This is a genomic window from Deinococcus cellulosilyticus NBRC 106333 = KACC 11606 (assembly GCF_007990775.1).
GTDB lineage: Bacteria > Deinococcota > Deinococci > Deinococcales > Deinococcaceae > Deinococcus_C > Deinococcus_C cellulosilyticus.
In genome coordinates, this window is the sequence record NZ_BJXB01000001.1 from 403,034 (window position 1) to 511,064 (window position 108,031).

At 56.2% G+C, this 108,031-nt stretch carries 127 protein-coding genes and 2 riboswitches (1 of these 129 only partly in view); of the genes, 76 read left to right on the forward strand and 51 right to left on the reverse strand.

Features of this window, described 5'->3' with window-relative positions; translation table 11 throughout:
* From DC3_RS01695 to DC3_RS01725, 7 genes are all read right to left on the reverse strand, one after another.
* Positions 1-463: the 5' end (the start) of a diiron oxygenase gene (locus DC3_RS01695; protein WP_146881847.1), read on the reverse strand. The gene continues 581 nt to the left of window position 1, outside the view; only the first 463 of its 1,044 coding nucleotides appear in the window; its start codon is at positions 461-463; the stop codon falls past the left edge of the window.
* Between the two features lie 122 nt (positions 464-585).
* Positions 586-1,302, reverse strand: coding sequence for a type 1 glutamine amidotransferase (locus DC3_RS01700; RefSeq protein WP_146881848.1), 717 nt, complete (start codon positions 1,300-1,302; stop codon positions 586-588).
* Between the two features lie 212 nt (positions 1,303-1,514).
* Positions 1,515-3,131 carry a galactose oxidase-like domain-containing protein gene (locus DC3_RS01705; protein WP_186815764.1) on the reverse strand — a complete coding sequence of 539 codons (1,617 nt, stop codon included), beginning with the start codon at positions 3,129-3,131 and terminating at the stop codon, positions 1,515-1,517.
* Between the two features lie 319 nt (positions 3,132-3,450).
* Positions 3,451-3,702 carry a hexameric tyrosine-coordinated heme protein gene (locus tag DC3_RS01710; protein ID WP_222594672.1) on the reverse strand — a complete coding sequence of 84 codons (252 nt, stop codon included), beginning with the start codon at positions 3,700-3,702 and terminating at the stop codon, positions 3,451-3,453.
* A 6-nt stretch (positions 3,703-3,708) separates the two neighbouring features.
* Positions 3,709-4,428: a hypothetical protein gene (locus tag DC3_RS01715; RefSeq protein WP_146881850.1), complete on the reverse strand. Its 720-nt coding sequence runs from the start codon at positions 4,426-4,428 to the stop codon at positions 3,709-3,711.
* Positions 4,429-4,594: 166 nt separating this feature from the next.
* Complete coding sequence (locus DC3_RS01720) at positions 4,595-5,212, reverse strand: MarR family winged helix-turn-helix transcriptional regulator (protein ID WP_146881851.1); 618 nt, start codon at positions 5,210-5,212, stop codon at positions 4,595-4,597.
* A 110-nt stretch (positions 5,213-5,322) separates the two neighbouring features.
* Complete coding sequence (locus DC3_RS01725) at positions 5,323-5,862, reverse strand: MarR family winged helix-turn-helix transcriptional regulator (protein WP_146881852.1); 540 nt, start codon at positions 5,860-5,862, stop codon at positions 5,323-5,325.
* A gap of 101 nt (positions 5,863-5,963) precedes the next feature.
* Between DC3_RS01725 and DC3_RS01730 the strand changes: the two genes are divergently transcribed.
* The 4 genes from DC3_RS01730 (at position 5,964) to DC3_RS01745 (ending at position 9,798) form a co-directional block, all read left to right on the forward strand.
* On the forward strand, positions 5,964-6,197 hold the full coding sequence (locus DC3_RS01730) for a thioredoxin family protein (RefSeq protein WP_146881853.1): 234 nt from the start codon (positions 5,964-5,966) through the stop codon (positions 6,195-6,197).
* Between the two features lie 248 nt (positions 6,198-6,445).
* Entirely contained in the window at positions 6,446-7,096 is a 651-nt protein-coding gene (trhA, locus tag DC3_RS01735; protein WP_146881854.1) for a PAQR family membrane homeostasis protein TrhA, read from the forward strand.
* 158 nt (positions 7,097-7,254) lie between these two features.
* Entirely contained in the window at positions 7,255-7,737 is a 483-nt protein-coding gene (locus DC3_RS01740; RefSeq protein WP_146881855.1) for a hypothetical protein, read from the forward strand.
* Between the two features lie 330 nt (positions 7,738-8,067).
* Positions 8,068-9,798, forward strand: coding sequence for a cyanophycinase (locus DC3_RS01745; RefSeq protein ID WP_146881856.1), 1,731 nt, complete (start codon positions 8,068-8,070; stop codon positions 9,796-9,798).
* 52 nt (positions 9,799-9,850) lie between these two features.
* Here DC3_RS01745 and DC3_RS01750 read toward each other — a convergent pair whose 3' ends face one another.
* The 3 genes from DC3_RS01750 to malZ all read right to left on the reverse strand — a co-directional run bounded on the left by DC3_RS01750 (position 9,851) and on the right by malZ (position 13,945).
* Entirely contained in the window at positions 9,851-10,471 is a 621-nt protein-coding gene (locus DC3_RS01750; RefSeq protein ID WP_146881857.1) for a RhiA family protein, read from the reverse strand.
* Positions 10,472-10,660: 189 nt separating this feature from the next.
* Positions 10,661-12,121: an FAD-dependent oxidoreductase gene (locus tag DC3_RS01755; protein ID WP_146881858.1), complete on the reverse strand. Its 1,461-nt coding sequence runs from the start codon at positions 12,119-12,121 to the stop codon at positions 10,661-10,663.
* 63 nt (positions 12,122-12,184) lie between these two features.
* Entirely contained in the window at positions 12,185-13,945 is a 1,761-nt protein-coding gene (gene malZ, locus DC3_RS01760) for a maltodextrin glucosidase (RefSeq protein ID WP_146881859.1), read from the reverse strand.
* 175 nt (positions 13,946-14,120) lie between these two features.
* Between malZ and DC3_RS01765 the strand changes: the two genes are divergently transcribed.
* Positions 14,121-14,657 (forward strand): TetR/AcrR family transcriptional regulator, encoded by a 537-nt coding sequence (locus DC3_RS01765; protein ID WP_146881860.1) that lies wholly within the window; start codon positions 14,121-14,123, stop codon positions 14,655-14,657.
* Positions 14,654-15,073 (forward strand): DUF5360 family protein, encoded by a 420-nt coding sequence (locus DC3_RS01770; RefSeq protein ID WP_222594673.1) that lies wholly within the window; start codon positions 14,654-14,656, stop codon positions 15,071-15,073. The genes DC3_RS01765 and DC3_RS01770 overlap by 4 nt, the downstream gene beginning before the upstream one ends.
* Positions 15,074-15,144: 71 nt before the next feature.
* Here DC3_RS01770 and DC3_RS01775 read toward each other — a convergent pair whose 3' ends face one another.
* Together DC3_RS01775 and DC3_RS01780 are read right to left on the reverse strand one after the other, a co-directional pair.
* The gene (locus DC3_RS01775) at positions 15,145-15,339 is read right to left on the reverse strand and encodes a hypothetical protein (RefSeq protein ID WP_146881861.1); all 195 of its coding nucleotides are present in this window, start codon (positions 15,337-15,339) and stop codon (positions 15,145-15,147) included.
* 34 nt (positions 15,340-15,373) lie between these two features.
* Positions 15,374-15,868, reverse strand: coding sequence for a YciE/YciF ferroxidase family protein (locus DC3_RS01780; RefSeq protein ID WP_146881862.1), 495 nt, complete (start codon positions 15,866-15,868; stop codon positions 15,374-15,376).
* Positions 15,869-16,324: 456 nt separating this feature from the next.
* On the opposite strand from DC3_RS01780, the gene DC3_RS01785 reads away from it, so the two are divergent.
* Entirely contained in the window at positions 16,325-17,188 is an 864-nt protein-coding gene (locus DC3_RS01785; protein WP_146881863.1) for an SDR family oxidoreductase, read from the forward strand.
* A 307-nt stretch (positions 17,189-17,495) separates the two neighbouring features.
* On the forward strand, positions 17,496-17,825 hold the full coding sequence (locus DC3_RS01790; RefSeq protein WP_146881864.1) for a hypothetical protein: 330 nt from the start codon (positions 17,496-17,498) through the stop codon (positions 17,823-17,825).
* Positions 17,826-17,887: 62 nt separating this feature from the next.
* On the opposite strand, the gene DC3_RS01795 is transcribed toward DC3_RS01790, so the two are convergent.
* From DC3_RS01795 to DC3_RS01825, 7 genes are all read right to left on the reverse strand, one after another.
* Positions 17,888-19,039: a phosphopentomutase gene (locus tag DC3_RS01795; protein WP_146881865.1), complete on the reverse strand. Its 1,152-nt coding sequence runs from the start codon at positions 19,037-19,039 to the stop codon at positions 17,888-17,890.
* Positions 19,040-19,042: 3 nt separating this feature from the next.
* Positions 19,043-19,756, reverse strand: a complete 714-nt coding sequence (deoD, locus tag DC3_RS01800; protein ID WP_146881866.1) for a purine-nucleoside phosphorylase — start codon at positions 19,754-19,756, stop codon at positions 19,043-19,045.
* Positions 19,757-19,963: 207 nt separating this feature from the next.
* Positions 19,964-21,256: a thymidine phosphorylase gene (locus tag DC3_RS01805; RefSeq protein WP_146881867.1), complete on the reverse strand. Its 1,293-nt coding sequence runs from the start codon at positions 21,254-21,256 to the stop codon at positions 19,964-19,966.
* Position 21,257: 1 nt separating this feature from the next.
* On the reverse strand, positions 21,258-21,923 hold the full coding sequence (deoC, locus tag DC3_RS01810; protein WP_146881868.1) for a deoxyribose-phosphate aldolase: 666 nt from the start codon (positions 21,921-21,923) through the stop codon (positions 21,258-21,260).
* On the reverse strand, positions 21,916-22,821 hold the full coding sequence (locus tag DC3_RS01815; RefSeq protein WP_146881869.1) for an ABC transporter permease: 906 nt from the start codon (positions 22,819-22,821) through the stop codon (positions 21,916-21,918). Before DC3_RS01815 ends, deoC begins: the two co-directional genes overlap by 8 nt.
* A complete protein-coding gene (locus DC3_RS01820; RefSeq protein ID WP_146881870.1) occupies positions 22,818-24,683 on the reverse strand; it encodes an ABC transporter permease in 1,866 nt (621 codons plus the stop codon). Before DC3_RS01820 ends, DC3_RS01815 begins: the two co-directional genes overlap by 4 nt.
* Positions 24,684-24,724: 41 nt before the next feature.
* Positions 24,725-26,281 carry an ABC transporter ATP-binding protein gene (locus DC3_RS01825; RefSeq protein ID WP_146881871.1) on the reverse strand — a complete coding sequence of 519 codons (1,557 nt, stop codon included), beginning with the start codon at positions 26,279-26,281 and terminating at the stop codon, positions 24,725-24,727.
* A gap of 315 nt (positions 26,282-26,596) precedes the next feature.
* Here DC3_RS01825 and DC3_RS01830 point away from each other — a divergent pair, with 315 nt between their 5' ends.
* Complete coding sequence (locus DC3_RS01830; protein ID WP_146881872.1) at positions 26,597-26,827, forward strand: hypothetical protein; 231 nt, start codon at positions 26,597-26,599, stop codon at positions 26,825-26,827.
* A gap of 120 nt (positions 26,828-26,947) precedes the next feature.
* A complete protein-coding gene (locus DC3_RS28895) occupies positions 26,948-27,112 on the forward strand; it encodes a hypothetical protein (protein WP_186815765.1) in 165 nt (54 codons plus the stop codon).
* Positions 27,113-27,170: 58 nt separating this feature from the next.
* Here DC3_RS28895 and DC3_RS01835 read toward each other — a convergent pair whose 3' ends face one another.
* From DC3_RS01835 to pfkA, 4 genes are all read right to left on the reverse strand, one after another.
* Positions 27,171-28,067: an RluA family pseudouridine synthase gene (locus DC3_RS01835; protein ID WP_146881873.1), complete on the reverse strand. Its 897-nt coding sequence runs from the start codon at positions 28,065-28,067 to the stop codon at positions 27,171-27,173.
* Positions 28,068-28,070: 3 nt separating this feature from the next.
* Positions 28,071-29,096 carry a LacI family DNA-binding transcriptional regulator gene (locus DC3_RS01840; RefSeq protein WP_146881874.1) on the reverse strand — a complete coding sequence of 342 codons (1,026 nt, stop codon included), beginning with the start codon at positions 29,094-29,096 and terminating at the stop codon, positions 28,071-28,073.
* A 223-nt stretch (positions 29,097-29,319) separates the two neighbouring features.
* The gene (locus DC3_RS01845; RefSeq protein ID WP_146881875.1) at positions 29,320-29,580 is read right to left on the reverse strand and encodes a hypothetical protein; all 261 of its coding nucleotides are present in this window, start codon (positions 29,578-29,580) and stop codon (positions 29,320-29,322) included.
* A 220-nt stretch (positions 29,581-29,800) separates the two neighbouring features.
* Positions 29,801-30,772, reverse strand: a complete 972-nt coding sequence (pfkA, locus tag DC3_RS01850; protein WP_146881876.1) for a 6-phosphofructokinase — start codon at positions 30,770-30,772, stop codon at positions 29,801-29,803.
* 287 nt (positions 30,773-31,059) lie between these two features.
* Here pfkA and DC3_RS01855 point away from each other — a divergent pair, with 287 nt between their 5' ends.
* Positions 31,060-31,614, forward strand: a complete 555-nt coding sequence (locus DC3_RS01855; protein WP_146881877.1) for a DUF1349 domain-containing protein — start codon at positions 31,060-31,062, stop codon at positions 31,612-31,614.
* A 10-nt stretch (positions 31,615-31,624) separates the two neighbouring features.
* Complete coding sequence (locus DC3_RS01860; RefSeq protein WP_146881878.1) at positions 31,625-32,998, forward strand: lasso peptide biosynthesis B2 protein; 1,374 nt, start codon at positions 31,625-31,627, stop codon at positions 32,996-32,998.
* Here the strand turns inward: DC3_RS01860 and DC3_RS01865 are convergent.
* Positions 32,916-33,797: a hypothetical protein gene (locus DC3_RS01865; protein ID WP_146881879.1), complete on the reverse strand. Its 882-nt coding sequence runs from the start codon at positions 33,795-33,797 to the stop codon at positions 32,916-32,918. The genes DC3_RS01860 and DC3_RS01865 overlap by 83 nt on opposite strands.
* Positions 33,787-34,038, reverse strand: coding sequence for a PqqD family protein (locus DC3_RS01870; RefSeq protein WP_146881880.1), 252 nt, complete (start codon positions 34,036-34,038; stop codon positions 33,787-33,789). Before DC3_RS01870 ends, DC3_RS01865 begins: the two co-directional genes overlap by 11 nt.
* Before the next feature lie 236 nt (positions 34,039-34,274).
* Here DC3_RS01870 and DC3_RS01875 point away from each other — a divergent pair, with 236 nt between their 5' ends.
* The 8 genes from DC3_RS01875 to DC3_RS01910 all read left to right on the forward strand — a co-directional run bounded on the left by DC3_RS01875 (position 34,275) and on the right by DC3_RS01910 (position 43,816).
* A complete protein-coding gene (locus DC3_RS01875; RefSeq protein ID WP_146881881.1) occupies positions 34,275-35,228 on the forward strand; it encodes an AAA family ATPase in 954 nt (317 codons plus the stop codon).
* A complete protein-coding gene (locus tag DC3_RS01880; RefSeq protein ID WP_146881882.1) occupies positions 35,225-36,115 on the forward strand; it encodes a DUF58 domain-containing protein in 891 nt (296 codons plus the stop codon). Before DC3_RS01875 ends, DC3_RS01880 begins: the two co-directional genes overlap by 4 nt.
* Before the next feature lie 44 nt (positions 36,116-36,159).
* Positions 36,160-38,064 (forward strand): transglutaminase TgpA family protein, encoded by a 1,905-nt coding sequence (locus tag DC3_RS01885; protein WP_186815766.1) that lies wholly within the window; start codon positions 36,160-36,162, stop codon positions 38,062-38,064.
* A gap of 55 nt (positions 38,065-38,119) precedes the next feature.
* A riboswitch (cyclic di-GMP riboswitch) is annotated at positions 38,120-38,202 on the forward strand.
* 62 nt (positions 38,203-38,264) lie between these two features.
* Entirely contained in the window at positions 38,265-40,919 is a 2,655-nt protein-coding gene (locus tag DC3_RS01890; protein WP_146881884.1) for a hypothetical protein, read from the forward strand.
* A complete protein-coding gene (locus tag DC3_RS01895; RefSeq protein ID WP_146881885.1) occupies positions 40,916-41,698 on the forward strand; it encodes a hypothetical protein in 783 nt (260 codons plus the stop codon). Before DC3_RS01890 ends, DC3_RS01895 begins: the two co-directional genes overlap by 4 nt.
* Positions 41,699-41,773: 75 nt before the next feature.
* On the forward strand, positions 41,774-42,226 hold the full coding sequence (locus DC3_RS01900) for a hypothetical protein (protein WP_146881886.1): 453 nt from the start codon (positions 41,774-41,776) through the stop codon (positions 42,224-42,226).
* A 472-nt stretch (positions 42,227-42,698) separates the two neighbouring features.
* Positions 42,699-43,232 (forward strand): hypothetical protein, encoded by a 534-nt coding sequence (locus DC3_RS01905; RefSeq protein ID WP_146881887.1) that lies wholly within the window; start codon positions 42,699-42,701, stop codon positions 43,230-43,232.
* A gap of 116 nt (positions 43,233-43,348) precedes the next feature.
* The gene (locus tag DC3_RS01910) at positions 43,349-43,816 is read left to right on the forward strand and encodes a hypothetical protein (protein ID WP_146881888.1); all 468 of its coding nucleotides are present in this window, start codon (positions 43,349-43,351) and stop codon (positions 43,814-43,816) included.
* A 149-nt stretch (positions 43,817-43,965) separates the two neighbouring features.
* Here DC3_RS01910 and ddrC read toward each other — a convergent pair whose 3' ends face one another.
* Both ddrC and DC3_RS01920 read right to left on the reverse strand, forming a co-directional pair.
* Complete coding sequence (gene ddrC, locus DC3_RS01915) at positions 43,966-44,700, reverse strand: DNA damage response protein DdrC (protein ID WP_146881889.1); 735 nt, start codon at positions 44,698-44,700, stop codon at positions 43,966-43,968.
* Between the two features lie 183 nt (positions 44,701-44,883).
* Positions 44,884-45,162, reverse strand: a complete 279-nt coding sequence (locus DC3_RS01920) for a hypothetical protein (protein WP_146881890.1) — start codon at positions 45,160-45,162, stop codon at positions 44,884-44,886.
* Between the two features lie 140 nt (positions 45,163-45,302).
* Between DC3_RS01920 and DC3_RS01925 the strand changes: the two genes are divergently transcribed.
* Complete coding sequence (locus tag DC3_RS01925) at positions 45,303-45,689, forward strand: hypothetical protein (RefSeq protein WP_146881891.1); 387 nt, start codon at positions 45,303-45,305, stop codon at positions 45,687-45,689.
* Between the two features lie 30 nt (positions 45,690-45,719).
* Here the strand turns inward: DC3_RS01925 and DC3_RS01930 are convergent, their stop codons facing one another.
* The 5 genes from DC3_RS01930 to DC3_RS29915 form a co-directional block, all read right to left on the reverse strand.
* Positions 45,720-46,235, reverse strand: a complete 516-nt coding sequence (locus tag DC3_RS01930; RefSeq protein ID WP_146881892.1) for a chromate transporter — start codon at positions 46,233-46,235, stop codon at positions 45,720-45,722.
* Positions 46,228-46,809: a chromate transporter gene (locus DC3_RS01935; protein WP_146881893.1), complete on the reverse strand. Its 582-nt coding sequence runs from the start codon at positions 46,807-46,809 to the stop codon at positions 46,228-46,230. The genes DC3_RS01930 and DC3_RS01935 overlap by 8 nt, the downstream gene beginning before the upstream one ends.
* Positions 46,810-46,938: 129 nt before the next feature.
* Positions 46,939-47,337, reverse strand: a complete 399-nt coding sequence (locus DC3_RS01940) for a KOW motif-containing protein (RefSeq protein ID WP_186815767.1) — start codon at positions 47,335-47,337, stop codon at positions 46,939-46,941.
* Positions 47,338-47,683: 346 nt separating this feature from the next.
* On the reverse strand, positions 47,684-49,039 hold the full coding sequence (locus tag DC3_RS01945; RefSeq protein ID WP_146881895.1) for a sensor histidine kinase: 1,356 nt from the start codon (positions 49,037-49,039) through the stop codon (positions 47,684-47,686).
* Between the two features lie 120 nt (positions 49,040-49,159).
* Positions 49,160-49,405 carry a helix-turn-helix transcriptional regulator gene (locus tag DC3_RS29915; RefSeq protein ID WP_146881896.1) on the reverse strand — a complete coding sequence of 82 codons (246 nt, stop codon included), beginning with the start codon at positions 49,403-49,405 and terminating at the stop codon, positions 49,160-49,162.
* A 549-nt stretch (positions 49,406-49,954) separates the two neighbouring features.
* On the opposite strand from DC3_RS29915, the gene DC3_RS01955 reads away from it, so the two are divergent.
* Complete coding sequence (locus DC3_RS01955) at positions 49,955-51,040, forward strand: ROK family transcriptional regulator (protein WP_186815768.1); 1,086 nt, start codon at positions 49,955-49,957, stop codon at positions 51,038-51,040.
* A gap of 160 nt (positions 51,041-51,200) precedes the next feature.
* A complete protein-coding gene (locus DC3_RS01960; protein ID WP_146881898.1) occupies positions 51,201-51,416 on the forward strand; it encodes a hypothetical protein in 216 nt (71 codons plus the stop codon).
* A gap of 52 nt (positions 51,417-51,468) precedes the next feature.
* Here DC3_RS01960 and DC3_RS01965 read toward each other — a convergent pair whose 3' ends face one another.
* The 9 genes from DC3_RS01965 to DC3_RS02005 all read right to left on the reverse strand — a co-directional run bounded on the left by DC3_RS01965 (position 51,469) and on the right by DC3_RS02005 (position 62,321).
* The gene (locus DC3_RS01965; RefSeq protein WP_146881899.1) at positions 51,469-51,705 is read right to left on the reverse strand and encodes a DUF2171 domain-containing protein; all 237 of its coding nucleotides are present in this window, start codon (positions 51,703-51,705) and stop codon (positions 51,469-51,471) included.
* Positions 51,706-52,015: 310 nt separating this feature from the next.
* Positions 52,016-52,516, reverse strand: a complete 501-nt coding sequence (locus tag DC3_RS01970; RefSeq protein WP_186815769.1) for a DUF3592 domain-containing protein — start codon at positions 52,514-52,516, stop codon at positions 52,016-52,018.
* A gap of 118 nt (positions 52,517-52,634) precedes the next feature.
* Positions 52,635-54,401 (reverse strand): allophanate hydrolase, encoded by a 1,767-nt coding sequence (gene atzF / locus DC3_RS01975; protein ID WP_146881901.1) that lies wholly within the window; start codon positions 54,399-54,401, stop codon positions 52,635-52,637.
* Complete coding sequence (gene uca / locus DC3_RS01980; protein WP_146881902.1) at positions 54,394-57,996, reverse strand: urea carboxylase; 3,603 nt, start codon at positions 57,994-57,996, stop codon at positions 54,394-54,396. The genes atzF and uca overlap by 8 nt, the downstream gene beginning before the upstream one ends.
* Before the next feature lie 111 nt (positions 57,997-58,107).
* Positions 58,108-58,755, reverse strand: a complete 648-nt coding sequence (locus DC3_RS01985) for an urea amidolyase associated protein UAAP2 (protein ID WP_146881903.1) — start codon at positions 58,753-58,755, stop codon at positions 58,108-58,110.
* On the reverse strand, positions 58,756-59,481 hold the full coding sequence (locus DC3_RS01990; protein ID WP_146881904.1) for an urea amidolyase associated protein UAAP1: 726 nt from the start codon (positions 59,479-59,481) through the stop codon (positions 58,756-58,758).
* 148 nt (positions 59,482-59,629) lie between these two features.
* The gene (locus DC3_RS01995) at positions 59,630-60,475 is read right to left on the reverse strand and encodes an ABC transporter ATP-binding protein (protein ID WP_146881905.1); all 846 of its coding nucleotides are present in this window, start codon (positions 60,473-60,475) and stop codon (positions 59,630-59,632) included.
* A 1-nt stretch (position 60,476) separates the two neighbouring features.
* Positions 60,477-61,325, reverse strand: a complete 849-nt coding sequence (locus DC3_RS02000) for an ABC transporter permease (protein WP_146881906.1) — start codon at positions 61,323-61,325, stop codon at positions 60,477-60,479.
* A 3-nt stretch (positions 61,326-61,328) separates the two neighbouring features.
* Positions 61,329-62,321: an ABC transporter substrate-binding protein gene (locus tag DC3_RS02005; protein WP_146881907.1), complete on the reverse strand. Its 993-nt coding sequence runs from the start codon at positions 62,319-62,321 to the stop codon at positions 61,329-61,331.
* A gap of 88 nt (positions 62,322-62,409) precedes the next feature.
* Positions 62,410-62,502: riboswitch (guanidine-I (ykkC/yxkD leader) on the reverse strand.
* A gap of 259 nt (positions 62,503-62,761) precedes the next feature.
* Here DC3_RS02005 and DC3_RS02010 point away from each other — a divergent pair.
* The 4 genes from DC3_RS02010 to DC3_RS02025 all read left to right on the forward strand — a co-directional run bounded on the left by DC3_RS02010 (position 62,762) and on the right by DC3_RS02025 (position 66,175).
* Entirely contained in the window at positions 62,762-63,334 is a 573-nt protein-coding gene (locus DC3_RS02010) for a hypothetical protein (protein WP_146881908.1), read from the forward strand.
* A gap of 99 nt (positions 63,335-63,433) precedes the next feature.
* Positions 63,434-64,420 (forward strand): S41 family peptidase, encoded by a 987-nt coding sequence (locus DC3_RS02015; RefSeq protein ID WP_146881909.1) that lies wholly within the window; start codon positions 63,434-63,436, stop codon positions 64,418-64,420.
* A gap of 33 nt (positions 64,421-64,453) precedes the next feature.
* Positions 64,454-65,488 (forward strand): serine hydrolase domain-containing protein, encoded by a 1,035-nt coding sequence (locus tag DC3_RS02020; RefSeq protein WP_146881910.1) that lies wholly within the window; start codon positions 64,454-64,456, stop codon positions 65,486-65,488.
* Between the two features lie 135 nt (positions 65,489-65,623).
* Entirely contained in the window at positions 65,624-66,175 is a 552-nt protein-coding gene (locus DC3_RS02025) for a DinB family protein (protein ID WP_186815770.1), read from the forward strand.
* Positions 66,176-66,179: 4 nt separating this feature from the next.
* On the opposite strand, the gene DC3_RS02030 is transcribed toward DC3_RS02025, so the two are convergent.
* The 6 genes from DC3_RS02030 to DC3_RS02055 form a co-directional block, all read right to left on the reverse strand.
* Complete coding sequence (locus DC3_RS02030) at positions 66,180-67,214, reverse strand: phosphotransferase (RefSeq protein WP_186815771.1); 1,035 nt, start codon at positions 67,212-67,214, stop codon at positions 66,180-66,182.
* Between the two features lie 75 nt (positions 67,215-67,289).
* Positions 67,290-67,898: an RBBP9/YdeN family alpha/beta hydrolase gene (locus DC3_RS02035; RefSeq protein ID WP_146881913.1), complete on the reverse strand. Its 609-nt coding sequence runs from the start codon at positions 67,896-67,898 to the stop codon at positions 67,290-67,292.
* Positions 67,899-67,954: 56 nt separating this feature from the next.
* Positions 67,955-68,938 (reverse strand): sulfate/molybdate ABC transporter ATP-binding protein, encoded by a 984-nt coding sequence (locus DC3_RS02040; protein ID WP_146881914.1) that lies wholly within the window; start codon positions 68,936-68,938, stop codon positions 67,955-67,957.
* Entirely contained in the window at positions 68,935-69,780 is an 846-nt protein-coding gene (gene cysW, locus DC3_RS02045) for a sulfate ABC transporter permease subunit CysW (protein WP_307724730.1), read from the reverse strand. The genes DC3_RS02040 and cysW overlap by 4 nt, the downstream gene beginning before the upstream one ends.
* Entirely contained in the window at positions 69,777-70,637 is an 861-nt protein-coding gene (gene cysT / locus DC3_RS02050) for a sulfate ABC transporter permease subunit CysT (protein ID WP_246130507.1), read from the reverse strand. Before cysT ends, cysW begins: the two co-directional genes overlap by 4 nt.
* A gap of 6 nt (positions 70,638-70,643) precedes the next feature.
* Positions 70,644-71,630 carry a sulfate ABC transporter substrate-binding protein gene (locus tag DC3_RS02055; RefSeq protein WP_146881916.1) on the reverse strand — a complete coding sequence of 329 codons (987 nt, stop codon included), beginning with the start codon at positions 71,628-71,630 and terminating at the stop codon, positions 70,644-70,646.
* A gap of 407 nt (positions 71,631-72,037) precedes the next feature.
* On the opposite strand from DC3_RS02055, the gene DC3_RS02060 reads away from it, so the two are divergent.
* On the forward strand, positions 72,038-72,241 hold the full coding sequence (locus DC3_RS02060) for a hypothetical protein (RefSeq protein WP_146881917.1): 204 nt from the start codon (positions 72,038-72,040) through the stop codon (positions 72,239-72,241).
* Positions 72,242-72,301: 60 nt separating this feature from the next.
* Here DC3_RS02060 and DC3_RS02065 read toward each other — a convergent pair whose 3' ends face one another.
* Both DC3_RS02065 and DC3_RS02070 read right to left on the reverse strand, forming a co-directional pair.
* Positions 72,302-73,222 (reverse strand): MBL fold metallo-hydrolase, encoded by a 921-nt coding sequence (locus tag DC3_RS02065; RefSeq protein ID WP_146881918.1) that lies wholly within the window; start codon positions 73,220-73,222, stop codon positions 72,302-72,304.
* 241 nt (positions 73,223-73,463) lie between these two features.
* Positions 73,464-74,156, reverse strand: coding sequence for a S24 family peptidase (locus tag DC3_RS02070; RefSeq protein ID WP_146881919.1), 693 nt, complete (start codon positions 74,154-74,156; stop codon positions 73,464-73,466).
* A gap of 97 nt (positions 74,157-74,253) precedes the next feature.
* Between DC3_RS02070 and DC3_RS30115 the strand changes: the two genes are divergently transcribed.
* From DC3_RS30115 to DC3_RS02215, 30 genes are all read left to right on the forward strand, one after another.
* Positions 74,254-74,487 carry a helix-turn-helix transcriptional regulator gene (locus DC3_RS30115; protein WP_146881920.1) on the forward strand — a complete coding sequence of 78 codons (234 nt, stop codon included), beginning with the start codon at positions 74,254-74,256 and terminating at the stop codon, positions 74,485-74,487.
* A gap of 52 nt (positions 74,488-74,539) precedes the next feature.
* Entirely contained in the window at positions 74,540-76,660 is a 2,121-nt protein-coding gene (locus tag DC3_RS02080; RefSeq protein ID WP_186815772.1) for a TnsB C-terminal domain-containing protein, read from the forward strand.
* Complete coding sequence (locus DC3_RS02085) at positions 76,660-77,412, forward strand: AAA family ATPase (protein ID WP_146881922.1); 753 nt, start codon at positions 76,660-76,662, stop codon at positions 77,410-77,412. Before DC3_RS02080 ends, DC3_RS02085 begins: the two co-directional genes overlap by 1 nt.
* Complete coding sequence (locus tag DC3_RS02090; protein WP_146881923.1) at positions 77,409-77,798, forward strand: hypothetical protein; 390 nt, start codon at positions 77,409-77,411, stop codon at positions 77,796-77,798. Before DC3_RS02085 ends, DC3_RS02090 begins: the two co-directional genes overlap by 4 nt.
* On the forward strand, positions 77,795-78,124 hold the full coding sequence (locus DC3_RS02095; RefSeq protein WP_146881924.1) for a hypothetical protein: 330 nt from the start codon (positions 77,795-77,797) through the stop codon (positions 78,122-78,124). The genes DC3_RS02090 and DC3_RS02095 overlap by 4 nt, the downstream gene beginning before the upstream one ends.
* Positions 78,117-78,536 (forward strand): hypothetical protein, encoded by a 420-nt coding sequence (locus tag DC3_RS02100; RefSeq protein WP_146881925.1) that lies wholly within the window; start codon positions 78,117-78,119, stop codon positions 78,534-78,536. Before DC3_RS02095 ends, DC3_RS02100 begins: the two co-directional genes overlap by 8 nt.
* Positions 78,533-78,766, forward strand: a complete 234-nt coding sequence (locus DC3_RS02105; protein ID WP_146881926.1) for a hypothetical protein — start codon at positions 78,533-78,535, stop codon at positions 78,764-78,766. The genes DC3_RS02100 and DC3_RS02105 overlap by 4 nt, the downstream gene beginning before the upstream one ends.
* Positions 78,767-78,840: 74 nt before the next feature.
* Positions 78,841-79,122: a hypothetical protein gene (locus DC3_RS02110; RefSeq protein ID WP_146881927.1), complete on the forward strand. Its 282-nt coding sequence runs from the start codon at positions 78,841-78,843 to the stop codon at positions 79,120-79,122.
* Positions 79,119-79,676, forward strand: coding sequence for a hypothetical protein (locus DC3_RS02115; protein WP_146881928.1), 558 nt, complete (start codon positions 79,119-79,121; stop codon positions 79,674-79,676). Before DC3_RS02110 ends, DC3_RS02115 begins: the two co-directional genes overlap by 4 nt.
* Before the next feature lie 65 nt (positions 79,677-79,741).
* Positions 79,742-80,293: a hypothetical protein gene (locus DC3_RS02120; RefSeq protein WP_146881929.1), complete on the forward strand. Its 552-nt coding sequence runs from the start codon at positions 79,742-79,744 to the stop codon at positions 80,291-80,293.
* Positions 80,262-80,639 carry a hypothetical protein gene (locus tag DC3_RS02125; protein WP_146881930.1) on the forward strand — a complete coding sequence of 126 codons (378 nt, stop codon included), beginning with the start codon at positions 80,262-80,264 and terminating at the stop codon, positions 80,637-80,639. Before DC3_RS02120 ends, DC3_RS02125 begins: the two co-directional genes overlap by 32 nt.
* Complete coding sequence (locus DC3_RS02130) at positions 80,626-81,018, forward strand: hypothetical protein (protein WP_146881931.1); 393 nt, start codon at positions 80,626-80,628, stop codon at positions 81,016-81,018. Before DC3_RS02125 ends, DC3_RS02130 begins: the two co-directional genes overlap by 14 nt.
* The gene (locus tag DC3_RS02135) at positions 81,015-81,551 is read left to right on the forward strand and encodes a hypothetical protein (protein WP_146881932.1); all 537 of its coding nucleotides are present in this window, start codon (positions 81,015-81,017) and stop codon (positions 81,549-81,551) included. The genes DC3_RS02130 and DC3_RS02135 overlap by 4 nt, the downstream gene beginning before the upstream one ends.
* Positions 81,548-82,111, forward strand: coding sequence for a hypothetical protein (locus DC3_RS02140; RefSeq protein ID WP_146881933.1), 564 nt, complete (start codon positions 81,548-81,550; stop codon positions 82,109-82,111). Before DC3_RS02135 ends, DC3_RS02140 begins: the two co-directional genes overlap by 4 nt.
* Positions 82,108-82,401 carry a hypothetical protein gene (locus tag DC3_RS02145; protein WP_146881934.1) on the forward strand — a complete coding sequence of 98 codons (294 nt, stop codon included), beginning with the start codon at positions 82,108-82,110 and terminating at the stop codon, positions 82,399-82,401. Before DC3_RS02140 ends, DC3_RS02145 begins: the two co-directional genes overlap by 4 nt.
* The gene (locus DC3_RS02150; protein WP_146881935.1) at positions 82,398-82,661 is read left to right on the forward strand and encodes a hypothetical protein; all 264 of its coding nucleotides are present in this window, start codon (positions 82,398-82,400) and stop codon (positions 82,659-82,661) included. Before DC3_RS02145 ends, DC3_RS02150 begins: the two co-directional genes overlap by 4 nt.
* Positions 82,658-82,879: a hypothetical protein gene (locus DC3_RS02155; protein ID WP_146881936.1), complete on the forward strand. Its 222-nt coding sequence runs from the start codon at positions 82,658-82,660 to the stop codon at positions 82,877-82,879. The genes DC3_RS02150 and DC3_RS02155 overlap by 4 nt, the downstream gene beginning before the upstream one ends.
* The gene (locus DC3_RS02160) at positions 82,876-83,085 is read left to right on the forward strand and encodes a hypothetical protein (RefSeq protein WP_146881937.1); all 210 of its coding nucleotides are present in this window, start codon (positions 82,876-82,878) and stop codon (positions 83,083-83,085) included. Before DC3_RS02155 ends, DC3_RS02160 begins: the two co-directional genes overlap by 4 nt.
* 2 nt (positions 83,086-83,087) lie before the next feature.
* Positions 83,088-83,666, forward strand: a complete 579-nt coding sequence (locus DC3_RS02165) for a hypothetical protein (protein WP_146881938.1) — start codon at positions 83,088-83,090, stop codon at positions 83,664-83,666.
* Between the two features lie 255 nt (positions 83,667-83,921).
* Positions 83,922-84,482 (forward strand): hypothetical protein, encoded by a 561-nt coding sequence (locus tag DC3_RS02170; protein ID WP_146881939.1) that lies wholly within the window; start codon positions 83,922-83,924, stop codon positions 84,480-84,482.
* Between the two features lie 174 nt (positions 84,483-84,656).
* A complete protein-coding gene (locus DC3_RS02175) occupies positions 84,657-84,863 on the forward strand; it encodes a hypothetical protein (protein ID WP_146881940.1) in 207 nt (68 codons plus the stop codon).
* Between the two features lies 1 nt (position 84,864).
* Positions 84,865-85,029, forward strand: coding sequence for a hypothetical protein (locus DC3_RS28900; protein WP_186815773.1), 165 nt, complete (start codon positions 84,865-84,867; stop codon positions 85,027-85,029).
* Positions 85,026-85,730 carry a glycoside hydrolase family 73 protein gene (locus DC3_RS02180; RefSeq protein WP_146881941.1) on the forward strand — a complete coding sequence of 235 codons (705 nt, stop codon included), beginning with the start codon at positions 85,026-85,028 and terminating at the stop codon, positions 85,728-85,730. The genes DC3_RS28900 and DC3_RS02180 overlap by 4 nt, the downstream gene beginning before the upstream one ends.
* Entirely contained in the window at positions 85,730-86,068 is a 339-nt protein-coding gene (locus DC3_RS02185) for a hypothetical protein (RefSeq protein WP_146881942.1), read from the forward strand. Before DC3_RS02180 ends, DC3_RS02185 begins: the two co-directional genes overlap by 1 nt.
* Positions 86,065-86,301 carry a hypothetical protein gene (locus tag DC3_RS02190; protein WP_146881943.1) on the forward strand — a complete coding sequence of 79 codons (237 nt, stop codon included), beginning with the start codon at positions 86,065-86,067 and terminating at the stop codon, positions 86,299-86,301. Before DC3_RS02185 ends, DC3_RS02190 begins: the two co-directional genes overlap by 4 nt.
* A 64-nt stretch (positions 86,302-86,365) precedes the next feature.
* Positions 86,366-87,811 carry a hypothetical protein gene (locus DC3_RS02195; protein WP_146881944.1) on the forward strand — a complete coding sequence of 482 codons (1,446 nt, stop codon included), beginning with the start codon at positions 86,366-86,368 and terminating at the stop codon, positions 87,809-87,811.
* Positions 87,812-88,597: 786 nt separating this feature from the next.
* The gene (locus tag DC3_RS02200; protein ID WP_186815774.1) at positions 88,598-89,098 is read left to right on the forward strand and encodes a phage protein Gp27 family protein; all 501 of its coding nucleotides are present in this window, start codon (positions 88,598-88,600) and stop codon (positions 89,096-89,098) included.
* Positions 89,095-90,483: a terminase large subunit domain-containing protein gene (locus DC3_RS02205; protein WP_146881946.1), complete on the forward strand. Its 1,389-nt coding sequence runs from the start codon at positions 89,095-89,097 to the stop codon at positions 90,481-90,483. The genes DC3_RS02200 and DC3_RS02205 overlap by 4 nt, the downstream gene beginning before the upstream one ends.
* 3 nt (positions 90,484-90,486) lie before the next feature.
* Positions 90,487-91,992: a phage portal protein family protein gene (locus DC3_RS02210; RefSeq protein ID WP_146881947.1), complete on the forward strand. Its 1,506-nt coding sequence runs from the start codon at positions 90,487-90,489 to the stop codon at positions 91,990-91,992.
* Positions 91,992-93,095: a phage minor head protein gene (locus DC3_RS02215; RefSeq protein WP_146881948.1), complete on the forward strand. Its 1,104-nt coding sequence runs from the start codon at positions 91,992-91,994 to the stop codon at positions 93,093-93,095. Before DC3_RS02210 ends, DC3_RS02215 begins: the two co-directional genes overlap by 1 nt.
* On the opposite strand, the gene DC3_RS02220 is transcribed toward DC3_RS02215, so the two are convergent.
* Entirely contained in the window at positions 93,087-94,016 is a 930-nt protein-coding gene (locus DC3_RS02220; protein ID WP_146881949.1) for a hypothetical protein, read from the reverse strand. The two genes, DC3_RS02215 and DC3_RS02220, sit on opposite strands and share 9 nt — an antisense overlap.
* Positions 94,017-94,152: 136 nt before the next feature.
* On the opposite strand from DC3_RS02220, the gene DC3_RS02225 reads away from it, so the two are divergent.
* Genes DC3_RS02225 through DC3_RS02275 form a run of 12 tightly spaced genes read left to right on the forward strand, consistent with a single transcriptional unit; the run spans position 94,153 to position 103,495 of the window.
* Positions 94,153-95,361: a phage protease gene (locus DC3_RS02225; protein ID WP_186815775.1), complete on the forward strand. Its 1,209-nt coding sequence runs from the start codon at positions 94,153-94,155 to the stop codon at positions 95,359-95,361.
* A gap of 3 nt (positions 95,362-95,364) precedes the next feature.
* Positions 95,365-96,219 (forward strand): phage major capsid protein, encoded by an 855-nt coding sequence (locus tag DC3_RS02230; protein WP_146881951.1) that lies wholly within the window; start codon positions 95,365-95,367, stop codon positions 96,217-96,219.
* On the forward strand, positions 96,219-96,632 hold the full coding sequence (locus tag DC3_RS02235) for a hypothetical protein (protein WP_146881952.1): 414 nt from the start codon (positions 96,219-96,221) through the stop codon (positions 96,630-96,632). The genes DC3_RS02230 and DC3_RS02235 overlap by 1 nt, the downstream gene beginning before the upstream one ends.
* 23 nt (positions 96,633-96,655) lie before the next feature.
* Positions 96,656-97,108 (forward strand): gp436 family protein, encoded by a 453-nt coding sequence (locus tag DC3_RS02240; RefSeq protein WP_222594675.1) that lies wholly within the window; start codon positions 96,656-96,658, stop codon positions 97,106-97,108.
* Positions 97,102-97,590 (forward strand): phage virion morphogenesis protein, encoded by a 489-nt coding sequence (locus tag DC3_RS02245; RefSeq protein WP_146881954.1) that lies wholly within the window; start codon positions 97,102-97,104, stop codon positions 97,588-97,590. The genes DC3_RS02240 and DC3_RS02245 overlap by 7 nt, the downstream gene beginning before the upstream one ends.
* Positions 97,587-98,099 (forward strand): hypothetical protein, encoded by a 513-nt coding sequence (locus DC3_RS02250; RefSeq protein WP_146881955.1) that lies wholly within the window; start codon positions 97,587-97,589, stop codon positions 98,097-98,099. Before DC3_RS02245 ends, DC3_RS02250 begins: the two co-directional genes overlap by 4 nt.
* Complete coding sequence (locus tag DC3_RS02255) at positions 98,092-98,289, forward strand: hypothetical protein (protein WP_146881956.1); 198 nt, start codon at positions 98,092-98,094, stop codon at positions 98,287-98,289. The genes DC3_RS02250 and DC3_RS02255 overlap by 8 nt, the downstream gene beginning before the upstream one ends.
* Positions 98,289-99,701 (forward strand): DUF2586 family protein, encoded by a 1,413-nt coding sequence (locus DC3_RS02260; RefSeq protein WP_146881957.1) that lies wholly within the window; start codon positions 98,289-98,291, stop codon positions 99,699-99,701. Before DC3_RS02255 ends, DC3_RS02260 begins: the two co-directional genes overlap by 1 nt.
* An 8-nt stretch (positions 99,702-99,709) precedes the next feature.
* Entirely contained in the window at positions 99,710-100,147 is a 438-nt protein-coding gene (locus DC3_RS02265; protein WP_146881958.1) for a hypothetical protein, read from the forward strand.
* A 31-nt stretch (positions 100,148-100,178) separates the two neighbouring features.
* The gene (locus tag DC3_RS02270; protein WP_146881959.1) at positions 100,179-100,472 is read left to right on the forward strand and encodes a DUF6848 family protein; all 294 of its coding nucleotides are present in this window, start codon (positions 100,179-100,181) and stop codon (positions 100,470-100,472) included.
* Positions 100,473-100,492: 20 nt separating this feature from the next.
* Positions 100,493-100,642, forward strand: coding sequence for a hypothetical protein (locus tag DC3_RS28905; RefSeq protein WP_186815778.1), 150 nt, complete (start codon positions 100,493-100,495; stop codon positions 100,640-100,642).
* Between the two features lie 39 nt (positions 100,643-100,681).
* The gene (locus tag DC3_RS02275) at positions 100,682-103,495 is read left to right on the forward strand and encodes a phage tail tape measure protein (RefSeq protein ID WP_146881960.1); all 2,814 of its coding nucleotides are present in this window, start codon (positions 100,682-100,684) and stop codon (positions 103,493-103,495) included.
* Here the strand turns inward: DC3_RS02275 and DC3_RS02280 are convergent.
* The gene (locus DC3_RS02280; RefSeq protein WP_146881961.1) at positions 103,481-104,023 is read right to left on the reverse strand and encodes a hypothetical protein; all 543 of its coding nucleotides are present in this window, start codon (positions 104,021-104,023) and stop codon (positions 103,481-103,483) included. The two genes, DC3_RS02275 and DC3_RS02280, sit on opposite strands and share 15 nt — an antisense overlap.
* Positions 104,024-104,138: 115 nt before the next feature.
* Between DC3_RS02280 and DC3_RS02285 the strand changes: the two genes are divergently transcribed.
* From DC3_RS02285 to DC3_RS02310, 6 genes are all read left to right on the forward strand, one after another.
* A complete protein-coding gene (locus DC3_RS02285; protein WP_146881962.1) occupies positions 104,139-104,762 on the forward strand; it encodes a hypothetical protein in 624 nt (207 codons plus the stop codon).
* Complete coding sequence (locus tag DC3_RS02290; protein ID WP_146881963.1) at positions 104,759-105,490, forward strand: hypothetical protein; 732 nt, start codon at positions 104,759-104,761, stop codon at positions 105,488-105,490. Before DC3_RS02285 ends, DC3_RS02290 begins: the two co-directional genes overlap by 4 nt.
* Positions 105,487-106,122: a phage baseplate assembly protein V gene (locus DC3_RS02295; protein WP_146881964.1), complete on the forward strand. Its 636-nt coding sequence runs from the start codon at positions 105,487-105,489 to the stop codon at positions 106,120-106,122. The genes DC3_RS02290 and DC3_RS02295 overlap by 4 nt, the downstream gene beginning before the upstream one ends.
* A complete protein-coding gene (locus DC3_RS02300; RefSeq protein WP_146881965.1) occupies positions 106,119-106,490 on the forward strand; it encodes a DUF2590 family protein in 372 nt (123 codons plus the stop codon). The genes DC3_RS02295 and DC3_RS02300 overlap by 4 nt, the downstream gene beginning before the upstream one ends.
* Entirely contained in the window at positions 106,487-107,578 is a 1,092-nt protein-coding gene (locus DC3_RS02305; protein ID WP_146881966.1) for a baseplate J/gp47 family protein, read from the forward strand. Before DC3_RS02300 ends, DC3_RS02305 begins: the two co-directional genes overlap by 4 nt.
* A partial coding sequence (locus tag DC3_RS02310; RefSeq protein WP_222594676.1) for a hypothetical protein occupies positions 107,575-108,031 on the forward strand: 457 nt, incomplete at its 3' end. The genes DC3_RS02305 and DC3_RS02310, both read left to right, overlap by 4 nt.

A 108,031-nucleotide genomic window follows, 5' to 3' on the forward strand; every position in this document is an offset into this window, starting at 1 on the left:
CCACCTGCATCAGGAGGTCAGCGGAGAACAGGGCGTGGTAGGCCTCGTCGCAGTAGATCTTGTAGGCGTCAAAGACCATTTCGCGGGGCAGGTTGAAGTCCAGGTACCCGTTGGCGATGGACATGGCCACCCGGTTGACCACCACGTGCTCCAGTTTGGCGGTGAAGTCCAGATAGCGGTACAGTTGCTGCACCATGATGTTGCGCTTCACGGTGTCGCTCTGCTCCTGAATCAGGGGGTGTTTCATGATCGGGATGAAATCAGGGGAGAAGAACAGACCCTGCTCGTCTTTCAGCACCATGCGGCGGGGTGCAGCCCGCACGGTGGAGCGCTCGTACCAGTCACCGAATTTGGATTTGTAGGGCTCCTGCTCGGGTGCAGCAGAGAGGTCCTGGGCGAGCAGGCGCTTGGGGCAGACGGCTTCAAGGGCACAGCCAATAAATAATCCGGCAATTCCACACATGATGACCTCCAGTGCTGCGGTTGTGCAGCATCAGGGATGTTTTGGACAAAAGGGTCCAGAGGTGCCTGTTTCAGGCAACTGTCGAAGTAAAAACGCAATGTGGGGATGAAATCAAGGAAAGCTCAGTGCACGGTCAGGATGCGGGATTCGACAAGCTCGATCCATGCACCGAAGACCTGACGGGCGTGCTGTTTCAGCTCAGGCAGCAGGCTCTGGGTTTCCCTGAGGATGTCGGCTCCAGAGAGGCCCTCCTGGGCAAGTTCATCCTGGAAGACCTGCACCATGTCCTGCACGATCTGTGGGGTCACTTCCATGTGGAAGAGCAGACCGTAGGTGGATGCACCCACCCGGTAGGCCTGATGGGTGGTCAGGGCGCTGGAAGCCAGCAGTTCTGCCCCTTCTGGCAGGTCGAAGATGTCCCCGTGCCAGTGGAAACCCATGAAGTTTTCAGGGAGGTTCTTGAAGAGGGGGTCGGTGCTGCTCTGGCGTTTGACGTTGTACCAGCCGATTTCCTTGTATCCGCTGGACCGCACTTCTGCTCCGAGGCTTGCTGCAATGAGCTGGCTTCCGAGGCAGATCCCGACCACAGGAACCTGTGCCTGGTGGGCATTCTGAATGAGCTGCATTTCCTGGGTCAGGTTGGGGTGGGTGTCTTTGTCGTAGACGCCCATGGGTCCACCCATCACGACCAGACCGGCAATGTTTTCAGGCTGGGTGGGCACGGTGTCGCCCAGGTAGGGGTGGAAGGTGCGCAGGTTGAACCCTCTTTCGAGGAGCAGTTCGGCCAGGGTTCCGGGGGTTTCCTGGCGGATGTGTTGAATGATCCAGATGTCTTTCATGGCTTCTCCTGGGTGAAGGCTGATGCCTTCACCACAATCAATGGGTTTTTCTCAATGCGAGACGGTCAAGCAGCAAATGTTGAATGGAGTGCAGGTGCAATGGGGTAAAGCTTCAGGTGCAGCGTCGTTGCAGGAGGTCGGGGTCCTGCAAGAACGGGGGAGGGCCTGGTCGGGTCCGGGTGCCTGGTCGGGTCAGACAGATTCAGGACCGTTTACTGGATGTTGATGATCTTCGCTGCGGAAGGCACACCCTTGCTGTTCAGGGCAAAGAGCATGTAATGACCGGGAGGGGCCACCTTGTTGTTGAGGGGAGACAGCACACTCAGCTGACCGTAGGAGCCCTGGGCAAATTTGAGGTCCTGGAAACGCTGGTCAAGGTTGAAAGAGTGGGTCACGAAACCGAAGCGGATCAGGGTCACCCTGGAGACCGCAGCTGAGCTGTTCATGGTCATAGGGAAAACCTGGTTGTACCCGAGTTTGCTGGGGGCATAGCTGATGCCGGGTCGTGCAGCGAGCGTGCCATCCAGGTTGAACAGGTAAGGGGGGTAATAGATTTCGGCGTCGCGGTGGTTGTGGTCCTCGCCTGCCCCGATGCCTCCTCCGGCCACCAGCACGCGTCCGTCTGGGAGCAGCAGGGAGGTGGAGTGGTAGTTGCGGCTCACAGCAGCTCTGGCGGCCCGTTTCCAGGTGTTGGTGCTGGGGCGGTAGATTTCACTGTCCAGAACCGGGGTGGAGTCGTCCCACTGTTTGCCGCTGCTGTTTCCGCCGTTCACGAAGATGTCGCCGTTGGGGAGCAGGGTGGCCTGGTGGTGGCTGCGCTTGAACAACATGGGGGCAGCGGCAGTTTTGGCTCCGGTGACGGCATTCACCAGCAGGGATTCGTTGGTGCTGCCATCGTAGTTCCCTGAGGTGTCGGGGGTCTTGTTGGTGACGCCACCTGTGACCAGCAGCCTGTCCGGCTGGTACATCACACTGCTGCCGTGGTAACGGTCGTGGTTGTCCCGCTGACCGATCACGGTCCAGCTTCCGGTGCCTGAGGTGTTCAGTTTGCCCATCAGCACGCCAGGACCGGAGTTGAAGACCAGACCTTCGCTGTTGACGTGCATCCAGGGGTAGAGGTGCTCGAACTTGCCGCCAAACACGCTGGTGGATGCGGTGGTGAGGGTGCGCCAGCTTCCGGTGGTGGTGTTCCAGATTTCGGGGAGGTCTGCGGCTGCACCGTTGTTCACGCCCCCGGTGGACAGGATTTCCTTGTTGGGAAGCACCGTCAGGGTGGGGTACCAGCGGGTGTACTGCATGTCTGGCAGGCGGGTCCAGGTGTTGGTGGCGGGGTCAAACTGGTTGGTGTCAGGGCGGCCATAGAAGTCCACAGGGCCCAGACCGTCGTGTCCACCTGCGGCAAGCACCTTGCCATCGGGGATCAGGGTGTGTCCTGCGCAGAACAGTTCGGTGCCGGTCTGGTTGTCGTAGCGGGTGTGCACATTGGTTCTGGGGTTCCAGACATCCACGAAAGTCAGGTCATGTTCGCCGCTGCTGGGGGGGTCGAAAATGTTGTCGCCGGTGTCGTCGCTGGTGCTCCAGCTGATCACGTTTCCATTGGGCAGGAGGCCCATGTGAACGGCGACCAGGGGCCATGCACGTGCGGGGGTGAAGTAGCCCAGTTGTGCGCGGGAACTGACGGGTCTGGCAAGGTCGGATTCGTCTCCGGTGAGGTCCTGCTGCACGACAGTGCCTTCCGGAGCGGTGGTGACGCTGCTGCAGGCCATGAGTGCGGTGAGCAGTGCAGCTGTGCCGACACCTTTGATCCAATGTGCTGTGGTTTTCATCATCTTCTTCTCCTCGCGAGTGACCAATTTTTGCATGAGGCTTTCTGCTTTCTGCAGTGCAGAAAGGGATGGATGCCTGTTTCAGACAATGGTCGGGGGATTGCCCGAAGCAAATTAATTAGTACTCCTAATGGATGGTATAAGGGATGGTTAAAGTTGTCAAATATATTACGCTGACAGAACAAACGCCCTGATCTTCCGGGAAAGTATAATCTGCGACGGTGTTTTTCTGCTGTGATGGGTGGAAGACTTGGGGATCACCCTGCATGAAACAGGGGAAATCCCCGAGCAGCCTGCTCTGGAAATTCCCCCTGCAAAAAGATCAGCTTTCTGGCTGACTTTCAGTAAAAACCTGCTTCCAGTGGTTGTTTGCCTGTGCGATGGTCTGGAATTCCAGCGCAACCACCTGCGCAGCAATCATCAGTTGCATGGTGTCTTTTGCATAATCTGGCCTGAGGGCTTTGCGCACCTCAGGATCTGGCTGCATGGCGACGATGCTCTTGCGGGCCAGCATGATTGCAAGCTGTCGGCCCTCTTCCGGTGTCGCAGTGATCAGGGACAGGGGTTCGGCCACCCTGGATCACTTGCCAATCTTTCCAGGCAGGCTCAGGTTGCCCGAAGCCACATCGAACACATCAACCACACAGAGGAGTGGATTGTGAACGCTTTCATTCACACGCAGACCCGCAGTCACCCCATCAAACTGGAAGTCGGTCTTGAACCCCAGTTCCTTGAGGGGAACTTTCACGGTGACGGTCTTGCTGGAAATCACGGGCTCATAACCAGGGCTGTCGATCAGGATGGGGAGACCGGGCCAGGTGGCAGGCAATCTGGGTTTGGCCCCCTCGGGGATGTCTTTGACTTTCAGGTTGCCCTTGCCGCAGGCATCATCTGGCACCAGCACCACCCAGTGGCTGTGCCACAGGCCGCCATCGTTGTCCACCTTGCTGTCTCCGTCTTCATCAAAGAGAGGGGTGTCGTCAAAGTCAGGGTGGCTGGTGACCGCCAGGGCAAGTACCCCCTGATCGGCTTCAAAACCCACAGTCGAGGAGTTCAGGGTGGTGGGCCAGACGTAGCTGTAAACGCTGCTGCCAGCCAGTTTTCCAGCTCTGGTGGGCTTCAGGCGGCCTGCTCTGTCGCTGACATCGATCTGGAAGACCAGCTGGGTGCCGCTGTTGGTCACACGGGTGTTCACCAGATCAAAATTGACGTCTTTTGCGTTGCTGGCAGCAGAGGTGATGGGGTGGGCCTGGGCGAGAGACAGGGCAAGCAGGGCGGCAACAGAAAGCATTTTTTTCATGGTGGTTCTCCTTTGAGGTGCGAAAATCCATCCCCCGGCAGCGTGACCGTTGGCAGAATGGCAGGGTTGTGGGCACACGGGAGGGCTGTCCCGCATGGCCTGAAGTCATGGAGATGTCAAAAGCAAAGCCCCGAAGAGCCGATCAGGATTTCAGTTGTCTGGGACCTCAGCGGAGCACGGGAAGCTCAATGGCCCGGTGGTCCGCGCAATCGATCTGCAACTGGGCAAGCTGGAGTGGGCCACCCAGAAAATGACAGTGGTGGGCACTCTGGGGATCGTCATACACATTGGGCTGGAAGAAAGCGCAGGTGAAACACATTTGCACCGGGGCAATCTGTCCCTGCTGCTGCAGCACCTGAATGAGTTTCAGAAGCGTTTGCAGCAAGATGGCCTGCTCGGCAGGTTCCAGGGTTCCCACCGCTTCCATCAGGAAACCTGTCCACTCTGAGGTTTTTTCGGCTTCCTGCTCCCCCAGTGGGGTGAGGGTCAGCTGCAGCTGGCGGCCATCCAGGGGATGACGGATCTTTTTCACCAGCTGTTTTTTGACCAGCATGGTGACCGCATCGCTGGTGGTGGCCAGGGTGATGCCCTGCTGAAGGGCCAGCTGGGACAGGGTCAGTCCCTGGGGTTCAGCTTTCAGTTGCCTCAGGATGTTCCCCTGGGTGGGGGTGAGTTTCTGGGGCGTGGCTCCCTTCCAGGCCTGGGATTTCAGGACCTGGCTGAGTTTGACCAGACCGGTGATGACTTTGGATTGCAGCGTGGGGTCGATCGGTTCTTCTGGCATCTTGCTTCTTCATTTTGACGGGATTGGGCGTGGTTGCAAATACAGCACTTGATGCTTCAGGTCCTCTCCTCTTAGGACTCCTAAGTATTAGTTCAAGGAGGGGGGATCTGTCAAGGGGCCACGTGCTCACGGCAGATTTTGTCCGGGGCAGGATGCTCCAGTGGAAGCTGAAGCAAAGAGCACCAGCTGCTCTCATCGCTGCGGTGGTACTTGCAGGTGCGGCACACCCCGAATGGCTTGCCTCCCTGCTGCTCAATCATCTTGCCCAGCAGCAATTCCAGGGCTTTTTCCACCGAAGCCTGCTCTGGGGGGGCAAGGTGCTCCAGAAGCTGACGGGTTTCCTGCAGATGCTCTGCCAGAATTGCCTCTCCTGCCCCGGTCAAGTCAAAATGCACGATCCTCCGGTCTTTCAGGTCCATGGAACGGCTCAGGTATCCTTTTTGCTCCAGCAGTTTCAGGCTCTGGGAAAGGGTGCCCTTGGTGATGCCCAGATACTCGATGATGGCCTGCGGCGTGTTGCTGAAGCGGTTACAGGCACTCAGGTAGTGCAACACCTCAAAGTGCACCGGATGCAGTCCCGAGGGGTGGGCCCTGCTGTGGTGTCGCATCAGCACACCCAGGCGTTCCATGTAGATCGGGATCGATGACATGCCTTACAGTATCGGGTCCAAACCATCTTGACAATTCCCCAGCTTGCATTTACCTTGAAATGGTATCGACTCGATACAAATTAAACCTGAAGGAGAAGACCATGACCAAAACTGTTTTTTACCATGCCGGATGCCCCGTCTGCGTTGAAGCCGAGCAACAATTCGTCACCGCCCTTGACCCCCAGAAATACCAGGTCGAAGTGGTTCACCTTGGCGAGCAGAAAAACCGTCTGGTGGAAGCCGAGCAGGCCGGAGTGAAATCTGTTCCTGCCCTGGTGCTCGATGGTCTGCCATTTCACATCAACTTTGGCGCAAGTTTGAATGACCTTCGCTGATTGAAATGCACTTTGATCTGCACTGCAGGTCCTGAGTTCAGGTGAAGACATGGACCCGGTCCGGAAGTCTCCAGCTTCCGGACCCTGCGGTCCTGATTTTTGCTATATATCTCTATATCAAGTGCAGATCAAGATCTCATTGCTGAAGCATTCAAAAGCATCTGTGCTGTGCTGACGGCCCGGCCACTTGCTGACTGCCCCTGATCAACCTCACACGTTTTACACCGAGTCCAGACTTATACTGAAACATGATTCGAATTTTCCGTGAACCCATCAATGCCCTGACCCACTGGTTTGGGGCCGGCATGGCAGTGGTCCTCACCATTCTGCTGTGCATATTTGCTTTCAGAGGTGGCGTTCACTGGTGGCCGTTTCTGGTGTATGGGATCAGCATGATCCTGCTCTACCTCGCCAGTGCCACCCTGCATTCCGTCAAAGCCAGAGACCTGGTGCTGCAATGGCTCACCAAACTGGACCACAGCGCCATCTTCATTCTGATTGCAGGTTCTTACACCCCGGTGGCTTACTTTGCCCTGCCTCCAGAGTGGGCAAAGTGGACCCTGATTGCCGTCTGGAGTGTTGCTGTCGCCGGAGTCATCCTCAAACTCATCACCCTGAACCTGAACCGCTGGCTTTCCACCGGACTGTATCTGGTCATGGGATGGGGAAGTGTCCTGCTGGTTCCCCACCTGTTTCAGGCCTATTCCTGGCCTCCGGTGATCTGGATTGCTCTGGGAGGACTGTTTTACTCTCTGGGCGCAGTGGTGTACGGCACGAAGCGCTTCAACCCGATTCCAGGGGTGTTTGGTTACCACGAGATCTGGCACCTGTTCGTGCTGGCAGGAACGGCAAGCCATGCCACAGCCATGTTCTACCTCACAGGGTCACAGACCGCCTGAGCCCCAATGTTTACCCTGATCTCTTCCCTGGAAGAGATTTTTTTTGGCCCTGCACAGGCCTGAAAACGCAACATGGGCTCCTGAACCTGCATCCACTGTAGCTTTCTTTGCTGATGAAGCCTCCTTTTTCCGCAAGGATGAAGGGCAAGGAGGCTTTTATGGCTGATGATCGACAGAATGATCAGGGCAATGATCAAAACAATGATTCCAACTGGGAAGACCGCATGGACCCCAAAGTGGCTGAACATTTCATCGTCACTGGCGATGAAGTGGACCCGACCTTGCAGGCCCAGCAAGAGCAGGAAGATGGTTCCATTGACCATGGAGGCATGGAGAAACACGATGAGGCCAACGATGTTTCAGACATCACCGAATCTGAAGAGAGCATCACGGCCAACGCCATCAACTCCATTGTGGACAGTGAATCCGAGCCTGGAGACCAGGTGGACACCCTTTACGACCTCGATGACGGCAAAGACGACTACCACTGGGAAAAATCGGATGATCCTGCTGTGGCAGGGGATGAGTTTGAGCGCCGTCCCAGCCCCTATTTCCGCAACGATGACACTGCTCCGGACACCTTCACCGATGACCGGCACCGGGATGACACCTCGCCCGAGAACCAGGTGGAAAAAGAGTAAAAGCATCAGCCATCCGCAAGGGTGGCTTTTTCGTGGATCACCAGATCTGACTTCCGTGAAACCCACTTTGACTGAGGTTGCAGGGACAGGGAAGTTGATCTTCTGTCTGCTGGCCATGACAGCCTGAAACTGTAAACCCTCAGAAGGGTCTCTCCTTCTGTTCTGATCCTTCTGTGACAAGACATCGATTTTCCTTTCTGACAAGTGGGTTTTTTCGAAAGCCTGGTCTGAAATCCCTTCAAGTTCTGTCTATACAATTGCATAGTCATATGAATACATCCAGACTAATTTGGATGAAACACAGTCACAACCCATCACCTGGAGGAAACGATGATCAGACACCGTTATGCCATCACCCTTTTGCTGCTTGCCCTGCAACCCGCTTACGCCACCGGAAACCTGTTGATTGTGGGTGGAGGCCTCAGGAACGACAACGCCCCCATCTACAACACCTTCATCGAAAAAGCAGGCGGCAAAGACCAGGCAAAAATCGTCATTTTCCCCACCGCCTCCAGCAGCCTGAGTTCCAGCAAACGCTTCAAGGCAGACCTTGAAGCCCGGGGTCTGAAGCCAGAGAACGTGGTTGTTCTGGACCTCACCACCAGGAATTTTGAGACCCAGAACAAAAACCCGGACCTTGTGGGCCAGATTGACGCTGCAACTGGCGTGTGGTTTGTCGGGGGAGACCAGGCCCGCATTGCAAAAGCCCTGATCAACAAAGACGGGACCGACAGTCCAGCCCTGAGCGCTGTGAAAAAGCTCTACCTGAATCGGGATGGGGTCATTGGAGGGACCAGTGCAGGAGCCAGCATCCAGAGTGCCCTGATGCCTTCTTCTTTTGGGATTCCCATGGACACACTGGATTATGGAATCGCTCCCAGACTGGACATGCGCGGGGTCAACATCTCCAGAGGACTGGGCTTTTTCACGGCTGGCATTGTGGACCAGCATTTCAACACCTATGACGGCAGACATGCCCGCATGGCCCGCTACCTGATCGAAACAAAAACACCTTACGGTTACGGCATCGAGGAGAACACCGCCATGCTGGTGGGTCCAGACGGCAAAATCAACGTGCTTGGTTTCAGTGGCGTCACCCTCATGGACGCCAGCAAAGCCACCCTGAAAGACGCTGCTCTGGGCGTCACCATCAACAACATCGACCTGACCTACCTGCAGACTGGGGACAGTTATGATCCAGCCACCAAAACGGTCACCATCAATGCAGCAAAATCCCTGATTGCTCCGGGCGACGAATACGGCAACGGCAACCGTCTGGTGACGGACCTGAGCCAGCCCAACGCCATCACGCAACTGATCACCTACGGACTGGTGGACAACACCGCAACACAGGCAAAGGGCCTCTTTCTGCGCTACAACGGCAATTACAGTTACGGATATGAAGTGACGTTCAGCAAAACACCCGAAACCCAGGGTTTCTATGGCAGTGTGGCCGGAGTGGATGGCTACGCCTTCAAGCATGTTCGCATGGACCTTGAACCCATCACGGGCAACCGAATGGCACCCGAAGGTCCAGCAGACCTGAACCGCACGCAGTACCCGACCGAAGTCAGTGCAGTTGCCTTCCGGGGCATCCTCCCACCAGACCAGAATGGCAAATTCAATCCCAGACTGAAACTGACCCGTGGTGAACTGGCAGGTGCCCTCACCTACCTGACCCTTGCCACACCGGACAAACCTGTGGACCTGACCGATGTGGCAAAGGACAATGCTTCCTGGGCTGATATTCAGTCGGCCATCAGCTTCAAATTCATGGCCCCTCAGGGCACGGAATTCATGCCTGATGTCCCCGTCAGCCGCGCAGATTTCGCGCAGGCCCTGTTCGAGGCCTACGACCTGTACCAGCAGATGGGCTTGAAAGAAGCAGACCTGTCCGTCAGTGATGCCAGCAAAATCGCTGAAGGGCAACAGAAAGCAGTGGCTGCCGTGCTTGCTGCAGGCCTGATGATGGATAAAAATGGTCGCTTCGATCCCAAGGGTACCGTGAGCAGGGAAGAGGCTGCCTACAGCCTTTACCGTCTGGTGGGCTTTCAGTTCTGACCGAACATCAAAAAGGGCCAGAGGTTTAACCTCTGGCCCTTCTTCTGAAAATTCAGGCTTCTTCAACAGCTTCCAGCATGAAGTTCGGGGTGACCGTCCAGGACTGGTCCGGGTTCAGGGTCACGGTCATGGAATTCACGTTGGGAGGGAAGTTGATCTGCAGTGGGCTCAGGCTTTCGGTGACAATGACCTCTCCCTGCTGCATGGTGTTGCTGAACACCAGCCAGTAATCCGGATGGGGGGTGAAGGTGTAGTGCATGTTGGGTCCGGCCTGCACCAGGAAAGTGGCTGCACCAGACATGCCAATTCCCACGGATGCCGCGCCTGCAGGAACACTGCTGTCTGCCAGAACATTGAAGGCTCCAGGCTCACCTGCCTGGGTCTGGTTCTGGAAGAAAAAAGCATGGTTCTGCAGGTCATAAGACAGGGTGATCTGGTTCTGTTCAGGGGTCGCAGCGGTGATCTGACCAACCTCCACCGCCACACCAGGGGTTAGCACTCCTGTCTCTGACCACACAAAATCGTAATCCAGGGTCCAGTTGAACGTGACATTGGTCTGAGGATAGGCGTACTTTGTCAGCCAGGCCAGGGATTGCGTGTTGGGTTGCTGCTGGAAAATCACAAAGCTTCCGGCCTGCTGGCTGTTGTTGACAATGCGCAACTGGTAATTCATGTTTCTTCCCCTCCACATCAACGGTTTCAGACGGAAATGACCCGTCAGGTGATGTCATAGAGACGCTTGATGTTCTTCCATGTTAGGCGTTTGCCCAGATGTCCAGTACAGGTAAAGTCCTTATAGACAGGAAGTTCAGCACCAATAAAAGACCCCGGATCAATGGTCCGGGGAGGGGTTCAGCGGTCTTTATTCCAGCTGCGGTTCTTTGATTTTCGCCAGAGGTGCTCTGGCAGGTCCGGTCAGCACCTCACCATCGCGGGTGAAGCGGGAGCCGTGACACGGGCAATCCCAGGTTTCCTCGGCAGAGTTCCAGGAGACCTCACAGCCCATGTGGGTGCACATGGCACTGCAAGCGTGCAGTTCGCCGTGCTCATCCCGGTAAACGGCATATTTGCTCATGCCCTTGCGCACAATGTTGCCCTGGCCGGGTTGCAGGTTCTGCACCATCTCTGCGCTTCTGAACCAGTCAAAGAGGTGCATGATGCTGCGCCCTGCCTCACTGACCCACTCCGTGTAATTGCCTCTGGGCATGCGGTTGGGGCTGTACACCTCTGCCCAGGGGTTTTCCACACCGAGCACCTGATCCCGGATGATCATGGACCCGATGGTGGCGTTGGTCAGGCCGTTTCCGGTGTCTCCGGTGATCACATACACATCCCCTGCCTTGCCCAGAAAGCCAATCCCATCTGCGGAATTGAACACCTGACCAGACCATGTGTCAACGCGTTCACTGACCGGGAAGTGGGCTCTGGTCCAGTCCTCAATGTCCTGCCAGCGTTGCTCGGGGTATTCCGGCTCACCCACCCGGTGGTCTGCACCGCCAATCAGGAGCACATCCCCATCTGGCCGCACATAGAAATACGGGTCGGAGGTGTCGTAGAACAGGGCAGGTTCAATCTGCCCGGTGAGCTTCATGGTCATGATGTAGGTGCGGTAGGGAGAATACCTGAAAGAGTATTTGCCCCGTTCACCCACAGGGGCGTTGCTGGCGACAACCACATGTCTGGCATGAACGGTGTGCCCCTGCTCAGTGACCACATGGTCTCCGGTGTAGGACATCACCGGACTGGAACAGAAAATGGCCCCTCCACGGTTCTCAATGGCCCTTGCCAGACCGATGATGTACTTCAGGGGGTGGATCTGGCCCTGGTTGTTGTACCGGATGCTCTGTCCAAAGCCCGTGGCATAGGCAGGGGTGTCAGACAGTGTCGTGTCAAATCCCAGTCCTCTGTGCACAGAGGCTTCCTCCTGAATGTTGTCCTCGTCTCCAGGAGCAGGGACCAGATATCCAGGCAGGCGGATGAAACCACAATCGATGTTCTCGGCCCGTGTGATGCGTTCAATTTCATCGATGGCTGCACTGTGGCTCTGGTAGATCAGTTTCGTGGTGTCGCGCCCGTGAATGGACACCAGTTCCTTGTAAAAGAAGTCCAGCGAGGAGGTCACCTGCGCACTGCTGCGAGGGGTCTCTCCAGATCCGATCTTGTCCCGTTCCAGCACCACCACTTTCAGGCCACTCAGGGCCAGTTGATACGCTGTGCTGAGGCCCGCAATGCCCCCTCCGATGACCACAGCATCGGCAATCAGGTCTCTGTCCAGAGCCGGATATTCCGGCAGGTCCATCATCCAGTGTGAGTAAGTTGGCATGCTTACACCTTCGCAGTTGTGCGTTCAGCTTGCGGTCAGAACCTTTACAGTTCGATTGCAAGCTCAGACTGTTTGCTTGAGAATTCGGACTCCAGTGGAGGAAATGCGCACCGGGCCTTCAAGGCTTTCCTTGCTGATCAGGTCCGTCCAGCTTCCTGAAAGGTCATGCTGCAGGGGCGTCCCACGGGTCATCAGGATCAGGACCCGTTCATTTCCATAGCGTCGCTCAAAAACCAGGTGGTCCCCTTCGGCGTGCAAGATGCGGAAACTGCCTTCTCTGAGCGCAACTTCCTGGTGCCGCAACTGAATCCAGGTTCTGTACCACTGGTAAATCTCTGAATCCCACCGTGCCCTGTCATCCCAGGGCATGGTGCGGCGGTTGTCGGGGTCATCGGCCCCTTCCAGACCAATTTCATCTCCGTAATAGATGCACGGCACCCCGATGAACCCGAATAGCAAAGCCACCCCGAGTTTGCGTTTCGCCAGATCCGGGCAGACGGTGGCAAAGCGTTTCACATCGTGGGAGTCCAACAGGTTGAATGCGGCCAGTTGATGGTTGAAAGGCAGGTGGCTGAGAGGTCGGGTCAGGGCCTCTGCATATTCCCTGGCATCCAGCTTTGTGGGGTGGCCCTTGTGGTCCTGATCCGCCAGGAAAGACCAGGTGGGGCTCATGAACGCGAAGTAATTCATGGTGGCGTCTTCCACCCCGCCTTGCACCCACAATGTGGCATCTCCAAACTGTTCTCCGAGGATGTAGGTGTCTGGTTTTGTCTCTCTGGCCGCTTCCCACAGCTCAGCAAGGATCTGCTTGTTGTCTTTGTCGGTGCCTTCTGAGCCAATCATGGACGCCACATCCAGACGCCATGCATCAATGTTGTACGGTGCTTTCAGCCAGAAACGGATCACCGAATCGGGATTGGCATAGATCTGTCCGCGCACCTCATGATGGGCGTAATTCAGTTTGGGCAAGGTGGAAAAGCCCAGCCAGGAGAGGTAATCGTCTGGATTCTCTCCAGAATAGTTGTAATACTGCCGGAAGTTCTCACTCTGGTAGGCTCCGGGTTCTTCATAGCGGCCTGCTTTGTTCATCCAGCGGTGCCAGTCTCCGGTGTGGTTGAAGACCCCATCGAGCATCACCCGGATGTCCTGTTCATGCAGCTCATCCACCAGCTTTGCAAACCCCTCATTGCTGCCAAAGTGCGGGTCGATGCGGTGGTAATCCTGGGTGTCGTACTTGTGGGCAGAAGGGCTTTCAAAGATGGGGTTCAGGTACAGGGCATTGATGCCGAGCTCCTGAAAATAGGAAATGCTCTGCCGGATGCCTTCAAGGTTCCCACCGTAAAACTCCATGTAACCCGTCTCGGGTCTGGGTAGCTCATCCCATTCGCGGGTCTCCACCTCTTTGTCGGTGTAGCGGTACTGGCCTTTCTGGACCCGGATGCCGGGCTCACCGATCTTGAAGCGGTCTGGAAAAATCTGGTAGAAGATGCGGTTTCGCACCCAGACTGGCGGTTCCTTGCTGGAAAAACTGAAATCCTGCAGCACACTGGGCGCACTGGGACTCACTCCAGCCTGATTGAGCCACCAGACCCGCCCATTCACAATCACCTTGAAGCGGTAATGAAACTTCTGGTGGTGGGTGACGGGCATCTCTGCAACCCAGCGTCCGTCTCCGTAGGGTTTCAGTTCGGTGTAACTTGAGGCTCCATGCAGGTAGCCCACAGCCCAGCCTTGCTCAATTGCAGGCTCGGCTTCCAGAAAAACCCGGGCAATGTCCCCTTCCCGTTGCAGAAAAAATGGTGTTCCATCATGGTAAAGCTGCATCGTGCCTCCTTTTGAAAACAGAGTGAAAGCAGAATCTGGTTTCACTGTACCCAATGCCTGCACAAATCGGGCGCGGGATTCCACACAAAGCCTGAGCAGAAATCCGTGCGAACCAGGACATGAATGTGCATTGATAACAAACAAACCGTCTGGACGGTTTTAAGATGGCCGCATCATGCCCAGCAACGTTCAGCGCACCCAGACCACCAGAGCTGCCATCTTGCAGGCCGCTGCCGAACTGGTCCAGCGTCATGGAAGCCGGCACCTCACCCTGCTCAAAGTGGCCCGGCAGGCAGGGGTCAGCAAAGGGGCCCTCACCCACCACTACCCGAGCAAAGACCTCCTGCTCAATGATTTGATTCAGCACCACCTTACGGCTTTCAGCAGCACACTCGAAAAGTCGGATTTGCCTTATGGGGTGGCCTACGTGAGACATGGCAACCATGACGGAACCCGGGGCCTGGCCCACGGCCTGATTGCTGCACTGGGAGCCCATCCAGCAGTGATGGAGACCATCAGGGAACATGCCAGCAACTGGCAACAGCACTTTCACTCGGTGGATGCCAACATCGCCCGACTGGCCACCGACGGCCTCTGGCTGGCCGAGGTGCTGGGATTGCCCGTACCAGAGGGGCAAGACCGAGAGCAGTTGCTGGCACGCATGGAAGAACTGGCTTCTGGTCCCCAGGAGAAACCAGGAGAAACACCATGAAAAAAACGGAGTTGCTGACACAGATCAAACCCCATCTGCTGATCACCGACCTGGGTTTTCTGGTCTACTGGATGCTGACTGCTGTCGGAGTGCTGTCCCCTGTCCCAGCAGATGCTTTGCACTCCAGTGACTTCCTCACCGCCTGGAACTGGTCGTTTCTGCCGCTGGATGTGCTGGCCTCCCTTCTGGGACTGCTCGCTGTCTTTCTGACTTCTCGTTTTGATGTGACCCCACTGGTGGTGGTCAGCCTGACCCTCACCCATGTGGCCGGACTGAATGCCATCGCATTCTGGGCCATCCGGGGGGATTTCTCGCTGGAGTGGTGGCTGCCCAACCTTTACCTGATGCTTTTCCCTCTGTGGTTCCTGCCGCGCCTGATCTGTTTGCAGACAAGACCCATCACGCCTGTCCTTTGATGTGCTGCAAGCAAAAGGCAGAAGCTCAGGCTTGATTTGCCTTCTTGCTTCTGCCTTCTTCTTTCTGCCTTTTAATCAGGTGTCACATTGCTGGTGTGCCCGTTTTCGCCTTTGTCTCCAGGATTGTTGCCAGGGGCTCCCTGTTCTCCGGCACGGTCACCTTCAGCGGATTTGCCGCTGTCGTCCTGATGGAAGGTGTGAATGATTTCCCGCTGTTCCTGCTCCTGTTTTTTCATGGCTTCGCTCTTGGGTTCCTGATCAGGCATAAATGCTCCTTTCAATGAAATTCAATGTGATGTCTTACTCGTCTGCAGCTCTGGGGTTGATGACGCGCTCTGCAACCAGGGTCAGGCCCTTGTCGGCTTCATATTCCTCGTTGAGGTTGTCTTCAAGTTTGATGGCAGCATTGGTGTAACCCAGTTGCTGGGCCCAGGTGCGCAGGGTGCCATAAGTGGCGATTTCATAATGCTCGGTTTTCTGGGCGGCACCGATCAGGGCAGCGTCCAGCACAGAATCCTCAGCATCATCTTTTTGCTTGAGGATTTCCTCGGCTTCCTTGATCAGGCCTTTCATGGCCTGACAGGTTTTGGCCTTGGGTTTTTCATCGAGTTCTTTAAAAACGGCTTCCAGGCGCTGTTTCTGTTTCTCGGTTTTCTTGATGTGGTCTTGAAACAGGGTCTTCAGCTTCTGGGATTTGGCGGCCTCAGCCATTTTGGGCAGGGCTTCAAGAAGTTGGGTTTCGGCGTCGTAGATGTCCTGCAATTGTTCAACAAACAGATGCTCAAGATTGTGCATGATGATCCTCCTTCAGGAATCGTGGGATGAATGACACACGCATTTCTGCATGCCAGATTGATCTGCCTGGATTGACGGGCAATGGTGATCAACACCATCATCCTAGTGGAAAGCAGTGATGGTTCTGTGAAAGATATCCTGCTGAATGGGCATTTCAGCTTCACCTGAAATTCATTTTTCGAAAATTCGATCAATTTCAGAATAAAACTTAAGTGAAACTGAGGCCAATAAGCACAGCTCTTCTATACTGAATTCAAACTGAATTGCACATGCTAAAACCATGTAGCAAATCATACTGAAAAAGTGTACCATATTATGCTTTTGAATCTTCACTCTCTATCATAAATCAGGCGTATCCTGAGAAAGACGTAGCGCTGATCCGCACCAGCTGTTGGCATTCAGAAAACACACATGGTCTGTTTTTGCTCTCGGCTCTCGGCCCTCGGCTCTCGGCAAATGAAAAATAACCTGGAGGTAAAACACATGGAAGACACGCCGATGGAAAAACCCGGATATCAAAAAGAAATGACCCCCAGACCGGAAGTCATCAGCAAAGATTACAAGCCCGCAGGAAAACTTGAAGGACAGGTCGCCATCATCTCAGGGGGTGACTCTGGAATTGGCCGTTCTGTTGCGGTGGCATTCGCAGCAGAAGGGGCAGATGTCGCCATCATCTACCTTGAAGAAAACGAAGACGCCCGCGACACCCGCAAGATGGTCGAGAAATGGGGCAAGAAGTGCCTCCTGATTGCCGGAGACGTGGGCAAACCCGAGTTCTGTGAACAGGCCGTGCAGCGCACCCTGGAGGAATTCGGCAAGCTGGACATCGTGGTGAACAATGCCGCCGAGCAGACCCCCCAGGAAGACTTCATGAAAATCACCCCGGAGCAGCTTGAAAAAACCTTCCGCACCAACATCTTCGGATATTTCTTCCTGACCCGCGCAGCCATGCCCCACCTGAAAGAGGGAGCACGCATCATCAACACCACCTCGGTCACCGCCTACCGTGGAAGCCCTGGACTGGTGGATTACTCTGCCACCAAAGGGGCGATTGTGGCCTTCACCCGATCTCTGTCAGGCATGCTCGCTGAACAAAAAATTCGCGTCAATGGCGTGGCTCCCGGTCCCATCTGGACCCCACTGATCCCCAGCACCTTCCCGGAAGACAAGGTGGAAAAATTCGGGGAAGACACCCCACTGGGGCGCCCTGGTCAGCCCAGCGAAGTGGCCACCTGCTTCGTGTTCCTGGCCTCTCAGGACAGCAGTTACATCACCGGTCAGGTGCTGCACCCCAACGGCGGGGAAATCATCAACGGATAAAAAGCATTCAGCTTTCAGCGGTCAGGAACAAAGCAAAGAGCCAGGAACATTTGGCTGTCAGCAGAGTGGAAAAGGTCTGGTTGCAGACCAAATTGAGCATTTTGGCTCACCTGGCCCTCTGAGCTTTGATCAAGATTCTGATCCAGCACACATCCTCGGTCTCCTGGCCATCAGCGAAAGAATCCAGTCCTCTTTTGCTGATGGCTGAAAGCTGAAGGCTGACCGCTCCACACTACCTGCATGGCAGGGCTCTGGATTTCCTCTGAACTGTCAGTTTTCTGTCACACACAATCGTTACGCTGTAGTTGTGGAGTTGTTCGATCCAGTTCAGAGGGACCTGAAACAGGTCATTTCCCTGCTGCACCGTCCCGATGTGGACCAGCAGGTCAGCAAGATTTACCAGATCCTTTACCGGGTGGCATTGCGGATCGGCAAAAGAACCAGAGCCAGCAGGGGAGAGCCTTTCACCCTGCGGCGCAAAGAGGATGACTTTCTGCCTGTGCGCTTTCAGCTGTACAAGGCCCATTGCCTGAAAGCCGTCACAGAAGCACTTGACCAGTGGAAACAGCGTCCCAGAACCCGGGATCAGCTGAACGAAATTTTTCTCTGCATGCAAGTGGCCCTGGCCTGCTTCTGAGACCAAAACAAACCCGGAGAGATGTCTCTCCGGGTTTCACTTTGTGGACTTGAAGGGAAAACTTACTTCAGGGCACTCCAGAAGCTCTCTCCAGGGCCTTCCCACTGCACCCCAAGGGCCTCTGCCACGGTGGCCCCCACATCACTGAAAGTGGCCCGTTCTCCCAGATCCACTGCACCTTTGCCAGGGCGGTAGGTCAGGAGCATGCCGTATTCGCGGGTGTGATCGGTCCCGGGAGCAGTGGGGTCGTTTCCGTGATCGCTGATCAGGACCAGCAGGCCATCCTCGGGCACCTGGGCCAGAATTTCAGGCAGGTGGTCATCGAATTCCTTCAGGGCATTGCCATACCCCTGGGGGTCCCGACGGTGGCCGAACTTGGCATCGAAATCCACCAGGTTGGTGAAGACCAGACCGTTGAAATCTTCCTGCATGCGCTTCAGGGTTTTCTGAATGCCATCCAGGTTGTTGTCGGTGTGGATCTCCTCGGTGAAGCCCTGGTGGTCGTAGATGTCGGGGATCTTGCCGATGCCCACCACGTCTTTGCCTGCCTCATGCAGTGCATTGAGCACCGTCCGAGGCGGGGTCAGTGAGAAATCCTTTCGAAGTTCCCCTGCACGTTCGAAAGGAAACGCCCCTTTGAACGGACGGGCGATCACGCGGGCCACAGCGTACTCCCCCTGCAGGATGTCACGGGCCTTCTGGCAGTAGTCGTACAGGGTCTCAATGGGAGTCACATCCAGATGGGTGGCAATTTGAAATACGCTGTCGGCACTGGTGTACACGATGGGGTAACCGGTTTTGATGTGCTCCTCGCCGTAGTCCTTGATGACCTCGGTTCCGCTGTAAGGCAAGTTGCACAGCCATTTGGTGCCAATGGCCTCCTCAAAACGGTCCATCACCTCCTGTGGAAAACCATCACTGAAGGTCCTGAAAGGATGCTCCAGCTGAACCCCCATGAATTCCCAGTGTCCGGTGGAGGTGTCTTTGCCCGCACTGACCTCTTTTAGGCGACCATAGCCACCCTCGGCCTGATCAGGGCTTTCAAGATTCACCGTTGGAATCTTGCCCAGACCCAGCTTTGCCAGGTTGGGAAGCTCGACTTTGCTCTGCTCCAGCGTGTGGTTGATGGTGTGAGAACCCACGTCCCCGAACTTTGCAGCATCAGGAAGTTCGCCCATGCCCACAGAGTCCAGCACAATCACTGTGATTTTCATGGTTCACTCCTTCTCGGCAATGGCGGCTTCCAGGGCAATCTGCACCATGTCATTGAAACTGGTCTGGCGCTCCATGGAACTGGTGGCCTCCCCGGTCACAAGGTGGTCACTCACAGTCAGGATGGTCAGGGCCTGCACCCCATACTTTGCCGCAATGGTGTAAAGTCCCGCAGCCTCCATTTCCACGCCCAGCACGCCAAACTGAGCCCAGATCTTGTAGTGGTCCGGGTGGTCGTTGTAGAAGGTGTCGCTGGAGAAGATGTTCCCCACGCGCACAGCCTTGCCTGCACGTTTTGCAGCCAGGTAGGCCTGATGCAGCAGTTCAAAGTCAGCGATGGGTGCAAAGTTCCTGCCCCCAAAGCGAATGTTGTTGATCTGGCTGTCGGTGGAGGCCGCCTGGGCGAGAATCACATCGCGCACCTTCACATCCTCGTGGTAGGCCCCGCAGGTGCCCACCCGGATCAGCTTCTTGCAGCCATAATCGCGGATCAGTTCGTTCACGTAGATGGAGATGCTGGGAATGCCCATCCCGCTTCCCTGCACGCTGATGCGGTGCCCTTTGTAGGTTCCGGTGTACCCCAGCATGCCACGCACATCGTTGTGCTGCTCGGCATTCTCCAGAAAGTTCTCGGCAATGTGTTTTGCCCTCAGGGGGTCACCGGGGAGAAGGACGGTTTCTGCGATCTGGCCGGGTTTTGCATTCAGGTGTACGCTCATGGGGTTTCCTTTGTGTGGTTGGGTGAGAGGGCGGATGGGGGAGGGGTGGTTGGAAAGAGTGGACAGTTTACAGTGAACAGTTCACAGCAAGATGGGCTCTGGCTCCTGGGTGGACGAGGAGGGAAACTGCCCCTGTATTTCGTTGACACGCTGTTTTCAAGCGGCTACATAGCCTTCTGCCTTCTGCCTTCTGCGGCGAGCATCGCCTTACGAAATGTGCCCCAGAATCAGTGGCATTTCTGCGGGTTTTGCTGCATCAATGCGAAGGGCTTCCTGAACCAGTGTGAAGGCAGCATCTTTGCCTTTCTGGTTGTGGTAGATGCGGGCGATGGGCTGTCCTGCTTCGACAGCATCCCCGATTTTGTGCAGCAGTTCGATGCCCACCGAGTGGTCGATGGCTTCCCCTTTGGTTTCCCGGCCTCCGCCGAGGACCAGCAGGGCCTGACCGATCTTGAGGGCTTCGATGTGTGCAATGAAACCAGACTGTCCTGCTTTGACTTCCACGGTTTCTGGAGCCACATGGAACAGAGAGGGATCATCGATGTACCTGGGGTCGCCACCCTGTGAGGCCACAAAGGCCCGGAGTTTGGCGAGGGCAGAGCCATCTTTGAGGACTTCTCTGGGTCTGCGGTCTGCTTCTTCTTCACTGAAGCCTTCTGCAAGCAATGTTTCCTTCGCCAGGGCGAGGCACAGTTCACGCAGGTCTTCGGGGCCTTCGCCTTTAAGGGTGGAGATGGCTTCGAGCACTTCCAGGGTGTTGCCGGTCATGAATCCGAGAGGGGTTTCCATGTCGGTGAGCACTGCCCTCACGTTGCGTCCGCTCAGTTTGCCGATGTTGACCATGGCCTCTGCCAGCTTGCGACCATCTTCCAGGGTCTTCATGAAGGCACCGCTGCCCACCTTCACGTCCAGAACGATGGTTTTTGCACCTGCTGCAAGTTTCTTGCTCATGATGGAACTGGCGATCAGGGGCAGGCAGTCCACGGTGGCGGTCACGTCCCGCAGGGCGTAGAGCAGGCCATCTGCAGGGGCAAGGTTTTTGCTCTGTCCCACCAGCGCCAGACCGATTTCTCTGGCCTGTTTGAGGAAAGGCTCGTCTGCGAGCACGGGGCTCCAGCCTGGAATGCTTTCCAGTTTGTCGATGGTGCCTCCGGTGTGGGCCAGACCGCGCCCGCTCATCTTGGCCACCGTGAGGCCCAGGGCGGCCAGCATGGGGGTCAGGACCAGACTGGTCTTGTCGCCCACCCCTCCGGTGGAGTGCTTGTCCACGGTGTGGGACAGGCTGGAGAGGTCCAGCATGTCGCCACTTTCGGCCATGGCGAGGGTCAGGTAAGTGGTTTCCTCGGCGGTCATGCCCTTGAAGAACACGGCCATCAGCCATGCGGCCACCTGATAGTCGGGCACCTGTCCGTTCACATAATCGAGGATCAGGGTGCGCAGTTCGGCTTCGGTGTGCTGACCACCATCCCGTTTCTTCTGGATCAGGTCGGGGATGCGCATGTCAGTACCCTTCGCCTGCGGTCTGGCCCTGCACCAGGGCGACGCCACTGGAGGTTCCCAGTCGGGTGGCTCCTGCCTCAATGAATCTTTGTGCGTCCTGGAAGGTTTTCACTCCTCCTGCGGCCTTGATGCCGATTTTGCCCTGGGTGACCCTTGCCATGAGCTGGATGTCTTCCAGGGTGGCTCCACCTGTGCCAAATCCGGTGCTGGTTTTCACGAAATCAGCTCCGGCCTGCAAGACCAGTTCAGTGGCTTTTTCTTTTTCTGCATCGGTCAGATAGCAGGTCTCGATGATCACTTTGAGGATCACGTCCTGGGTGGCTTCGCGCACGGCCTGAATGTCTTCCAAAACCAGATCCCAGTTTCCAGCTTTGGCTGCACCGATGTTGATGACCATGTCCACTTCATCGGCCCCGAGTTCCACACTCTGGGCGGCTTCCTTGGCTTTCTGCTCAGGGGTCAGGGCTCCGAGGGGGAAACCTGCCACGGTGGCGACCTTCACTTCGCTTTCCGACAGGCATTCCAGGGCCAGGGCAACGTAACTGGGATTCACACAGACGGCTTTGAAGCTGTGCTCCATGGCCTCACTGCACAGTTTGCGGATGTCGTCCGGGGTCGCTGTGGCCTTCAGGAGGGTGTGGTCAATGTATTCAGCAAGATTATTCATATGCTTTACCTACGGCTTTCGGTGCGGTCCCTTTGCCGGTGAGGGCCAGGGCAATGATGGTGAAGAGGAACGGAAGTATCTGCACAATACTGCTTGGGAACAGGTCAGTTCCACCCAGCGTGATCGACAGTGCACTGAAAAACCCGAACAGCAAGGTGGCCCCGAGGGTTCCGAGCGGTGTCCACTTCCCGAAAATCAGCGCAGCGAGGGCAATGAAGCCTGTGCCTGCCGAGAGGTTGCGGGTGAAGCTGTTCAGGAAGCCAATCGAGAGGAAGACTCCGGCGGTTCCGGCCAGCATGCCCGAGATGATCACGGCACTGTAGCGGATGCGGTACACGTTCACACCCATGCTTGCAGCGGCTTTTGGGTGTTCACCGGTGGCCCGGATTCTCAGGCCATATGGGGTTTTATACATGATGTACCATGCCAGCAGAACCATCAGGAAGGCAAAATACACTGGTGGGCTGAACCGGAAGTCCCCGAAGCCCCACTGGGGCAAAGCGTGTTCAACGGTCTTGGATTCGGTGGAGGAGCCATAAAGGAAGCCCAGCACGATGCCGGGAACGCCGACGGCCAGCAGGTTGATGGCGGTGCCTGAAATCACCTGATCGGCCTTGTACTTGATGGAGACAATGGCGTGAATCCAGCCGATCAGACCACCCGTGAGGGCTCCGGCAATCCAGCCCACCCAGGGTGCAGCGTTGCCCAGGGTTGGGTCCAGCAGCTGGGTGGTCACAGCACCTGCGAGAGCACCGAAGATGATGATGCCTTCCAGGGCGATGTTGACCACACCTGCACGCTCACTGAAGAGGCCGCCGAGGGCTGCGAGCAAGAGGGGGGTGGTGGCGCGAATCAGGGTGGCCAGAAAGGTCAGGGAGAAGAGGTCCGTGAAAATCATGCGGTCACTTCCTTGCGTTCCTCTTGATGGGAGGTTCTGGGTTCAGGGGCTGCTGGAGGCGGGCTGATGATCTTCTTGCTCAGGAAGCCCTGGGCAGCGATGATCAGCACGATGATGGCTTTCAATACGGTCACAATGTCGCGGTTGAGGGCATCGAGTTTCTGGTCCACGTACATGCCGCCGGTGTCCAGCACCCCAAACAGCACGCTGGACACAACCACACCCACAGGGGTGCTCTGTCCAAGCAGGGCAATGGTGATGCCGTCAAATCCGACGCTCACAGGCAGGGATTGCTTCAGGCGGAACTCGTCCAAAGCTCCTCCCATCACGTAATGGGATGCGGTCAGTCCAGCGAAAGCTCCGGCAATGACCATCGCCAGGATGGTGTTGCGGGCCACGTTGATTCCGCCGTATTCTGCGGCTTTGGGAGACAGGCCCACAGCGCGGATCTCGTATCCACGTGCGGTTCTCCACAGGAAGATGCCAAAGAAGGCTGCAGCCAGGAGGGCAATCAGGAAGGCGACATTCAGACGGCTGGTGATCAGGGCATCGGTGGCCTGAATGGTCATGGGAACCCACAGGGCAGCGGTGACTGCGATTCCAGACAGAGCCGCAATCCAAAGGCGGTTTTTGTTCTTGATCAGGCTGAAGACGATCCCGAGCACGATCAGGCCTGCAATCCAGCTCAGGCTGATGGTGTCTCCCACCTTGTGCAGGCCGAACAGGTACAGCAGGCTGGGAAAGTGGGCTCCAGGTTGCAGTTCTGCACTCTTGGCCTCAAAACCCTCTGCCTTGAAGGGGAGGTGGAAAGTCTGCCCGAAGAACTTCACTTCATTCGAGCCGATCATGAACACGAAGATCCCGGCGGCAACATAGTTCAGCATGATGGTGTTGATGACTTCACTGGACCCGAAGCGTGCCTTGAGCCAGCCGACCAGCCCACCCCACAGTGCCCCTCCGAGTGCACCTGCAATCACGGTCAGGGGCAGCAGCAGTGCAGCAGGCAGAGGCACGTAAACCCCGACCAGCATGGCACAGATGGCCCCAATGGTCATCTGACCGGGTGCGCCGATGTTGAAGAGACCTGCCCGGAAAGCAAAGGCCACACTGAGACCCGTCAGGATCAGGGGGGTGGCAAGCACCAGGCTCTGCAGGAAATCCGGCAGGCTGGTGAGGGGCGCAAAGAGGGTCGAGTACACGAAGTAGATCAGGTCGAACTTCCCGAGCACCACTTCACCGAAAGTGAGTGGGCTGCTCAGGCCACTGGGCACGCTCTGAATCCCAATGATGATCAGTGCACCCCCCAGAATGGCAATCAGGAAGGACACGGAGGGGACAAGCGCCCAGCGCAGTTTCTCCATGCGCTCACGCCACACTTTGAAGCCACTCAGGCCTGTTGCCACGGTCACCAGAGAGGCAAGAAGGCCCAGCACCAGTCCCATGTTGGCTCCACCAGAAGTGAAAGGAATGCGCCTGAGGGGAATGTTCTGGTCCAGCAGGACCTGGGTGGCCTGCCCAAGGGAAACATGGATGCTGATCATGGCGAGGGCAGCCACCAGCAGGCCAGCAACGCCTGAAATCCACATCCAGGAGGCCTTGCGCAGGGCAGCAAAGGCAGACAGCAGCAGGCAGGCAAAGAGAGCCCAGCCCAGACCCAGGGCAAGGTCCATCGAGGGGAGGTTCTCGGGGGGAAAGCCCGAATAGTCCATCACTTTTCCGGTCAGCATCTGCAGGGTGCCTGCTCCACTGAAATTCCGGGCGTAGGTCAGGTAGGGGAGGGCCATCAGTCCCAGTCCGGCAACCAGACTGGTGTACAGCGCAATGCTTGTTGCGCTCTTGGTGGTTTGATAACTCTGGCTCATGTGCGGTCTCCAGGGGTTTTGAAGTGTTCTTTGGTCTGGCCTCAGGCCAGGGCGGGTTCCTTCTCGGTGGGGGCAGGTGCGGCTTTCACTCCGGCCATCAGGAGGCCCAGTTGTTCCTCGGTGGCCTCACTTGCTTTGACCTCGCCCATGATCTGTCCCTCGAACATCACCAGGATGCGGTCCGAGAGGTTCATGACTTCGGTGAGGTCTGCGCTGACCAGCAAGACCCCCAGTCCCTGATCGCGGGCACGGACAATCTGCCTGTGGATGAACTCGATGGCCCCGATGTCCACCCCACGGGTCGGCTGACTGGCCACCAGGATTTTCGGGTTGCGGAACATCTCACGGGCCACGATGATCTTCTGGGCATTTCCACCCGAGTAGCGTCCGGCAGGCAGGTCTGCAGAACGGGGGCGCACATCATAAAGGTCGGTCTGGGTTTCGGTGTGCTTGCGGATGCGCTCCAGATTCAGAAAGCCAAATTTGCCACTGAAAAAGGAACTCCGGTGCTGCCCGAGCACCATGTTCTCGGCGGTGGTCATGTCCAGCACCAGACCCCGTTCGTTGCGGTCTTCAGGGATGTGGGAGAGGCCTGCTTCTGCCACTTTGCGGGCATCCACCTTTTTCAGGGTTTCGCCAGAGTAGCGGATCTCGCCCCGGTTCAGGTGGCGCAGTCCAGTGATGGCCTCCACCAGTTCGCTCTGTCCGTTGCCATCGATTCCGGCAATTCCGACCACTTCACCACTGGCCACATGGAAGGACACCTGATCCACCACATGCTTTTTGTTGCTGTTCAGGATGGTGGCATCCACCACTTCCAGCACTTTCTCTTTTGGCTGGGCTTCTTTCTTCTGGACTTTGAGGTTCACCTCGCGGCCCACCATCATGCGGGCGATGGTCTCGGTGGTGGCCCCTTCTCTGGGGATGCTGCCGATCATGCGTCCATCGCGCAGCACAGAGATCTCGTCGCAGAGTTCGAGCACTTCATGCAATTTGTGGGAAATGAAAATCACGCTGTTTCCCTGCTGTGCAAATTGCTCCCGCAGGAAGCGGAACAGGTCTTCGGTCTCTGCAGGGGTCAGGACTGCAGTGGGCTCATCCAGAATGAGGATTTTGGCTCCACGGTACAGCGTTTTCAGGATCTCCACTTTTTGTTGCAAACCCACAGGGAGGTCTTCAATCTTTGCATCAGGGTTCAGCCCAAAGTTGAACTGGTCAATCAGTTCCTTGACCCTTTTGCGCGCGGCGGCGTAATTGATGCTGGTCCCCTGGGTCGGTTCCATGCCCAGAATCACGTTCTCGGTCACGGTGAGAGGCCCGACCAGCATGAAGTGCTGGTGCACCATCCCGATCCCGTTCTGGATGGCGTCTCTGGGGTCCAGCATGGGAGCAGGCTGACCATTCACCCAGATTTCTCCGCTGGTGGGGGGCTGCATCCCATAAAGGATCTTCATGAGGGTGCTTTTCCCGGCACCGTTCTCTCCGACCAGTGCGTGAATGCTGCCCCACTTCACTTTGAGGTTGATGTTGTCGTTTGCCAGCACCAGAGGGAAGCGTTTGGTGATGCCTTTGAGTTCAATCGCGTAGGGTTCAGTCATGGTTGGGGGCCTGAAGTCATGACAGGGACTGGAGCAGGCTGACTTCCTGACCTGCCCAGGTGGGGGTCCATCACTTGCAGCACGGCAATCTGTCCCGACAACCAGAGAGATTGCGGGCATTGCGGCTTGTCATACGTATGACTTGATTATAGTCATACGTATGACGGAACTTCAAGAGTGGATGCAAGGCCAGACCACATTGCGTTTCCAACCGCACCGCAGAGGAGAAAACCACCTGCTGTCAGCTGGCCCATCGTTTTCTGGCTCAGAAAGGGCTACACTCTGTCAAAACACTCCACATCATGCGAGGTCCACATGCAAACTCGAGAAATCACCTTACAGGAAGTTGTGTCCTACACCTGGCTGGACCAGTCCGTGCAGGTCGTTGCCAAAAGCACCCTCACCCCTCAGGAACATGAGGCCATTTTTCGAGGTCAGTTGCGCCTGACTTTTCTGGGCGTGGAGACCAAACTGACCGCTGTGCAGATTCAGGAAGGTGCGTCCCTGCTGAACTTTCTGGTGTCCACACATCTGCTGCAGGATTGAGAGAATGTGACCTGGATGCCTCAATTCAGGTCGTGTTCCAGAAAGGCTCAGAAGAAATTCAGCGTGCCTCAGGGACTTTTCAGTGCCCGGGATTAACCTGTAATCAGAAAGGAGGGGCACATGTTATTCATCCTCTCACTGGTCGCTGGTTTACTCATTGGAAGCATTTTTCTGGGCATCGCACTCCTGATGGACCGTTTACTGAAAACCCCCACCATCGTGGTGGACGATCTTCAAGAAGCCCCTTCTTTTGCGCTCAGCTCTTCTCTGACCACCGCAGCCTGAAAACCATTTGTACGCAGATTGAAATTGTATTGCGCCACTGCCCTGATGCAGTGGTTTTTTATTTTGACCAGAAACCTTCAGGAAGAGGAGCCTGGAGGTCCACTTGCTCTGCAGAAATGGGATGCTGAAAAACCAGACGTGCAGCGTGCAGGCGGTAACCTCCGTCTCCAGGGAGACCAGGGTTCTCCTTCAGGGGCAATCCATCTGGTCCATAAAGAGGATCTCCGACCAGAGGATGCCCAATGGAGGCCAGATGAATGCGAATCTGGTGGGGCCGTCCAGTCTGGATGTCCACCTGAAACAGGGTGGCGTTTCTGATGCGCTCCAGAACCCTTGCCAGACTGTAAGACGGTTTTCCATCAGGGCTCGCAGCAAAAACACTTCCGAGTCTTGGGTGCAGGACAGGACCTATGGGGGTGGAAATCTGATAAAGCTCTTCGGGTGCCTGCCCTGAGGCCACTGCCAGATACCTTTTCTGGACTTCATGGTCCCTCCAGGCTTTTGCCATCAGAGAGGCCCCCTCAGCTGTGCGGGCAAACAACACGATGCCTGAAGTGTACCGTCCCAGTCGATGCAGAGGGCTGGCTTCAGACCTGTTTTTGCGCACCTGCATCAGCAGGGTGTGTTCCAGAAATCCCCCGGCAGGCATGGTGGGAAGGCCACTGGGTTTGTTGATTGCCAGCAGATGCTCATCTTCATGCACAACAGTGAAATCCAGAGGAACCTCGGGTTCCTCCCAGGGTGGCCGGTGCCACACCAGCGCCTGACCAGGTTTCAGTTCAGGGTTGCCTGAAACGGTCTGTCCATCGAGCTCAATTTCCTCCCGAATCAACCGCTGCTGCCAATCTTCCAGGGTGGAATGGGTGTAAAACCTGCTCAGATAATCCAGCAAAGTCAATCCTGCAGCCTTTTTTCCCAGCTGCTCCGTGTAGGCGTACCCCTGATTCAGCTTCATGATTTATTGCTGTGGGGCTGCTGTGGAGTTGCGCTGAATCAGCTCCGTCTGAAACCAGACCACTTTTCTGGCTGTGGGCTGGGCCTCAAGAAGCTGAATCAGTTCCTGGGCTGCACATTCCCCCATCTGCTCAGCCGGGATGTGCAGGGTGGTCAGTTCGGGCTCAATGTACTGAGAAAGTTCCAGATTGTCGATGCCAATCACCGAGAGGTCCTCCGGAATGCGCAAGCCCAGTTCCTTGGCTGCCTTGTAGACTCCCACAGCCAGAAAATCCCCATCACACATGATGGCAGTGGGGCGTTCTTCGGAACTTCCGAGCAGGGCCAGTGCCCCCTGTTTTCCCCCTTCCAGTGAGAAAGGCGCTCGAACTTCCCATTCGGGCCGGTAGGTCCAGCCCTGCTCCTCGAAAAACTCCCGGTAGGTGCGGCTTCTGGCCTGAAAGGTCTCGGTGTCCACGGTGGCGGCCAGATGGGCGATCCGGGTGTGCCCCAGACCCACCAGATGCTGCAGGGCCATGCGCACCCCATGGGGAATGTCCACCATGATGGAGTGGTACCCATCAATCTGGCTTTCCACCAGCACCACATTGTTCTGTGAAAGCAGACCCGTGGACCGGGCAGAGATATCCCAAAGCACGTAACCATCCACATCATGACTGGAGAGGTGTTCGATCAGGGCTTCCTGGGTGCTCATGCTGTGGTCGTAATTCACCAGCACGGTGTCGTAGCCCAGTTTGCGCGCTTCACGGTCTGCCCCCTGGTACACAGGAGCAAAAAACGGGTTGCTGAGCTGTGGGATCACCAGGGCCAGGGTGCGCGCCCGACCTTCCCTGAGGGCTTTCGCTGCCCGGTTGGGCTTGTAATTGAGGCTGCGGGCAGCTTCCCAGATGGCCTGCTGCAGTTCTGCAGAGACGCGCCCTTCGGCTTTGCCATTTAAGACCAGGGAAACGGTGGATTGTGAAATGCCCACCAGACGGGCCACATCTGCACTGGTGGGTTTTTTGAATGGATTTTTTTCAGATTCGTTCATGGGGGCCTGGGGGAGATGGATTTGGGGGTGCCGTTCTACTGTGCACAGTATACCGTTCAATGGGCATTTGTAGGCCGAGGGCCGAGAGCTGAGGGCCGAGGGCAAAGGAACTGACCATGTGGATGGAAGATTTTCCAATTCGACTGGACTGTTTTGAAGATCAGGAGGACCACGTCAAAAAAATCCACCTGTGCAGCACAGGTGGATTCAGGAAGAAGGGTTCTCAGGATGCACTGCGTATCTCACAGCCAGGCATGTTCCATCCGAGCGCTTCTAAGGCACTCACTTCGGGGATGAAGAACCACAGTCGGGTGTCCTGGGTGTGGTCGTAGCTTTCCAGCCAGGTGCCCTTGATGTGGTCGGTTTCGGGGTGGGTTTCGGTTTCCTTGCTCCACCACGCAATGGCGGCCTGTGCCGCTTCCTGGAAGCTGGGGTAGCTGCCGAGCATGGTTCTGCGCTTGCGTTTCACGGTTACAACGTACATGCCTTATTCTATTATGTTTTTGACATAATAGATAGAGCGGATTCTTACACAGTGCCAGAATGCCACAGGAACGGTCACCGCTCTGCAAGAGGTGACAGAACGAGACACGCCCATCCTGTCACCCCATCGTGTGGATCAGCTTTCTGCCTTCTGCCTTCTGCTTTCTGCCTTCTGCTTTCTGCCCTCGGCTCTCGGCCCTGGGCCCTCGGCAGGCGCAGCCTTATTTCGCCAGAATTCCTGCCATGTCCATCAGGCTGAGGTCCAGTGGTTTTTTGCTGCTGACCACGATGTCCAGAGGGGTGGGCACGATGCGTCCTGCCTGCAGGCCCACCAGAACGCCATGCTCGCCTTTTGCCAGATGCTCCACGGCAGCAACGCCCAGGCGGGTCGCCAGCAGGCGGTCATAGGCTCCGGGGGTGCCGCCACGTTGAACGTGCCCGAGGGTGGTGCTGCGCAGGTCGAAGCCCAGACGCTCCCGGTTTTCCTGGAAGTAATGGACCAGTTTTTCAGCGTTGTAGGTGGCCCCTTCTGCGACCACACCGATGGCGTGCGCCTTGCCCCGTTCATACGCGGCCCTGAGCTGGGCTGCGATTTCTTCTGGTCCTGTTTCGAATTCAGGGATCACGATGACTTCGGCACCCCCGGCAATTCCGGCCATCAGGGCAAGGTAACCGCAGTCCCGGCCCATCACTTCCACCAGAAAGGCCCGGTGGTGGCTCGAAGCGGTGACTTTCAGGCGGTCAATGGCTTCCAGGGCGATGTTCAGGGCGGTGTCCACCCCGATGGTGAGTTCCGAGCCAAACAGGTCATTGTCGATGGTGGAGGCGATTCCAACCACCGGGAAACCCAGGGTGGACAGGGCGTGTGCTCCGGTCTGTGATCCGTTTCCACCAATCACCACCAGACCTTCAATTCCTTTTTCGGCAAGCCGGTTCAGGGCTTTCTGCTGGCCTTCCAGGGTGCGGAATTCCGGGCAGCGTGCGCTTCCCAGGAATGTGCCCCCGCGCTGCATGACATCCCCAACGTCCCGTGCAGAAAGCAATTTCAGGTCGCCCTGGATCAGCCCGGCATATCCATGATGAACCCCGTAAACCTCCATGCCCAGACCGATGCCTGTTCTGGTGACGGCGCGAATGGCCGCATTCATTCCAGGTGCGTCCCCTCCACTGGTCAATACTGCGATGCGTTTCATGTGGACCTCCCTCTGGTGAACAGCAGAACGCCAGCAGAAGAAGCCTGTTGGATTCATCTGCCTGTGATGTTCATGACCTGCCTGTGGACCCGAATCCTGCATCCAGCACGTCTGGTTGGGCGGGTCGGTCCTGCCGTTCTTCCCCCTCAGCATGCCTGTTTGTTGGGTGGGACAGCAAGGTTAAGTGTCCCCCTGACGTTTATCCTGCAAAGGGGAACCTGCTGAACAAAGTGCAGACGTCCAGACAGGTGATCCATCCTGCAAGACGGTGTGCTTTTAATACACCTATGAAAACCTGGCTCAATGCACCCACTCAATGGCAGGAACACGAAAACACCCTGACCGTGACCACGTTGCCTGATACCGATTTCTGGCAGGTGACCCACTATGGCTTCCGTCGGGACAGCGGACACGCCTACCTTGAAAGCGTCCGTGGAGACTTTGATTTCACCGTGACTTTCAGCGGCCAGTACCGCGACCTGTACGATCAGGCAGGATTGCTCCTCAGGGTCAGTGAAACCCTGTGGCTCAAAGCAGGCATTGAGTATGTTGAAGATGTGCACAACCTGAGTGTGGTGGTCACACGAGAATTCTCCGACTGGTCGGTGACGCCGCTGCAAGGTGCTCTGGAAAGCACCACCCTGAAACTGTCCAGGCGCAAAGAAGCCATCACCATTGAAGGGGCCATCAACGGAGGACCGCTGCAGCTCATGCGCATGCTGTACTTCCCAGAAGTTGAAGAAGTGCAGATTGGCCCGATGTGTTGCAGCCCCACAGGCCAGGGTTTCGAGGTGGAATTCCGTGACATGCACTGGCATCCCGTGTCTGGACAGCAGGTATGATGGGAATACTTTGGACGACCTGACCCGTGCCCTGATCCATCAAGATTTTGAGTCCCTGCCTGTCGAAATGTGGCAGAAAAGCAACCTGGCTGCTTATGTGTTCTGTCACACCTCAGCAGCTTACCGCAGAGGACTCCTTCCCCATTACGCCCATGCCCTGCAACGCTGGAAAGCTCAGGAAAAAGAGCTGCGTGAATTGTTGCTGGCCTGGAATGCGGCTGGCATTGTTCCCTTGCTGATCAAAGGCGTCGCGATGGCTTTGAAACACTACACCCATCCTGGAGAGAGGTACTTCGGAGACATTGACCTGATGCTGGACCGTTCCCAGATGGCCCGGGCCAGGGATCTGGCTGCGGGTCTGGGCTGGCAGGTGTTGTTTGATGCACAGCGTGACCGGGGGTTCAGTGTGCATGAATCCCTGGGATTGATTTCTCCATCGCACAACATCAAACTGGATGTTCACCATGCATTGCTGAAACATCCGAAACCCTTTGAAAGACGTGCCCTGGACATGCAACGCCTCCTCGAACCCTGCATGGAGCATTTCGACTGGGAAGGCGTGCAGGTGCGCATGCTTGGACTTGCGGACACCGCGATTGTGCCCCTGATGTTGCATCGTGCCTGGTACCGGGACCGCTGGAACCTCAAGCGCTTTGATTATCTGGACCTGAACCTGCTCAGGGAGGCAGGCCTGACCCGCGAGGCCCTGCTGGAACGTGCAAAGGTGCTGGGATGCCAGACCACCGTTGAGCTGTTCCTGCAGCGGTGTGACCCCTGGCAAAAAGTCCTGGACCTCAAGCCTCTTGATGCCACCAAACTGGACCTCTGGAGAAGGCAGATCTCGCCTGAACGGGGATATTCGGAGCACCAGGGACAACAGGCCCGCACGGGCCTGATCCTCGGTTACACCCCCTATCTGGTCCGCAATGTTCTCAGGGGAACTGGCTGGGTGTTGAAAGCTGCTCTGGTGCTGCAAAAGCAACAGACCTTGCAGGAACTGTGCAACCATGTTGTGCTGAGAAGAACATCTCAGCCTGACTTTTCACAAATTCACAAGGCACGTGTTGGGGTGCTGGGTGCCTCCAAACTTCTGGCGTATTTCCCACGTGGCAACAGCGGGATGTGCGTTTTGCGTGCACTTGCAGCCCTCTGGTGGTTGAGAAGTGCAGGTGTGGATGCTGAACTGGTCAGTGGAGTGCGCAATGATGGAGGCAAAATCAAAGGCCATGCCTGGATTGAATATCAGGGAAGTGTGCTTGCCATCATTGCCGCTGACCTGATGGCACCTTTGTACTACAAGATCAACTTTCGTTCTTCAATTCAGCAAAATTCACGTCAAAGCCCAGATGCAGCATCCGGGCAGGGACCTTCAGCAGCCGATTGATGCCCTGCTGGGCCAGCAGCGAGGCTTCACGGGTGAGGGGCATCCCGCTGGCCTCCCACAGGGTGCGGACAAATTCCAGCCTGGGTACAGCCACCAGAGCGCTCTCTGTGTGACGTTTCAGCATCCAGAACTGTTTCAGTGGGCAGGATTGGGGTTGAAACCATTGCAGGTCACCCACCTCGAAGCGCCACTTGTGCCGGGTGCCGCGCGGAATCCAGGTGCGGGTTTCCGGGAGCACGTCCTCGAAGCGCTCCACGGTGTCGGGCAGCAGGTGCAGTCCTGAATCCCACGGGTATAAGGTGAGGTCCTGGCCAATCCAGGACCAGTCTTCGGAGAGGGCAGGCACCTGGGAACGGGCGGCCTGAAGCAGGGTGGTGGTCTTGCCTGTTCCACTTGGACCAAGCATCACCACTGCGCCACCATCCAGGTACACGGCAGAAGAGTGCAAAGGCATGAACCCCTGCAGGCGCAGGAGTTCACTGATTGCCAGCATCAGGATCAGTCGCAGTCCCGTGCCCTCTCCTGCAAACCGCAGCTCTTTTTCCTGCAGACTGATCTGCAACAGGGTGTTTTTGCACTTCAGGAACACACCCTGTGGGGTTCTGGCGCTGTACACCTCTGCATCCGGGTAATTCACCCGGGTCATGTCTTCTGGTACAGAAATCGATGTTTGCAACACCCTGTACTGCTCAGTGATGGGCAGCACGTAAGTCCGTTGCCAGTCCAGTTCCAGGAACTCCACCAATGCATCAGGAAGTGAATCCCAGGTCAGTTGCAGAGAGAGAACATCAAGCTTCATCAATCAGACCTGCCTGAACCAGATCGCGGAGGATGTCTCCAGCATCGGTGCGGGCAGTGGGCAGATCCAGGCCATAGTGTCCCACCAGCACCTCTGCCAGGGTGTCCAGCGAAGCAGGCAGGGCCAGCCACAGCAACCGACCGGAGGTGTTGAGGGTGAAAATGTCCTGGGTGTCGGGGTTGAGTAGAACCAGCTCGTCTTCCAGATCGGTGACCAGAATGTCTTGTTTGGGCCTGTACATCAGCCGAAATTCTACCACAGGGGGTTCTTGCAGGCATGGGGACCTGCAGCCCAGAGCGTGGATCAAATGATCAGGAGAATTTTCATGGAAATGGTGCAGGAATCATTTTCGTAAGCAAAATGTCAGGCTTCAGATGGTTTAATTCCTGCAGAGACTTTACACTTGAGTAAAGCCTCTGCACCGGGCCACAAATCAGATGGGATCTTCCTGGTTTGCCATCACCACCCATCACCTGAATGCATCAACTCTTTGAAGAGGTAAATGTGACGCTCACCGACAGCAACCTTCTGGCCCAACGCACCCTGGAACAGCTGCAGAAAGTGATTCTGGGCAAAGAAATCCAGCTCAAACTGGCCCTGACCTGCCTGCTGGCCAGAGGACACCTGATGATCGAAGATGTTCCCGGGGTGGGGAAGACCACCCTGGCGCATGCCCTGGCCGCTACCCTGGGGTTGGAATTTGCGCGGGTCCAGTTCACCAGTGACCTGTTGCCTTCAGACGTGATTGGGGCGACCATCTATGAACGGAACGCGGGCACCTTCCGTTTTCACCAGGGTCCCATTTTCACCCAGCTGCTGCTGGCCGATGAAATCAACCGGGCCACCCCCAAAACCCAGAGCGCACTGCTGGAAGCCATGGAAGAGCGGCAGGTCAGCATGGATGGCCAGACCCACATGCTTCCTGAGCCGTTTTTTGTGATTGCCACCCAGAACCCAGTGGAGCAGATTGGCACTTTCCCGTTGCCTGAATCCCAGCTGGATCGTTTTTTGCTGACCATCACGCTGGGTTACCCTGATCCCAGAGCAGAACGGGAACTCTTGATGGGAGAGGACCGCCGTGACCTTGCCCGCCATTTGCCTGCCGTGCTGCACACAGAGGCCCTGCAGGAGGCCCAGGACAGGGTGTCCAGGGTGCACATTTCTGCTGCTCTGGTGGATTACGTGCAACTCCTGCTCAAAGCCACCCGCAACCATTCCGAATTCCAGCTCGGTCTCAGTCCCCGTGCGGCTCTGGGTCTGATGTCCGCTTCCCGTGCCTGGGCCTGGCTTTCGGGGCGGTCCAGTGTGCGCCCTGAAGACATTCAGGCGGTTTTTCCAGCCCTGGCCACCCACCGTTTGCTGCTCAGGTCCACCGGACAGCCCCACCGGGAGTCCGTGCTGGCCTTGCTGGCTTCAACCCCCATCCCATGAAGATCCCTGGGAAGCCCTTGCTTTTGAACCCCACCCGTTTTGGCTGGGTGTATCTGGCATTTGTGATGCTGAGCCTGCTGGGCTGCATCAATTACCAGCTCAGTCTCGGATACCTGCTGTGTTTCCTGCTGGCTTCCACCTGGCTGGTGTGTCTGGTGGAGGCTTACCGTCACTTGCAGGGACTGACGGTGACCTTTCATGCACCAGATGCAGTGTTTGCAGGTCAGGAGAGTCTGCTGGAGGTCCAGGTGACCAACCATCAGAACCAGCCAAGGGCAGACCTTGAGGTGCAACTGGCCGATCAGACCCACCTGCTGTCCATTCCACCCCTGGGAGAGGCCACAGCTTCACTGCTTGTTCCAACCCATCAACGGGGATGGCAACCTGCCCCAGAAGTCACCCTGCAGGGCAGAGACCTGCTGGGTCTTTTCAGGGTGCGACAGCAGGTGCCAGGTGAAGCCCGGGTGATGCTGGTTTACCCGGCCCTGGAGGAGCGTCCTCCAGTCTGGAGGGTCACCGGAGAAGCCACAGGAACCGCCCGGCGCAAAACCGGTCAGGAGGAGTACAGCGGCCTGCGTTCCTACCAGACGGGGGACACCCTGGGCCGTGTGGCCTGGAAGAGGGGCGAACTGCCCGATGGAACCCTGCTGACCAAGGAGTTTGAAAGCCATCAGGATGTCTCGGTGGTTCTCTCCTTTCAGCAGTTGCCTGCAGGACTGAACACCGAGCAGAAACTGTCCCGGTTGGCGGCCTGGGTGGTGCAGGCGCAGAAGCTGGGCATCCATTACAAAATGGTGCTGCCGGGCTTTGAGGCAAGTGGAGCGGGGGAACGCCACACCCAGCGCTGCCTGACACGTCTGGCTGAATTTCCGGGAGACAGGACATGACAGCAACTTCAGGTTCTTCCCCACCATCCCTCCCAGCAGGACCCATGCGTGCCCTGATGCTCGCCCTGGTGCTGGTCTTCCTGCCTTATCTTCTGGATTTGCCTTTCTGGATCGCCCTGCTGTCCCTGGGTCTCGTTGGCTGGCGCTGGATGAACCTGCACAGGGGCTGGCCGATGCTGTCTCTCCCCATGATGTTCCTGGTGGTGGTGGCTGCCGGGGTTGGCGTCTGGCAGGAATTTGGAACAGTGGTGGGCAGGGATGGTGGGGTGTCTGTCCTGCTGGTGCTGCTGGGCCTGAAACTGAATGAAAGCCGCAAAACCCGCGATGCCCTGTTGCTGGTCCTGATGTCTTTCTTCACGCTGGTGGCATTCTACTTTTTCCGTCAGGATGTGCTGACCCTGATTTACACCCTGGGTGTGGCAACCTTGCTCTTTGCAGTGGTGGTGTACTGGCGCAAAGGAAGGGGTGCCCTGCCAGACCAATTGAAACGGATTTTTCCTCTGCTTTTGCGTGCCCTGCCCTTCACCCTTGTGCTGTTTGTGGTGTTTCCCAGGCCGGATGCCCCCCTCTGGGCCATGCCCGCGCAGAGCCAGAACTCCGAATCTGGACTGGCAGATGAGATCACGCCGGGCAGCGTCAGCAGTGTGGCCAAGAGTGAAACAGTGGCCTTTCGGGTGGAGTTTCTGGACCCTCCACCTCCCCGTGCACAGCTGTACTGGAGAGGACCGGTGTTTGAGGCCTTCGATGGTCGCAACTGGACGCAACGGTCCGTGTGGACAGGATTCACCCCAAACACCCGCATTGAATCGCGGGGACGGGTGATCCGTTACCGCAGCACGGTGGAACCCCACGGTCGCATGTGGGTGCTGGCGCTGGACCGCTTTGCAGGCACCACCAGTTCGGTGCGCCTGAGCTCCAACTATCAGGTGGTGACCCGGCCTTTTGTGGTCAGGCAGCGTTTCGAGCTGCAGGCCGACACAGAAGCCATCATTGGGCGCGAGGAAAGCCGGGGTGTGCTGCAATACAACCTGCTTTTGCCTGGACAGAACAACCCCAGGGCACGGGCCCTTGCTGCCTCCTGGCAGGATCTGCCTCCTGCAGAACGGGTTCGTGCAGGAATGGAATTTTTCAGCAGTGGTGGATTCATTTACACCCTGAATCCACCGGTGCTGGAAAGTCCTGATCCCATGGATGAATTGCTGTACCAGACCAGACAGGGCTTCTGTGAGCATTATGCAGGTGCTTTTGCCTTCCTGATGCGTGCTGCAGGTGTGCCTGCCCGGGTGGTTGGAGGATACCTTGGGGGAGACCTGAATGGTTCAGCGGGTTACACCATTGTGCGCCAGTCTGAGGCCCATGCCTGGGTGGAGGTCTGGCTGGAAGGTCAGGGCTGGGTGCGCGTCGACCCCACAGCTGCTGTGTCTCCTGCCCGCCTCACAGAGGGTCTGGCGGCCAGTTTGCAGGCTCCAGCCGATTTGTCCCCCCTGACCAGAGGAGAACAGACCTGGCTGACCCGGGCACAACTGCAACTTGACGCCTTCCAGTTCGCCTGGGACCAGTGGGTGATCGGGTACAACGGCACCCAGCAACGCCTTCTGTTGTCTTTGCTGGGTGCCCATAAGGCGGTGGTCGCTCTGATTGTGGTGGTGCTGCTTGCCCTCACCCTCCTTCCCATTCTGTTGCGTCGGACGGTTCGGGCCACACATCAGACCAGCGATGAATTGCGCAGGCTCTACCAGCAATTCATCCGGCGGTTCAGCATCCAACCCGAGCTTTCAGAGCCGGTCAGCCAGTACGTCCAGCGACTGGCCCGGGCCCATCCAGAGCAGGCAGAAGACATTGAGGGCATTCTGGAAACCTATCAGGACCTGCGTTATGGTCCAGAGGCCACCCCAGAGCAGGTGAAGGGGTTCCGACAGCAGGTGCAGGGGTTCAGGTTGCGCAAATGAACTGCTTTGCGGGTCTGTACAGTGAGGATTTGGTCAGAGTCCTCAGGTAAGATGGAAGAACAAAGGAGGCGTGGATTCCTGTGCTTTACCCGGGCACCTGGCACAGGAGGAGCCAGTGGTGCGACCGGCCTTGTTCCCCAGCTGTGACCTGCAGCTGCGTGGTTTCTTGTTCTGGTCATCACCTGTCCGGGAGGAACGGTATGACCTTGCTGACGACTTTGCCTGTGCTTTCTTCCAGACCATCCTTGCAGAATGCTCTTGTTGGAGCAGGTTGTCTGCTGGCCTGTTCTGGCGTTGCCCAGGCTGAAAACGAAACCATCACCCTGCAAAACCAGCAGGCCACCCAGGTGATGTTCAGGCTTCAAGAGGCTTTCAAGAGCATGAAACTGGGGGTGCAGCTTGTGGGCTGGTCAAATGAAACCGGAACACATGCAGGAGCACCTGTGGGGTTCAATGTGCGTTTCCCCAGGGCCTTGCCTGCCAGTCAGAATCCGATTTTGCCGCTCAGTGTCCAGATCACAGGAGACACAGACCTGACCTCACTCACCCTGCTTTTTGAGGTGACCACCCCTCAGGGACCGGTTCAGGTGCCTGTTCCCCTGAAGCTGCCTGCCCGCGCAAAGCTTGAGTTGCAAGCCCCGGAAGCCATCACCACCCTGCCGGGGCACACCGTGCAACTTTCATTAAAGGTTCGCAACATGGGCCCCATTCCTGCACGGGTGCATCTGGAATTCAGTCTGGCCCTGCAGGGCATCCCTGACTTTGACCTGCAACCCGGTGCAGAGCGAACCCTCAATGTGCCTGTGCCCACCCAGCCCAGCGATCAGGTGCTGGAAGTTGGTCTGATCACCTCATCCAGCACCCAACACAAGAAGATTCTGCTGAGGGGGGTGCGTGCTGTGGACAGCCCTTACCGGGTGCGGTTGCAATGGGGAAGCAACTTTGAGTCCGGTCAGCCTTTCAGAACACAGTTCAGGGCAGAGGGAGACCTGAGTTCCACCGTCCGGTTTTCGGCCTCCATGCAACTGCAGGACCTGAAAGTGCAGGACCCTGGCCTGATGGTTGGGGTGGGGAAGACCACCGTCAATTACGGCTCTTCCCCAGCATCCGGGGTGGCGGGCAGTGCGGGTGAAGGTCTGTATGTGAGCACGGAACCTGTCAAGGATCTGCAGGTGGGTGCAGGATGGGGAATGCGCACAGGCATGGTCCGTCTGGGTGCCAAATATGCCACACGGTCCGATCTGCTGTACTGGTCGGTTGCGGCACACACAGATCTGGCCTTCACCCGCCCTGAGGTTGCTGTTTCTCTGCAGCATCCCGAGTGGTCCTGGAATGCCAGATCCACCCCCGGGCAGAGCATGTTCTGGTCCACAGGGGCCAGTTACACCGCGCAGGGCAAGAGCCTGAATGCCCGGGTGTCCTACGGTCAGAGTGGATGGGGTGGCTCCCTGAGGGGCTCTTTGAAACTCCTCCCTGGTGAGGACACCTTCAGCAGTGAAATCACGGTGGCGAACTCCCAGTGGCAGGACCTGCAGTTCCGGTACAGCAACAGGGACACCGAACTGGGCTGGACCTACAGGCCCGAACACCGCAGTGAACTGACGGGAAGTCACCGCCTGGTGCTCGAAGACCTGAACATCAAATTCAGCACCTCTGCCTCCCTGAAGGCTTTTGAGATTCAGGGTGCAGAGGTTTCAGCAGATGCCACCTACACCCAGGGGCCTTTGCAACTGAATGCTTTCACCTCCCTGAAGACCGGAGGAAGGGGTGCCTTCAACCTTTCCGGCAAGTACACCTCTTTGCTGGACTCTGGAGAGCTTGCTCTGGAAGGAGGGGTGCGCAGTTCGTGGGAATCAGGTAACATCTCTCTCTTTCCTTTTGCTTCAGTGAATTACCGGGATGTGAATGGTTTGCAGGGATATGTCTCGGTCAACCAGACCCGTGCAGGCACCCATTACCGGGCAGGGCTTTCCTACCGGTATGAGCTTCCTGTACCTGCCAGCATCACCGCAGCTCTGGACGGAACCCCTCCTGCTGATCCCTCCACCCGCACGGTGCGATTTGACGTGCAGGGGACAGGATTCCAGCCTTCCCTGTCTGGCGTGAGAGTATCAGGATGTGGCATGTCCGGTCAGTCGGATGCCAATGGTCGGGTGGTGCTGAAAGGATACCAGGGGCCCTGCACCCTGGCCGTTGACCGCAGCAGCCTGCCTGCCCACACCCACCTCAAGACCCAGACCCTCCCTTCTGAGCCCGGGGACAGCCTCACCGTTCAACTGGTGCCCACCTTCGACTTCAGGGGCAGAATCGAGTACGAGAAAACCAGTGACAGTGCCCTGATCCCCCCAACCCCCAGAAAAGTACGCGTGATGATTGCTGGGGTTGAAACCTTCTGGAAGGATGTGGACATGCCTGCAGGAACGTTTGAAGTGAAAGACCTGCCAGTTGGTGAATACACCCTGTCTGTTGAAGATGGGAAGCCCGTCACCCGGGTGTTGCTGCCCGACGGACCTCCTGTGGTCCTGACCCTGCCTGCCCCCCAGGTGCAGACCCTGAAGAAGACCACCCCTCCGATGAAACTCAACTGGAAGAGCCTCACTGTGGGGGCAGGGACTTCCGCAGAACTGAATGTGACCTCAGAAGCAGCCATCCAGCAACTCATTGTCCGTGGCCCCCAGGTGGATGTGCTTCAGGACTGCAAATCCCAGCCCAGTTGCACCACAGCTTTTGTGGTGCCTGTTTCTGCAGACGGCCTGCTGTCTGTGCAGGTGGAAGTGCATTTCAAAGAAGGAGGTGTGGCCCGCCGCACCGCCCAGCTGATCGTCACGCCCGTGACCCAAGGAGAGACCAGATGATCCCTGTTCAGAATGTTTTCCGCCCTAAAACCCTTGGCCTGCTTCTTTCTCTGCTGCTCGGTACTGCTGCTGCACAGGTGTCCATCACCGGTCCCCGCGAACTGGACCTGCAGCCCGGAGAAACCCGGACCGTAGAGTATGTGCTCAGCAACCCAGGGGATGCTGCCGTCCCTGCCGTGGTCTTCATGAACGATTACATGCAGCAGCCTGATGGCTCTCTGGTGCACATTCCTGGCAAGACCCTGCCCGGCAGTTTTTCCAGAATTGCCTCTGCAGATCGCCTGGAATACACCATTCCAGCCAAAGGAACTGTGGTGGTTCCTGTGGTGGTCAGCATGCCCAAAACCCCCATTGGAGGGTACTGGGGTGTGGTCGGGGTGGACATCCTGAACAATCCTGCAGGGGGTGGCAACAACGAAGTGGGCTTCAAGATCCGATATGCAATGGTGACCGCTGTGACGGTCAGTGGGGTGACCCAGCATGAGGTGAGCATTGACAACCTCACCGGGCAGACCCGAAATGGCAGCACCAGCATTGCCGTGACCCTCAGCAACACCGGCACCGCTTATGAGCGGTACGCCCTGAAGCTCAACATTGTGGACCTGCAGGGCAAAACCGTGGAAACCCAGGTCTCTTCAGTGGTGCTGCCCGGGCTCACCGTGGATGTGAATGTGCCTGTTCCGCAGAAACTCGCCTCTGGAACCTACGCTGTGTTTGCCACCCTGATGTACGGTGGGGACCAGCAGGTGGAGATGGCAGGCAGTCTGGAAGTGCCCTGACCACTGATCTGAAACCAGGAGAAATTGACTGTGAAGCTGCCTGAGGACAACATGCTTGCTCATCCCTGGAGGAACTTGAAAAGCCTCCTGCTGCTCGCTGTCCTGACCGCAAATACCGCAGGTCATGCGGCTTCTTCGAGCACGACCCTCTCAGTGGGGGCCATCAAACCGATGTTTGACGGGGGAACCGTGACCGCAGAAGGAAGTGGTCAGGGTGGGGGATCTGGCCAGACGCTCACTTTCTCTTCTGGGAACACCTCGGCGCCCTTGCAGCCTGGAGAGCCTGTGACCCAGACGGTGACCCTGACGGTGGACAGCTATGAAAATGCCCCACCCACACAGAGCAGTACCCTGTCTGTTACCCTGCCAAATGTTCCTGGAGTTCAGTTTTCTTTCAAGGTCAATGGGCAGAACCTGACCTCTGCGGCCATGTCTGGTTCAGTCAAATTGGAATTTCAGGTGGAGGCCACCGATGAAAATGCACCTCCACTGTCTGGGATGATTGTTGCCACCATCACGGCCAACTGAGACAAAAGAGTTCGGGTCAGGGGCAGGGTTCTCCTGCCCCATTTCCTTTGCGTCCATTCTCATTTTCTCAGTTGGACTTCAGTTCAAATTCAGCCTGTTTTTGCTGCAGTCAAGGACATTTTTCTTTTAACCCCTTACACCCTTTTGTAAGAAGTGTGTGACAGCACACAAGTAGAATGAAGACACAACTTAGGAAGCGATGACTCCTGTGACCTTACTCGGGCACCTTGGTCCAGGACGAGCCAGTGGTGCGACCGGCCTCAAGTCACCCCCTCCCTAGCAAGAGAGGATTTCCCCGGCCGTGGTCTGCAAAGAACATGGTCGGTTTTGTTTTAAGGAGCAAATACAGGAAAAACAGCAGCACCCAGAGTTCTCTGGCTCGATCTTTCTGTGCGTTCCTTTCCAAGACCATCTCAGCAGGGCAGCAAGATGCTTCCCCGTCCATGCCCTGTTCCTTCAAGGAGTGACCCTCATGCGTCAAATCAAAACCGTTCTGGCCCTCGGCTTCCTGACCCTCACCTCCGCCGCTTTCGCCGCCAGCTCCAACACCACCATCACTGCCACAGCCACCAAACCTGCAGTTGCCCTCGGAGCCCTCTCTGCCATTGATTCTTCTGATGGCACCACAGCCATCACGGCCCTGAGCTTCGGCTCAGGTGCCCTGACCAGAGGCACTGAAACCGATGCCAGCAAGACCCTGAAATTCAAACTCGCCAGCTACGACAACGCCGCCACCAGCCAGAGCTACACCCTCGCCTTCAGCATGCCCAGCGTCACCGGCTACACCTTCAAATACAAACTGGACGGTTCTGGCACCTCTGCTGCGGTTGCTGACCTGAACGGTACCCTCCCCGCAGGCAACAGTGCCAGTGCCACCTACGTGAAGTCCGCTGCCGCTGTCGGTGCCGTGGGTGATGCCACCACCGTGCTCTTCACCGTCACTGCCGATGGCTCTGCCAGCACCAACCTGACGGGCAACATCACCGTCACCCTCACCGCCAACTGAGTGCCAGATGTTGGAGCAGGGACAGGAGCTCACAAGGCTCCTGTCCCTGTGTCCAGTGCAGGTGTGTTGCAACATCATCAAACACACGCTCTGAGACATACGATGGAGACAGGCCCATGAAACACCTCACCTCCCTCTTTCTCTTCAGCCTGACGGTGGCCTCTGCCCAGACCGTCAGTGTGCAACTCCTGACCGATGAGCCCACCCCCAGTGTGCTGGGCAGCAGCTACACCATGGGGCAGAGCAGCAGGGCAGGTTACGTGTATGGTCCCAGGTTCCTCATCCGGGTCTCTTACAGTGATGCCGTCAGCCAGACCCTCTCCCTTTCCCTGTCGGGAACACAGTCTGGTTATGAACTGGTCTGGCAGGCAGATGGTGATGGGATTCCCCGATCCTTCAACACCCAGCTTGGACCGGATGTGACAGGAATCTCTGGAACCGCCGCTGACCTGTACTACCGCAACGATGGCACCCTGCATTCCTTTTCGAGCCAGGCCACACGGTATCAGGTGGGGGTCAAGGCCCTGCCCTCAGCAGCAGTGGACCTGCACACCAATCTGGTGGTAACAGTCACCCTCAACTGAATGGAGCCATCAGCGGTCAGGGATCATCTTTCAGCAAAAAGCGCAAAGAAGGGGTTGAAAACTGTCAGCAGTCCATGGGGTCTGTTTTTTCCTGTTGTAGATAAAGGCTGCAAAAAAGAAAAACCTCTGGAACTCCAGAGGTTTTTCGCTTACTGGGCTTTTCTGACTTTCTCTTCCTGCTGCTGCCGGATCTTTTCCCACATCTGCTGCTCTGTTTCGGCGTTGCGTCTGTGGGTCTTCAGGATGGCGTCGTTGCCTTTCAGGCCTTTTTCTTCGAGGTCCTTTGCGGTCACGGTTTCCAGGTAGCTCAGGCGAATCAGTTCCATCGGGGTGAGGCCGTCGCGGGTGTTTTTCACCTTGCGCTTTTTCTTGAATTCGGTGGAGTTCATCTTTAAAACGCTCTGGTTGGACACACTGCTGACCTGGCGGTAGATGTCTCCTTCGCCGCCATGTTTGGCCACAGTGGACATGAAACGCTTGCGGGATTCCATGTTGTCGAGTCTTGCAGCAAGCCACCTGCGGTCCTCAGGGTGGGGAGAGCGTTCCGCCACTTCGGAGGCGAGCAGGATGTCTCCCTCCAGATAACGGCGGTAGATGTCCTGGGATTTCTGGCGCAGGCGTTTTGCTTCTGGATTGTCCAGCACGAAAAGCAGTTTGGTGAAGTCATCTCCGGTGATGACGGCTTCTTTGCCCTCACCGAAATCGGTGTAACGCAGGGTGAGGTGGTACTCACCCTGGAGGTGTTCTAAAGTTTCAGCGTTCTGTTCGAGACCCAGCGCACCCAGCGCGTCCAGCGCATGAAATTGTCCATGACGGTTGCGCCTGACTGAAGTTTTGCCAAGTTTGATGGGTTGCGGATGTTGCGGATCAAGACCTAGCTTCATATGAAAATTATAGCATAAATTCTGTTTTCAGCATAATATGCTGGAAGCAAAACAGAGATGAAGTGTTGCCTAAAGAACAGTTTTGCATTGAAAAATCTCTCGTTCTGGAAAGCCATTTCTTTATTCTGTCCTGGATTAAGCGAGCCTGATGAAACGGTGAAGATCCTGCCAGAGTGACCCTTTTTATTCTGTTATTACCCATAATATCTCATCCTGCTGAACAGGTCTTTCTGGAGCATCTGCCACCATAAGATGCACTTCATCAGGCGGGAGGGCATGCCAGACCACACCAGTGATTCTCCAAACATGTCCATCTGCTCCCTGTACACTCATCCCTGGGAGGACAGCCAGGGCTCTTGCAGAGTCTTTTCTGGCCTCAATGATGGTTGCTTTTCGAGCCCTGATTTTAAAGGTCTCAAGAACCCTGAGGGAGTGATCGTGTGCTGGATGAATGGTTGACATGGTTGGTGGTTTTCATTCTACAAGATGATGTTCTTTGATCGAACATGTGCTGTGCTGCGAAAATCCTGCATTGCCATTCTGGCAATTGAGTGGGTTGATCTGTAGTCTATGACAGTTCAAGAGGAGGGTGAAGATTCAAAATGAACCCATGGAGATCGGTGTTTTTCAAACGCTTGACTGCTCTCCTTTTCCTGACCTTGATATTCATGATGGAGAGTTACATCAACAGGCCCTTCAGTTTCACAAACACTGCACCGCTGACCGTGGAAGATTATCGTATGGGTTGTCTGATCAAAATTGAGAAGCAATTTAATGGCAAGTTCTGGGGTTTGACCGCGGAAGATGAGGAAGCATCAGCCAACAACCACATCAAAATCAAACCAGGCAATACTGGTGCCATCTGGTTTGGCAGGGTGGATTACAAAAATTCGAAGGGACAGGAGCTTGCACGGTTTTTTTCATGTGAGATTTTCGGAAGCAATCCCCATACAGCCCGCATCGCTTTAAGTTTCTTTGCCCGTCGATGATCGTCTGCAACTCTTAGAAGAATGATCCTTTCACAACCCCAGAACCACCCCCACCACAGCGCCTGCCAGAACCACCACCGCTGGATTGAGCTTCAAACGCATGAGCCCCACAAAAGCCAGTGCTGCAATCACAAAAGGCAGAATGCCTGTGATGGCCCCCTGATACAGCACCAGCAGAATGGCAAGCAGCACGCCCCCTCCAAAAGGCAGCAGGGCATTGCGCAAGGCCCTCAGCCAGGGATGGTGCCCGAGCTTTTTCCACAACCTGGAGCAAAGGGCTGCAACCACTGCAGAAGGCACAAAAAATCCTGCCAGAGCGCAAAGCCCTCCAAGCAGACCCAGGTGAGCATACCCATAAAAATAGACGGCCAGCACATTTGGCCCGGGAGCAAACTGGCCCAGCGTGTATCCATGCAGGAATTGCTCTGCAGTGATCCAGTGGTGCACGTCCACCAGTTGCCGTTCCATTTCGGCAAGGTTGCCTGCCCCAAAAGAGACCAGGCCCAGCCTTGCGAAAACCAGAAACATCAACAGAGGCTCAGGCATCTTCTGATTCCCGTCTGGGCCTGTGGACCAGGAGGCCTATGGGCAGCACAGTGACAAGCACCAGCAGGATGTCCATTCTCAGGAGCCCCAGGAGCACAAAAGTCAGCAGGATCAGCCAGGGACCGGCCTTGATCAAAGACCCGGTTTTCAGGATGGGAAGGGCTGCACTCACCATCACCGCGAAAGCTGCAGCAGAAGCCCCTTTCAGGGCACTGCTCACCAACCCAGGAAGCACCGAACCATGCTGGAAGTAAAACAGGGTCAGCAGGGCAATCACCACCGAGCCTGGAATCAGCAGGCCCAGTACGGACACCACAGAACCAAGTTTTCCACAAAGTCGCATGCCCAGAAAGGCCGCCAGATTTCCTGCATTGGAACCCGGAAGAAGCTGTGCCAGGGTGAAGGCTTCGCTGTAGGTGGCATCATCAGTCCAGCCCCTTCGTTTAATGGCGGTGTAGATGTGGGCCCCCAGACCTCCTCCCAGTGAGGTGACGCCCACATAGAGAAACATGCCAAGGAGTTGCAGGGGAGATGCAGGCCTGAGTTCAGCCTGGGATGCATGATCGGGTGTCATGCTTCAGGGTACGCCTGAGGCTTGATGAAAAACTGTTGCTTCTTCTGGAGTTTCGCCTGTGCAATCAATGCAAGAAAGAGGACCTGAAGTTCAGGTCCTCTCAGGATGCGTTTTGTCTGGATTGCCCTTTCAGAGCATGCGTTGGTGGAGCAAACACCCAAAGTTCCTGTCATCCCTGACCCAGAAGGCCTGTCCTTGCAGGTCGGTCATGAAAGGGTGGGTGCACTGTTCCTCTCTGGGATTGTCTTCCAGATCCAGTTTCTCGATGTAGGACAGTTGCCGGTAAAACAGACAGGAGTTGCAGCATTTCGCTTCCTGAAGGGGGAGATGGCCCACTTCGGTGTGCATGGGACTGAGTTCTTCTGCCCGGTACTGTCCGGCATGGGAACGGCGTTCATCTCCGTAAACCACCAGGTACTCATTGCTCAGGGGATCGTAGTCCTGGATTTTGCCCTCGTAGCCCTGAAACCGTCCCTGGATGATCCTGACTTCATCACCAACCTGAAATTTTGTGTGGACGCTGGTCATCTCCCACCTCCTGCCTGGAAAGAAACCTGCATCCAGTTTAGATCCCCTGGCCTGACAGCAGTCTGATCGCATGTTCCACTTGCAGGAGGGAATTTTCTGGGATTTTTGTGAAGGTTCCAGGTTGTTTTTCGCACACCATGAGAGCTCTTTGAAACCCCAGAACCTGATGCTCTTGCGCTCGACAGAAGCTCTCTGGAGAAAAACTGTCTGAGACAACAAATTCTCAGATGCTGCTTTGCGGTCAGTGGTGATCTGCAGGTGGATGTGATTTCTGTTCTTCAGCCTCCAGTGATGCTTCTGTTACGTCCAGAATGGGAAATCTGCGGATGGTGCAGTAAGGTTTCTGTCAGCCATCGGGAATCTCAATGTTGATGGTGGTGCCCTGCCTGAGGACACTCTGGGCAGAGATTTTGCCGCCATGCAATTCCACAATCGAACGGGCAATCGCCAGTCCTAAACCTGAGCCTCCACCATTCTCCGGGCTGCGGGTCTCGTCCACCCGGTAAAACCGCTCGAAAATAAAGGGCAGTTTCTCCGCAGGAATCCCCACTCCGGTGTCCTGCACCTGCAGCATCACTCCCCCTTCCACCTTGCGGGCCATCAGGCGGATCTCGCCCCCTTCAGGGGTGTAATGCAGGGCGTTGTTCACCAGGTTGCCCAGCACCTGCCGCATGCGTTCCACGTCCAGGTTCACTTCGGGCAGGGCATCATCGAGTTGCAAGGTGAGACGGATGTTCTGCTTCTCGGCCCGGAAAGCAAAGGCTTTCTGCACAGTCTGCATCAGGGCTCCAGGAGGGGTGAAATCTCGATGCAAGGTGAGCATGCCCGCATCTGCCAGGGAAAGCAGGCGCAAATCATCCACCAGATTCTGGAGCAGGAGGAGCTCGTCATAGACCACATCCAGACGCTCCCTGGTGGCTGCAAGCTTCCCCTGGTGCATGGATTGCACGTATCCAGAAGCGACGGTGAGGGGGGTGCCCAGGTCATGGGCAATGTCGGCGATCATCTGGCGGCGTTGCTGCTCCGCTTTCACCAGTTGTTCGCTCATTTCATTGAAAGCCACGGTCAGGGTGCCCACCTCATCCTCGCTGGTGACAGGCACCTTTTCCTGCTGGCGACCAAATTTCAGTGAACCTGCAGCAAGGGTCAGACGCTCCAGGGGTCGGATCAACTGGCCCGAGATGTATGCCCCAAACAGCAGGGAAAGCACCAGACCAATGGCACCAGAATAAATCAGGGTGCGGGTGGAAGTGGCAACCAGAGCCTCGGCATTTTTCCCCCAGGAATCCTCATCGCTGGACGAGTCGTGAAAGACGGTCCCGATCAGCTGCCCATTCACCACCAGTTCTTTCCTCAGGCTGGAGGCCTTCACATCGGGGGTGCTTCCCAGGGGAAATTCATCCATGTTGGACACCACCTGTCCCTCTGCATCCACCACCCCAATGTGCCTTGGAGGAACAGGATGCCGGGGTCCCCCTGGACCTTCGGGGCGTCTCGCCAGACCTTCCCAGCTGCCCACTTCCTGATGGTAACGCAGGGCCGCTTCCACAAAACGGTTGAATTCATTTTGTTGAACGGTTTTCTGGTAGGACCTGACAGTCAGGTTGTTGACCAGCAGCCCGAAAGCCAGCAGTCCGGCCACGCAGGCCAGTGCAAATCCCAGCATCACCTGGAGCCTCAGGGAACGTTTCGGGATCAACATGGGCAACAACCTCCAGAATCAAAGTGATCCACTGGGGACAGCGAGAAACCTTTCTTCACTGTCTTCAGTGTCCATGCTGACAAACTCAAAAGTCAATGGAGAGGTCATTCCCTGTGGCCATCAAGCTGAGGGTTGCTGGCTGCGAAACTGCTGGGGAGCCATCCCGTGCTGCCTTTTGAACGCCCGACTGAAAGAAGCCTCCGAAGTGTACCCCACCTGGTGGGCCACCTGATACACCGTGAAATCCTTGCGATGCAGCCGCCGCGCAGCCAGGTGCATGCGCCACCGGGTCAGGTATGAAAGGGGAGGTTCTCCCACCGTTTCAGTGAACCGCTCTGGCCAGACCGGAGAAGGACAAAACCGCAGATAGACACCACATCCATTTCTTCATGTTCACTCCTGAAAACAGCACAGCCACACCTGTGACTCCACATCACAGGCCCTGCAGGGGATGAATTTTACCGGAAAGCCTCAGTCGCTGGGCAAACCTGTCCCAGGGATTCGGCGGGACGCAGCAGAAAATCAATTTGAGGTCGATGAAAGGCCTGGCCTGAACGCTGTAGGTGCAGATCTTTCATGGCTGTCATTGTAGAGCCCTCCTGCTGGACTTTCCATGCTTAAAACACCTGCATTCTTTGCCGAACGTCTCATTGGCGGACATGCAAGAAGCGAATCAGGACCATGGGTTGCACACTGCTCTGGCCACAATGCACACCTTCCCTGCCCAGTGCCTTTTCAGCGCAGGGAGGCACATGAAAGGCCAGGGCAGCTCCGCCTGTTTGTTAAACAGATCAATAAGTTCCCTTTGTTAAATGGCAGATCTCAGCTACAATGTGTGCAGAAAGTGTCCAGAAGATGTTCGACCATCCAGCTGTCCACCAGGTTTGCGAGGTGCACGTGATTTCCAATTCTTCCATGACCTCTGCCCGTGAGCGGGTGTACCAGGCCCTCAAAAAGGGACCAGCCACCCGTCCTGAACTGGCGAAACGCACAGGGCTCAGTGGGGTTGCGGTGATCACAGCGGTGGAAGAGCTCCAGCAGGCCAGGCTCGCAGCACTGGATGAGCCCCCCCTGCCAGGACAGCGGGGCCGTCCTGCCTCCCAGGTGCGTCTGCTTCTCGAAGAGGCCCGCATCACCGCTGTAGACCTCGGGGGGCCTCAGGTGCTTGTGGGAGCATTCAATCTGCTGGGGGAGCGTCAGCAGTATTCCCTGCAGGGAACGACCCGGCACCAGATTTCTGCTGATCGGGAGGCAAATGTGAACTGGCTCTGCGATCTGCTTGAGTGTCAGGGCACGGCCCACCAGTCGGTCATTGGGGTGCTGGGCCGGGTGGACCCTGAGACCCGTCGGGTCACCAGTCGCCCCCTGAACCTGCAGGATGATCCTCTGGAAGAGGTGCTGTCTGATCGGCTGGGCTGGCCTGTGCGGGTGGAAAACGATGCCAACCTTGCTGCATGGCACCACTGGACTTTGCTCAGCCTGCGCCCGAGGGACCCTCTGGTGTTCCTGAATTTCAGTTATGGCATTGAACTGGGGCTGGTGCTGGGAGGGCAGGTTTATTGCGGGGCCAGAGGTGCAGCAGGTGAGCTCGCATATGCTGCCGATCCAAACCGCCGAAATCCCACAGAAGTGCTTGCCTCCAGATTGCTTGGGTATCTGCAGTGGCTGGTTCCAGAAGGGTCCACCACCGATGTGGCTGCCATGGCCCACCGTGGAGACAGGGCTGCACAGAGGGTCTTGCAGCGATTCAACCAGGACCTTGCGGTGCACCTGACCTCGGTGGTGGCCACCCTGGACCCGAAAGTGCTGGTGCTGCAGGATTTGCCACTGGCTTCAGAGCTCCTCAGGGATGAGGTGCGGTTCACATTTGCAGAGCTGGGTTTTGATGTCAGGGTGCTGATCAGCCCGCTGGGACCGCTGGGAGGGCTGACTTCTGCGGGGGCTTTCGGTGCACAGGTGCTGGAGCGCACCCGTCTGGAAAGTGTCCCCTCCAGAGGATGATCAGGACATTTGTCTGACCCCTTAAAAAAGTGCGATCCACACGTTGCTTTCTGGGTTTGATCTTTCTGGTGGGATTTGCTAAGCTTACTTTGTAAAAGATGCCCTGGGTGTCCCCTGGATGCCCTCTGCTCTTTGACCTCCAGAAAGGCAGGATCACAGCATGGACCTCAACTCCTGGACCCCTCAGGACATTTCCCGCCGACTGGGCATCATGGTCGGTTTCTTCAGTGGAGCCTTCACCAGCATGATCCTGATGACCGATGCTGGATGGAACCCCCTTGTGGCCATTCTGACCTGTGTGCCCGTGGGACTGTTGCTCGGGTGGCTGACCCGCACCCTCAGCCTGCGGCATTACCACAAGCGCAACAAAAGCTGAGCTGCACTGCCGAGAACATCAGAAGTGCACAGTGGCAGCTTCAACAGAGAACTCAGCCCTGCATGGGTCTGCGCAGGTAGGCGTTGTCCATCAGTTCCTTGTTGCTCCACCTCAAGTGCACATCGTCTTCCACTTCACGGACAGACGTGACAGGCACCCACACCTGCTCCCCCGAGGCGTTCAGGGTGATCTGAATGTGCTGATCGTCGGCACAGTCCACGATGCCGCGCAGGATGCCCCTGTCGCACAGCACCATCATGCCACGCCGGATTTCTGGACTGTAGGTCATGGTTGTTTACCTCCAACGGATGACTTTTACCGTGGAGCCACTGGCTCCGGCCTACGGGTGTACAGCCCACTGCACCGGTTTGAAAAGGTGAACACAGACAGGCATGACGCTCAATGTGGTGATTCGAATGGGAATGACACCTGAGGTCAGTCTAAGGGGCAAATTCCCTTTAGATTCCGGTGTTTTTCACCATTCGGCGGGCTCTGGTTGGAAAACCTGTAAGTTTATCCTAACACATTCAAGGAAAATCGGTAGAAACTGCAAGGAACAACAGATTTCAATCATTTTGAGGTTCAATCCATACAAGGGCTCATGGACGTCCTGGTTTCCCGGTCGCTTCAGGATTGTTGTGCAGGGATCGGGGCTGGCGAGACCTCCACCAGACCTCAAAATAGGGAACAACCCCTCTGATGATGCCCAGGCCCCAGACCATGCAGCCCAGAAGCAGCACATGCAAGAAAGACGTCCAGGGATACTGTCGGATCAGAAACGCGTCCTGCGGATGGTCTGGATCGTAATAAACCCTGTGCCACTGTTCATTCCCTGAATGTCCCGTTCGATGGCGTTCAAACAGGTCTTCCATCAAAATGGCCTTCCCTTCAAAGCGTGTCCCGGTGACGAAATAAGAGTAACTGGCACGGTAATAGAATCCTTTGCCCGTGCTGACGGAGGTCAACTCCAGATCCGTGGTGATGGTGGTGGGCCAGTTGCGTGTCTCCAGATAACGATGCGTCAGCCGGATTTCCAGAAAAACTGGAAAAGCGACAAGCAGCAATCCCAAAAAGAACACAATGATCTGTCCTGGTCGCATGCACCCCTCTGAAGCTGCAAGATAAAACAAAGTGTACAGCAAGCCAACCTCCAGAAGCGGGTCCATGGGGGTGAAGCAGGGAACTGCCTGAGCACAGGTTCCCTCTCCACAGGATGTGTCATTTCACAGGGGACTTCAGGTAGGTCCTCCAGCTTCCCAGATCACTGATGTCGGTGGCTCCAATGGTTCCAGCACTTTCGCAGACGAAGCCCAGCACAGATCCTCCATCTTCCAGGCGCACCGTGCCAATGCCCAGAGGGGCAGGAATGCCTGCCACAAAGCTGCCAAAATGTTCCACCGGAAGGGACCAGATTTCCATGTCCACACTGACCCCGCCTTCAGCAACACGAACCATACCAGGACGGTAAGGTGGCCCACCTGCAAGGGCATAGAACCGGTATTCTGCACTGGAGCGGGTTTTGCGGACCAGACGCCCCCCTCTGGAGGTCAGTTGCCAGTTCAGAGGCAAACCTTCCAGGTGGGCTCCACACACAGCAACCTCGACCTGAGAGGCACTGGAGGAGAAAGGGAGAACCTGACCTTCCCAGCGGTGTCCCAGCCTGAGCAATGGAAGGTCCTGATGTGCAGGGGCAAACAAAGTCACACCAAAAGGCAATCCAGCCGTCCTGAACCCTGCAGGCAGTGCAATGGCCGAATAATCCAGCAGGTTCATGAAGTTGGTGTAATGGCCCAGGTTGGTGTTCAGCTGAATGGGATCATTCAGCAACTCTTCGATGGTGTAGATGGTGCCTGCAGTGGGGGTGAGGATGCAGTCCACCTGTGACCAGACCTGATCGCAGGTCTTTTTCAGCACCGCCAGTCGTTCCAGGGCTTCAAAAGTGGCTGCAGCTGTAAAATGCTCTCCTTTTGAGATGATGGTGCGGGTCACAGGCAGCAGGGCCTCAGGATGGGACTGCAGCAGGTCTTTTGCAGTGCGGTACCTTTCTGCCACCCAGGGCCCCTCATAAAGCAAACGGGCAGCATCCAGAAAAGGCTGGAAATCCAGTTCAATGACGTTTGCTCCCAGCGTTGTGGTTTTCTCCACAGCTTCAGCAAAGAGTCTCTGGTATTCTGCATCCCCAAAAAATTCCAGCTGGTCTGCTCTGGGAACACCCACCCTGAAAGAGGGGAGGGCAGCAAAATCCACACCATGGGGTTTCAGGGACCTGCCAAAAGGATCAGCAGGATCGTTCTGAGCCACCACCGAAAACACTGCCGCAGCATCCTGGCTGTTCAGGGCAAAAATCGAAACGGTGTCCAGGGTCCGACAGGCCGGAACCACTCCGGTCATGGAGAGCACCCCACGGGTGGGTTTCAGGCCCACCAGACCATGAAACGCTGCCGGGACACGTCCGGAACCCGCCGTGTCGGTCCCCAGTGAAAAGCTGACCTGCCCAAGGGCAACGGCAACCGCAGATCCTGAACTGGAGCCTCCAGGAATGTACTCAGGGTTGATGGCGTTACCAGGGATGCCGTAAGGAGAGCGGGTTCCATTCAGCCCGGTGGCGAACTGGTCCAGATTGGTTTTCCCGACAGGAATGGCCCCAGCGTCAATCAGGCGTTGCACCACAAAAGCACTTTGCTCTGGAAGGTAAGCATAATCTGGACAGGCTGCAGTGGTGGGGACCCCTGCCAGATCGATGTTGTCCTTGATGGCAAAAGGAATTCCATATAGCGGCAATGCTCCAGGGTCCTTTGCAGCGAGGCCATCCACATAAACCTGCAGTTCCTCTCTGGAGAGCCTTTGAATCCACACGTGCTCAGGAGAGGCCGATACAGCCTCATGCACCTGGTCCATCATCTGCGACACAGTGAATTTTCCAGTGTGGTAGCCTTCCAGCAGACGGGCAATGGTCATGTTCTCAGGGTTCAGAATCTCAGGCATGTTGTTCCTCCAGAGCGGTGTTCAGCACAATGACCTGCTGGCCTGCAGTGACCGCCTGACCGGATTGCGATCCAACAAAGTGCACCACGCCATCCACCGGGGTCTGAACGGCGAATTCGGTTTTCATGGACTCCACCACGAACAGGGTGTCACCTGCCTGCACCTGCTGTCCTTCTTTCACCCGCACCTCCCACATGCTGCCCGAAACCGGACTGGCCACCACTTTTGAGTGCTCGGGAAGGTCAAGTTCATCCGGGCTGGTGTAGCTGCCCGATGCGGTTTCCGAGATGTATTCATGGAGCCCTGCGGCCCTCCAGCGTTCACGTTCTGCCTCAAAAGATGCCTGTTGCGTGGTTTTGAATGCAGCAATGGACGCTGCCTCCTGCTGCAAGAAAGCGTTGTATTCTCGCAGGTTGAGTTTGCCTTCTTCTATGCGAAGCTGGTAGCGGCCCGACAGAAAGTCCGAGCGCATGTCCAGCAGTTCCTGCTCGCTGACCTCAAAAAAACGGATCTGGTCAAAGAAACGCAGGAGCCAGGGTTTCTGGAAATCCCGGGTCTGGTGGTACTTGTTCCACATCTGCACGGTGCGGCCCACAAACTGGTATCCACCGGGACCTTCCATCCCATACACACACATGTAAGCCCCGCCGATGCCCACGGCGTTTTCAGGTGTCCAGGTGCGAGCCGGGTTGTATTTGGTGGTGACCAGACGGTGCCTGGGGTCCATCGGGGTGGCGACTGGAGCACCGAGGTACACATCCCCCAGACCCAGCACCAGATAGCTTGCCTCAAAAACAATCTTTTTGACCTCTTCAATGCTCTCCAGACCATTGATTCTGCGGATGAATTCAATGTTGGAGGGGCACCAGGGAGCATCTGGCCTCACCGACTGCATGTATTTCTCGATGGCCAGTTTTGTGGCCGGATCATCCCAGGAAAGGGGCAGGTGCACGGTGCGGCTTGGGACTTCCATGTGATCGATGTCGGGCAGCAAGCCTTCGGTTTCACGGAGCACTTCCAGCAGTTTTGCCCGATCCATCACCGCAGGATCGAAATGCACCTGCAGAGAACGGATGCCCGGAGTCAGGTCCACAATGCCTTCCAGTTGACGTTCCTGCAGGGCGGTCATCAGGGCATGGACCCGGAAACGCAGGTTCAGGTCCAGCATCAGGGGGCCATACTCGATGAGCAGGTATCGGTCTCCGGCCTGACGGTACACCACAGCAGGAGCATCTTCACGCTCAGGGAGGGTCTGCAGCATGGGAGAACCCAGTTCTTGCTCAATCAAAGGTGGATCAATGGTTCCAGAGAGGCTCTTGATGCTTTGCTGCAAAGCGGTCTGTCTGGCTCGACCTGCCTCATGACCGATGGGCACAAAACGAATCCTGTCCCCCGGACGCAGCTGCCCGATCTTCCACAGTTCTGCCTCCACGATGGTCACCGGGCAGACGAACCCCCCAAGGCTGGGACCATCTGGACCCAGGATCACGGGCATGTCTCCGGTGAAATCCACTGCACCAATCGCATATGCATTGTCGTGGATGTTGGAAGGGTGGAGTCCAGCCTCGCCCCCGTCCTGTCTGGCCCACTCGGGTCTGGGACCGATCAGGCGCACCCCTGTCCTGCTGGAATTGTAGTGCACCTCCCAGCTGGCCTCGAAGAAGGTTTTGATGTCTGAATCGGTGAAGAAATCCGGTGCACCGTGAGGACCATACATTACCCCGATCTCCCACTCTCCGGTGTACTCAGGGATCAGGGAGGAGGGGGCCTTTTGAAGGGTCTCAAGCTGCCCAGGCTGCAACAGGTTGATGACATCTCCCACCCGCAGAGTGCGTCCTGCATGACCTCCAAATTGACCCAGCGTGAAGGTGGACTGGCTGCCCAGGTAGTGGGGCACATCCAGACCCCCTGCAAAGGCAATATAGGTTCTGCATCCAGACTGGACCGAACCCACCGTCAGGGTGCTGCCTGAGGGAACCTGCACCGCTTCCCACATGGGCACGTCCCAACCATCCAGCGTGGCTTTGACAGGGGCTCCGGTCAGGGCAAGGGTGGTCTCAGAGCGGAATTTCAGGGTGGGGCCTGCCACCGTACATTCCAGACCTGCTGCAGTCTCAGCATTGCCAAGCAGCCTGTTTGCCATTCTGAAGGCGTAGTTGTCCATGGGGCCACTTGGTGGAATGCCCACATCCCAGTACCCCAGACGACCGGGATCATCCTGCACGGTGGTCTGCACCCCACCATCAAGCACTTCAATGCCTCTGGACTGGTAGGTGAAGGTGTTCAGGTAGCGGGTGGTCTGATGACCCTCCAGGAACACCTCGTCTTTCACAATGGCCTGCAGATAATCAAGGTTCGTTTCAATGCCCATCAGACGGGTTTGCCCCATTGCAGCACTCAGTTTTTCAATGGCCGCTTCACGGGTCTCTGCATGGACGATCAGTTTCCCGATCATGGGGTCGTAAAAGGCAGGCACATTTGAACCTGTTTTCACCCAGGTTTCCCCCCGCACATCCTCTGGAAACTGCACTTCGGTCAACAGACCTGCGCAGGGCTGGAAATTCTTGGCGGGATCTTCGGCATACAGACGCACCTGCACAGAAGCACCGGAAGGTTCTGGAGCCACCAGTTCTGGAAGGTCACCGGCTGCCAGCTGGACCATCCAGGCCACCAGATCCACCCCGGTGACCTCCTCTGTCACACCGTGCTCGACCTGCAGGCGGGTGTTGACCTCCAGAAAATAATATTCGCCGGTTTTTGAGTCCAGCACAAATTCCACTGTGCCTGCAGACCTGTAGTTCACCGCACGACCCAGCCTGAGGGCTGCCTCAAACAGCCCCTCCCTCTGGGAGGGTGTCAGATTGGGGGCAGGGGTTTCCTCGATGACCTTCTGGTTGCGCCGCTGCACCGAGCAGTCCCGTTCTCCCAGAGCAATCATGTGGCCCTTCCCATCCCCGAACAGCTGCACTTCGATGTGACGGGCATGCTCCACGTACTTCTCCAGATAGATGCCAGAATCCTTGAAGTTGGCCTGGGCCAGACGGACCACGTTGCTGTAGGCATCGTGCAGCTCGTCTTCCGTCCAGATCAGGCGCATCCCGATGCCCCCTCCGCCTGCGGTGCTTTTCAGCATCACCGGAAACCCGATGCGGCGGGCTTCCTGCAAGGCCTCTTCCGGGCTGCTGAGCAGTTCGGTTCCGGGAAGCAGGGGTGCACCCTGGGCCAGCGCAATCTCCCTCGCTTTGTGCTTTAAACCAAAAGCCCGCATCTGGTCGGCAGTGGGACCAATGAAGGCAATACCAGCATCTTCACAGGCCTGGGCAAACTCGGGGTTCTCGGACAGGAAACCATAGCCGGGATGAATGGCCTCTGCACCACTGAATTGGGCAACCTCCAGAATTTTGTCGGCAAGCAGGTAACTCTGGCTTGCAGGTCCGCCCCCCACACAGTAGGCTTCATCGGCCAGTTGCACATGCAGGGAATCCTGGTCGGCCTCGGAATACACAGCGACAGACTGAACCCCCAGTTTCTTCAGGGTGCGGATGATCCGGCAGGCGATCACGCCACGGTTGGCAATCAGGACTTTTTTGAACATTTTAGGGACCTCATGGGTGGAAGGCAGAAGGCAGAAGGCAGAAGGCGATTGGACCCACATCTGTAGGGGCGGGCCGCTGGCTCGCCCCATGACGGCAGAAATCGGAACAATTCAATCCCAGATCAAAAGCCGCACAGGCGTCGGGTTGTACGCATTGCACGGGTTGTTGAGCTGGGGGCAATTGGAGATCAGCACCACCACGTCCATCTCTGCCCTGAGTTCCACGTACTTGCCGGGAGCAGAAATGCCATCGTCAAACTTCAGACCTCCGTCCGGAGTGACCGGGACATTCATGAAGAAGTTGATGTTGTGGGTGATGTCCCGTTTGGTAAGGCCCAGGTCATGGTTGCAGGGGCTGTGGGACAGGGCGTGCAGGAAGCTGTCCCGGCAGTTGTGCATGGGGCGTTTTTCCAGCGCGTAACGCACTGTGTTGCTCTCTGCGGCGCAGGCCCCTCCCAGAGTGTCGTGCCGTCCACAGGTGTCTGCGGTGATGGTCAGGAGCACATTGCCCTCGGTGGAGATCAGTTTTGATCCGGTGGTCAGGTAGATGTTGCGCTGCCTTGCGATGGTCTGCACCGCGTCATAACGGTCTTCCGCGTCATGGGCGTTGTAAAAGAGGGTGTCCACGGCCTGATTGCCTTCGAGGTCTTCAATGCGGAAAGTCTGGCCTTTTCTGATCAGGTGCATCCAGGATTCTCCCGAGAGGCACACTTCGTTCACCAGGGCTTTTGCAGGGTTCAGTTCACTGGCCGTCAGCATTTACAGACCTCCATACAGGCGTTCGGTGTTGATGAAAGCTCTGGCGTTCTGTTCGCAGTGGGTGCGGCACACGTCATCTTCGGCAGCCAGTTCGCCTTTCCAGACGGTCAGTTTCACGGCTGCAGGGCTGTAGGTGGGTCGGGTGTCCAGGGGGTGGGGTGCAGTGGAGAGCACCACCAGAACTTCCATGTCGAAGCGCAGGTCCACATGATCGCCTGCTCTGGAATGACCTTCATTGAAGATCAGGTTCCCTGCCTCGTCGGTGCTGACTTTGGAAAAGAAATTCACCGGAGCAACGAGATCCCGTTTGCCCAGGCCCCATTTGCCCAGTTCGATCAGGATGCCGTCTTTTGCATTCCGGTGCATGTCGTTGCGGTACTCCTGAAAATTGCGCTCCCCGTAGAGTTCCCGGATGAGTCGGGCATCGCTCATCCCGCAGAGGGTGTCGTGCCAGCCCACACTGTCACCGGTGATCGAGCACAGCACCCGTCCCATGTCGGAATACAGCACGTTTCCAGTGGTCAGGAAGGCGGTGTGCTGGCCTTTGAGGGTATCGGGCATGTTGTAGCGCTCAAGTTTCTCTTCCCGGTTGTAGACCAGAAAGGTGACATTCGCGCCTCCTTCCAGATCAGTCAAACGCATGTGAGTCCCCCGGCGCAGCACCCCGGACCAGTGGTTTCCGCCGGGAACAATTTCCTCGAACAGCATTTTTTCCTGTGGGATCATGGTTTTCCTCCAATGTTCGCCCTGAGACACGGCTCTGGCCGGGTCTGGGATGGATGTGGGCAAGGTTGCCCTTCAGGTTTGTTTTTCTGGTGGAACGATTTGGCGTGAAAATGTTGTGTAGGGGCGGGCCGCTGGCTCGCCCTCTGGATTACCCTGCCTGCATCTTCGTCGAAAGTTTCCGCAGCAAATCCTCATCCGTAGAAGTTCCAGCGGTTTCCCGGATGCGGGCCAGAATGCGTTCCCGCAGGTCATAAAATGCTGCAGAGAATTTCATCTCCCGGGTTCTGAACCGTTCAAAGGGGACGTCGTACACGCTGTCGATGCGTCCGGGTCTGGGGGCGAGCACCAGAACTTTGTTGCCCAGATAGACGGCCTCGTCCACATCGTGGGTCACAAAGAGGATGGTGGTGCCTTCCATCAGATACACGTGGCGGATCAGGTCATGCATGACCTCGCGGGTCTGGGCGTCAAGTGCCCCAAAAGGTTCGTCCATCAGGAGGATTTTGGGTCGGGTGATGAGCGCTCTGGCAATCGCTACCCGCTGTTGCATCCCTCCAGAAAGCTGGGAGGGGTAGGCGTCTCTGGAGGTCTCCAGGCCCATCAGTTGAATCAGCATGCTGGCGCGGTATCCGGCTTCCAGCAGCACATCGGGATTCTGGCGGCTGAATCTGGGAACGCTGTACGGATACACAATGTTCTCGTAGACCGTGAGCCAGGGGTACAGGCTGTAATTCTGGAAGACCATCCCTCTGTCCATGCCGGGGCCACGCACAGGTTTTCCCAGCACCGTGACCTCGCCTTCGGTGAAGTGTTCCAGACCTGCAATGATGCGCAGCAGGGTGGATTTCCCGCAACCGGATGCGCCCACCAGCGTGATGAAGTCGTTTTCGAAGACCTCGAATTCGATGTTGGAAAGTGCCGTGAAGCTCTTTTTGCCCTCTCCAAACCGTTTTCCGAGGCCATCCAGCGTGATGATGGGGGTGCTCTGGGTCATGTCAGTTCCTCAGGTACAGGTATTTGAAGGCCTGGCGGTGAATGAAACGGAACACCTGATCGGTCAGGAGGCCAATCACGCCGATCAGCAAGATGCCCACGAAGATCTTGTCTGTCTGCAGGAAACGCTGGGCTTTCAGGATGGAGAACCCCAGACCGGAGCTTGCTGCCACCAGTTCTGCCACCACCAGATACGTCCAGGCCCAGCCCATGGTGATTCTCAGGGTGTCCATCAGGGCGGGTTTGGTGGCTGGAAGAATCACGTGCTGGATGATTTCGGACCGGGTGTTGCCCATGGTCTGGGCGGCTTCGATCTGGGCCATCGGCACCCGGCGCACGTCTTCTGCGACCATCAGGACCATCTGGAAGAAAGTCCCAATGAAGATGATGGCAATTTTGGAGCCTTCATCAATCCCGATCCACAGCATCACCAGGGGCACGAAGGCCACGGCAGGCATGTAGCGGATGAAGTCGGTGAGGGGTTCAAGCAGGGCCTGCACCACCTTTGAGGTTCCAATCAGGAATCCCAGAGGCACAGCAATCACCGCAGAGAGGAACCATCCAGCCATCACCCGGTACACGCTGATCCCGATGTCCTGCATCAGGTTTTCGTCGGTGTACCAGCTTTGCAGGCGTTCCAGCACGGCTGCGGGGTTGGGGAGGAAAACAGGATTCACGCTGCCCAGTTTGACCACGATGGACCATGCGACCAGAGGCAGCACCAGACCCAGCACAGCCAGACCCCAGTAAGCCCTGCGGCTCAGCGGACCCCGGATGCTCCAGGGACTGGGACGCCATCCGCCTCTGGTGGTCTGTTTGATTTCGTTTTTCCCTGCCTGGTTGATGGTCATGGGTTACTTCTTCTGGGCATCTTTGACGATGGAGGCGTCAATGCCGCTTTTCAGGCTGGGTTTGCCCTCGATCAGCTTGTTGTCCGTGAGGAACTTCAGCACCGAAGGTCCGACTTTGAGCAGGGATTTGCTGTCCGTGGTGCTGCCCAGGGCTTTCAGGTTGTCTGCCTCGTTGAAAAAGCGGGTTCCCTTGATGAAGACCTGATACTCCTCTGCTTTCAGTCCCACCACTTTTGCCATGATTTTTGAGGCTTCCGCTGGATTCTCACGGATGAATTTCTCGGTGTCGTACCAGGCTTTTGCCATGCCCACAAAGTCCTTGCGTTTCTCTTTGAGGGACTTCTCCTGGGCCACCAGCAAATCTGCAATCATGCCAGGCATGTCTTTTGAAGTGAAGAGGGGCTTGCCCTTGCCACTCTTTTCAATCTGGCTGATCCAGGGATTCCAGACCACCGCCGCATCCACACGTCCACTGATGAAAGCTGCAGCAGCATCTCCTGCCGACAGGTTGACGATTTCCACATCACTCTGTTTCATCTTGTTTTTGGCCAGGGCATTGACCAGCACAAAGTGGGACACGCTATACTGCTCCAGCGCAATTTTCTTGCCTTTCAGGTCCTTGAAGCTCTTGATTTTGTCGCTGACCATCAGGGCGTCGTTGCCGTAAGAGTTGTCATTGACCAGCACAGTTTTCAGTTTGATGCCCTTTGCCAGGGGGCCAAGGGTGTCAGACCAGGTCTGGGAGTTGGCATCCAGTTGACCTGCTGAAAGGGCAGAGATGGAATCGGTGTAATTCGGAAACCAGACCAGTTTCACGTCTGCTCCGTGCTTTTTGAAGAAGCCTTTTTCTTCGGCGATGTACCACGCCACCCAGCCCGGCCAGTCGGACACCCCGACTTTCACCTCGGCTTTCGCCTGTTGCAGCAGCACGCTGCCCATCAGGAGGAGGGGGGCCATCAGGAGGTGCTTCTTGGGTTTCAGGTGTTTTGAGGTCATGGCGGGTCTCCTTGATCTGGTTTGAGAGGACAAACGTGTCCTTCTGGTACCAAAAAAGCAAGAGGGAGAAGTCGCATCTCACTGCGATTCCTCCCGGGCTTTTGTCCCGCCGTGTAACCCCCAAGGGGCCGGAAACTCTCGGTCCAGTCGCTAAATAGCCGGAACCCTAGTTTCCCTGTAAGAGCAACTGTCTCGTTACTCCCCTGCTGTTGAGGTCATTCTAGGGACAGATGTGCAGATTGTCAACAAAACTGTGAACATAATGCATAAATAGAGATAAAAAATTGTATACATTCTGAAAATATTGACGCAATGTGTACAAATTGGTGATCAAATCGTAAAAACCCATCTCAAATCGGTCTGTCTGATTCTGTTACAGTGAACCCGTGGGCCTGTTCACTGTACCTGACACCTGGCACGGAGGTTTTTTTGAACTCTGCATGCAATTTGAAACGCTGGACCGCCATCAGGCCCAGAACATCCTGCACAGAATCTGGAACCATCCCGCTCTGAGCGGCGTATACCTGGACCCTTTTCAGGACCCTGAGCATCAGGAGAAACTCGACATCTCACAGGTGTTTGAACTGGAAGCACAGGAATGGATGGCCCTCAAAGGTGTGGCAAAACTGCCACAAGGTTCGGTGGCCTGTTCCACTGTGGTCATCACCCTGACAGGTTTGCCAGAAGGAACCACAGAACAGGACGTGTGGGTGGATGTGTGCTTTCCCCTGGGTTCACTGGATGGCATTTTTCCGGTGGAAGCCTACCCCTTTGACAGTGAAGACGTGGACCATGAACCCTGGGTGCGTGTTCTGGAAAACTGGCTTGCAGATCTGGGGCAGTACGTTTTTGAAGTTCACCCGTTTCAGATGGCCCTGATTGGATTCGAAACCTCAGGCATGGCAGATGCAAATGACCTGAAGGATCATGGCCCTCCTGCAAAACGCGGCAGGGTCTACCTCTGGCCTGAACATGGAAAACTGGTGGATTACCCCAGAACCGAAAGGGCCTGAATGGGCGTGTAAATCTGACCTCCCCTCTGCCGTCTTGCGGATGTGTTGTGATCAGGGCTGGCTTATACTCCGGTCAAACACTGAGAAAAGGGGCCAAACATGCTCACTCCAGAGGACATTGACAGCATTGTTCGCAATGCTGCCGAAAAATTGCACAGCCATTACGTTTACCCGGATCGGGGCGAAGCCATTGCCCAGGGGCTGAAAACACATCTTGAACAGGGTCGTTTTCAGACATGCACAACCCCAGAAGAACTCAGTGAGCAGGTCACGGCAGTGCTTTATGAACTGTCTTCAGACCGCCATGTGAGGCTCAGGTACCATGCTGCAGGAGCGCCGGAACTCAGCTTTGACCCTCCCTCCGAAGAGGTCATCCGCTGGTGGCGTGAAGAAGAACGCAGCACCAACTACGGATTCAACCGGTTGGAGCGCCTGAAAGGGAACATCGGGTATCTGGAACTCCTCAGTTTCTCGCCAGCGTATTTTGCTGCAGAGACCGCCATTGCTGCCATGCAGTTCCTGACCAACACGGACGCGGTGATCATCGACCTGAGAAAAAACGGGGGAGGGGACCCCGAGATGATCCAGATGATCAGCAGTTACTTTTTCGATGAGGTCACCCACCTGAACAGCTTCTATCACCGCCCTCAGGACAGCACCCAGCAGAGCTGGACCCTGCCTTATGTTCCGGGAAAACGCCTCTTGAAGCAGCCCATTTACGTGCTGACCAGCAGCTACACCTTTTCTGCTGCAGAGGAATTCACCTACAACCTCAAGAACCTGAAGCGGGCCACCATCATTGGTGAGGTCACCCGTGGTGGCGCACACCCTGGGGGTAACGTGAAAGTGCATGACCTCTTCACGGTTTTTGTGCCCACAGGCCGGGCCATCAACCCCATCACAGGCATCAACTGGGAAGGGACAGGGGTCGAACCGGACATCCAGATTCCAGCAGAACAGGCCCTGGAGCATGCTTATCAGGATGCCCTCCAAAAGGTGCTGGCAAGCCTGCCAGAGCATGCTGCCCATGACCGTCAGCGCAAAGAGATTTTTGAGGCAAGGCAGACCCTGGTTGCAGAATCCTGACGGATTCAGCACCCCAGCAAAGGACAACACAACATGAATGCAGAACAACTGACCGACTGGCTGTCCCAGAGAGACCTGCCAGAACCATTCTCTGGCGTGATCTCTTTTGCGCAGGGAGAAGGGCGTACAGAAAAGGCATTTGGAGAAGCCATCAAGGCTCTGAACCTCGCAAACACCCTCGACACCCGCTTTCAGACGGCATCAGGATGCAAGATTTTCACTGCTGTGGCCATCCTGCAACTGATTGAAAAAGGACAACTGACCCTGGACACCCGTCTGAAGGACTGCCTGAGCATCGATTTCCCTCATTTTGACCCTGACGTGACCCTGCATCACCTGCTGACCCACACCTCAGGCATTCCCGATTACTTCGATGAATCGTTGATGGAGAATTACGCCGATCTCTGGAAAGAGCAGCCCATGTATGCCATCCGGGAACCCAGAGATTTCCTGCCGATGTTCCAGAACCTGCCCATGACCTTCAGGCCAGGGGAGAAGTTTGCTTACAACAATGCGGGATTTATCGTGCTGGGCCTGGTGGTGGAAGAGGCCAGTGGGCAGCCCTTCACGCAGTACATCGAACAGCATATTTTTGAACCCGCAGGCATGACGGATTCAGGGTATTTCTGGGCAGACAGCCTTCCAGAACGCACTGCTTACGCTTATTTGCAAAGGCCAGATGGAAGCTGGGGCACCAATGTTTTCAGCGTTCCCATTGTGGGGGGACCCGATGGAGGGGCCTACACCACAACAGGGGACCTTGAGAAATTCTGGAAGGCCCTTGCTGAAGGAAAGCTGGTTCAGCCTGATTTGATCCTGCAACCCAGAGTGAGCACAGGCTGGAAACCGCCCTACACCCACTATGGTTATGGCGTTTGGGTGGACCTTTCAGGAGACCAGCCACACTTTTTTGTGGAAGGCTCTGATCCAGGGGTGGCCCTCAGGTCCAGATTCATGCCAGACAGAGACGCCATCCTGACGGTGATGGGCAACACCCAGAAGGCCATGTGGGCGTTTTACGGCGATTTGCAGCAGGAGGTGCTGGAGAACGTCCCATCTGGAGCCTGAAGCCACACAAAAAGCCAGAGCAAGTCACTCTGGCTTTGTCTTTATACCCATAGCCTGAGATAAGGAATCCTTTCGTCTAAAGCAGGCTTTTTGGGATGGGATCGGTTTCGGATTGAAATGGGCTATGCTTCAGTCATGACGGAATTGGACAGGTTTTTCATCATTCAGGAGCAGGATGGTTACACCCCCAAAATTGGACTGCTGGTGAGCATGCTGCAGAATTCCAGGCATTACCTGCTGCGGGCTGTGCGAGACCTCTCTCAGGCAGAACTGGATGCCAGACCTCTTGGGGCCGTGAACACCATCGCCTCCCTGCTGGCCCACCTGAACGCTGCAGAGACCATGTTCCAGCGCATGACGTTTGAGGGTCGCAGGTTCGCACCCGACGAAATCCAGTTGCAGACTGATTTTCGTCTGGAAAACAGCGACCAGACCAGAAATCAGCCTCTGGAGGTTTACCTGCAGGCCCTTGCAGAGACCAGAACACGTACCCTCCAGGGCATGAAAGCCCGTGAGGATGCCTGGCTGGAAACGGAAACCACTTTTTTCGGACAGCCTGCCAACTGGCACTACTACTGGTTTCACTACCTGCAGGATGAAGTGCGGCACACTGGGCAGATCACCCTGATCCGCAAGCACCTGATCCCTGAGGCTCAGAAAGACTTCAATCCGTACAGCATGACCTGAAAACTCAGGGGTCCAGCAGTTCCCGGGCTTCCCAGACCTGCACCACTTCCAGGGTGTGCCGCAACCACCGGAGGCTTCCCTGAAAGATGGACTGCCAGAGGTTGGTCAGGATGGAAAAACGGAAGTCCCACAGGCACTGTTCCCAGGCGTAACCCTCAACGCCACCCTGGATCAGGCCAGCATGGTACTGCTGCAGGTAAATCAGGTCCCGTTCCCTGCGGTTTTCACTCTCTGCCCCCAGCAGCATGTACATCAGGTCGTGTGGACCCAGACCCCGTTTTGCCTGGGTCCAGTCAATGATCCTGAGGCCCTTTGCCGGGTCTGATCTGGGCACAAAGACATTGCCCAGCAAATGCAGGTCTCCATGGAGCAACGTCAGGTGCTGCCCTGAAAGGGTGCGTGCTGCAAACTTCTCGGGCCAGGCGTCTGAAAGCCGTTTCAGCAAAATCACGTCCTGACCTGTCAGATCCGACCTGTGCAGATGCAGAAATCGATCCAGAGCATCACGGGCCGCTCTGACGTGAATGGCCAGACCTGCCTGATCCAGGGCTTGCGGCATGCGGGTGACCCCTGTTTCGGGGACCAGAAACCCGGGGGCATTCAAATCCTGATGGCTCCACCACCTGGAATGCATCTTGCACAGCACCTCGGTCAGCTTCTCGAGCCAGAAGGACGCCACAGGCAGGCTCACCAGCTCAAACTCTGCACCCAGATCTTCGATCAGCAGAACTGCAGTGGACGTTTCAGGATCATGATGTGCCCCTAGCAGAGAGGGCACAGGGATGTCTGGCATGTGTGGGGCAATGGACTGATAAAAACGCAATTCAGGCAAACCACTCCCTGTGTACCACTCTGGCCCAAAGATTTTGGCTATCACCGATCTGGTTGTTCCGTCAGAAGAGGTGAGCTGCAGGCGCACAATCCGATCTGCCTGCCCGGAAAAAACATCCACTTCCTGCACGTCTTTCAGAACGCTCTGCTTCAGAAGGGTGCCCTGAGCCTGCAGCATCCGGGTCAGAACATCAGGGGTGATCCGCATGGTGCATGATATGTTTTCTGTCCCAGAAAAAGAAAGCCCTGCTTGAAAAAACAGGGCCATGTGAAGGAAAAGCTTTCACCCGTTCAGGTGAGGAAGAGGTTCCAGATCATGAGTCAGGTCCCAGTGGGGGCTTTTCTGCACCAGTCTGGAAAGCTGCATCAGGTCATGCAGGATTTTCTGACCATGGGACCAGCTTCCCAGACCACTGTCTGCATTGATGTGCCCGAGTCCTTCCAGCAGCAGGTACTGGCTTCCCCAGGAAAGGGCAAGTTCTCTGGCTTTGTCTGCACTGCAGGTGGGATCGTTGGTGCTTGCCACCACGACACTCGGGAACGGCAGGGAGTTCCGGGGGATGGGAGCAAAGTTCCTTAAGGGATGGGGTGCCCTGCGTCTTTCCACATCTGCCGGAGCCACCAGCAAGGCACCTGCAATGCGCGTCTCACGCACCCTGGCCCAGTGTGAGATGGTGATGCAACCCAGACTGTGCCCCACCAGAATCACAGGCTTTCTGGCCTGCTGCACGTGGGTTTCCAGGGCTTCCACCCAGTGCGAGCGCACTGGTTGTGCCCAGTTCCGCTGATGAACCCGTTTGAAGTGGGGGTTCTGCCGTTCCCAGAGGGTCTGCCAGTGGTGTTCACCACTGCCATTCCATCCGGGCAGGATCAGCACATCGAAATCCGTCATGGGTGACCTCCTTGAAATTGAAAGGGAAATGGGTGCAGAGACGTTCAACGCAGTCTTCAGTCAAATACGGTGAGTTGTTCGGGTCTGAAATAAAGCTGGCTCTGGCTGTGCAGACCAAGTGCCCTGAAGTGGGTGCGTGGAAGTTCGACTTCCAGGGTGCTGCGGTCCAGCACGTCTTCCACTTCAAGTCTTGCAACAGAACCAATCAGATGCACATGCCGGATCAGGCCTTCACGGAAATCTGGACCCAGAGGTTCGGTGACCACCTCAAACTCGTGGGGCCGCACAAATCCTTTTTTGCCCTGGGCTGTGAAGGTGTTGGACCTGCCCAGAAAGTGGTAGACAAATGGGGTGGCAGGACGGTCATACACGGTTTCGGGGGTGCCCACCTGTTCGATGTTGCCCTCATTGAAGACCACCACCTGACTCGCCACTTCCAGGGCTTCCTGCTGGTCGTGGGTCACAAAGACGCTGGTCACGTGGATTTCTTCATGGAGGTGCCTGAGCCAGGTTCTGAGTTCTTCCCTGACCTTGGCATCGAGCGCACCGAAAGGCTCATCAAGCAGCAGCACCCTGGGTTGAACGGCAAGTGCCCGGGCCAGGGCCACCCGTTGCCTCTGTCCTCCTGAAAGCTGTGCAGGGAAGCGGTCTGCGGCCCAGTCCAGCTGAACCAGTTTCAGCAGTCGGTGCACTTCCTTCTTGATGGCGTGTGCGTCTGGACGCTCGCTGCGGGGTTTGACTTTCAGACCAAAGGCCACGTTCTCAAAGACCGTCATGTGACGGAACAGGGCGTAATGCTGGAACACAAAACCCACTTCGCGGTCTCTGGGGTTGCGGTCTGTGGCGTCTTCGCCAGAGAGCAGGACCCTGCCAGAGTCAGGCTGCTCCAGACCTGCAATGATGCGCAGCAGGGTTGTTTTTCCGCTTCCAGAGGGTCCCAGCAGGGCGACCAGTTCGCCGCCAGGGATCTCCAGATGGACGTTGTTCAGCACCCTGGTGTTTCCAAAAGTTTTGCTGACATTCTGGATGTGAATGCTCATTTTGCTCCCCCTCTGCCACTGTGGCTGCGGGCTTCGATGAAACTTTTCAGGATCAGGGTGATGAGTGCAAGGACAGTCAGGAGAGACGCCACCGCAAAGGCAGCACTGCTCTTGTACTCGTTGTAGAGGATCTCCACATGCAGGGGCATGGTGTTGGTGAGGCCCCGGATGTGCCCGGACACCACCGACACGGCACCGAACTCGCCCATCGCACGGGCATTGCACATGATCACCCCGTAAAGCAGTCCCCATTTGATGTTGGGGAGGGTGACGCGCCAGAAGGTCTGCCATCCGGTGGCCCCCAGAATGATTGAGGCTTCCTCCTCTTCAGTGCCCTGGGCCTGCATGACCGGAATCAGTTCTCTGGCGACAAAGGAGAAGGTCACGAAAGCTGTGGCCAGCACGATGCCAGGAACCGCAAAGATGATTTTGATGTCATGGTCGATGAGCCACGGACCAAACCACCCCTGCCGCCCGAACAGCAGCACGTAAATCAGCCCGGAAATCACTGGAGACACCGCCAGAGGCAGGTCAATCAGGGTGATCAGGAGGCCTTTGCCTCTGAACTGGTACTTGCTGATCAGCCATGCTGCTGTGATGCCGAAAAGGGTGTTCAGGGGGACCACAATCAGCACGGTGAGCAGGGTCAGACGGATCGCTGCCAGGGCGTCTTTGTCGAGCAGAGACCCAATGTAAAGGGCCCATCCCTGTTTGAAAGCCTCATAGAAAACGGCAACCAGCGGAAGGAGCAGAAAAAGTCCCAGAAAAGCAAATGTGACGATCATCAGGGACCACTTGACCCACACAGGGTCCTGCTGGGGTTTGAGGGAGGGAAGGCTCACAGGGCACCCAATCTTTTTGCAGCTCTGGCCTGCAGGATGTTGCTGACCAGCAGGAGCACAAAGGAAACCACCAACATCACGGTGGCAATCGCGGTTGCACCCGTGTAGTCGTACTGCTCCAGCTTCGAAACAATCAGCAGGGGGATGATCTCGGTCTGCATGGGCATGTTCCCGGAGATGAAGATCACCGAGCCATATTCACCAACAGTGCGGGCAAAAGCCAGCGTAAATCCGGTCAGCACTGCAGGCAGGATCTCGGGCAGGATCACCCGGAAAAACACCTGACCTCTGGAGGCCCCGAGGCTCTCTGCTGCTTCTTCGGTGTCCTTGCTGAGGGCTTCGAGCACGGGTTGCACACTGCGCACCACAAAGGGAAGGCCAATGAAAGTCAGTGCGATGATGATGCCAGGCTGGCTGTAGGCGGCTTTGATTTCCAGGGGCACCAGCAGCTGTCCGACCCATCCATTGGGGGCCAGCAGTGAAGTCAGGGTGATCCCTGCAACGGCGGTGGGAAGGGCGAAGGGCAGATCAATGAAGGCATCCACCAGCTTTTTGAAGGGAAACTGGTAGCGGACCAGCACCCAGGCGGTGATCAGGCCAAACACGATGTTGATCAGTGAAGCAATCAGGGCACTGCTGAAGGTCACCCGGAAAGAGGCCAGCACACGGGGGGCAAGCACCACCTCCCAGAACTGCGACCAGCTGAGGGTGGCGGTTTTGATGAAAAGTCCCCCGAGGGGGACCAGGACGATCAGCAACAGGTAGAAGAGGGTGAAAAACAGGGTGAAATGGAACCCGGGAATCACCCGACGGCCTTTTGCTTTTGCATTTTTTGGAGAGGTGAGGGCGGTCATCATGGCCGATCACTTCTGGTAGATCTGGTCGAACACGCCACCGTCGGTGAAGAACTTCTTCTGGGCTTCACGCCAGGTGCCAAAGGTGCTCTGCAGGGTGAAGAGTTTCACCTTGGGGAACTGTGCAGTGTATTTGGCAGCAATGGATTTGCTTCTGGGGCGGTAGTAGTTCTTGGCTGCAATTTCCTGACCTTCGGAGGAGTAAAGGAAATTCAGGTAGGCTCTGGCCAGTTTTTCGGTGCCGTGCTTCTGGACGTTCTTGTCCACCCAGGTCACAGGGGGCTCGGCCAGGATGCTGATGGAGGGGGCCACAATCTGGAATTTGCCTTCTCCAAGCTGTTTGGTGGCCAGCAGGGCTTCGTTTTCCCAGGCGATCAGGACGTCACCGATGCCACGTTCCACGAAGGTGGTGGTGCTGCCACGGGCACCAGAATCCAGCACAGGCACGTTCTTGTAGATTTTCTGCACGAAGTCTTTGGCTCTGGCTTCGGTTTTGTATTTCTTTAGTGCGTAGCCCCAGGCTCCCAGGAAGTTCCAGCGTGCACCACCAGAGGTTTTGGGGTTGGGGGTGATGACCTGCACACCATTGCGGGCCAGATCGTCCCAGTCTTTGATGTTCTTGGGGTTGCCCTTGCGCACCAGGAACACAATGGTGGAGGTGTAGGGAGAGCTGTTGTAGGCCAGTCTGGACTGCCAGTTTTCGGGCAGCAGTTTGGCATTGTCGGCAATGGAGTCGATGTCGTAAGAGAGGGCCAGGGTGACCACATCGGCTTCCAGACCATCAATCACGGATCTGGCCTGTGCTCCACTGCCTCCGTGGGACTGGTTGAGGGTCAGGTCCTGTCCGGTCTGGGCTTTCCATTTTTTGGCGAATGCAGCATTGACTTCCTGATACAGCTCGCGGGTGGGGTCATAAGACACGTTGAGCAGGGTGTTGCTGGCTGCAAGGGCGCTGGAGCTGATCAGAAGGGTCAGAAGAGCGGTGGTTTTTTGCATGGGTCGTCCTTCCACATGGGGTGCATGTGTTTGCTGAATTTGGTTTGTGGGACAGAGTTTGATCGCCCAGAAGTGGTCATCTCCTGAGATGGATGAATCTTAGACAAGATTACTAATTTTGTCAACTATTCGATTCGGGTGTTTTCTATACCGTTCTGCTAAAAGTTGTCCAAGTTGGCCTCTCTGCTTGTTTAAACTTACACTTTTTGATTTTTCATCTCTGGTAGGGCAAAATGTCCCAACATCACCTGGGGAAATCCCTATAATTGACAAAATTTATCAACTACTTTACACTGGTTTCAGTGCTCGAAAGCGAGCCTCTGTGATCTTCTCAAGCATCCCAAACCTCAAATCACACCTGACCCCAGGTGCAACCTTCAATGCTGTCTCCACGTAAGGAGGACTGTATGGCATCATTTCTTAAACTTTCTGTCCGCTGGGTTCCCGGCACAAGCAACAAACTCATTCTGCAAACCCCCAGGGGGGAATTCCAGATCAGCCTGGAGCGTTTTGAACAGGTGCTTGGTCGCAGGGCAACGTTTGACCTCTACCTGATCGGCAAAACCACCCTGGAGCTTCCAGAGAAGAGCTTCCTCGGTCTGGTTGCCTGATCCCTGAAAAACAGAATCCCCTGACTGCAGAGGTCAGGGGATTTTTGTTGTTCTGAAATCCTAGAGGATGCGGAACTCCATCAGGTCCCGACCCAGTGTGATCGGTCCAGAATAGATTTCGCCCATGCCTGCCAGATAAGAGGCCTCGGCCTCTGGGGTTCTCTTTGGAGCAGGAATGTGATGGGTCAGCACCAGATGCTTCACCTGGGCTCTCGCAGCAATCTCTGCTGCCTCCAGTGTGGTGGTGTGGTATTTGGCCGGATTGGTCACCTGAATGGCAAGTTCAGGGTTCTGCTCTGCAATCTGGTCCAGCCAGGTCTTGTTGTACGCATCGTGCACCAGCAGGTCAGCATTCTGGCTGTGAAGGACCGTGTTCTCCACTGGACGGGTGTCTCCCGAGATCACCACAGACCTGCCTTTGTACTCAAATTTCATGCCAATGCAGGGCTTCACCGGACGGTGGTCCACCTCGAAAGCGGTGACCTTCACCCCATCCTGATCGTAAAGCACTCCATTGTCATGCTCGGTGAACTCGATCAGGGCACCGTCGGTGTCGGACTTGTTGTAACTCAGGCGCAGGCTGATGTCATAAGAGAGAGCATCATGGTACTTCTGGATGATCTCGCGGGTGTTGGTGGGACCATACACCTTCATGGCGTTCTTGCGGCCATCGATGATCCCCACATGGGTCCTCCAGCTGCTGATGAACAGATCAATGAACCCCCCGTTGTGGTCGTAATGGTGGTGGGTGAAAAACACATGCTCAATGCGCTGGGGCATGATGCCACTTTCGATCAGCTGCCGCACCACCTCACCGCCGGAATCCACCAGAAAGACCTTGCCTGCCACAATCACGGCAACAGAAGGCTTGGCGGCTCCTCTGTAGGCACGGGGGGTGCCCGTTCCAAGCAGGACCACAGAGAATTCCTCAGGATCGATGGGGCGGATGAAGTTCGGCTCGATGTATTCCTGATGATCCATGTCAACAATCATACAGGACTGGATTTGGGGTGGGTGGGAGGTGTCAGGACAGTGTTGTGTATCTTTAGTTCCCACACACATAAATCAAGTTCAGTTCGAAGTGTAAAAAGTGGAATTTCGAGAAAACAACCGGAATGCGTGGCAGGCGAACGCGTCTAGGACGCAACCAGCATTCCGGTGAAGTGTAATCAGGCGTGATCCAGTGCAAGTTTTCGGTGTCTCATTTTATTTTTCGATGAATTCAATCCACTGCTGAGATGACTCTGACCACTCTACCCACGATCTGGGCGATTCGGTCTGGACTGATGATGGTCATGCCGGGTTCGGTGAATTCCGGGTTGGTGCTGACCAGGAAGGTGTCTCGCAGTTTTTTGCATACGTAGCCATCATCTTCGATCCTGGCGACTACGACACTGCCATTTGTCCCAAGGTCGTTTCGGTTGACCAGCACGATGTCTCCATCAAAGATGGGTCTTCTGCCGCCTTCCATGCTGTTGCCCTGGACCAGGAAGCCGATGAGGTCCTTGCCCTGTGCAAATTCGGCTTCGACATAGACAGTCTGGTCGGTGGGGCTGCTTTGCAGGGGTCCGGCTCCCACGCGGCCAGGGATGTAAACAGGAACTTTTCTGACCTGATCTGAGAAGGCTGTTCCGGCACCTAGCGCGTCGGGTTCCAGGATGTAGAGGAGTTCGTGGAGTGGGGCGCGAACGGCATCTGAGAACGCTTTAAGGAAGTCCAGGCTGGGTTTGACCAGCACCCCTGTTGCGGTGGCCCTGCCTCTGAGGAGGGTGTACAGGGTGGGACGTGCCAGGCCGTGGTGAGCAGCCCACTCTTTCACGGTGGGGATGTTGTCTCGTCTCATGGCGTTGACCACGTAGGCTGTGAGGGGTCCCCTCAGATCTTTGAGCTGTTCGCGTTCAGCAGTTGTCTTCATATATAGCCTCCAGTGGCTCTGATGCGTAAATTCTACTTGACGTGTCTACACTTGTAGCATTAAAATTATACGTATGTAGACAAGGAGGTGATGTGACGTGCAACTGGGAGATCGGATACAAAGAAAGTTGGATGAGCTGGGCTGGTCAGCGGTCACGTTGGCCGAGAGGAGCGGTTTATCTCGTGCCACTGTGTATGCATTGCTCGGCAACACACGCGGAAAACGGATCAGTCTGGAGACTGCAACCAAGCTGAAAGAAGCTCTGGGTGCAAATTTTTTTGAGGACGGATGTCTACAAAAGGATACAGGGGAATTGATTTCTAATGCCTAGGTTCTCGGAGAAGCGCAAAAAACACCTTTTCACCTTGAAAGAATGCGCTGTCATGGCAGGGCGTCCTGAACCCACCATCAAAAACTGGATCAAAAAAGCCCGTGCTGCAGGAACCATTTACGAAGAAACAGCGATGGTCCCGAACGGTCACGGTGCCAGTAAAGTGGTGTTCTTTGACCCGGCCACCCTGGGCATCAAAGTCCCCTCCAGTTCTGCAGTGGATCAAAAATCAGGTGATCCGGTGCAGAAGAGCAGTGGATCACTGCAGAAGATCACCCGTGCTGCAGTTGATCATCTGCAAAATCCAGGCAGTGAGACGGCAAATTCTGGAGATGTCCAGCTTGGGGTGGGGTTTAGCACTGGATCATCCGAAATGATCCTCCGCAACCAGCCAGGGCAGCAGATCCAGATGAAAGACCTGGACATTGATGCCCATGTTGAGTACATCTATGTGACCCTGCAGCCCATCCTTCGAGAGCAGGACAAGCACGTCCGCCGTCGTCTGATCCTGAAACTGGCTGATGACCTGAGGGTGTCTGATCGCACTGTATATAACTGGGTGAAACTTCTTGAAGAATCCCAGAATGACATTGCTGCCATTGCCCGACAGAAGCGCAAGGACAAGGGTTACCAGCGGGTCATTGATGATCAGAAACGCTATGAGCTGCAAAACGTGTTCATCTCGAACACCGTGCACACCAGTGTCAGGACCATCTACAAAAACCTGCTGATGTTTGCTCCTGACCTTCTGGAGTATTCCACCAAAGGTGGAAAAACCAAAGTCATGAGCCTGCCTACCCTCATGCGGATCAAAAAGGAAATGCTGGATGATCCGATGCTCCGGCTGCTGTTCATGGATGCCACAGCACAGGATGAATACCTCAGGACCTACAACGGACGTGTGACCACCTTCAGCAGCAACCAGCTCTGGGAAATGGACATGACCCGCTGTGACATCCTGCTGTTCGACCCTGCAACCGGGAAGACGTTCCGGCCACGGGTCCACGCGATCATTGATGTTCATTCTGGCTGCATTGTCGGTCTGGACTTCTCTGAGTTGGAAGACTCTGACGCAACGATGGCCGCTCTGGTCCGTGGGCTGACCCAGAAATCTGACCCTGCGTACCCGTGGGGCACACCATCTGTTCTGTACTGTGACAACGGCAAGATCTACACCAGTGAGCGCCTGGCCCAGCTTTGCAGGTATGTGGGCGTCAAGATTGTGCACTCCAGAGCGTATGTGAGCCACACCCGTGGAGCCATTGAACGCTGGTTCGGTATTCTGCATGACTTTGAAACCACCCTGCCCGGTTACGTCGGTCCTGATGCTGTGGAACGGGACAATGAAGAACTTGAGAAGCTGACTGAGGCATCCAGAGAGTGGGTGAGCACCGGGAAAGATCCAGGGTACGGAAACCGCCTGATGACCTTTCTGGAGTATAAAAACCGGGTTCTGGCGTGGCTGATCGGCTTTTACCACAAGCAGCCGGTTCGTGGGGTGCCCCGCGATCAGCTGTTCATGCAAGAAGCAGCCCCTAAGTCCTTCAGGAAGTACAACGACCTGGAATTGCTGATTGCCAGTGGTTACCACACCGAACGCACGGTGACCCCAGATGGTGGGGTGCAACTGGACAACATTCTCTACAAGATCCCGGATGGGTCCCTGGCCCCGTACCGTGCGGTTGCCATCGGCACACGCCCGAAATACCAGAGCAGCAGGGCACTGGCAGGGTTCAACGGCATGCGGGTGACCATCGTGGAAAACCGCTATTACCTGGGTGACGACCAGATTGCCATTGTGAACCGCCAGAAGTCCGGCCACTTCGAGCTGATCGGCTTTGCTGTCCCAGCCCCCATGATCGCAGATTCTGCAGAGTCCCGTGAACTCAGGAAAGCGCAGAAACGTCAGTTGAAAGCCACGCTGGAACAGGCTCAGCAGCAGAAAGCTGCACGGGCACGTTCTGAATTCGTGGTGAGCAACCTGCAGGTCAGTGCCCTGAACATGCAGGATCAAGTTACCGATACCCTCCCAGCCCCGAAAGCTCAAGAGGTGCAGATTGACGTGATCGCCCCCAAAGAGCTTCCGGCCACGGACCCCATTCTGGCCCGTCTGAGAGGGAGCCGTCCCCAGAGCCTTGCTGACCTCAAGCGCGAACTTGAGGAGGAGCGTTGATGATGAAAATGTCCCTGGAAACCCTCGACAACGTGCATGAGTTCCTGAAAACCCGTGCCGTTGCCACCAGTTTACCTGCTGGATTCAAACAAACCAGCAATTTCGTGGCAATCGCCCGTGCCATTGCCAAGGCAGAGAAGATGCAGGCACCCCTGGCCCTGATCAGTGGATCGCACGGGGTGGGGAAGACCACCACCCTCCGCTGGTACTCGGAAAACTGGTCTGCCCTGATGTTCGAACTGGAGCCCAAAACCCAGCCGAAAGACATCCTGAGACGCATTTCCAGCCTGCTGAGCATCAACGCAGGACAGGGCTACCGCATGCAGACCAGCGTGCTGATCGACCAGCTGAAGGACAACCCCAGAATCATCATTCTGGACGAAGCCCAGCGTGCCGATTATGACAGCCTGGACCTGCTGAAATACCTTGCAGACTCCTCAGGCAGCACCTTTATATTGTCTGCTTCTCCCAGCATGGGCGAACGCATCAAGAAATGGCCGGACATCGACAGCCGTGTCTGGATCAAAAAGCGGGTGAACCCCATGGATGCCCAGGAACTGGTGGACCTGTACCTGGAAGACGGATGGCTGAAGGAAACCCTGCTGGAAATCCACAAGTGCACTGGAGGGGTGCACCGTGAAATCACTGCCCTGTTCCGCAACTGCGACCAGCTGCTGAACGGCACAGACCTCACCTACTCCAACCTGCTTCCAGCACACATTCGCGCCATCGTGAACGAGGAGATGTCATGACGAGACGCCGCCCTGGTGGTGAGAGCACCAAACGTCTGGCTGAGGTCACTCAGCCGGACGGGAAGTCTCTCAAGGTCCCTGCAGCGAAGGATGTGGGCACCTTCCTGTACGTCACAGAAGACGGCAAATGGCCCAAAGCCCCCACCACCTGCCTGCTGCTGGACATGCCCTACCTGCAGGTGGGCAGCACCATCTACATGGAAGAAATGCGGCCCGGCCACAACATGGGCACCCACCGCTTCATGGAAGTGATCGACACCCGCGTTTCTGTGGGTGTCTTTCCCGGCAAGTACGGACAGGTGAAAAGGCTCCTGTTGCTGATGGAACGCACCAGTGATGAGGCCATGGACGCCTTCACTGCAGACGACCTGGAGGATTTTCGATGAACGAGAATCCTTCTGCAAACTCTTTTGACCCCATGGATGAGGCGTGTCACCTGCTGATCAGCCCTGCAAAACGCCATGCCATCCAAACCGCAGTGAAGCAAGGCCGTGTGACAGCCAGAGATATCTACAGGGAATTCCCAGCATTCTCCAAGAAAACCACCTTTGAACTGATCCGGCGTTTGATCCGTGGTGGGGTCCTGAAGTACGGCCCGACCCTTCCTGGTGATGTAAAGGGACCCATTCAAACCTATGAAATTGCTGACTTGACTGCCATCAGAGAGCTGCACCAGTGGCTTTCTGAGCTTCTGGAGGACACCCATGGATAACCAGCTTCGAGCCCGAATCACCCGTCTGCTGGAGGTTCCTGAGCAGATTGATGCTGCCCGGAAAATTCTGGTGGCCCAGCGTGCGGAACTTCGCAAAGTGAAGCGCAAACTGGAGCACCGTGAGGCCGCCATTCGCCTTCAGGTTCCACCCAACATCACCAACAAGGAAATGCGGGACGCTTGGGTGCTGGTGACCTGTGAAGCCGATCAGGAGTGGAGCAAGTGCAAGGACCGGGAAGAACAGCTGCAGGTCACCATCGACAAGCACCTGGCCCAGGTGGAAGTTCTGGACCATGAGCGCAAGGCTCTGAAAGCTGCCCTGGAGCGAGAATATGCGGACATCATCGAGACTGCTCTGAATGACCGTGCCCTGGCAGAAGTGCTCTCCAGAAAGGGTGGCCTGGTCGGATGATGTTTGGCCCGAAAACCGTAGAGGAATTCCTGGCCCTGAATCCCTGGAAAGCTGTGGTGCTGACCGACTTCGTGGGTGCTTACCAGTGGAGATCCATGCTTGCTCCCACCAAGGAGAGGCATGAGTGGGGCAACATCCCTGTGGCCTATGGTCGCAGTCCAATCCAAGCTATCAATGCTCTCATGACCCTTCAGGTCGATGAAAAAGGAGAATTATGCGACTCCATCTGATGATCCCCTCTACCCCTTTTTCCTTCCGTCTGGCCCTTATTCGTAGAGTCCTCCGGCGTGCCTTGGATGTCACCATGTTTCCTGCCCGTGCGGTGGCCCACAAGATTGTGAAGCCCCTGCGACCCGTGCTGGTGGAACGTGAACTGCTGAACCGCATCCGCTGCAAGAACCTGATGCCCAACCAACTCCGTGACATGGCAGGCACCATGCGGAACCTTGGATATCTCCATCTGGCCCGGATGGTCGAGGATGAAGCGGACTGCAGGGAAGTGGCCCTAAAAGTGGAGTTCCACCACCGCAGGGCTGAACTTCGCCAGTTCGGGCAGGACCTGCTGGATGGAGGTGTCGAGCTGTGAGCACCAACCTGAATCAGTTCCTGATCGGTGTGATGGCCCCAGAGCGTTACATGACTTTTCACAGCACCATCCATACAGAACGTCCCAAAGCAGCTGAATCTTTCGCCCGTGACTTCTGGGGCGAGTTCGAGCACCCCAACACCATGATCTTGCTGGTGATCGACACAGAGACCGGACAGCACCAGACCTTCCATGTGGATTGCCCCGGTTACCGCTTCGATGCTTATGAAGTGGACAGCAGTCAGGCTGTCAAAGAGCTGGAGATGTGGGCTGTGTACCACCAGAAGCACATGCTGGACAGGGCTGAACTGATCAGTGTGCAAATGGACAGGGAGGATCTGGCATGGGACATGGGGCGAAAGATCCAGTCTGCCCGTGACCCCAAATCCATCGGTGTGCCACTGGCTCTGCTCCACAAGCTCAAAGACATTGCGACTGCCCAGCAGCATTCCGGTGGTTGGATGTGCATTGAAGATCACTTCTTCACCTTCGTCAAGTTCCAGCTTGACCAGCCCATCCCTGAAGTCTGGAAATCTCCTGTAAACCCGCACTGAGAAATCTTTTTTTGGCTTTGCGTGTCTACATGTGAAGACACGCAAAGCCAGGAGGGAACGACATCATGACCTGGAAAGACAAGCGAGACGACTACCAACCAGACGTGCCCCCCATGTCCCTGAAGCCCTTTAACCCTGGCAAGGCTGGAGAGATCAAGGCCACTGCCAGTGCAGCAGACCTGCTGAGCATGGCTGCCCAGTGCGAGGCCATTGGCTTTGATTGGCTGGGGCTCAGCAGTGCCTACCTGGACTGGAAGAAACACAAAGACATCGGGGAATTCCGGTGGCGTGCAAACACCGCTGGTGGCCCTGTTAGTGGTGTGGATCGTGCACCAGACACCCTCATCTACAAAGGACAGGAGTTCAGGCCAGAACTGATCCCCTCTGTTGTCACCATCCTGCCTCACGCCATCCGTGATGGAAGCCTGCAGAAATTCACAGATCTGCTGGTGACAAAGGAAATCTTTCGGGTGGAGTGCATTGCCCCGGATGCCATGAGTTACAGGCGGGTTCTGCGGTGCCACGCCCCGGGCAAGATTTTCACCCTCAAAGAAGACAAACCAGAGGACAAAAAGGAGGTCGCAAATGGATCAGGACCGGAAGCCCCCACTGTTTGAGGAACACCCCTACCTCTACTGCCTGTGGCACCTGGAGCACAACTACAGGACCTATCAGGCATTCCGGGAACTGGCAGACCGTTACCGCGAATTCAACCCCCACCGGACCCTCTCTGCAGACATGATCTGCCATGTGATCCGTTTCGAGCTGGGCATGAGGAATGAGGGGGATGCCTTTCACATCAGCAACAACCTGACCAGTTGGTACGCCCGTGTGTACCGCCTGGAGCACCCAGAAGCCAACTTTGGACTTCGCCCAGCCTGGATGAGTCAGCTCACAGATGACCAGTGGGATGAAGTTCGGGACCTTCTCAGACGCATGAAGGAGCAACATGAAACAGCTTAAACAGGACCCCACCAGCATGCAGCGGAAAGTCGTGGCTGTGATGGCCGTGAACATCATGCTGTGCAAAATCCAGAGTGCTTCCACCCATCCAGGGTTCTTCCATGAGCGGGGCTTACATGGTCAGGTGCTGGTGGACCACGCAGGTTTCTTTTGGTGGAACGACCCCAGGAAGGGCTTTGTGTTGCTGCTCCAGGCACCCAATTACAGTGTTGGCCCCACCAGTTTCCGGGGTTTGCTCCGCCTGGTCCAGGTGTACCTGCAGCACGATCAGGTGATCCCCAGGAAAAACTTCCCAGGTGCAGGTGACCTGGGTCTGGATCAGATGGAGTGGGAAGGCATTCTTTCAGCAGCCCAGGCTGCAGGGGTGGTGTCCGCATGACCCAGGCTGAGCCTAAACCCATCCACACCACAGCCCCATCTTCTGCCACCATCCAAGCCATCCGTGAACGCTGGGCCAGGGCCACCCCTGGCCCCTGGGGTTGGTTCGGTCACGTGAGCAGGACCAGCAAACATACAGCCATTCGCCTGTCCAGCAAAGCCAATGGCAACATCGTGATGGACTTCAAGCGGGTGGGCAAAACCAACGACGCTCAGCCCCGTTTTGGGAGGAATGACCTTCTGGTTGGGGCGAGAGAATTCGTGAAGTACGAGGTGGGCTATCGAGAACAGATCGATGCCATTGACCACCCAGACGCAAAGGCCATTGCTGCAGCCCCTGAGGACGTTCGGACCCTGCTGGAAGCCCTGGAAGTCTGCAGGAACGCTTTCCAGGCTCTCAAGCATGCTGAAGACCTGAAGCAATCCATCGTGCCTGCAGAGGCTTATGTGTCAGCACCAATAGCAGAGTTCTACGCCAGAAAAGCCATGCAGGAAGCCCTCTTTGTTCTGGGGCTGACAGGGGGTCAATCATGACAGCGACATCTGAAGTGAAAACCCCCATTGATTCCATCCGGGACCGCTGGAGCAAGGCCACCAGAGGACCCTGGCAGTGGTCCGGGTATGTCTCCAGAGACAGCCTGAAGCAGACAGACATCAACCTCACGACCACCTGGGGCGGTAGACGGGTCGTGATGATGTTCGAGCGGGTGGGCTTCAGGGATGCCCAGCCCTGGTTTCAGCCCCAGCCGGGTGATCTTGGAATGCAGCAAGGCAGGGACCTTGTGAAGCAAGATCCAGAGACCTCCAGCGGCCAGTTCTGGGGCATCAATCACCCGGACGCTGAGGCCATCGCTCACGCCCCGGAAGATGTGCGGATGCTCCTGCAGGAAGTGGACCGACTCAGGGCACAGGTGCCCAGCTGGACCCCCATTACCCAGAAACCTGCAGAGTCCGGCACCTATCTGGTGATCATGGCCGGATTCCCTGTGGTCCTCTTCTACAACGCTGAAGAAGACTTCTGGGATGACGATGAGCAGACCGATGCCCTGGTCACCCATTGGATGCCCATCCTCAGAACGCCGGAGGACGCATGACCAGCTTCAGTTTCAGTGAAGTCACCATCACCCTGGGTGGGGTCCAGATCCAGGCCATGCAGATCCACTATGCCCTGAGTGACAAACCTGTCCGTGGCGTCTACCGGGCGTCAGGTGAGATCCCAGTCCGGTCTATTGGTAAATCGCTGGACCTGGTGCTCTCCAGACAGGAGCCCTGCCCAGTGCCTCAGAGCAGGTTCGAGATCGCCCGAAAAGCCAAATTCATCCGGCGTGGAAACCGCTCCCGGAAACTACAGGTTTCCCGTGCCAGAAAGTGGGGATGGAGATGAACTGGGATGATTTTGATTCCCTTCCACCCCATCAGAAAGCTCTGCTTGCTGAAACTGTCCCTGAAGTCAAAGCTCTGGCCCGGCGAGAGGAAAGGCGTGAAATCCTCCTTGCCAAGATCAAACTCGCAAGCTTTGAGAAACCCAACATCCCTGCACACCTCACGGAAGGAAGGGCAACAGCTCAGAAAATTGCAGAGCTGGAGAGCCTTTACGAGTGGGTGGTTTCTGGGCATGACAGTTCAACCTGGAGGACCAAATGACACAGACCAAAGAGCGTGCTGGATGGACCAAACTGCACCAGCGTGGGCAGTTCCACTTTGTGCAGGGTTCCTGGACCCTGTGCGGCCTGGCAGCTGCCCGGTCAGACCTGGAACTGGTGAACACCATCAAAGAAGTCACCCAGAAATTTCAGTCTGGAGATGGCTTCTGTCCAAAGTGCCAGAGGGCCACTGAGAAGGCACAGAAGGGAGCGAAGTGAGATCTATAGCTTTTGAGGTGGTGGAAGAGGACCCTACCATCGAAGAGATCCAGTATTCCCAGAAGCTTTTGGCAGAGCAGGACCGGAGGTTTTACCACAGCGTGGTGAATGGCAATCCTCAGCCCCCGGCACCCCCCAAACCACCTCACCCCAGAAAAGCCCTCTTCCAGCGTCGCAAGAAACGCAACCAGAACAGGAGAAAGTGACCATGACCGGGACCCCTGAACCCCGAATTCCGATCATCCGCGTGGATTACCAGGCAGGTATCTTTTTCAACACCATGACCGGGGAGGTCCTGCAGGAGATCTCTGGTGCCATCATGCTGGAGTTCCAGAAGAACTGGGTGTTGTGGCCTGAGTGGACAGGACGGGCTTCCATGCCCATGTGCGTGGATGGCAGCGACACCACCAGGGGCAAGTGTGAGGACTGCAAGCTCAGGCAGTGGCACCTTGAAACCCCTCCACGCTGCAGTGAAGAACTGTCTGTGGTCCTGCAGACGGGCAACATGCTGGTGCTTCTGGTGGCCCGTCGCGGCATGTCCAGACCCCTGGAACAGTGGATTGAGATGCAGAACATCATGGGCAATCCCCTGCACGGCCAGGAACTCACCCTGAGGTTAATCAAAGATTACAGAAACCCCAACGCTGAGCTGCACAGAATTTCTGTGCTTCCAGGTCGGTTTCTGACCAGGGAAGAGTTAGAGGGGAATGTGAAGCTTCGAACTCAGGGAAACCCCTTAGACTCAGGTCTAAAATCCGTGCAGGAACAGGCTCCCAGCGAAGCGTAAAGACACCGTTACATTTAAGTGGAGATGTCCATTTGCTGAATTGAACCTTAGGCTAGGATGAAATCACCAGCACAGCTGGAATTCATGAAACCCCAAAGTTCAGTTCAGCATCTCCAGAAAGGGGCACAGCAAAATGGCCGGGCTGGAATGCAATGAATGTCTACAACCGACCCGCGTGATCGACAACGGGAAAACGGAAACAGACAAAGACGGACGGGTTTTGTACCGGAGATACCGCGTATGCACCAATCCCACATGTCCGAGATACAAAATCCGCAGGGAGTCCGTGGAAGTGTGGCTGCCCGACGAAACGACCACACCATTCGTGGTGTCGAATCGGGAATTGAACCTCGCAGACGAACCCGAAGAAGGTCCCTGGCAGATGTCTCTGTTTCCGAACTCCTCAGCAAAGCAGGAGCCCTCACCGACACCCCAGAGCCCCAAAGGGCCGCCCCCAAAGCGGAAATGACCGGATACCCCTTCCTTCTGGCGACAGCCCTCAGGAACAGCCAGTGGAAGATTTCTCAGGTGATTCTGACCAACACAATGGACTGCAAGAGCCCCGATCCTGACCGGACCCTGCAGGTTGCCAAGTGGACCATCCTGGAAAGAGATTTCCTCAGAATCCTGCACAACATGCAAGCACAGGACGTGACCAAAATCCGGGAATACCTCTGGTACGAAAAGAACAAATGGGATGCTGACACCCAGAAGCATGTGAGCGTCCAGCCGGACTGGGCGATGGCAGCTGCAGCATTTGAAGACCTCTGGGCATCCCTTAGAGCGTATGGCTGTCTGAAACGCATCCGGGACTGACTGAAACAGAATCCAGAACCACCCTCAGGGGTGGTTTTTTTGTGGCCTGCAGGAGCCAGAACCGCAAGTGGAGATGTCCAAGAACGGCTGAACAGAATTGCCTATCCTGAGAAAGACAAAGTATCCCGACCCCGAGAGCCAGACTCTCGGGGTTTTGCTTTTGGGAGGCAACATGTGACCGCCACAGACGAACAGGAACGGATTCGCGTCCTGGAAGAGAAGGTGCAGGAACTCCGGGAGTGGAGACTCGCCAAGGAACTGGCAGAGAAATACAACCGCGAAATGCGTCCCAAACGAAAAATCAACTGGAACACCGTCTTCACGGTGGGAGCCTACATCCTTCTGGCCCTGTCCCAGCTGCTGACAGGAAAAGGAAACTGACATGCTGAATGCCCTCAAAAACATCCTGATCGGCACGGCCCTCCGCCTGGCCGCCAACCTGCTGAAAGGACGCATCCAGAATACTGGGCTGTCTGAAGTGGACAAAAAGAACCTTTCGGACGCCATTGATGAGGTGGTCGAGGCTGTCACCCAGGGGTCCAAATGAGCAAGTCTCAAGCCATTGGTGGTGGCATCCTTGCCACCACTGCCCTGATCTCCGGGGTGTTTGCCATTTACGGTCCCAAAGCCAACTTCTGGTTTGAGGGTGCAAAGGCTTACCTGGGCGTCAGCAGGGTGCTGGAGTGCAAGGCTGGACAGCCATGCCCCAGCAACATGCAACGCTTTCGGTTTATCCTGGCTGCCATTCCCCTGGCCCACGAAGTCAGCATCAAAACCGGGGTGCCCATGAGCACCATGATCGCCCAGGCTGCCCTGGAAACCGGGTATGGCAGCAGCTATCTGGCAAAGCAGCATCACAACTATTTCGGGATCAAGTGCAATGGCACCTGGGCGAAATGTGTATCAAGATTTGACACAGAGTACGTGAACGGCCAGAAGACAGGCTGGACCAGCCAGTTTCGTTCCTACCCCAGTGCTGCAGGATCGTTTTACGATTACGCCACGTTCCTGAAGGTGAACCCCCGATATGCTGCTGCTTTCCAGCACCGCAAGGATGGGAAACGCTTTGCCAGTGAGGTCGCACGGGCAGGGTACGCCACTGATCCAGGGTATGCCAAAAAGCTGCACGGCATCATTGACGGTTTGCGCCTGGAAGCCCTGAATGTGCCCCCCAGCGAATGGAAGCTGGACCCTCTTTTCTGCAGCTCTTTTGACCGTAAAGCCAAGCTCTGCAAGGAGAAAAACTGATGTTTCGTCAAACCAGCCCCACCCATTTGAAGATCGGACGCGGCCTGATCCTCCATCTGATCTATCTGGCTGCAGCCAACAATGCCCTGTCTCCTGATGAGCCCACCACCATGAACAAAAACGTGCTGGTGATCGCCATGGAAGACCTGAAGACCCTCCCACGGGATGAGGACCTTCGTGCCAACCTGCGTTACCTGGAAGACAAAGGGTACGTGCAGGTCGAATGGACCCACGATGGCACTGGGGACTTCAAGTGGGTGAAGTTGCTGCCCTCTGGCACCGACCTGGTCGAGGGGAGCACCACCGATCCTGGCATCCTGTTCCAGAGACGACAATGACCTTGGAGGACCTGCAGGAGGATCTGAGTGCCCTGAAGGTCACCATGATGTCCAGTGTGAGCACCCTGGATGAGCGGACCCAGCAGATGCAGAAGACCCTGGAGATGGTGGCCCAGCGTCCCCAGCCGGGTGTACCCATGTGGGTGATTCTGGTGATGGCAGTGCCCAGCACCCTTTTGGCATTAGGGGTTTTGATCCTTGCTCTGGTACAGGTATTCAGCGGCTTGAAGTAGGTGACAACCCCAAGGCAACCCCACGCCAACCGTAAGCGGTTTAGCGTAAATGCCAGATCCTGGTATGCAAACTGAACTGCTTCACATCATTTCTATCCCCAGGCTATTCGATTCCACCCTGGTGCAAACCACCAAGGCTGGAGAACTGGCTTTGCTGGACATGCTCTGCCAGCTTCAGACCTTGCCTGATCCCTGTCCTGTTGCTCTGGCACGAATTGGTTGGCTCTTATTCCAACTGGACCGAAATGGCGAAGCCCGTGCCGTACTGGAAAAAACACCTGGGATGCTTGCTAAGGGTTACCTGGCACGTGTCCTGCTGGAATGCACTCCCACTGTGGCCCAGAAAGAAATGTTCCTGGAGTGGATGAAGAACGTTGTGCGGTCCGTGGACACTGGCCCGGACCTGGAGGGGTGCTGCCATCTGGATTTTGCCTGTGCCATCATGCTGACCACCCTCCAGCGACCCGAAGAGGCCGCCAAATACCTGACTTCTGCAGAGCACTATGCAGAGCTGACTGGACTGAACACCGTTCTGGCAAACGCCAAATTCCAGCAGGCCAGGGCTCTGTTCTTCCAGAACTCCTGGCACCAGGCAGCCCAGAAGTTCAGTCAGGCTGCAGGCATCAAGAATGCCAGTGCTTTTCTGACGGCAGCCAGTGAACGCATGTTGTTCTGGAGCCTGGTGCTGGGTGGCACAGCCGTCCCGGTGGATGCACCTGCGAACGTGAAAATGGCCCACGCTGCCCTCTGGGGTCAACAACTCCCAGGAGAGATCAGCAACCTTGAGATCCGGGACGTGGCGTGTGCGTGGGTTGCCTGCAGGAATCTGCTGGATTACTCAACAGCCAAATTCCCTGTTCACCGTGGCCCTCGCATTTTGAAAAACCAGAACACCCTGCTACAGGAACTTTTGAAGGTCGAACCCAACCCCACATCTCCCAACCCTGCCAGAGACAGGCTGGTGCTGCCCCTCAGACTGCTTGGATTGGCTTTGGTTGGGGACTCCAGAACTCTGGATGCAGCTCAGCAGTTGCAGGATCTGACCTTTGAAGAGGATGTGCTGAAGTGCATCAGGACCTTTGCTCTGATCCAGTCATCAGTCTGGTCCAGAACCATTCTTTTCTCTTCCCTGGACATCTCCGCCCTGCTGGAAACCTGGACTGTGTGCACGTTTGACCAGCGTTCCCTGCTTGAATTTTTCGTGGCGGAATTCTGCCCTTCTGTGCCCTTCATTTTGGAAGGACACCTGCACATCTCACCCCGCAAAGATAAACCTACAGCGGTGATGGGATCAGAAGGGGTTTTCCTCTCTGGAATGCCCATCACTTATCCTCTGGCTCCCCTCAAGCGATATCTGGCAGGACTACACACGACAAACGACATCAAGAAGCTTGAGGAGAACACCATCAAAACTGCATACCGCCTTCACTTTGAGGACCTTGCCAAACCTGTTCAGAAAAGGGTTTTCCAAGCAATTTCAGAGATGGTGGAGCTGTCAAATGTACGCTAACCTGTGGTATGGAAAAGTCCAAAAAATCCCTTCTTATCGGTTTCGTCGTTAGCGTCGGCCTTCTCGTCAGCTGTGCCCAGGTAGCCGCTGTTCCGGCTTCACCCTCTGGCACCAAAGTCACCCCTCTACAGTGGCCCTACGAACAGTGCAGCAAGTGCTGATTTTTTTTGCCCCTGCATCGTTACATTTTTAGTCACTTTTCCCCCTTGGCGTGAGCGAATCTGAAAATTTCGCTCACGCCAATAGGCTGTTTCCCTACCCATTTTGGGGATGGTTCCAAAAGAAACCGTGTTCTAGAATGGGTTTTCAAGGGTTCAAAAAAACTCCCACACATTCCAAGGACCGTCTGCGACAACTGACCTGGATATGGTGGGAGGAACCCGCTGGGAGTTCATATGAATAATACTATGTGTCTTTCGTTACAGGAAATCGTGCACACTAAACCCATTCCAGTGCAAACTTCTTTGCTTGACGCACTGGCACACATGCGTGTCACTCCAGCATTTGAGCAGTTGCCTGAAATGCCTCATGACCTGGCCGAAGAAGTCTTGCAGGCACTGGTGACGGTCTACAAGTTGGGGCTGCAGGATGGACCTCAGAGCCTAGGGTCTCTGGCTCAAGTGGAGATGTCCACTCCCGCAACGAATTTATAGGGGTACGATAAGCACAATTAGAACTGCGTTCCACACGCAAGGACCACCCGGACGGGTGGTCTTTTTCTTTGGGAGACAGATGGCTGAAAACAGCACACCAACCGGACTCCTCTCCAGAAAATGCAAAGTCTGCATGTCCCCCCTTCAGGAAGACATCGACATGATGCTGATTGGAGAGACCCGACATGAAGATGGCAACCCCTGGACTTACGGTGAAATCGTGGACTGGTGTCTGTACCGGGGTCTGGAACTCAGTGTGGCTTCCCTTTCCAGGCACAGGTCCAATCACCTGATGCCCAGTGTCCAGGCAAGCATTGAAGTCGAGAGGCAAATGGAAGCCATCAGTAAGGCAACCGGGAAAAAACTAAGCATCCACTCTGCTTTGATGAACAGCATTGTGATGAAGGTCCTCCGGCTCCTGGATGACACCGACCTGTCCCGCGATGACATTGCCCTGGACAAAGCCCTGAGGGTGGCAGTTCAGGCCAGCCGGGTTGCCATGAACCTGCAGAAAACCGAACACGAATTCAGCAAGGAAGCAGCCCAGGAAGTCAGCAAAGGACTCCGCTCCAGGGGCATCCCTGAAGATGTCATCAATCAAATTGAAGAAGAAGTGCTGGGGCTCAGGCGATGAGCAGGAAACCCCAGAAAACTTCCTTCTTTCTGCCTTACCAGCAAGACTGGCTGAAAGACACCAGCAGGCTCAAGATCGCAGAGAAGTCCCGGCGTGTTGGTTGGACTTACGTTCAGGCTTACGAGGACGTGCGGGACGCTGCCAAAGATGGTGGCATGGATGTCTATTTTTCCTCCGCTGACATCAGTGCAGCCAGAGAGTACATCCGGTATGTCGAGATGTGGTCCAGGGTCCTGCACATCGCAGCTGAAAGTCTGGGTGAGATCGTCTTTGACAGCGAAGATGACATCAAAGCCCTGTGCGTGGAATACTCCAACGGGCACCGCATTTATGCCCTCTCCAGCAACCCCAAAGGCTTCCGCTCCAAAGGTGGCAAGGTGGTGCTGGATGAGTTTGCTTTCCACGAGCAGCCAGACGAAATGTGGAAGGCCGCTTCTCCTGCCATCCTCTGGGGTTACCCCATCCGGGTTTTCTCTTCCCACAACGGCAAAGACAGCCGCTTCTACCGCATGGTGGAAGAAGCACGGGAAGGCAAAGGTGGCTGGTCCCTGCACACCTGCACCATCCAGAGGGCCATTGATGACGGCCTGGTCGAAAAGGTCAAGAAGCTGGACCGTCCGGCCACCGAAGAAGAGAAAGCCCAGTTCCTGCAGGAATGCCAGGACATTGCAGGAGACCCTGAAACCTTCGAGCAGGAGTTCATGTGTAACCCCCTGGACGGCAAAACCTCCTGGATCACCTACAGCATGATCCAGCTGTGTGAAGACAAAACCCTGCCCCTGCCCATCGTGATCAAAGGTGAAGACATCCACCACATTCCCCTGGACGAGTACACCCCTTACCTGAACATCCCACCCGGCACCTACTTCCTGGGCCAGGACGTGGGTCGCAAAAAAGACCTGACCGTCTACTGGCTGTTTGAGAAAATTGGCAACACCTACTTCACCCGGTACATCATTGAGCTGCACACCGTGAAGTACCGCTACCAGTTCAAGTGGCTGTCCTTCCTGCTGCCCCATGTGTTCCGTGCCTGCCTGGATGCAGGGGGAATCGGGTCTCAACTGGCAGAAGACGCCCAAGAGGACTTCGGGACCTTCAAGGTGGAAGCCGTCACCTTCAACAACACCATCAAAGAAGACATGGCAATCACCACCCTGAGGTCTTTTCAGGACCTGTCGATCCGGTTGCCTTCTTCTGAAGTGGTTCGCCGGGACATCACCAAAATCAAGAAAACCACCACCACAAGCGGCAATGCCCGTTTTGAGGGTGAACGAGACAAGGACGGACACGCGGACCGGTTCTGGGCCATGGCCCTGGGGCTCAGGGCAGCCAAGGGCTCCCAGATCTACTACCAGTCCAGCCGTCGCAAGAGCAGCCGGAGGTAAGCCATGAGCAAGAAACCCCAGATCATCACCTTTGACGAACCCAGCGTTCGCAGTTTCACCGAATGGACCCCTCCGATGGTCCGCCAGGCTCTGGCTGCCATGTTCATGGGCAATTGGTCCAGGGCAGGGCTCCTGATTGACGCCCTGCTGGGCTATGGCCGCATCCAATCGGTGCTGGGCGTCCGGTCCCGTGCCCTGCAAGCCCTTGATGTGGAGTTTGAAGGGGCAGGGAAAACGGTCCTCAAGCACCTGGAAGCGGACCTGTGGGGCTTCTTTCCAGAGGACACCCTGCAGGAGCTGCAGATCTACGGCTGGAGTGCTGGAGCCGTGCTGGTGGAATTCGAGTGGACCAGCAAGGATGGCCGCTGGATTCCAGTCATCAAGACCTGGCACCCATCCCTGCAGCGGTTCGATCCCCTGCTGAAACAGTGGTATGTCCGGCAACAGTCCGGAATTGAGATCCCAGTCCAGCCGGGTGATGGCAAGTGGGCACTCTTCAGTCCCGGTGGACGCCGGAGACCCTGGACCGGAGCCCTGGTGAGATCCCTGGCCCTTCCTTTCCTGGCAGCCCAGTTCAGCGTTTCAGACTGGAGCACCTTCAATGAGGTGCACGGGAACCCCATGCGGGTGGGCATCGGGGCCAGTTCCGCCCCTGAGCGGGACAGCATGGCCGATGACCTCTCTGCCCTGGCTGGGGACACCAGCATTGCCCTGCCCCCTGGGTATGACGTGAAACTTCTGGAGGCCACGGCCCGAAGTTGGAGCAGCTTCCAGGACCAGATCTCCTGGGCGAACATCGAGATTGCCATCACGGTGCTGGGCCAGAACCTCACCACAGAAGTCACCAGTGGGAGCTTTGCTGCTGCCCAGGTGCACAACCTGATCCGTGGGGACATCGTAGACGCGGACGGGGAGTACATGAGCACTTGGCTGCACCAGCAGGTCCTGCCCTGGTGGGTGATGTACAACTTTGGGGCAGGCACACCCGTGCCCTGGGCCAGATGGGACACCACCCCTCCAGCCGATGAAAAGACCGTGGCGGAAGCCCAGAAGACCAAGGCAGAGGCGATGGGAGCACTCGCAGATGCCGTAGGGAAACTCAGGGCTGCAGGGATGAACCCAGATGTGGATGCATTGCTGGAACAGGCAGGCATCCCTGTCACCCAGCCTGCTGTCGATCCGGCCACTCCAGATCCTGTCACAGAACCACCTGCCAAAGGGAAGGCCACGGGTCGTCTGATGGCCCTGATGGGCACAGAGCTGTCTCCAGTCCATCGAGGGCAACTCTACACGGATCACCTGATTGGACAGGCTTTAAAAGCCGCTGGAGAAGACACGGTGCTTGCCGTGCTCTCTGCCCTGGAGGACACCAGCGATTTTGGAGATTTCCAGACCCGATTAGGCATGATCGCAGCAGCCGCAAGACCGGGTGAGCACGCGGAGATTCTGGAAGCTGCACAACTGGCTGCCCATCTCGCCGGACGCCTGGCCGTGATCGAGGATGCCTGATGACCTGGGACCCTTTTGAGCAGGCACCCCATGACGCCATCAATTGGTTCAGGGACAGGGTTCCGGTCACCGTTTCGGAGTGGAGCACCCTGTCCCAGGATGCCAGACGCAAGGCTTTTTTCATCTCCGGGACCAGTCAGCTGGACCTGATCGGGGACGTGCACAAGAGCCTGCTGAAGGCACTTGAAGAAGGGAAGTCCTTTGCTGAGTGGAAAAAGGAAATGAAACCCAGGCTGGAAGCGGCCTGGAAAGCTTCTGGTCAGGGTCCCACCACCACGGCCCAGATCAACAATCGCATGGGGACCATCTTTCAAAACAACATTCAGTCTGCATATCAGGCCGGACGTTTCAGGCAGATGACCGACCCGGATGTCCTGAAAGAGCGTCCCATATGGGTGTTCGTTGCGATCAGGGATGACCGGACTTCAGACATCTGCAGGAGACTGAACGGCACGACCCTGCCCCATGATGATCCGTTCTGGATCAAAAATCATCCTCCGAGGCACCCCAGGTGCAGGTCCAGCATTCGTGCCATCCCTGCAGGAGATGCCCAGTTGAAAGCCGCCCCTGCTGGAGTGGAGGCCAGCCCTGGGTGGGGCACCATGCCGAAAGCGGGAGAATGGGCCAATGAGATTGGAAAGGGTGTGGCCCAGGGTGCTGCAGCAAGCACCTGGACCCCAGCCTGGAACGGCAATGCCCCAACTGCAGTCAAAGGGTATGGGTTGCCTGCCCAGTTGCCTGCCCGTCCGCTGCCCAGAAACCCTCAGGCTACACCAGCAACACGTCAAATAGTGTCGGACCCACTGGACACTGTGCTGATCTACAATCCTGAGATTGCCCCACTTCCTGCAGGGGTGACGGGTGAGGTCCTGCAGGAGACCCTGGAGAACCCAGCAGAGATCTGGCTGATGCCCATGCAGAGCAGCAAAGGGACGCTAGTCTACAGACAGCGGCACATCTCCAGCTACCAGGATGGGGACGAAACCCTGCTGGTGGTCGTGGAGAGCCATCGGGGAGTGGTGATCAGCATCCACGTCCTGCCAGAAGAAAAGGCTGGAGAAGTCAGGCAGGGCTTTTTGAGATTCTCCAATATTTCAGCTTAGTCTTTTAATATCATTATTCAATAGATCATCAACTTGTTTTTCTCGTTTCTTTGCGGCATCGTTTCCCGGTGCTCTTAAGTGGAATTTGTAGTATTCTTCTAAAAATGCGATTTGCTTAATACTTTCTGTCGATACAACTGCTAAAAGACTATCGATTTCGCCTATTCTTTCATTGATATAATTCTCTAGAAATCTTACATTAACTACATCGACTATAATGGGATTGTCCGTTTTGTTTGATCCATTCCAAAGTAATTTTGCTGTGTTGACCTCAGTAGCTATCATGGTGTCCAAGGTATCATCATAAGTTGCCCTAAACAAGTTTCCTTCCACAACTATAAGAGGAACGGATATAGTTGAAACAATGGGATAGGATTTTTCATTCCGAATTCTATCAAACAACTCTTTCCTCAACAAAGTGTTACCACAAACTGATTGCACTGAATTGTAAGAGTTATCTTTGCCACTGTTTGTCATGGATGTAATACCAAATCCTGTTGGGAATGTAAATAAACGAGAACGTTTAAAGTCATAAGTTTCCAGGCAGTTTCTTAAAGCTCTAGCCGCAAGAATATTGGCAGAGATATATCTAAAGTGGTAGCTCTCCGAGAATACATAATCTTCACTATCAAAAATAATCCAAGGTTTTTCGGAGATATTCTTACACTCTATAATGTATTCAAAGCAAACAGAAAATTCTTCTAGGAGAACTTTATTTGCAATTACATCAATCTCTCTTGCATTCCCATTATCACTAATATGTATCCCCTGTTGAGTAGCGAGGCCACATTTTTTTAATATTCGAGCTGTTTTAAATTCGAGTGGATAGCCTTGACTATTTATCCATGTATTAACTGAATCATGTACGGTTTTCTGCTCTCGAATTTTTTCCGACCTCTTTCCACCGATATCTTCATCCATGCACAAATTTTACCGGATTTACTGGTGGACGGACTAAATGGATATCTCCAAGAACATCCCCAAAAATTTCTGTACCCTGAGCATAGTTGTTCCATCCCAGACCACCCGCGAGGGTGGTTTTTTCGTTAGGAGACACATGCAAAGACGCACAGCCCTGTCGGTCATCCCAGTCGGAAACACCCCCCCGACTGAAATCCGCATGTTTGCCTATGGGGAAACGGACACCAACAAAGGACCTTTTTACCTCACCCCAGAGGGAGCCCAGCGGATTGTCAGCTACTGGCAGGAACAGGGCAATGATCTGAGTGCTGACTATGAACACGGCATGCTGCAAGCCATCCAGAACACCGGGACTGCTGTGCCCAGTGCTGCAGCGTTCCGCCTGGAAGCCCGTGAAGACGGTCTGTATGCCGTGGACATCCGCTGGACTGAAAAGGCTGCAGGGCACATCGAGGCTGGAGAATACCGCTACTTCTCGCCTCTGTTCCTGTTCGAGCCGGACACCCGTGAGATCACCACCTTCTACAACTTCGCCCTGGTGAACATCCCTGCCATCAAAAACCAGAGTCCATTGGTGGCCCTGTCCATGAGCATTTCAGACCTGCATTCCCTGATCGGGTCTGCCCTCCGCAAGCAGTTCACCAGCCGCCTGAGCATCACGGAAATCTTTACCGATTACGTGATTTTCGAGCTGTGGACCCAGGAGGACACCTGGAAGACCTTCCGGGTGGGCTACCACCTGGTCGGGGATCAGGTCGAGTTTGACGAAACCGCTGAAGAGGCACGCAAAGCGTACTTGCCTGTGCCAAACGGAGAAAACATGAAGAGAATCCTCACTGCCCTGTCCGCCCTGACCCCTGCCCTGGCAATGGGCCAGACCACCTTTGCCACAGAGGACGATGCCCTGAAAGGCATTGCTGCCCTGTCCGGCTTCGCGACCAAAGTCCAGGATCTCACCGGGGCTCCAACCCTGGAAGCTGGGCTGGGTGTGCTGTCCGCATGGCAGCAGAGCCATGAACGTGTGGGTGCCCTCTCTGCCCAGGTGGAATCCCTGCAGGCTGCAGAGAAAGCCCGCATCATCCACCAGGCCATCCATGTGGATCACAAGTTGTCCCCTGCCCAAAAGGAATGGGCAGAGAAGCAAAGCATGGAAGCCCTCAGTGCTTTCCTGGCAACTGCTCCAAAGATCGTGGGTGGCAACCACACCGACGAAGTGCAGCCCCACGGCAACCTGACGGTGGAGCAATTCATGGCCCTCAGTGGCCTGGAGAAAGCCGCCATCTATCAGGAAAACCCCGACAAGTACACCGAACTCGTTGCCCTCAGCAAACAAAGGAAGGCGTAATCCATGGCTAAAACCACCAAAGCACAACTCTTCATCGCTCAAGTCCTGGCCGACACCCTGTCTGCCACTTTCGCAGGACGCAAAGCCCTGTATGGCACTGGAGCCGTGGTGACCAACCCAGGTCTGTCCAGTGAGACGCTGGGCGAGAAGGTGCAGGTCCCTTACTTCAATAGCCTGGGTGAGTTCGAGACCCTGGCAAACGATGGGGACGCCCTGACCCCCGCACAGATCACCAGTGCTGCTGATGAGAGCACCGTGCAGCATGCAGGTAAGGCATTCGAGGTGACCAACTGGGCTCAGATGGCTGCTGTGGGTGACCCTTACCAGGAAGCTGCCAATCAGATGGCTGAAGGGGCTTACCGCACTTTCGACAAAGCCCTGATCACCGCTGCTTCCACCACCAGTCTGAGCCTGGACATCACGGGTCGGGCCACCAAGACCTGGCACTGGGATGCCTACGTGGACGCCAAACTCAAGTGGGGCGATGAACAGGAAAACATTGAGCTGATCGTCTGCCACAGCAAAGTCTATGGTGACATGCTCAAAGAGAAGGATGCCGATGGCCGCCCCCTGCTGGTCGATCCCAGAGACGGGAAACTGCCCCGTTACGGTGGCATCCCCGTGATGGTCTCTGACCGTTGCACCGTGAACGCCGGAGCCCCTAACACCTATGAATCCCTGGTGCTCAAAAAAGGTGCTTTGGCCCTCTGGTACAACGATGGCATCGGAGTAGAGACCGACAAGGACATTCTGGTGAACAGCATCGTGGCCGCTGTGCACGTTTACTTCGTGGCCCACCTGTACCGCCGTTGTGCAGGCGGAACCAAGCAGGGTGTTGTGAAGGTCGTGACCCAGTAATGGGCATTGGCACCCTCAGGCGTCATCGACTCCTAGCAGCTGCAGTGGCACTGGCAGCTGCTGACTCCGGCAAGACCCCGCTGGTCCAGGTGCCACCCGCTCCCACTGGCCTGGTGCCCCAGGACAAGAAGCTGCCCAACAACTTCACTGCACGGGGCATCCTGGCTGCTGCAGGGATCGAAACCTACAAGCAACTGGTGGCTTTTGCCGATGACGATCTGGCCCAGCTCTCTGGGCTGGACCAGGAAAAGCTACAGAAAGTACGAGCCTCACGGGACAAGTGGAAGGAAGAAAACCCTTCTGAGCCTGCAGGAGAACCAGAACAGGAACCTTCTGGCCTGCAGGAAACCCCTGAGCCCCAGGAGACTGAGCCTGCCCAGACCCCTGAGCCCGAAACCCAGACCCAGCAGTAACCCCACCCGGAAGGAGGTGCCCTGTGTACGTGAATCTTGCTGACCTCACAACTTACATGCAACCTGACGTGCTGCTCAGCAAGATTGACGATGAGGGCACCGGGGAACTGGACCTCACCCCCAGCACCCAGCAGGCTCCGAACCCGCAGTATGACCGGGTGATGCAGGCTCTGGAAGGAGCCTCTGAAGAAGCTGACAGCTACCTGGCTGTGCGTTACCCCCTGCCCCTGTCCTCCACTCCAAAGTCCCTGAAAGAAAAGGTTCTGAACATCGCCGTGTACAAGGTCTGGTCCCGCAAAGGGATTGCACCTGACAGTGCCGATGAACTGATCCGCACCAACTACACGGACGCCATCAAGTGGCTGGAGAAGATCAGCAAAGGTGAAGTGCTTCTGACGAGCATCACCCTGCCCGAAGAGTCCCCACAGGGCTCCACAGGCATGAGCGTGGTCACCCGTGAACGGAGGGGATGGTAGTGCCCATTCAGGGACTCGATCACCTTCAGCGGGAACTGAGACGCCTCAGCACCGGGCAACTGGAGAAACCCAGCAAGGTCATCGCTGAAGGCATGGTGACCAGCACAAAGAAGCGGTTTGGGGACCAGGTGGACCCGGACGGGAAACCCTGGAAGCCCCTTTCTCCTGTGACCATCAAAGCCCGACTGGGTGGGTCGAAAGCCTACACCAAAAAGGGACAGCTCCGCAAAGCTGCAGCCAGACGGGTTGCCAAGATGAAGATCCTGATTGTCAGTGCCCAGTTGATGAACTCCATCCAGTGGCGTGTGCGTGGTGGAGAAATCGCGTGGGGAACCAACGTGAAATACGCCCGACTGCACAACTTCGGAAGTGGCCCAGAGCACAAGTCCAACGTGCCTGCACGTCCGTTCATGGGCATCAATCAGGCAGACCAAGTGCTCATTGAGAAAACCGTCACCCGCTTCCTGGAGGGAACGCTGTGAAGCACATCGAACTCACCCGGCAGCACCTGGTCAACGGGCTGGTTGCTGCAGGGATCAACAAGGCAAACATCCTGCTGCAAACCCCTCTGGGAGAAACCATGTCTGGCACCACCGGGGCAAGCATCAGCACCGTCCTGGCACCCTTGGAGTATGTGAACAAAGCCACCAGGGGCAGCATCACCCATGGGCGGAAGGTCCTCTGGCAGGCCACCGTGCAATTCAACCTGGAGATCTTCTGCCATCAAGGGCTGAAGGCCACAGAGGAATTGCTTTCCAACTTCCTGATCTGGCTGTCCAGCCACAAGCTGAATGACCCTGAGACGGGTGAACCCATCACCTTCCAGGACCCCATGCAGATCAGCTGGGTGGAAGCGGACGGGACCCTGCTGAAAGCCAACCGGGTGGGGTTGATCCTGACCACCACAGCAAGCATCTACAACGACACAGAACTGATCGACATCACCGTGATCCTGCAACGCCGGATCGCTGGAGGGAACCCCAATGAGTGAGAACAAACCCCAAACCGAAAGCATTGAGGTGATCGCTGATCGCCTGCAGACTCCCAAATGGCAACTGGATGGCCTGCTGCTCCGCAAAGGCTGGGCGTTCGGGCATCCGATCACTGAAGCCCAATTCAAGAAGGAACTGAAGGCGTGGCTGACTGGCCCCACGGTCCCTGCCCAGAAAGGTGAGAAATAATGCTTCCAGGCGTCACAGTGGTCAAGCAAGACGGTGGTCTGGGTACCCTTCCAGCCACCGCAGACGGCAAGCGGGGCATTGTTGGGGTCTGCACCAGCGGCACCCCCAACCAGATTTACATTCTGGTCGATCAGGGTGCTGTGCCCGGTGTGCTGGGTCGTGGCCCTCTGGCAGACGCGGTGATCACCCAGCTGAGAAAAGCAGGTGGTGTGGTTTACGCTGTGCCTGCAGCTGCCACCGTAAACGGCTCCATCACTCCAGCTGTGGGCAACCCTTCCAGTCCTGAAGTCACCCTGGGCACCACGTCCACCGAAGCCCTGCAGGTCCAGGTGAAGGTCACCAAATCCGGTGCTCTGGGTGCAGGACAGTTCCAGTACACCCTGGACGGTGGGGACACCTGGAGTCGCAGCTACACCCTGGCTGCCTCTTTCGCCATTCCCGGACGTGGCCTGACCATCACCTTTGCCGCAGGAAGCTACACCGTAGGAGCCACCTACAAGTTCACCGTGACTGCCCCAACTGCTTCCATTGGAGATCTCCAGGCTGCCGCTCAGGTGCTGGTGGATTCCCCTTATCTGATGGAGTTCATTCACTTCGCCCAGCCAGGGGACAACTCCCTCTGGGCTGTGGCTGCAGCTGTGGTGGAAGATGCCTTCAACAAGCACAAGTACACCCACTCCTTGTGTGAAGCCCCTGGCCCTGGCAGCAACGTAGACACCTGGGTCACCACCCTGGCCGGGTACCGCTCCAGCTTCACCAGCAAGGACGTGTCCGTGGTTGCACCCTGGGCGGAAGTCGTGGACCCCAGCGGCCTGCAGATCGAAAGAAACTCTGCCAACTGGTACATGGGAAGGCTCTGCAGCATCAACATTGCAGACAACCCTGCCCACGTCGGTAAGGGTTCCATCACTGGCCTCAGCGTGGTCAGCCCCTTCACCACAGGCACCTACGGCAAAGCCAGTTCCTACAACAACGGCCACGCCCTGGCCCTCGACGAACTCGGTTATGTCGCACTGATGAAGCACCAGGGCAGGAACGGACTGTTCTTCGTGGAAGGCCGCACGATGGCCGACCCGTCCAGCGACTACAGCACCATCATGAACGTCCGCGTCATGAACAAAGTCATGACCCTGCAGCACCAGATCTGGCTGGACCAGGTGCAGGGCAAAGTGAATCCCCTGAACATCGAAGAGTCCCTGGCCTACATGCTTGCCACCAGCAACGCTGCTTTCGAGCTGATGGCCGCACGGGAAGAACTGGTCAAAGCCACCATCATCATCCCTCCAGGACAGGACATCCTCTCCACCCGTCAAATCATCGTGGAATTCAGGGTGGTGCCGTTCGCCTACTCCAAAGAAATCGTGCTGAAGGTGGGCTACGAGAACCCGCTGCTGACCGGTCAGTCGGCCTGAGGTAAAACATGGGAATCAAGCTGAACGGAAAATACTACGACTGGGGCGACATCTCCATCCACCTGCTGCACGGCATCATGCTGGACGGCTCGGAGATCAACTACGGGGATGAGATGCCCGTGTCCAGAAGTCAGGGTGCAGGTCGCGGCACCCGTGGTTACGGTCAGGGGCAGTACACCTCTGCAGGGGACGTGAGCATGCGTCGCGTGGAGTACAACCGCCTGCTGGAGAAAGCCAGAGAAGCCGGAGGCTTCTACCTGATCAAACCGTTTCCCATCACCATCTCTTACCGGGATGAAGAAGGGAACATCAAGACCGACGAACTCACCTTCTGCAAGTTCAAGAAGCGTGACTTCAAAGCCGCTGAGAAAGACGAAAACATTGATGTGAAGGTGGAATTTGAAATTCTCGGCCAGATCATCAATGACGGCGTTCCTGCATTCTGAGCCCTCTTTGCACCCTTAAGGAGCACACACCATGAACAAAAACCGCACCATCACCATCCAGATCAGCGATGACACCAACGACACCGTACAACGCTTCCGCTTCCGTGAACCCACCACCCCGGTGGTCGGAGCCTACTTCTCTGGTGCAGGCAAGAACATGCCCAAAGCCAGCCTGCAGCTTTGTGCTGACACTATCCTGCCTGAAGACAAAGACGCCTGGAATGCCGCTGTGGAAGAGAAACCCGGCTACGCTGCTCAGGCTGCAGGCCGCATCCTGGAAGACCTCGGTTACGGGGTGGAAGCAAAAAAGGTGACGATGGAATAAGTGCCTTCGAGCAGCGGGTGGTGCTGATCCGCTACTGGCTCCGGCAAGAACCGTCAGATGACTGGGAAGCCTTTCACCAGCAGTTCCGGCAAGCAGAGTGGATGGAGAGCCGTTTCTATGGAGAGCTGACCACCCTGCTCTCCAACAAGATCACCAAAGCAATGGGTTAAAGGCAGGAGAGTCCTGCCTTTTTCCTGTTCAGGAGAGACATGAGTGCATTTAACCTACAAGTCCTGATCAATCTGGTGGATCGCCTCTCAGGTCCCCTGCAGGAACCCATCAGACGGCTGCAGGAACTGGAGAACCACGCTGAACGTGTGGACCGCAGCATGCGGATGATGCAGACCGGAGCTGGAGTGATGGGAGCCGGGGTGGGTCTGGCTGCCCCGCTGATCTTCAGTGCAAACGAAGCCATCAAACTTGAGGACAAAATGGCAGAGGTCCGCAAGGTTTTTGATGAGCTGGAAAGCCCGAAAGCCTTCCGGGAAATGACCAATGACATCCGCGAAATGTCCAACGTGATCCCCATGGTTGCCACCGACCTGGCAGAGATCGGGTCTTTTGCTGCAGCCTCGAAGCTGGAGCCGTCCCGAAAAGGCATCATGACCATGATCGAAGACAGTGCCAAGATGGGGGTTGCCTTCGACATGACTGCAGAAGAGGCAGGCAGTGCCCTGGCAGGCATGAGGAACATCTTCCAGCTGACAGAGGATGGGGTGGTCCAGCTGGGTGACGCCATCAACTATCTGGGCAACAACACATCTGCCAGAGCCAGGGACATGGTGAACTTCATGTCCCGTGCTGGTGCGGTGGGCAAGCAGGCAGGTTTGACGGCCATGCAGACTGCAGCCCTGGGCAACGCCTTCCTGGCCCTCAAGACCCCTCCAGAAATTGCAGCCCGTGCCGTGTCTCAGGGTCTGATCCCCAGTCTCCAGACTGCGACCAGGCAGGGGACGAAATTTGCTGAAGCCGCTGCCATCATTGGTCTGACCGCTCAGGAGATCCAGGACAACATGAAAATAGACCCTCAGGGCACCATCCTGGACGTGCTGGAACGCATCAACAAGACCGACAACAAAATGCTGGTGCTCACAGACCTCTTCGGGGTGGGCTGGGCAGATGACATCGCCAAGCTCTCAGGATCTCTGGATGTGTACTACAAAGCCCTGGGACTGGTGTCAGACAAGCAAAAATACGCCGGGTCAATGGAGAAGGAATACCAGGGCAGGATCAACACCACCAGAACACAACTGCAACTCTTGTGGAACAGCACCGTGAACTTCGCTGGGGCAATGGGGGATGTGTACCTGCCCATGATCAGTGGGGCTGCAAAATGGATGGGCAAACTGGGCCAGGGTCTGCTGGACCTCACCGAGAAACACCCCTTTCTGGTCAGGCTCGTCATGTTCAGTGCCCTGGCAATCAGCCTGCTGACCCTTGCGATGGGTGGAACCATCCTCACCCTGGGGGTGTTCGGCTTCGCAATGGCAAACGCCAGTGCAGGACTGGTGATCCTCAAGGGGCACCTGGCCGCTGCCAAACTGCAAGTACTGGCCCTCAGAAACGCCCTGATCGCACGCATCACAGGGGGATTCATCCCATCCACTGCAGCTCAAATGGCCCTCTTTGGGGGAGCCACCAGCCTGAACCAGATTGCATTGATGGGACTGAAGCAGGCACTGCTGCAGGCCGCACGTTCCGCATGGGCGTTTACTGCCGCAATTCTGGCAAACCCGATCACATGGTGGGTCACCGGAATTCTGGCCGTGACAGGGGCTTTCGTATACATGTGGCAGACCAGCCACAAGGTCCGTGCTGCCCTCAAGGGAATCTTCAAACCCCTGGAGGAAGCGTGGGCTGGGGTTCGATTGGCCTGGGTGCAACTCATGACCGTTTTTTCCTCTGGCACCCCTGGGCTGGACTCCCAGGCCAAGGACCTCAGCAAGTGGGGCTCCTTCTGGAAAGACACCCTGGACAAGATCATTTACGGCGTGGTGTACGCCATGACCTTCATTGGCCTAGTCCTGGCAGATGTCGCTCTAGGTTTCGTGAACACCTGGGCAGGCATCTTGACCCTCACTGCAGGCATCATGAACATCCTCAAAGGCATCTTCACCGGGGACATGAACCTGATCAAACTGGGTCTGGAGCAGGCAGGGGACGGAATCACCACCATCTGGGACAACAACCTGCTGAAACCCATGGTGGATGCAGTGATGGACTGGGGTCCAGCCATCCTGGAAGGCGTAAAAGCCGCAATGGGAGAACTCTGGGACCTTGCTGGAGAGTGGCTGAACATCGGCAAGACCTGGATCAGCAACCTGTGGGATGGCATCAAGGGCAAGTGGGCTGACCTCAAACAAGGGGCTGCAAACCTCGGCTGGAACATCGTGGAAGGCATCACCGGAGGACTGGTGAAGAACCCCAACGCGAAGGCTGCAGCAGCAAATGCAGCCGATCAGGTCACCACCACCGTGCAGGACAAGTGGGACATCCACTCACCCAGCCGTGTGTTTGCTGGACTGGGCTCTTATGCGATGGATGGCCTCACCCTTGGTATCCAGAAGGGAACCCGGATGGCCCTCAATGCCACCCGGAAGATGACCGTCGGATTGCTGGGAGCTGCAGCCCTGACCCTGCCTGCTGTGAGCATGGCATCCAGCAAGGCTCCTGCAGCCGTGAAACAGCCCTCTGTAGCCCAGCAGTTGAACCCCACACAACAGGTCCTGCAGTCCGTCCAGAGCATCAGTGTCCCTGCACTGCCTGAAGTGGCTGAAATCACCAGCAAGAACCCTGTGCCAGATGTTGAGGAACAAATCACCAGCATGGCCCCTTCCACAACCCCCCTGGAGGTTCGTGAACCCAGGACCAACAACCAGAACAGCAAACAGGACCAGGCAACTGGTCAGGCCGCTGCAGGACTGGTCGTCACAGGCAACACCATTGTCTTTCAGATGCCTGAAGGGACCACCCAGGACCAGATGGCCGCGTTCTTTCAGTTCCTGCAGTCACTTCAGAAATGAGCAGTAATTCTCCCAGGCTTTTCCTCCAGGTGCATCTGACCGGGTGACTTCCAAGATTAAGGTTTTTCCAGCAGACTGAACATTCCAGGTGAACACGCCGAATTCCTTCTCGAATTCGGCATTCCCTTTGTTGATTGCATCGTTCAGCTTCTGTCCCATCCAATCAGTGCCGGGGCTGTTCTCAGGAAGAGCAAGACAGAGTATCGGCATTAAAGCTGCAGTGTAAACCAGACTGTAAACAGCACCATCGGAGAGGTTAGAGACCTTGAAACGGAAGCCTGTGACGGCTTTCTTGGCATTGACCACAGTGTAAAGCTGCACAGGATTCAAACTGTCATCTTTGGCCTTTACTTTCAGGGTGAGGCCATTGGTGCTCATGCCCTGGGATGTGTAGGTCTTCTGTTCAAATTTCATGACCCCTTTTGTTGCAGGAGCAGTCTTCAGATAAGTCACAATCTTGTTGAATTCAGCTGAACCTGCAAGGGCAGAACCAACCAGAAAGGGAATCACAATCATCCATTTGGGCATGAGAAGAGTCTAGTGGATATCTCCACAAAATGCCGTGCTGGTTTCGCTACCATGAATAAGACGAAGTTTAGCGACCCCGAGAGCGATCTCGGGGTTTTGCTTTTGGGAGACACACATGGGTGAATACCTGAAACCAGATGAGCAGGCTGTCAAGATCGGGGTCCACCTGGTGCCCGGTACAGTCACAGGCATTGAGGTGTCAGGTGAACTCCGCCTGGAGAAACAGAAAACGGATGGGAAGTCAGGCAGCACCAACCTGATCAAGGGTTACGAAGAAGCCACCATCCGAATCACCGTGGAACTCCTGGGTGGGGACGCTGAGATCAAAGCCCTGGAAAAGATCTTCAAGGGTTATTCCTCCAGTCTGGCTTCCAAAGGGGTCCGGGTGATCAATCGGCACCTCGATGCCAGAGGAGTGAAACGCCTGATCTTCAAGGGACTCACCACCCGCGATGACTATGCCAGAGGCAGCACCATTGCAGATCTTTCTTTCAGTGAGTATGACATGGAAGCCGCCAAGCTTGAAGAGAAAGACAAAGCAGCTGCAGGTGCTGGGACCGGATCGGGCAACAACGGGACTGGAGCGGACGGCAAAAGTGGCAACGATGGCAATGGAAGTGGAAGCAACTCTGGCACAGCAGAGAACCCCATCATCCAGCAAGCCATCAATGACGCCAAAACCGACCATAAAAACCTCAAACAGGACCCCTTGGGAACCATGTTCGGGTGGAAGAAATGAAGACCTTCGAGCTGTCTGAACCCTTCGCACTGGTGAACGGCAAGACCCTCACAAGCCTGCAGGTCACCAGCACCCTGGAGTTACCCTGGAGACAGGCCACCATTCAGTCTTCTGCACTGTCTGGCAAAGTCGAATGCACTGCAGGCTACAAGGGAAAAGGCAGCTGGACCCTCTTCGAGGGCACCGTGGACAGCCCGGAGTCTGACGTGCAGGAGTACGGTCAGGCACTTGCCCGTGGGCTTCCTGAGTGGCGAAAGGTCCTCAAGCCCCAGAGTTTCCAAGACCCGGACCTGCAGACGGTTTTGCAATTCATCACAGGTCAGTGTGGCGGCAAGCTGCAGAGTGCTCTGAAAGGTGCTCGAAGACGCCATTACAGTTACCGCCCTGGTGCTGCCTATCAGGTGCTGACCAAGGTCCTGCAGGACTGGGCCATCGACCATGTGCTGCTGGAGTTGGATGGAGGGACCCTCTACGCCGGACCAGAGCAGACCAGTCCACACGCCCAGACCGGAGTGCAAGCCGAATTGGTGCACGGACAGAACATCATTCTGCTGAAACGCACGTACGGCGGAGGGTTCACGGTGAAAACCCTGGGCATGCCGTGGCTCAGGGTGTCTCACCGTGTCCAGATTCAGCATCCTCTGTTCACCGGGAAAGCCAGAATCACCCGTCTGGACACCGAATTCAGCAAGAACACCCTGACAGAAATGACGGTGATGCCCGTATGAACTTCAAAGAAATCTTCCGCAACCTGATCAGTCAGCTTTACCCTGAGCTACCTGCAAGAACCCATGTGCCCCTCAGAGGCAAGGTGACTGCAGTCCACGGGGACGCTGGAGATGTCCAGCCCACCTCTGGCCCACGCCGTTACAGCGTGGACGTGCAGCCCATCCTGCCAGACGGCTCAAACGATCCAGAACGTGATGTGCTCCTGGACGTGTCCCTGCCCGTGCAGTGGGCAGGCCACAATCGGGGCATCTTCTGCCTGCCAGACATTGGGGCCGTCTGTCTGGTCGGGTTTGTTGACGGAAACGCCGCCTTTCCATACGTGCACAGCTTCCTGCCCGATGGATTCTATCTGCCCTCTGTATCACCCGGAGACTGCATCATCCTCTGGAGCGGAGGCGAAATCAAGCTGAAAGAAGGCAACCCTGGTCTGAGTATCACCATCTCAGGAATGGCAGAAATCACAGCCAACACTGTGCTGGTCAACAGTGGAGACATCCAGCTGGGAGGACCAGAGGGCAAGCAACTCGCATGCCTGGGAGATGTGGTGGTCAGTGGTCTCACCCCCATCGGGGTGATTGCCCCGCGTGAAACCATCCCCACCAACGGCAGCCAGACCGTGAGGGCAATATGATCCAGGATCTGCTGTGGGAAAACGGTGACATCGTGCTGGACAGCAGAGGACAGCCCGTGATGATCAGTGATGCAGATGTGGTGATCCAGGATTTGAAGGCCAGACTGCTCTGCCCCAAAGGGGCACACTGGGCTCATCCAGCTGCGGGCTTTGACCTTCTGCCTTACGTGCAGGGCAAACTCACCGATTTGACCATCCTGGAACTGGAACAGGAAATCGAGCTGGAATGCCAGAACGATGCCCGTGTCCGCACTGCTGACTGCCAGGTCACTGTGCTGGGTCCCGGACGCTTCCAGGTTCAGGTCACCGTGACCCTCACGGACCAGACCCTGCTGGAATTTGGTCTGATGATGGGAGCCCTGGCATGACCATCGACAAGGTGCAGTTTGCTGTGCCACTCCTGCAGGACCTGGTGGATCTGCTGCTGTCTGCCCTCCCAGAAACCAGCCCCATCCAAAATCAGGATGAGTTCAGCGTCTGGACGACTTACGTGGAACTGGCGGCCCAGACGGGACAGGATGCCCGTAAACTCATCTCTCTGCTGAGTCCTATGGGATATGTGCTGTATGCCACTGGAGCCTACCTGGACGAGCACGCTGCAGGTCTTGCCCTCTCCCGCATCCAGGAGAGAAGTGCAGAAGGTCTACTGGACGTGACGGTCAGTCAGCCAGTTCTGATCCCCGCAGGGCACATTGTTCAGACCCTGCCCGATGGTCAGGGCAACGTCCTGAAATACATCGTATCACAGGACACCACTTTGACTGTCCCAGGCGGTAAATTGCCTGTGGTTGCTGAAGAGACTGGAAGCAAGTACAACATCACTGTTGCCAACCGGGTGAAGACGCTGGTGACCGTGGTGTCTGGCGTGACTGGAGTGACCAACAGTGCAGACTGGCTCACCCAGCTGGGTGTGGACACCGAAACCGATGAGTCTTTGCGGACCAGGTGCCTGCTCAGGTGGCCTGCTCTCAGTAACGGGTCGATCAAAGACAAGTACATCCTGACTGCATTAAGCGTCCCAGGCATCACTAAAGTGCTGGTGAGGGACCAGCACCCGAACGGTCAGGGCAGTGTGGACGTGTATGTGGCCCCACCCACAGGCATGCCCACCAATGAGCAAAGACAGGAGGTCCGTGACGCCCTGGAGTACGTGCGTGCCCTGACCACCAATCTGAGGGTCCTGGCACCTGCACCTGTGTCCAGAGATGAAACGGTAACCATCTACCGGAACCCTGCAGACCCCCGAACAGCAGATGACTTTGAGGCCATCATCCTGGCAGTCCTGAACAGCCTGGGACCTGGGCAGACCTACTACCCCAGTGCCGTGGCAGACGCGATCTACGGCACCCCTAAGGACCCAAATATCTATGGTGTGGTGCTGCCCTCACTGGCCCCTGTGACCTGCACTGAAACGCAGATGATCGTGCCAGGGACCATCACGGTGGTCCTGGCATGATCACTGTCTATCCCCAGAATCCTGAGCTGGAAGCCCAGGTGAAAGCCTATCTTCTGAAGCTGCTGCCCCCTGAACGGTTGCCTGCAGCAGGAGGGATCATGGACCAGTTGGTGCGTCTCTTGGCCTATGGGCTCACCCAGCACCAGATCGCAGCTGTGGACATGGTGCTGTCCTGGTTCGCGCGGTTCAGTTCTCCTGCAGGACTGGACGCCATTGCTGCAAGCAAACGTCTGTCCAGGTTCACTGGGGAAAACAGCGACGCCCTGGTGTCCAGGGTGAACGGGGCATTTCCCTTCTGGGAACTGGCAGGCACCAAACCCGGAATGCTCCTGATGCTGCACCAGATGGGCTATGCAGGACCAGACGCCGTTCACCCGTGCCGGATCATCGAGCACTACGAGGACGAACCGGATGCATGGGCGGAGTTCAGTGTGATCCTCTACCCCGACAGAA

What these genes read in the sequence shown, in the direction of transcription:
- DC3_RS01745 (WP_146881856.1), top strand. Translation starts at nt 8,068, where the DNA reads ATGATCAGACACCGTTATGCCATCACCCTTTTGCTGCTTGCCCTGCAA.
- DC3_RS01965 (WP_146881899.1), bottom strand. Translation starts at nt 51,705, where the DNA reads ATGACCTACAGTCCAGAAATCCGGCGTGGCATGATGGTGCTGTGCGAC.
- DC3_RS02190 (WP_146881943.1), top strand. Translation starts at nt 86,065, where the DNA reads ATGACCTTGGAGGACCTGCAGGAGGATCTGAGTGCCCTGAAGGTCACC.
- DC3_RS01880 (WP_146881882.1), top strand. Translation starts at nt 35,225, where the DNA reads ATGAAGATCCCTGGGAAGCCCTTGCTTTTGAACCCCACCCGTTTTGGC.
- DC3_RS01775 (WP_146881861.1), bottom strand. Translation starts at nt 15,339, where the DNA reads ATGCCTGATCAGGAACCCAAGAGCGAAGCCATGAAAAAACAGGAGCAG.
- DC3_RS02035 (WP_146881913.1), bottom strand. Translation starts at nt 67,898, where the DNA reads ATGACGGATTTCGATGTGCTGATCCTGCCCGGATGGAATGGCAGTGGT.
- DC3_RS02275 (WP_146881960.1), top strand. Translation starts at nt 100,682, where the DNA reads ATGAGTGCATTTAACCTACAAGTCCTGATCAATCTGGTGGATCGCCTC.
- DC3_RS01705 (WP_186815764.1), bottom strand. Translation starts at nt 3,131, where the DNA reads ATGATGAAAACCACAGCACATTGGATCAAAGGTGTCGGCACAGCTGCA.
- DC3_RS01985 (WP_146881903.1), bottom strand. Translation starts at nt 58,755, where the DNA reads ATGCTGACGGCCAGTGAACTGAACCCTGCAAAAGCCCTGGTGAACGAA.
- DC3_RS01725 (WP_146881852.1), bottom strand. Translation starts at nt 5,862, where the DNA reads ATGTCATCGATCCCGATCTACATGGAACGCCTGGGTGTGCTGATGCGA.
- DC3_RS02215 (WP_146881948.1), top strand. Translation starts at nt 91,992, where the DNA reads ATGACCTGGGACCCTTTTGAGCAGGCACCCCATGACGCCATCAATTGG.
- DC3_RS01920 (WP_146881890.1), bottom strand. Translation starts at nt 45,162, where the DNA reads ATGTCAACCATTCATCCAGCACACGATCACTCCCTCAGGGTTCTTGAG.
- DC3_RS28895 (WP_186815765.1), top strand. Translation starts at nt 26,948, where the DNA reads ATGTTATTCATCCTCTCACTGGTCGCTGGTTTACTCATTGGAAGCATT.
- DC3_RS02260 (WP_146881957.1), top strand. Translation starts at nt 98,289, where the DNA reads ATGCTTCCAGGCGTCACAGTGGTCAAGCAAGACGGTGGTCTGGGTACC.
- DC3_RS02220 (WP_146881949.1), bottom strand. Translation starts at nt 94,016, where the DNA reads ATGGATGAAGATATCGGTGGAAAGAGGTCGGAAAAAATTCGAGAGCAG.
- DC3_RS02295 (WP_146881964.1), top strand. Translation starts at nt 105,487, where the DNA reads ATGAACTTCAAAGAAATCTTCCGCAACCTGATCAGTCAGCTTTACCCT.
- DC3_RS02145 (WP_146881934.1), top strand. Translation starts at nt 82,108, where the DNA reads ATGACCAGCTTCAGTTTCAGTGAAGTCACCATCACCCTGGGTGGGGTC.
- DC3_RS02120 (WP_146881929.1), top strand. Translation starts at nt 79,742, where the DNA reads ATGACCTGGAAAGACAAGCGAGACGACTACCAACCAGACGTGCCCCCC.
- DC3_RS02015 (WP_146881909.1), top strand. Translation starts at nt 63,434, where the DNA reads ATGCTCACTCCAGAGGACATTGACAGCATTGTTCGCAATGCTGCCGAA.
- DC3_RS01890 (WP_146881884.1), top strand. Translation starts at nt 38,265, where the DNA reads ATGACCTTGCTGACGACTTTGCCTGTGCTTTCTTCCAGACCATCCTTG.
- DC3_RS02025 (WP_186815770.1), top strand. Translation starts at nt 65,624, where the DNA reads ATGACGGAATTGGACAGGTTTTTCATCATTCAGGAGCAGGATGGTTAC.
- DC3_RS02155 (WP_146881936.1), top strand. Translation starts at nt 82,658, where the DNA reads ATGACACAGACCAAAGAGCGTGCTGGATGGACCAAACTGCACCAGCGT.
- DC3_RS02040 (WP_146881914.1), bottom strand. Translation starts at nt 68,938, where the DNA reads ATGAGCATTCACATCCAGAATGTCAGCAAAACTTTTGGAAACACCAGG.
- pfkA (WP_146881876.1), bottom strand. Translation starts at nt 30,772, where the DNA reads ATGAAACGCATCGCAGTATTGACCAGTGGAGGGGACGCACCTGGAATG.
- DC3_RS01930 (WP_146881892.1), bottom strand. Translation starts at nt 46,235, where the DNA reads ATGCCTGAGCCTCTGTTGATGTTTCTGGTTTTCGCAAGGCTGGGCCTG.
- DC3_RS02170 (WP_146881939.1), top strand. Translation starts at nt 83,922, where the DNA reads ATGTCCGAGATACAAAATCCGCAGGGAGTCCGTGGAAGTGTGGCTGCC.
- DC3_RS02185 (WP_146881942.1), top strand. Translation starts at nt 85,730, where the DNA reads ATGTTTCGTCAAACCAGCCCCACCCATTTGAAGATCGGACGCGGCCTG.
- DC3_RS01815 (WP_146881869.1), bottom strand. Translation starts at nt 22,821, where the DNA reads ATGATTTTCACGGACCTCTTCTCCCTGACCTTTCTGGCCACCCTGATT.
- DC3_RS02130 (WP_146881931.1), top strand. Translation starts at nt 80,626, where the DNA reads ATGAAACAGCTTAAACAGGACCCCACCAGCATGCAGCGGAAAGTCGTG.
- DC3_RS01855 (WP_146881877.1), top strand. Translation starts at nt 31,060, where the DNA reads ATGAAAACCTGGCTCAATGCACCCACTCAATGGCAGGAACACGAAAAC.
- DC3_RS28900 (WP_186815773.1), top strand. Translation starts at nt 84,865, where the DNA reads ATGCTGAATGCCCTCAAAAACATCCTGATCGGCACGGCCCTCCGCCTG.
- DC3_RS01875 (WP_146881881.1), top strand. Translation starts at nt 34,275, where the DNA reads ATGCATCAACTCTTTGAAGAGGTAAATGTGACGCTCACCGACAGCAAC.
- DC3_RS02165 (WP_146881938.1), top strand. Translation starts at nt 83,088, where the DNA reads ATGACCGGGACCCCTGAACCCCGAATTCCGATCATCCGCGTGGATTAC.
- DC3_RS02085 (WP_146881922.1), top strand. Translation starts at nt 76,660, where the DNA reads ATGATGAAAATGTCCCTGGAAACCCTCGACAACGTGCATGAGTTCCTG.
- DC3_RS01925 (WP_146881891.1), top strand. Translation starts at nt 45,303, where the DNA reads ATGAACCCATGGAGATCGGTGTTTTTCAAACGCTTGACTGCTCTCCTT.
- DC3_RS01740 (WP_146881855.1), top strand. Translation starts at nt 7,255, where the DNA reads ATGGCTGATGATCGACAGAATGATCAGGGCAATGATCAAAACAATGAT.
- atzF (WP_146881901.1), bottom strand. Translation starts at nt 54,401, where the DNA reads ATGCCTGAGATTCTGAACCCTGAGAACATGACCATTGCCCGTCTGCTG.
- DC3_RS02290 (WP_146881963.1), top strand. Translation starts at nt 104,759, where the DNA reads ATGAAGACCTTCGAGCTGTCTGAACCCTTCGCACTGGTGAACGGCAAG.
- DC3_RS01945 (WP_146881895.1), bottom strand. Translation starts at nt 49,039, where the DNA reads ATGTTGATCCCGAAACGTTCCCTGAGGCTCCAGGTGATGCTGGGATTT.
- DC3_RS02095 (WP_146881924.1), top strand. Translation starts at nt 77,795, where the DNA reads ATGAACGAGAATCCTTCTGCAAACTCTTTTGACCCCATGGATGAGGCG.
- DC3_RS01840 (WP_146881874.1), bottom strand. Translation starts at nt 29,096, where the DNA reads ATGAACGAATCTGAAAAAAATCCATTCAAAAAACCCACCAGTGCAGAT.
- ddrC (WP_146881889.1), bottom strand. Translation starts at nt 44,700, where the DNA reads ATGAAGCTAGGTCTTGATCCGCAACATCCGCAACCCATCAAACTTGGC.
- DC3_RS01970 (WP_186815769.1), bottom strand. Translation starts at nt 52,516, where the DNA reads ATGCGACCAGGACAGATCATTGTGTTCTTTTTGGGATTGCTGCTTGTC.
- DC3_RS01995 (WP_146881905.1), bottom strand. Translation starts at nt 60,475, where the DNA reads ATGACCCAGAGCACCCCCATCATCACGCTGGATGGCCTCGGAAAACGG.
- deoC (WP_146881868.1), bottom strand. Translation starts at nt 21,923, where the DNA reads ATGAATAATCTTGCTGAATACATTGACCACACCCTCCTGAAGGCCACA.
- DC3_RS01795 (WP_146881865.1), bottom strand. Translation starts at nt 19,039, where the DNA reads ATGAAAATCACAGTGATTGTGCTGGACTCTGTGGGCATGGGCGAACTT.
- DC3_RS01755 (WP_146881858.1), bottom strand. Translation starts at nt 12,121, where the DNA reads ATGCCAACTTACTCACACTGGATGATGGACCTGCCGGAATATCCGGCT.
- DC3_RS01845 (WP_146881875.1), bottom strand. Translation starts at nt 29,580, where the DNA reads ATGTACGTTGTAACCGTGAAACGCAAGCGCAGAACCATGCTCGGCAGC.
- DC3_RS01910 (WP_146881888.1), top strand. Translation starts at nt 43,349, where the DNA reads ATGAAACACCTCACCTCCCTCTTTCTCTTCAGCCTGACGGTGGCCTCT.
- DC3_RS01955 (WP_186815768.1), top strand. Translation starts at nt 49,955, where the DNA reads ATGACCTCTGCCCGTGAGCGGGTGTACCAGGCCCTCAAAAAGGGACCA.
- DC3_RS01865 (WP_146881879.1), bottom strand. Translation starts at nt 33,797, where the DNA reads ATGAAGCTTGATGTTCTCTCTCTGCAACTGACCTGGGATTCACTTCCT.
- DC3_RS02010 (WP_146881908.1), top strand. Translation starts at nt 62,762, where the DNA reads ATGCAATTTGAAACGCTGGACCGCCATCAGGCCCAGAACATCCTGCAC.
- DC3_RS01905 (WP_146881887.1), top strand. Translation starts at nt 42,699, where the DNA reads ATGCGTCAAATCAAAACCGTTCTGGCCCTCGGCTTCCTGACCCTCACC.
- DC3_RS02150 (WP_146881935.1), top strand. Translation starts at nt 82,398, where the DNA reads ATGAACTGGGATGATTTTGATTCCCTTCCACCCCATCAGAAAGCTCTG.
- DC3_RS02205 (WP_146881946.1), top strand. Translation starts at nt 89,095, where the DNA reads ATGAGCAGGAAACCCCAGAAAACTTCCTTCTTTCTGCCTTACCAGCAA.
- DC3_RS02280 (WP_146881961.1), bottom strand. Translation starts at nt 104,023, where the DNA reads ATGCCCAAATGGATGATTGTGATTCCCTTTCTGGTTGGTTCTGCCCTT.
- cysT (WP_246130507.1), bottom strand. Translation starts at nt 70,637, where the DNA reads ATGATGACCGCCCTCACCTCTCCAAAAAATGCAAAAGCAAAAGGCCGT.
- DC3_RS01750 (WP_146881857.1), bottom strand. Translation starts at nt 10,471, where the DNA reads ATGAATTACCAGTTGCGCATTGTCAACAACAGCCAGCAGGCCGGAAGC.
- DC3_RS01830 (WP_146881872.1), top strand. Translation starts at nt 26,597, where the DNA reads ATGCAAACTCGAGAAATCACCTTACAGGAAGTTGTGTCCTACACCTGG.
- DC3_RS02100 (WP_146881925.1), top strand. Translation starts at nt 78,117, where the DNA reads ATGGATAACCAGCTTCGAGCCCGAATCACCCGTCTGCTGGAGGTTCCT.
- DC3_RS01960 (WP_146881898.1), top strand. Translation starts at nt 51,201, where the DNA reads ATGGACCTCAACTCCTGGACCCCTCAGGACATTTCCCGCCGACTGGGC.
- DC3_RS02030 (WP_186815771.1), bottom strand. Translation starts at nt 67,214, where the DNA reads ATGCGGATCACCCCTGATGTTCTGACCCGGATGCTGCAGGCTCAGGGC.
- DC3_RS01940 (WP_186815767.1), bottom strand. Translation starts at nt 47,337, where the DNA reads ATGACCAGCGTCCACACAAAATTTCAGGTTGGTGATGAAGTCAGGATC.
- DC3_RS02255 (WP_146881956.1), top strand. Translation starts at nt 98,092, where the DNA reads ATGAGTGAGAACAAACCCCAAACCGAAAGCATTGAGGTGATCGCTGAT.
- DC3_RS02125 (WP_146881930.1), top strand. Translation starts at nt 80,262, where the DNA reads ATGGATCAGGACCGGAAGCCCCCACTGTTTGAGGAACACCCCTACCTC.
- DC3_RS02270 (WP_146881959.1), top strand. Translation starts at nt 100,179, where the DNA reads ATGAACAAAAACCGCACCATCACCATCCAGATCAGCGATGACACCAAC.
- DC3_RS02225 (WP_186815775.1), top strand. Translation starts at nt 94,153, where the DNA reads ATGCAAAGACGCACAGCCCTGTCGGTCATCCCAGTCGGAAACACCCCC.
- uca (WP_146881902.1), bottom strand. Translation starts at nt 57,996, where the DNA reads ATGTTCAAAAAAGTCCTGATTGCCAACCGTGGCGTGATCGCCTGCCGG.
- DC3_RS01870 (WP_146881880.1), bottom strand. Translation starts at nt 34,038, where the DNA reads ATGTACAGGCCCAAACAAGACATTCTGGTCACCGATCTGGAAGACGAG.
- DC3_RS02305 (WP_146881966.1), top strand. Translation starts at nt 106,487, where the DNA reads ATGACCATCGACAAGGTGCAGTTTGCTGTGCCACTCCTGCAGGACCTG.
- DC3_RS02195 (WP_146881944.1), top strand. Translation starts at nt 86,366, where the DNA reads ATGCAAACTGAACTGCTTCACATCATTTCTATCCCCAGGCTATTCGAT.
- DC3_RS01885 (WP_186815766.1), top strand. Translation starts at nt 36,160, where the DNA reads ATGCGTGCCCTGATGCTCGCCCTGGTGCTGGTCTTCCTGCCTTATCTT.
- DC3_RS02055 (WP_146881916.1), bottom strand. Translation starts at nt 71,630, where the DNA reads ATGCAAAAAACCACCGCTCTTCTGACCCTTCTGATCAGCTCCAGCGCC.
- trhA (WP_146881854.1), top strand. Translation starts at nt 6,446, where the DNA reads ATGATTCGAATTTTCCGTGAACCCATCAATGCCCTGACCCACTGGTTT.
- DC3_RS02005 (WP_146881907.1), bottom strand. Translation starts at nt 62,321, where the DNA reads ATGACCTCAAAACACCTGAAACCCAAGAAGCACCTCCTGATGGCCCCC.
- DC3_RS02300 (WP_146881965.1), top strand. Translation starts at nt 106,119, where the DNA reads ATGATCCAGGATCTGCTGTGGGAAAACGGTGACATCGTGCTGGACAGC.
- DC3_RS02065 (WP_146881918.1), bottom strand. Translation starts at nt 73,222, where the DNA reads ATGGATCATCAGGAATACATCGAGCCGAACTTCATCCGCCCCATCGAT.
- DC3_RS02110 (WP_146881927.1), top strand. Translation starts at nt 78,841, where the DNA reads ATGTTTCCTGCCCGTGCGGTGGCCCACAAGATTGTGAAGCCCCTGCGA.
- DC3_RS02200 (WP_186815774.1), top strand. Translation starts at nt 88,598, where the DNA reads ATGTCCCCCCTTCAGGAAGACATCGACATGATGCTGATTGGAGAGACC.
- DC3_RS01765 (WP_146881860.1), top strand. Translation starts at nt 14,121, where the DNA reads ATGCCCAGCAACGTTCAGCGCACCCAGACCACCAGAGCTGCCATCTTG.
- DC3_RS02180 (WP_146881941.1), top strand. Translation starts at nt 85,026, where the DNA reads ATGAGCAAGTCTCAAGCCATTGGTGGTGGCATCCTTGCCACCACTGCC.
- DC3_RS02235 (WP_146881952.1), top strand. Translation starts at nt 96,219, where the DNA reads ATGGGCATTGGCACCCTCAGGCGTCATCGACTCCTAGCAGCTGCAGTG.
- DC3_RS02210 (WP_146881947.1), top strand. Translation starts at nt 90,487, where the DNA reads ATGAGCAAGAAACCCCAGATCATCACCTTTGACGAACCCAGCGTTCGC.
- DC3_RS01780 (WP_146881862.1), bottom strand. Translation starts at nt 15,868, where the DNA reads ATGCACAATCTTGAGCATCTGTTTGTTGAACAATTGCAGGACATCTAC.
- DC3_RS02135 (WP_146881932.1), top strand. Translation starts at nt 81,015, where the DNA reads ATGACCCAGGCTGAGCCTAAACCCATCCACACCACAGCCCCATCTTCT.
- malZ (WP_146881859.1), bottom strand. Translation starts at nt 13,945, where the DNA reads ATGCAGCTTTACCATGATGGAACACCATTTTTTCTGCAACGGGAAGGG.
- DC3_RS01700 (WP_146881848.1), bottom strand. Translation starts at nt 1,302, where the DNA reads ATGAAAGACATCTGGATCATTCAACACATCCGCCAGGAAACCCCCGGA.
- DC3_RS02090 (WP_146881923.1), top strand. Translation starts at nt 77,409, where the DNA reads ATGACGAGACGCCGCCCTGGTGGTGAGAGCACCAAACGTCTGGCTGAG.
- DC3_RS01990 (WP_146881904.1), bottom strand. Translation starts at nt 59,481, where the DNA reads ATGATCCCACAGGAAAAAATGCTGTTCGAGGAAATTGTTCCCGGCGGA.
- DC3_RS01785 (WP_146881863.1), top strand. Translation starts at nt 16,325, where the DNA reads ATGAAAAATAACCTGGAGGTAAAACACATGGAAGACACGCCGATGGAA.
- DC3_RS02000 (WP_146881906.1), bottom strand. Translation starts at nt 61,325, where the DNA reads ATGACCATCAACCAGGCAGGGAAAAACGAAATCAAACAGACCACCAGA.
- DC3_RS01820 (WP_146881870.1), bottom strand. Translation starts at nt 24,683, where the DNA reads ATGAGCCAGAGTTATCAAACCACCAAGAGCGCAACAAGCATTGCGCTG.
- DC3_RS02080 (WP_186815772.1), top strand. Translation starts at nt 74,540, where the DNA reads ATGGCAGGGCGTCCTGAACCCACCATCAAAAACTGGATCAAAAAAGCC.
- DC3_RS02285 (WP_146881962.1), top strand. Translation starts at nt 104,139, where the DNA reads ATGGGTGAATACCTGAAACCAGATGAGCAGGCTGTCAAGATCGGGGTC.
- DC3_RS02070 (WP_146881919.1), bottom strand. Translation starts at nt 74,156, where the DNA reads ATGAAGACAACTGCTGAACGCGAACAGCTCAAAGATCTGAGGGGACCC.
- DC3_RS02105 (WP_146881926.1), top strand. Translation starts at nt 78,533, where the DNA reads ATGATGTTTGGCCCGAAAACCGTAGAGGAATTCCTGGCCCTGAATCCC.
- DC3_RS01720 (WP_146881851.1), bottom strand. Translation starts at nt 5,212, where the DNA reads ATGCCAGAAGAACCGATCGACCCCACGCTGCAATCCAAAGTCATCACC.
- DC3_RS02245 (WP_146881954.1), top strand. Translation starts at nt 97,102, where the DNA reads ATGGTAGTGCCCATTCAGGGACTCGATCACCTTCAGCGGGAACTGAGA.
- DC3_RS02060 (WP_146881917.1), top strand. Translation starts at nt 72,038, where the DNA reads ATGGCATCATTTCTTAAACTTTCTGTCCGCTGGGTTCCCGGCACAAGC.
- DC3_RS01825 (WP_146881871.1), bottom strand. Translation starts at nt 26,281, where the DNA reads ATGACTGAACCCTACGCGATTGAACTCAAAGGCATCACCAAACGCTTC.
- DC3_RS01805 (WP_146881867.1), bottom strand. Translation starts at nt 21,256, where the DNA reads ATGCGCATCCCCGACCTGATCCAGAAGAAACGGGATGGTGGTCAGCAC.
- DC3_RS01935 (WP_146881893.1), bottom strand. Translation starts at nt 46,809, where the DNA reads ATGACACCCGATCATGCATCCCAGGCTGAACTCAGGCCTGCATCTCCC.
- DC3_RS01730 (WP_146881853.1), top strand. Translation starts at nt 5,964, where the DNA reads ATGACCAAAACTGTTTTTTACCATGCCGGATGCCCCGTCTGCGTTGAA.
- DC3_RS01715 (WP_146881850.1), bottom strand. Translation starts at nt 4,428, where the DNA reads ATGAAAAAAATGCTTTCTGTTGCCGCCCTGCTTGCCCTGTCTCTCGCC.
- DC3_RS02265 (WP_146881958.1), top strand. Translation starts at nt 99,710, where the DNA reads ATGGGAATCAAGCTGAACGGAAAATACTACGACTGGGGCGACATCTCC.
- deoD (WP_146881866.1), bottom strand. Translation starts at nt 19,756, where the DNA reads ATGAGCGTACACCTGAATGCAAAACCCGGCCAGATCGCAGAAACCGTC.
- DC3_RS02020 (WP_146881910.1), top strand. Translation starts at nt 64,454, where the DNA reads ATGAATGCAGAACAACTGACCGACTGGCTGTCCCAGAGAGACCTGCCA.
- DC3_RS01835 (WP_146881873.1), bottom strand. Translation starts at nt 28,067, where the DNA reads ATGAAGCTGAATCAGGGGTACGCCTACACGGAGCAGCTGGGAAAAAAG.
- DC3_RS02140 (WP_146881933.1), top strand. Translation starts at nt 81,548, where the DNA reads ATGACAGCGACATCTGAAGTGAAAACCCCCATTGATTCCATCCGGGAC.
- DC3_RS02230 (WP_146881951.1), top strand. Translation starts at nt 95,365, where the DNA reads ATGGCTAAAACCACCAAAGCACAACTCTTCATCGCTCAAGTCCTGGCC.
- DC3_RS01895 (WP_146881885.1), top strand. Translation starts at nt 40,916, where the DNA reads ATGATCCCTGTTCAGAATGTTTTCCGCCCTAAAACCCTTGGCCTGCTT.
- DC3_RS01770 (WP_222594673.1), top strand. Translation starts at nt 14,654, where the DNA reads ATGAAAAAAACGGAGTTGCTGACACAGATCAAACCCCATCTGCTGATC.